Source organism: Streptomyces sp. NPDC087844, from assembly GCF_044742785.1.
In the GTDB taxonomy this organism is placed as follows: domain Bacteria; phylum Actinomycetota; class Actinomycetes; order Streptomycetales; family Streptomycetaceae; genus Streptomyces.
Genome location: NZ_JBIUVD010000007.1, coordinates 111441 through 224270 on the forward strand (window position 1 = coordinate 111441; position 112830 = coordinate 224270).

Sequence of the window (112830 nt, forward strand, 5' to 3'; positions counted from 1 at the left end):
CCGCGCCGCCTCCTCGCCCAGCCGCCGCCACTCCTCCGTGACCCGCTCCAGTTCACGGTGGCCGAAGTGGAACGGCGTCTGCTGGTCGTCGTACACGACCCGCCCGTCCACCAGCGTGATCCTGCGGTTCAGCAGCTCCGGCTTGCGCCGCGACTGGAGGCGCCCGTACGCCGCCAGCACCTCAGCGATCGCCTCCGCGGTGTCTCCCGACCGCGCGCCACCGAAGTTCTGCCGCGCATACCGCCGCTCCCACTCCCCCAGCCTCTCCAGCGGCCACCGCCCCGGGTCCCACGCGTAGTCGAGGAAGAACTCCGTCGGCAGCTCGTTGCCCTTCAGGTCACCGGCGTTCGTGACCCACAGCTCCCGGTTCCCGTACGCGATCGCCTGGTGGAGCTGGTCCCACAGGTTCGGCAGCGAAGCGGTGTCCACCCACTTGTAGTTGCGGCCGACGCCCACGTAGTCGAAGTGGTAGTAGAGCCCGTACCCACCGTCCCGCACCCCCTCCGCCGGATCCGGATGCTTGCGGATGTTGCCCCAGTTGTCGTCCGTCAGTACGACGGTCACGTCGTCCGGCGCCCGCAGCCCGCGGTCCCAGTAACGCTGGACCTCCTTGTAGAGCGTCCAGACCTGCGGGGTCTCGGCGGCAGAGCGGCCGGTGACGTCCTCGATGATCGACCGCTGCGTCGCGATGATCTCCCGCATCAGCTCCATGCCGTCGCCGTCCGGCAGACTGGTGTCCCCGTTGCCCCGCATGCCGAGGGTGACGACCCCCTCGAAGTCCTGGTCGACCATCCGCTCGATGCCGTCGCGCCAGTACGCCTTGACCGCGTCCGCGTTCCGCCGGAACGACCACTCGCCGGTGCCGCCGTACGGGTCCCGCCCCGGCGTCACGATGTTCCCCGCGCTGTCGCGCACCGCCGGCACGGCATGCCGGTTCCACTCCTCGATGCCCCGCATCATCGGCGCCTCATGAGACGTGCCCATGACAATCCCGTACGCCTTCGCCCGCGCGTGGTTCTCCGGGTCGTCCTCCGCGAACGCCCGCCCCCACACCGCCGGCCACAGACAGTTCGCCCTCAGCCGCAGCAGCACCTCGAAGACCTTGGCGTAGAAGTCCGCGGTGAAGCCGCCGGGGTGACCGGGAGCCTTCCCCGGCCCGAAGTACCCGGGCGCCCAGGTCCCCAGCGCCGGATTCTCGTCGTTGATGAAGACACCCCGGTACTTCACCGCCGGCGTGCCCTGACCGAAGCGCCCCCGCCGCACATACACCTCGCTCCGCCGCACCGGCCGCACGTCGCCCCACCAGTACCAGGGCGAGACCCCGATCCCGTACGAGACGTCGTACGCCCCGAAGATCGTGCCGCGCTGGTCGCTGCCGGCGATCACGAACGCCCGCTCCACCCCGGGCATCGGCCGTTCGACCACGGTCTGCAGCGAGGTCTCCCACCTGCCCCGGATCCCGCCGACGTCGAGCTTCCCGGCCGCGACGAGCCCGTCGATCAGCGGGCTGCGCCCGATCGTCCCCACCAGGACCACCTCGCGCGCGACCGAGTCCCCCGGCCGCACCCCCGTGACCCGCTCGATGTCGTCCCGCAGGTCACCGGCCACCCGTACGACTCCGGGGTGATCCTCCGCGCTGACCACGACCGGGGCACCCACGAGCCGAAAGGCCCCCGGCTCCGGCGAGAAGGAGATGTACGCGTCCCGGTCCGACGAGGTCCGTGACGCGCCCTGCGCCCACGCGACCCCCGACATGCCGGACAGTCCGGACAACGCGGGCAGCGCGGCCCCCGCGCCCAGAACGGTTCTACGGCTGACTCCTCCGGACATGCCACACCCCTCGAACGTGTCGTCCAGTCATCCCGCATGTGCTCGGCGACATGACAAACGGTGACGGGAGTGACCCCTGAGGGGAACGGGTCGTCACCGCCGAACACTTTCGTGACGAATCATTTCGACGCGCATCGCATGACAGAACGCACGGCAGCCTGGGACCACACCTGGGACCACACAGCCCTGGAACCACACACCCCTGAGACCGCACAGCAAAGGGCCCGTACGACCGAAGTCGTACGGGCCCTTCAGGAGCTCTTCGCGGAGCAGTACCGCTGTGGAGCTACCAGGCGTTCAAGCCCAGCAAGCAGCCGAGACTACTTGTTGATCTTGGTGACCTGGCCGGCGCCCACGGTCCGGCCACCCTCACGGATGGCGAACTTGAGGCCCTCCTCCATGGCGACGGGCTGGATGAGCGTGACGGTCATCTCAGTGTTGTCGCCCGGCATGACCATCTCCGTGCCCTCGGGGAGGGTCACAACACCGGTCACGTCAGTCGTACGGAAGTAGAACTGAGGACGGTAGTTGTTGAAGAACGGCGTGTGACGGCCACCCTCGTCCTTGGACAGGATGTACGACTGGGCCTGGAACTCGGTGTGCGGCGTGACCGAACCCGGCTTGATGATGACCTGGCCGCGCTCGACGTCCTCGCGCTTGATGCCACGGAGGAGCAGACCGACGTTCTCACCGGCCTGGCCCTCGTCGAGCAGCTTGCGGAACATCTCGATGCCGGTGACCGTGGTGGTGGTCTTCTCGGTCTTGATGCCGACGATGTCGACGGTCTCGTTGACCTTGAGGACACCACGCTCGATACGGCCGGTGACGACCGTACCGCGACCGGTGATCGTGAAGACGTCCTCGATGGGCATGAGGAACGGCTTCTCGACGTCACGCTCGGGCTGCGGGATGGACTCGTCGACGGCCTTCATCAGGTCGAGGACGGACTTGCCCCACTCGGCGTCGCCCTCAAGAGCCTTGAGCGCCGAGACCTTGACGACCGGAAGGTCGTCGCCCGGGAACTCGTACTCGGAGAGGAGCTCACGGACCTCAAGCTCGACGAGCTCCAGGATCTCCTCGTCGTCCACCATGTCGGCCTTGTTCAGCGCGACGACGATGTACGGAACGCCGACCTGGCGGGCCAGGAGCACGTGCTCCTTGGTCTGCGGCATCGGGCCGTCCGTGGCGGCGACGACGAGGATGGCGCCGTCCATCTGCGCCGCACCCGTGATCATGTTCTTGATGTAGTCCGCGTGACCGGGGCAGTCGACGTGCGCGTAGTGACGCGTCTCCGTCTGGTACTCGACGTGCGCGATCGAGATCGTGATACCGCGCTGGCGCTCTTCGGGAGCCTTGTCGATCTGGTCGAAGGCCGAGGCCTCGTTCAGGTCCGGGTACGCGTCGTGCAGCACCTTGGTAATGGCGGCCGTGAGGGTCGTCTTACCGTGGTCGATGTGACCGATGGTGCCGATGTTGACGTGCGGCTTAGTCCGCTCGAACTTTGCCTTCGCCACTGAATCCTCCTGCGGAGTGGTTCTGGTACGCCTTACTCATCGGCGCCAGGTGATCTTTGCTGGGATGCCGTCCGCCGGGATCCGTCCCGGGCCGGGACGATCTCTCGTCGCCTGCCGGTTTGGATCCCCGCCGGTCGGTGTCAAGCCTAAAGCGTGTAAACGCTGTGTGTTACTCGCCCTTGGCCTTCGCGATGATCTCCTCGGCGACGTTCCGGGGAACCTCGGCGTAGGAGTCGAACTGCATCGAGTAGCTTGCGCGACCCGAGGTCTTGCTGCGGAGGTCGCCGACGTAGCCGAACATCTCCGAGAGGGGCACGAGGCCCTTCACGACGCGGGCACCGGCACGCTCCTCCATGGCCTGGATCTGGCCACGGCGGGAGTTGATGTCGCCGATGACCTCACCCATGTAGTCCTCGGGCGTGGTGACCTCGACGGCCATCATCGGCTCAAGGAGCACGGGGCTGGCCCTGCGCGCACCTTCCTTGAATGCCTGCGAACCGGCAATCTTGAAGGCGAGCTCGGAGGAGTCGACCTCGTGGTAGGCACCGTCGAGAAGCGTGATGCGGACACCCGTCATCTCGTACCCGGCGAGGATGCCGAACTGCATGGCCTCCTGCGCACCGGCGTCCACCGACGGGATGTACTCCCGCGGGATACGGCCACCGGTCACCTTGTTCACGAACTCGTACGCCGGGCCGTCGGCCTCGGTGATGGGCTCGATCGCGATCTGCACCTTGGCGAACTGACCGGTACCACCGGTCTGCTTCTTGTGGGTGTAGTCCACGCGCTCGACGGCCTTGCGGATCGTCTCACGGTAGGCGACCTGCGGCTTACCGACGTTGGCCTCGACCTTGAACTCACGGCGCATACGGTCGACCAGCACCTCAAGGTGCAGCTCGCCCATACCACCGATGATGGTCTGGCCGGTCTCCTCGTCCGAGTGAACCTGGAAGGAGGGGTCCTCCTCCGCGAGACGCTGGATGGCTACACCCAGCTTCTCCTGGTCACCCTTGGACTTGGGCTCGATGGCGACCTGAATGACCGGCGCCGGGAAGTCCATGGACTCCAGGATGACCGGGTTCTTGTCGTCGGAGAGCGTCTCACCGGTGGTGGTCTGCTTCAGGCCCATCACGGCGACGATGTCGCCGGCGCCCACCGCCTCGATCTCCTCACGCTTGTTCGCGTGCATGCGGTAGATCTTGCCGATGCGCTCCTTCTTGCCCTTGACGGAGTTCAGCACGGCAGTGCCGGACACCAGGCGGCCCGAGTACACCCGGACGAAGGTGAGCTTGCCCAGGTGCGGGTCGCTCATGATCTTGAACGCGAGGGCGGACAGCGGCTCGTCCACGGACGGCTTGCGCTTGATGACGACCTCGGGGTCCTTCACGTCGTGGCCCTCGATGGCCTCGACGTCAAGCGGGGTCGGCAGGTAGCGCACGACCGCGTCGAGCAGGGGCTGGACGCCCTTGTTCTTGAACGCGGTGCCACAGAACACCGGGGTGATCGTGACGTCGTTGGACTTGCCGGACGCGATGGTGATGCGACGGATCGCGGCGTACAGCTGCTCCTCGGAAGGCTCTTCGCCCTCCAGGTACAGCTCCATGATCTCTTCGTCGTTCTCCGCGACGGCCTCGACGAGCTTGCCGCGGTACTCCTCGGCAGCCTCGGCGTGCGTGGCCGGGATGTCGACGACGTCGTACATCTCGCCCTTGGCGGCCTCGACGGGCCACACGAACGCCTTCATGGTGACGAGGTCGACGACGCCCTTGAAGTCGGCCTCGGCACCGATCGGAAGCTGCATGACCAGCGGCAGCGCACCAAGGCGGTCCGAGATCATGTCGACGCAGCGGTGGAACTCCGCGCCGGTCCGGTCGAGCTTGTTCACGAAGCAGATGCGCGGCACGCCGTAACGGTCGGCCTGACGCCACACCGTCTCGGACTGCGGCTCGACACCCGCGACACCGTCGAACACCGTGACCGCACCGTCGAGGACGCGGAGCGAACGCTCCACCTCGACCGTGAAGTCCACGTGCCCCGGGGTGTCGATGATGTTGATGGTGTAGTCGTTGTCGTCGAGCGGCCAGTGACAGGTGGTCGCAGCAGAGGTGATCGTGATGCCACGCTCCTGCTCCTGCTCCATCCAGTCCATGGTCGCGGCGCCGTCGTGGACTTCACCGATCTTGTAGCTGACGCCGGTGTAGAAGAGGATCCGCTCGGTGGTGGTCGTCTTACCCGCGTCGATATGCGCCATGATCCCGATGTTGCGGACCCTGGCCAGGTCAAGTGAAGTGGTAGCCATAAGGCTTCGGTCTTCTCTCGGTCTCGATGTGGGTGACGACTACCAGCGGTAGTGCGCGAAGGCCTTGTTGGACTCGGCCATCTTGTGGGTGTCCTCGCGCTTCTTCACAGCGGCACCGAGGCCGTTGGACGCGTCGAGAAGCTCGTTGAGCAGACGCTCGGTCATGGTCTTCTCGCGACGGGCGCGGGAGTAACCGACCAGCCAGCGCAGCGCGAGCGTGCTGGCACGACCGGGCTTGACCTCGATCGGGACCTGGTACGTCGCACCGCCGACTCGGCGGGACTTGACCTCAAGGGTCGGCTTGATGTTCTCCAGAGCGCGCTTGAGCGTGATGACCGGGTCGTTGCCGGTCTTCTCGCGCAGGCCCTCCATGGCGCCGTAAACGATGCGCTCGGCGGTGGAGCGCTTTCCGTTCATCAGCACCTTGTTGATGAGCGACGTGACAAGAGGAGAACCATAGACCGGGTCGATGATGACCGGGCGCTTCGGGGCGGGGCCCTTACGAGGCATTTCTACTTCTCCTTCTTGGCGCCGTAGCGGCTGCGGGCCTGCTTGCGGTTCTTGACACCCTGGGTGTCGAGCGAACCCCGGATGATCTTGTAGCGAACACCGGGCAGGTCCTTCACACGGCCGCCGCGCACGAGCACGATCGAGTGCTCCTGCAGGTTGTGTCCCTCGCCCGGAATGTAGGCGGTGACCTCGATCCCGCTGGTCAGACGCACACGCGCGACCTTACGCAGGGCCGAGTTCGGCTTCTTCGGGGTGGTCGTGAACACACGCGTGCACACACCGCGACGCTGGGGCGAACCCTCAAGCGCGGGCGTCATGTTCTTCTTGACCTTGTCTTGCCGGCCATTCCGGACCAGCTGCTGGATCGTAGGCACTACTTCTCCGGTTTCTGTGTGCCGAATGGTGAAGCTAACCTGGAACACCGCCGACCCACGCGGTCGGGTGTGTCGAACACTGCGGATTCCCGCCGCGAGGCGGGAGGGGCGCAGATTGCGGTGGCCGGTGTTGACTCCCCTAGTGCGGTTGAAGGCACGCACGGGAGCCAGGGCACACCCCAGGCACAAGGTCTGAGCGTACCTACCTCATGAGCTGCGGTCAAAACAAATGGACCGCACCGGCATCCCTGAGCGGACCATGCCAGGCCGCAGCCCCTTGCGCGATCTTCGTCAGGCCGTCACCACAGCGACGAACAGCAAGGTCACCAGCAGCGCCCAGCCCACGGTGGACAGCCAGCCGAAGACCAGTCCCGTGAGCGCGAGACCTTCGCCACCCTCCCCGGTGCGCCGCATCTCGGAGCGGGCGCTGTGGCCCAGGATCACCGCGGGAATCCCGGTGAGCCCGACGGTCACCAGACAGAGCACCCCGCAGATCGCCGCCCCGACGGCCTTCTCGTTCGTCTTGGGCGGCACGGAGACGGGCAGGAACGTCCGCGGCACGGGCCCAGAGGCCGCCGGAAGCGGTACGGGCCCCTGCGGGAGGTCGGAGACCAGAAGGGCCAGCTCGCCCACCGTACGGGCCGCGTAGGCCCGCGCCACCCGCTTCTCGAACTCGGGCTGCTGCATCCGCCCCTCGCCGAACCCGGCTCTGAGCACGTCCACGGCCCGCTCCCGATCGGCGGTGGACGCGAGCATCGAGTGCCCGGCGGCCTGCTGCTCCTGCCAGGCACGCGGCTGATTCCATCCCTGCCCCGACTGCCCCGGCTGCCACGGCGACGGATACGACACGGGAGCACCTCCCCCGACGACTGGGTCTCCACGGATCTCCATCATGCTTCAACGCGGCAATACGGGCACAGGTTCCCGCAGCACTCATGTCAGGAAATCCCCGACGCGGCGAAGGCCGGCCGGCCGCCCCCGGAACGCCGCCGGGAACGCCGAAGGGCGGCCACCCCGAAAGGTGACCGCCCCTCTGCACTCAAGCGCCCTGTTCAGGCGACCCGCCTACTGGTTGTACGGACCGTAGTCGTAGTCCTCCAGCGGAACGGCCTGGCCGGAGCCCGTGCCGAACGGCGAGTAGTCGATGTCGTCGTAGCCGACGGCCGAGTACATCGCGGCCTTGGCCTCCTCGGTCGGCTCGACCCGGATGTTGCGGTAGCGGGACAGACCCGTACCGGCCGGGATGAGCTTACCGATGATGACGTTCTCCTTGAGGCCGATCAGGGAGTCGGACTTGGCGTTGATCGCCGCGTCCGTCAGAACCCTGGTCGTCTCCTGGAAGGACGCCGCCGACAGCCACGACTCGGTGGCGAGCGAGGCCTTGGTGATACCCATCAGCTGCGGACGGCCGGAGGCCGGGTGGCCGCCTTCCTGCACCACACGACGGTTCTCGGTCTCGAACTTCGACCGCTCGACGAGCTCGCCGGGCAGCAGCTCCGCGTCGCCCGACTCGATGATCGTCACACGGCGCAGCATCTGCCGGATGATGATCTCGATGTGCTTGTCGTGGATCGACACGCCCTGCGAGTTGTAGACCCGCTGGACCTCTCCGACCAGGTGGACCTGGACGGCACGCTGACCCAGGATGCGCAGCACGTCGTGCGGGTTGGTGGCACCCACGGTGAGCTTCTGGCCCACCTCGACGTGCTCGCCCTCGCTGACCAGGAGTCGGGCACGCTTCGAGATCGGGAACGCCGTCTCTTCGCTGCCGTCGTCCGGAGTGACGACCAGCTTCTTGGTCTTCTCAGTCTCCTCGATCCGCACGCGGCCGGAGGCCTCGGAGATCGGGGCGACACCCTTCGGCGTACGAGCCTCGAAGAGCTCGACGACACGGGGCAGACCCTGGGTGATGTCGTCACCGGCCACACCACCGGTGTGGAAGGTACGCATCGTCAGCTGGGTGCCGGGCTCACCGATGGACTGGGCGGCGATGATGCCGACCGCCTCACCGATGTCGACCAGCTTGCCGGTGGCCAGCGAACGGCCGTAGCACATGGCGCAGGTACCGACGGCGGACTCGCAGGTCAGGACCGAGCGGGTCTTGACCTCCTTGATGCCGTGCTTGACGAGCTCGTCGATGAGGACGTCGCCGAGGTCGGTGTTGGCCGGGGCCAGCACCCGCCCGTCGACGGTGATGTCCTCGGCCAGCGCACGTGCGTACACGCTGGTCTCGACGTTCTCCGCCTTGCGCAGGACGCCGTCGGCGCCCAGCTCGGCGATCTCCAGACGCAGACCGCGGTCGGTGCCGCAGTCCTCCTCGCGGATGATGACGTCCTGCGAGACGTCCACCAGACGACGGGTGAGGTAACCCGAGTCGGCGGTACGCAGGGCGGTGTCCGCCAGACCCTTACGGGCACCGTGCGTGGAGATGAAGTACTCCAGGACGGACAGGCCCTCACGGAAGGACGCCTTGATGGGACGAGGGATCGTCTCGTTCTTGGCGTTCGACACCAGACCACGCATACCCGCGATCTGACGCATCTGCATCATGTTTCCGCGAGCACCGGAGTTCACCATCATCGAGACCGGGTTGGTCTTCGGGAAGTTCGCGTTCATCGCCTCGGCAACCTCGTTGGTCGCCTTGGTCCAGATCGCGATGAGCTCCTGCGTGCGCTCGTCCTTGGTGATGAGACCGCGCTCGTACTGCTTCTGGACCTTCTCGTCCTGGTCCTCGTAGCCCTTGACGATCGCGCGCTTCGCGTCGGGAACGACGATGTCGGAGATGGCCACGGTGACGCCGGAACGGGTCGCCCAGAAGAAGCCGGAGGCCTTCAGGTTGTCGAGCGTCGCCGCCACGATGACCTTGGGGTACCGCTCGGCGAGGTCGTTGACGATCTCGGAGAGCTGCTTCTTGCCGACCTCGTAGTCGACGAACGGGTAGTCCTCGGGCAGCAGCTCGTTGAAGAGCGCGCGGCCCAGGGTGGTGTTCAGGCGGAAGGTGTCACCCTGCTGCCACTCCGGGTCGCCCTCCTCGCGGGCCGGCGGGGTCCAGCCGCGCGGCGGGATGGTGCCCACCGGGAAGCGGATGTCCACGCGCGACTGCAGCGAGAGCTCGCCGGCGTCGAACGCCATGATCGCCTCGGCCGTGGAGCCGAAGGACCGGCCCTCGCCCTTGACGTCCCGCAGCTCGCCGTCGGTGGTGAGGAAGAACAGACCGAGGACCATGTCCTGGGTCGGCATCGTCACCGGACGGCCGTCGGCGGGCTTGAGGATGTTGTTCGAGGACAGCATCAGGATGCGGGCCTCGGCCTGCGCCTCCGCGGAGAGCGGAAGGTGCACGGCCATCTGGTCACCGTCGAAGTCCGCGTTGAACGCGGTGCAGACGAGCGGGTGGATCTGGATGGCCTTGCCCTCGACCAGCTGGGGCTCGAAGGCCTGGATGCCGAGGCGGTGCAGGGTGGGAGCACGGTTCAGCAGAACCGGGTGCTCGGCGATGACCTCTTCGAGGACGTCGTACACGACCGTGCGGCCGCGCTCCACCATGCGCTTGGCGCTCTTGATGTTCTGCGCGTGGTTCAGGTCCACCAGGCGCTTCATCACGAACGGCTTGAAGAGCTCCAGCGCCATCGCCTTCGGCAGACCGCACTGGTGCAGCTTGAGCTGCGGACCGACGACGATCACGGAACGCGCGGAGTAGTCCACGCGCTTGCCGAGCAGGTTCTGACGGAAACGACCCTGCTTGCCCTTGAGCATGTCGCTCAGGGACTTCAGCGGGCGGTTGCCGGGACCGGTGACCGGGCGACCACGACGACCGTTGTCGAAGAGGGCGTCCACGGCCTCCTGGAGCATGCGCTTCTCGTTGTTCACGATGATCTCGGGCGCGCCGAGGTCGAGAAGCCGCTTCAGACGGTTGTTGCGGTTGATCACACGGCGGTACAGGTCGTTCAGGTCGGAGGTCGCGAAGCGGCCACCGTCCAGCTGCACCATCGGGCGAAGGTCCGGCGGGATGACCGGGACGCAGTCGAGAACCATGCCCTTGGGGCTGTTGGAGGTCTGCAGGAAGGCAGACACGACCTTCAGCCGCTTCAGCGCACGGGTCTTCTTCTGGCCCTTGCCGGTACGGATGATCTCGCGGAGGCGCTCGGCCTCCTCGTTGAGGTCGAAGGACTCCAGGCGCTTCTGCAGCGCCGCGGCACCCATCGAACCGTCGAAGTACGTACCGAAACGGTCCCGCAGCTCGCGGTAGAGCAGCTCGTCACCTTCGAGGTCCTGGACCTTGAGGTTCTTGAAGCGGGTCCACACCTCGTCGAGACGGTCGATCTCGCGCTGCGCACGGTCGCGCAGCTGCTTCATCTCGCGCTCGGCACCTTCGCGCACCTTGCGGCGCACGTCGGCCTTGGCACCCTCGGCCTCAAGCTCGGCCAGGTCGGTCTCAAGCTTCTTGGCGCGGGCCTCAAGGTCGGAGTCGCGACGGTTCTCGACCTGCTGACGCTCGACGGAGACGTGCGCCTCCAGCGAGGGCAGGTCACGCGTACGACGCTCGTCGTCCACGTACGTGATCATGTACGCGGCGAAGTAGATGACCTTTTCGAGGTCCTTCGGGGCGAGGTCGAGCAGGTAGCCAAGACGCGACGGAACGCCCTTGAAGTACCAGATGTGGGTGACGGGAGCGGCAAGCTCGATGTGACCCATCCGCTCACGACGCACCTTGGCGCGAGTGACCTCGACGCCGCAGCGCTCGCAGATGATGCCCTTGAAGCGGACGCGCTTGTACTTACCGCAGTAGCACTCCCAGTCCCGGGTCGGACCGAAGATCTTCTCGCAGAAGAGTCCGTCCTTTTCGGGCTTGAGGGTGCGGTAGTTGATGGTCTCCGGCTTCTTGACCTCACCGTGGGACCACTGACGAATGTCGTCAGCGGTAGCAAGGCCGATCCGCAGCTCGTCGAAGAAGTTGACGTCGAGCACTTGTCGTCAATCCCTCTTTCGGGGGTCGATTCTTCACTGGTCTGACTGGGGTCCGGGGTTGGTTAGCCGGGGCTCGTGTTCAGCGAGCCCCGGCCAGACCCGTCAGACCTCTTCGACGCTGCTCGGCTCACGCCGGGACAGGTCGATACCGAGCTCTTCCGCGGCGCGGAAGACGTCCTCGTCCGTGTCGCGCATCTCGATGGACATGCCGTCCGAGGACAGCACCTCCACGTTGAGGCAGAGCGACTGCATTTCCTTGATGAGCACCTTGAAGGACTCGGGAATGCCGGGCTCAGGAATGTTCTCGCCCTTGACGATGGCCTCGTAGACCTTCACGCGGCCGGTCACGTCGTCGGACTTGATGGTCAGCAGTTCCTGGAGGGCGTAAGCGGCGCCATAAGCCTCCAGCGCCCACACCTCCATCTCACCGAATCGCTGGCCACCGAACTGGGCCTTACCACCCAGCGGCTGCTGGGTGATCATCGAGTACGGACCGGTCGAGCGGGCGTGCAGCTTGTCGTCGACCAGGTGGTGCAGCTTGAGGATGTACATGTAGCCGACCGAGACCGGCTCCGGGAACGGCTCGCCGGAGCGGCCGTCGAACATCCTCGCCTTGCCGGTCGGGAGGACCATGCGGTCACCGTCGCGGTTCGGGATGGTGTGCTGCAGCAGACCCGCGAGCTCGTCCTCACGCGCACCGTCGAAGACGGGGGTGGCGACGTTCGTACCCGGGTCGACCTTGTCGGCCCCGATGCTCTGCAGTCGCTGCGCCCACTCCTCGGCGATCCCGGAGACGTCCCAGCCGCGGCTGGCGAGCCAGCCGAGGTGGATCTCCAGGACCTGTCCCGGGTTCATTCGGGACGGGACACCCAGCGGGTTGAGGATGATGTCGACGGCCGTGCCGTCCTCCAGGAACGGCATGTCCTCGATCGGAAGGATCTTGGAGATGACGCCCTTGTTGCCGTGCCGGCCGGCGAGCTTGTCGCCGTCCGTGATCTTGCGCTTCTGCGCCACGTAGACCCGAACCAGCTGGTTCACGCCCGGCGGCAGCTCGTCGCCCTCTTCACGGTCGAAGACGCGGACGCCGATGACCTTGCCGATCTCGCCGTGCGGCACCTTCAGCGAGGTGTCGCGCACCTCGCGCGCCTTCTCACCGAAGATCGCGCGGAGCAGGCGCTCCTCCGGGGTCAGCTCGGTCTCACCCTTGGGCGTGACCTTGCCGACCAGGATGTCACCGGCGACGACCTCGGCACCGATACGGATGATGCCGCGCTCGTCGAGGTCGGCGAGGACCTCCTCGGAGACGTTCGGGATGTCCCGGGTGATCTCCTCGGGGCCGAGCTTGGTGTCACGGGCGTCGACCTCGTGCTCCTCGATGTGGATCGAGGAGAGGACGTCGTCCTGCACGAGGCGCTGCGACAGGATGATCGCGTCCTCGTAGTTGTGACCCTCCCACGGCATGAAGGCGACGAGCAGGTTCTTGCCCAGCGCCATCTCGCCTTCCTGGGTGGCCGGACCGTCGGCGAGGACCTGGTCCTCGACGACCCGGTCGCCCTCGTCCACGACGACCTTCTGGTTGACCGAGGTCCCCTGGTTGGAGCGGGAGAACTTGGCCACCCGATAGGTGTTGTAGGTGCCGTCGTCGTTGGCCACCGTGACGTAGTCCGCGGAGACCTCCTGGACCACACCGGTCTTCTCGGCCTTGATGACGTCACCGGCGTCGACGGCGCAGCGATACTCCATGCCCGTACCGACGAGGGGAGCCTCGGCGGTGATCAGCGGCACGGCCTGGCGCATCATGTTCGCGCCCATGAGGGCACGGTTGGCGTCGTCGTGCTCCAGGAACGGGATCATGGCGGTCGCGACCGACACCATCTGGCGCGGCGAGACGTCCATGTAGTCGACGTCGTCACCGGGGACGTAGTCGACCTCTCCGCCACGACGGCGGACCAGGACCCGGGTCTCGGAGAACCGCATATCGTCGTTGAGCAGGGCGTTGGCCTGCGCGATGACGAAGCGGTCCTCCTCGTCGGCGGTCAGGTAGTCGACCTCGTCGGTGACGACACCGGAGGTGACCCGTCGGTACGGCGTCTCGACGAAGCCGAACGCGTTGACCCGGCCGTAGGAGGCGAGCGAGCCGATCAGGCCGATGTTCGGGCCTTCGGGGGTCTCGATCGGACACATGCGGCCGTAGTGCGAGGGGTGCACGTCACGGACCTCGAAGCCGGCCCGCTCACGGGAGAGACCACCCGGGCCAAGAGCCGACAGACGGCGCTTGTGGGTGAGACCCGACAGCGGGTTGTTCTGGTCCATGAACTGCGACAGCTGGCTGGTGCCGAAGAACTCCTTGATGGAGGCGACGACCGGCCGGATGTTGATCAGGGTCTGCGGCGTGATCGCCTCGACGTCCTGGGTCGTCATGCGCTCGCGGACGACTCGCTCCATACGCGCCAGACCCGTACGGACCTGGTTCTGGATGAGCTCGCCCACGTTGCGCAGACGGCGGTTGCCGAAGTGGTCGATGTCGTCGGTCTCGACGACGATCGAGGCGCCGTTGGGGCCGACGGTCTCGGTCTCACCGGCGTGCAGCTTCACCAGGTACTTGATCGACGAGATGATGTCCTCGACGGTCAGGATCCCGGCGTCGAGCGGGGCCTCGCTGCCCAGCTTCTTGTTCACCTTGTAGCGGCCGACCTTCGCGAGGTCGTAGCGCTTCGGGTTGAAGTAGAGGTTCTCAAGCAGCGTCTGCGCGGCCTCACGGGTCGGGGGCTCGCCCGGACGCAGCTTGCGGTAGATGTCGAGCAGTGCGTCGTCCTGGCCCTGGGTGTGGTCCTTCTCCAGGGTGGCGCGCATGGATTCGTACTCGCCGAACTCCTCCAGGATCTGCTCGGTCGTCCAACCGAGAGCCTTGAGCAGGACGGTGACGGACTGCTTGCGCTTGCGGTCGATGCGGACACCGACCATGTCGCGCTTGTCGATCTCCATCTCCAGCCAGGCACCCCGGGACGGGATGACCTTGGAGGAGAAGATGTCCTTGTCGGACGTCTTGTCGATGGAGGAGTCGAAGTAGACACCCGGCGAACGGACCAGCTGCGACACCACGACACGCTCGGTGCCGTTGATGACGAAGGTGCCCTTGTTCGTCATGAGCGGGAAATCACCCATGAAGACGGTCTGGGACTTGATCTCGCCGGTCTCGTTGTTGGTGAACTCGGCGGTGACGAAGAGCGGTGCGGCGAACGTGAAGTCGCGCTCCTTGCACTCGTCGATCGAGTTCTTGGGAGGCTCGAAGCGGTGGTCGCGGAACGTCAGGGACATCGACCCTGAGAAGTCCTCGATCGGGGAGATCTCCTCGAAGATCTCCTCCAGACCGGACTTCCTGGGGACGTCCTGTCCACTGTCCAGAGCCGCCTCGACACGAGCCTTCCACGCGTCGTTGCCGAGCAGCCAGTCAAAACTTTCGGTCTGCAGCGCAAGAAGGTTCGGAACCTCAAGGGGCTCCTTGATCTTTGCAAAGGAGATGCGCAGCGGTGCGGTGCTGGCGCCGTTGTTCGTATTCGCGGTCGAGGCAGTGCGCGAGGCGGCCAAGAGGGGGTCCTTCCGAGGGCTCGGACTCACTACGCGCGTACCGGTCCCAAGCGGGGCACCAGGAGGGTCATCTCCCGAACCGGTCGAATACGACCAGGTCAGAGTCAGTTCCATCCACAGTGCTCAAGCGAGGGTATGCCCCTGGTGACGGGCAGGAGGCAGCTAACAGGCAGCGCAAAGGGTCAGTGTAGCCACTAGGCCCACTGATGTCCAGTGCGGGTTTTTGAAGACCCTCGTTGTTCTCAACCCCTGCTGCAAGCCACGCCCTCGATGCACATCGATACTGCCCTCTTCGCCGCCGATCCATGCCTCGGATCCGGATCGTTGTGACGACGCGTCCTGAGAATTGCGCGCCGCGTGCGGTTCGTCAAGGCCCCCCATGCCCGAACCGGGTGCTGCCACCGTCACTTGCAACCTGTCTTGCAGCCCGTCACGGGCGGCTGGAGGCACGAACCAAGATCACCATACTCGTCGCGACCCACAGCACAAGGCAGTCGCCGCACGGCCCCCTCGAACGCCGAAGAGCGACCACCCAGATGGGTGATCGCTCTTCGGTGCGTCAGCGTTACACCGCTACGAAAGCGGCTCTACGCGGCCCGCAGGAGTCCTGGCGGACTCGTCGGGTCACTTGACCTCGACGGAGGCGCCGGCGGTCTTGAGGGACTCGGCAGCCTTCTCCGCGGCGGCCTTGTCGACCTTCTCCAGGACGGGCTTCGGAGCGCCGTCGACGAGGTCCTTGGCCTCCTTCAGACCGAGCGAGGTCAGCTCACGCACGACCTTGATGACCTGGATCTTCTTCTCGCCGGCACCCGTGAGGATGACGTCGAACTCGTCCTGCTCGGCCTCGGCCTCGACCGGGGCGGCAGCGGCGGCGGGGCCGGCGGCGACCGCGGCGGCGGCGGTGACGTCGAACTTCTCCTCGAAGGCCTTCACGAACTCGGAGAGCTCGATGAGGGTGAGGTTCTCGAACTGCGCGAGCAGCTCTTCCTGGGACAGCTTCGCCATGATGGCGTCCTTCCACTAATTCGGCAGGTGCCGGGATGTACTGGTGAGGCGGGCGTACGTTCGGCCCGCTGTGACCGTCGCCTCAGGCGGCGGTCAGTGCGCGAGCCGAGTTACTCGGCACCGCCCTGCTCTTCGAGCTTGACGCGAAGCGCCTCCGCGGTGCGGACGAACTTCGACGGGAGCGCCTGGAAGAGGGAGGCAGCCTGGGACTGCTTGCCCTTCATGGCACCCGCCAGCTTGGAGAGCAGAACCTCGCGGGACTCAAGGTCCGCAAGCTTCTTGATCTCGTCGGCGGACAGCGCCTTGCCGTCAAGGACACCGCCCTTGATGACGAGGTTGGGGTTGTCCTTGGCGAAGTCACGAAGACCCTTCGCCGACGTCACCGGGTCACCGGTGATGAAGGCAACCGCTGTCGGACCGTTGAACAGGTCGTCGAGCGTGGAGATCCCGGCCTCGTTGGCCGCGATCTTGGTCAGCGTGTTCTTCACCACGGCGTACTGGGCGTCTTCACCGAGCGAACGACGCAGCGTCTTGAGCTGCGCCACGGTGAGACCCCGGTACTCGGTCAGCACAGCGGCGTTCGAGCTACGGAACTGGTCCGCGAGCTCGGCTACCGCGGCAGCCTTGTCGGGCCTTGCCATAAGCGTGGCCTCCTTCCGGGTGATGAGGACCGCTCAGAAGGAGACTGGGAAAACGAAACGCCCCGGCGCAGGAGCACGGGGCGTGGCTCTACCTGACGGAATCCGTACGAAGTACGGGACTGTCCGGGAGCTCATCCACAGTCACCTACGCGGGTCGTCCGCAATTCAGCGGATCCTTCGGTCACCGCGTCCTCTGACGAGAGCACAGCAACGACCAGCGGTCTTTGGCTTCTGTGGAAGATTACGTGAACGGGGCACTGTCAAGCAAATCCGTGCACCGGGGCCGCACACCGGCCGGTCTCACACACCGGTCGGCACCGGTCCGCAGAGGGTCACCCCTCCAGGTCACCCATCATCTCGGCCAGGTCCATGACGTCCTTGGCCGGCGGGGCCTCGACGGTCACGGGCTTGTTGTAGTTGAGGAAGGTGATGGTCATGTCGAGCTTGCCCTTGTCGGCGTCGCCCTGCATACGGAACTGCTTGGTGTGGTCCTTGCCGTCGACCCACATGTCCATCGTGAGCGCGTCCAGACCCAGCTTCTCGTACTGCTCAAGGCTCTTCTCCCGCTGCTCACGAGTGGCCTTGCTCTCGGTCTTGAGGGACTTGCGGAACTCGTCGAGAGTGACCGTGCCCTTGTAGTGGGTGGTCTCGACGCCCTCGACCTTCTCGGTGCCGACCTTCTTCACGTCCTTGGAGCCGGTGAGGAAGGTGGACTCCTGGGCCGGGTTCTTGTCGGCCGTTCCCGCGCCCGGGGCCCCGCCACCGCCGAGCGCGTCGTCACCCAGTGTGGACATGTCGAACTTGATCCAGCTCTTGCCGTCCATCTCCTTGGCCGCCGCGGCACCCCCGCCGATGTACATCGCCTTGTCGACCAGGCGGATCTCGGCGTTGCCGTCCTTCCCCTGGTCGAGGGCGGTCATCTTCATGCTCATGGCCACGTCGGGCTTCATGCGCATCTGGGCCTCGGCCTTGATGCGTCCCTCCTCCGGGGTCCTGCCGGACATGCGGTAGCTGAGGGAGGTGATGTCCTCGGTCTTCTTCGCCGCCTTGGCGACAGCCGCGGCGGGCGTCATCTCGGGGGACTCCTCGCCCCCCTTGGAACAGCCGACGGCACCCCCGCCGAGGACGAGCGCGGCGACGACCGCGCCCGTCGCCCTATGACGTACAGGCGTGCGCACAGAAAGCTTCATGGTTCCCCCCAAGGAACAGATGAGCGACTCACAGACAAGCCGCGAGCGTATCCCAGCGGGGTTCGGGCAGTCCTGCGAGTTGTCACGTGACCTGTGTGACGCCTGTGACGCTTGTGACGCCCGTGCACTGCCGGAACGGAGACGGAACGGAGGCCGAACGGGGGGGGGTTGGCCGCGCGGCCTCAGCCCGCCGGCCGGCTCCGCATGAGGTCCTTGAAGTCGGCGGTGTCGCCCGCCGCGGGCTCCTCGGCCAAGACCTCGACGCCGTAGTCGCTGTAGTACGCCGTCGAGGACATCGAGCCGGTGGCCAGCTCGCCCTTCTCGGCCTTCTTGACCAGCAGGTCCTTGTCGTCCACCCAGATGTCGATGGTCTCGGTGGTCACACCCGCCTGCTCCAACTGGCTCTTCAGATCGGCCAGTTGACTCGCGGAGAGGGACGAGTTCCGGCCCGCGAGATCCGCGACGTCGACCGTGCCCGAGTAGTGCGTGGTGTCCTCGCCGCGCACCTTCTCCTCGCCGACCTTCTCGACGTCCCCGGAGGCCAGCAGCAGCTTCACCGACTGGTTCGGCGTGGTGTTCTGCATCTGGTCCTTCATGTACGCGCCCGATCCGCCGGCGAGCTCCGCCAGGTCGTCGTAGTCGTACTTGATCCAGTGCTTGCCGCCGGACTGCTCGGCGAACTTGTCGCCCATCTTCGCGTAGTAGGCGTCCGGCAGATAGCGGGCCTCCATGGAGGTGGTGCCCAGCTGGCGCATCTGGTCGGCCATCGTGCCGCCGGTGTATGTGATCGTCAGGTTGCCGGTGAGCCCGTCGGCCCAGCCGAGGGCGCCATCCGCCTCCATCGACATCATCGTGCCCATGGTCGTGGTGGACTCGACCTTGGCGGAGTCCGCGCCGTCGGTGCTCTTCTCCACGGAACGAAGAGCCACGATCGCGTCCGTCCGGGTCCTGGCCTCGCCGGTGCCCTTGCCGTCCCCCGCCGAAGCCTTGCTGTCCCCTCCGGAGTCCGAGCCGGAGTCCGGGCCGCTACAGGCCGCGGCTCCGGTCAGAGCGGCGGCCACCGCTATCGAGACGGTCACCCGGCGCACGATCGAGCTCATCATTCGTCCCCCTATGCGATTCCTGTGCCCCGCACGCTAGCGCAGGCCACCGACATCCGACCCGGAAACGGGCACCGGACGCCGGACGCCGGACCCCCGTCACCCAGCCTCGCGCTTCGTGCCCCGTGCCCCGTGCCCCCGGACACAGAGACGGGCCCCGCACCTCGAAAGGTTGCGGGGCCCGTCCTGAAATCGCGTCTGCGACGCGGCTACCGGTGAGCGTCAGGCTCAGACGGCGGCCGGGTCCTCCTCGACGAGGAGGTTGCGGGTGCGGTTCGAGTCGATCGCGATGCCGGGGCCGATCGTGGTGCTGATCGTGGCCTTCTTGATGTAGCGACCCTTGGCGGCCGACGGCTTCAGACGAAGGATCTCGTCGAGCGCGGCGCCGTAGTTCTCCACCAGCTGCGTGTCGTCGAACGACGCCTTGCCGATGATGAAGTGCAGGTTCGAGTGCTTGTCGACGCGGAACTCGATCTTGCCGCCCTTGATCTCGGTCACGGCCTTGGCCACGTCCGGGGTCACGGTGCCCGTCTTCGGGTTCGGCATCAGACCACGCGGGCCGAGGACACGGCCCAGGCGGCCGACCTTGCCCATGAGGTCCGGGGTGGCGACGACGGCGTCGAAGTCCAGACGCCCCTTCGCCACCTCGTCGATGAGTTCGTCGGAACCGACGATGTCGGCGCCGGCGGCAGTCGCGGCCTCGGCACGGTCACCGGTCGCGAAGACCAGGACCCGGGCGGTCTTGCCGGTGCCGTGCGGGAGGTTCACGGTGCCGCGGACCATCTGGTCGGCCTTGCGCGGGTCGACACCCAGACGGAAGGCGACCTCGACGGTGCCGTCGAACTTGGAGGTGGAGGTCTCCTTGGCGAGACGGACGGCTTCGAGCGGGGCGTACTGCTTCTCCCGGTCGATCTTGGCGTCCGCAGCGCGGAGAGACTTGCTGCGCTTGCTCACTACTGCTCCTGTGTGCTCTGAGGAGTCGTGGTAGGGGCCGAGCAGGCCCTGCCACGGTGTTCTGCGGAGGTGGGGATCAGCCCTCGACCGTGATGCCCATGGAACGGGCGGTGCCGGCGATGATCTTCGACGCGGCGTCCAGGTCGTTGGCGTTGAGGTCGGCCATCTTGGTGGTGGCGATCTCGCGGACCTGAGCCTGGCTGATCTTGGCGACCTTGGTCTTGTGGGGCTCGCCGGAGCCCTTCTCGACACCAGCGGCCTTGAGGATCATCTTCGCGGCCGGCGGGGTCTTGGTGATGAAGGTGAAGGAGCGGTCTTCGTAGACCGTGATCTCCACCGGGATGACCCAGCCGCGCTGCGACTCGGTCGCCGCGTTGTAGGCCTTGCAGAACTCCATGATGTTGACGCCGTGCTGGCCCAGTGCGGGGCCGACCGGCGGCGCCGGGTTGGCCGCACCGGCCTGGATCTGGAGCTTGATAAGCCCCGTGACCTTCTTCTTCTTCTTGGGAGGCATTGCTCTCTCCGGGTCCTAGTGAGAGTTTCCAGCCATCCATTCCGGATAGTCCGGACGGAGGCATACCGCACCACGATAACGGGTATCGGTGTGCGGCCAAAAACCGAGCAGGTCAGACTGGCTGCGAGAGCCTGTCTGACCTGGTCGGAGGCATACGGTCCGAAAGAACGTCAGTTCTTCTGAATCTGGTCGAAGCTGAGCTCCACCGGAGTCTCGCGGCCGAAGATCTCGACGAGGCCCTTGACCTTCTTCGAGTCGGCGTTGATCTCGTTGATGGTCGCCTGCAGCGTCGCGAACGGGCCGTCGGTGACGGTGACCGAGTCGCCCACCTCGAAGTCCAGCACCTGGACCTCAAGCTTGCGGGACGGAGCCGGCTTGCCCTCGGCCTCGGCGGCCTCGCGGGCGGCCTTCTCCTCGGCCTCGGGGGCGAGCATCTTGACGATCTCGTCCAGCGTCAGGGGGTAGGGGTCGTAGGCGTTGCCCACGAAGCCGGTGACACCGGGGGTGTTGCGAACGACACCCCAGGACTCGTTCGTCAGATCCATGCGCACCAGCACGTAGCCGGGGAGCTTGTTCTGCTTGACGGTCTTACGCTCGCCGTTCTTGATCTGCGCGACCTCTTCTTGCGGCACCTCGGCCGCGAAGATGAAGTCCTCGACGTTCAGCGAGACGGCACGCTGTTCGAGGTTGGTCTTCACACGGTTCTCGTAACCGGCGTACGTGTGGATGACGTACCACTCGCCGGGCAGCGCGCGGAGTTCCTCACGAAGGGCGGTGACGGGGTCGACCGGCTCGGCCTCCTCCGCCTCCTCGGACTCGGCGCTGTCGTCCTCGTCGGTCGCGGCGCTCTCGTCCTCGTCGGTCGCGACGTCGGCGGCCTCGGCCTCGTCCTCATCGGCAGCGAGGGCCGAGGCGCTGTCGCCCTCGACGTCCCCGCCGGACTCGTCCTCGACGTGCAGCGCGGCCTCTTCGGCGGGCTCGCCCGCCGCGGCGTCGGCAGCCTCGACCTCGTCCTCGACGTCCGCGCCCTCGACGATGTCGAGTTCGTCGTCACGGGACTCGACCGACTCGACGGCATCGTTCAGGTTCGGGTCAGACACGGTGGCTGCTTCTTCCTGGATCATGGGGGTGGAACACGCGAAAGCGGGCGCCGGGTACGGCGCCCTTCGCGCTTGGCCTAGCCGAAGACGTACTTGGCGGCCTTGTCGAGTCCGAAGTCAATCACAGTCACCAGACCGATCATGATGACAACGAACACAATCACCACTGTGGTGTACGTCGTCAGCTGATTGCGGGTCGGCCAGACAACCTTGCGGAGCTCCGCGACGATCTGGCGGTAGAAGAGGGCGAGGCGCTTCAGCGGGCCCTTCTTGGCGCGCTTACCGCCCTTGCGGCCCTTCTTCTGGGACTCCGGCGCCTCATCCTGGGCATCAGGCATGTCGATGGAGCCCACGGCGTCCGTCACTCGTCCTCACCTGATTCCGGGTCGTGGCCGTGCCGCGCCCGGTGTGAGCCGCACGGCGGTGCAATGCAGTACGTACATGTGCACACATCCTGGTGAAAGGAGTGTGTAGCAGGGCCGGAGGGACTTGAACCCCCAACCGCTGGTTTTGGAGACCAGTGCTCTACCAATTGAGCTACGACCCTTTGCTTCCCCCACAACGTACCGCATCCACCCGGGTGCTCGGAGTGCACCGGAAGAGCGCGGCCGGTGAAGGCCAACGAGGTGAGAGTGTACGTGGTCGGCGGCCGGGCGTCGAACAGAAAGTGTCCGTACGGACTTTGTGCGTGCCCGGCCCCGGGCCGTCCGGCGCTGCCCAGTCCGTGAAACCAGTGTGCCGGGGACGTTTCCGGTCTGAAACGATGGGCCCATGAGCGCTGCAATCCCTCCCACCGAGCGCCGGGTCTCCGCCCGAGTCGGCGCGATCTCCGAGTCCGCCACTCTCGCCGTGGACGCCAAGGCCAAGGCCCTCAAGGCCGCGGGACGTCCGGTGATCGGCTTCGGCGCCGGTGAGCCCGACTTCCCGACCCCGGACTACGTCGTCGAGGCCGCCATCGAGGCGTGCAAGAACCCGAAGTACCACCGCTACACGCCGGCCGGCGGCCTTCCCGAGCTGAAGGCGGCGATCGTCGCCAAGACGCTGCGCGACTCCCACTACGAGGTGGACGCCTCCCAGGTCCTGGTGACCAACGGCGGCAAGCAGGCCATCTACGAGGCGTTCGCCGCGATCCTCGACCCGGGCGACGAGGTCATCGTCCCGGCTCCCTACTGGACGACGTACCCCGAGTCGATCCGTCTCGCCGGCGGTGTCCCGGTGGATGTCGTCGCGGACGAGACGACCGGCTACCGCGTCTCGGTCGAGCAGCTGGAGGCGGCCCGTACGGAGAAGACCAAGGTCGTCCTCTTCGTGTCGCCCTCCAACCCGACCGGCGCCGTCTACAGCGCCGAGGACACCGAGGCCATCGGCCGCTGGGCCGTCGAGCACGGCCTGTGGGTGATGACGGACGAGATCTACGAGCACCTGGTCTACGGGGACGCGAAGTTCACCTCGCTGCCTGCAGTACTTCCTGAGCTGCGCGACAAGTGCATCGTGGTCAACGGCGTCGCGAAGACGTACGCGATGACCGGCTGGCGGGTCGGGTGGGTCATCGGCCCCAAGGACGTGGTGAAGGCCGCGACCAACCTGCAGTCCCACGCCACGTCGAACGTGTCGAACGTGGCCCAGGCCGCGGCGATCGCCGCCGTCTCGGGCGACCTGACGGCCGTCGCCGAGATGCGCGAGGCCTTCGACCGCCGCCGCAAGACGATCGTGCGCATGCTCAACGAGATCGACGGCGTGCTCTGCCCGGAGCCCGAGGGCGCGTTCTACGCGTACCCCTCGGTGAAGGCCCTGCTCGGCAAGGAGATCCGCGGCAGGCGCCCGCAGGACTCCGTCGAGCTGGCCGCGCTGATCCTGGAGGAGGCCGAGGTCGCGGTCGTCCCGGGCGAGGCCTTCGGCACGCCGGGCTATCTGCGGCTGTCGTACGCGCTGGGTGACGAGGACCTCGTCGAGGGTGTCTCGCGGATCCAGAAGCTCCTGGCGGAGGCCAAGGCCTGAGCCCGGCGCATGACAGTAGGTACTGCGAGCCGCTTCCCTCCGGGGAGGCGGCTCGTTTCTTCGTGTCCCTCACTTCTTTCGTTTCTTCGTGCGAGCAAGACCACGTTCAGGGAAAGCGCTACCGATTTGGCGCCGGCGTGCGGCAGGATCCTTGAATGGAGCACGTACGTAAGGTCTCTGAGCTGCCCAAGGCTCATCTGCACCTGCATTTCACAGGTTCGATGCGGCACACCACCCTGCTGGAACTGGCCGACAAGCACGGGATCCATCTGCCCGACGCGCTGACGAGCGGCGAGCCGCCCAAGCTGCGGGCGACGGACGAGCGCGGCTGGTTCCGCTTCCAGCGTCTGTACGACGCGGCGCGGTCGTGCCTCAGAGATCCCGAGGACATCCAGCGGCTCGTGCGCGAGGCCGCCGAGGAGGACCTCAAGGACGGCTCGGGGTGGCTGGAGATCCAGGTCGACCCCACGTCGTACGCGCCGCGCCTGGGCGGTCTGATCCCCGCCCTGGAGGTCATCCTGGACGCGGTGGACACGGCCTCGCGCGAGACCGGGCTCGGTATGCGGGTCCTGGTGGCCGCGAACCGGATGAAGCACCCCCTGGACGCCCGCACGCTGGCCCGTCTGGCCGTGCGGTACGCGGACCGGGGCATCGTCGGGTTCGGGCTCTCCAACGACGAGCGGCGGGGCATGGCGCGGGACTTCGACCGGGCCTTCGCGATCGCCCGGGAGGGCGGGCTGCTGGCCGTGCCGCACGGCGGTGAGCTGGCGGGCCCCGCGTCCGTACGCGACTGCCTGGACGACCTGCACGCCTCGCGGATCGGGCACGGGGTACGGGCCGCCGAGAACCCGCGGCTGCTGAAGCGCCTCGCGGACCGCGGCATCACCTGTGAGGTCTGCCCGGCCTCGAACGTCGCCCTGGGGGTCTACGAGAAGCCGGAGGACGTCCCCTTGCGCACACTATTCGAGGCGGGGGTGCCCCTGGCGCTCGGCGCGGACGACCCGCTGCTGTTCGGCTCGCGGCTGGCGGCCCAGTACGACATCGCGCGCCGCCACCACGGCTTCACGGACGCCGAGCTGGCCGAACTGGCACGGCAGTCGGTACGCGGTTCGGCGGCCCCGTCCGACATCAAGGAGAAGCTGCTGTCCGGGATCGACGACTGGCTGACCGCCCCGGTCGCCTGAAGCGGGCGTGGGGCGGCGGTCTCAGAGGCTGACGCCCACCGTCACCGGTTCGTTGACGAGCGTGATCCCGAAGGCCCCGTGGACGCCGGCGACGACCTCGCGGGCGAGCGTGAGGAGGTCCTCCGTGGTGGCCCCGCCCCGGTTGGTGAGGGCCAGGGTGTGCTTGGTGGAGATACGGACGGGACCGGTGCCGTACCCCTTCGTGAAGCCCGACTTGTCGATCAGCCAGGCCGCGGAGGTCTTGGTGTGCTCGTCGTCCGCGGGGTAGGCGGGCGGGACCACGCCCTCGCCCAGGCGCTCCGCCACGCGCGCGTGGAACGCGGCGAACTCCTCGCGCGTGAGGATCGGGTTGGTGAAGAACGAGCCGGCCGACCAGGTGTCGTGGTCCTCGGGGTCGAGCACCATGCCTTTCCCGGAACGCAGCTTCAGGACGGTGTCACGGGCCGCGTCCACGGGCACGCGGTCGCCGGGTCCGACACCGAGCATGCGGGCCGTCTCGGCGTACCTCAACGGCGCGGACAGCCCGGCGGCGTCCTCCAGCTCGAAACGGACACGCAGCACGACGAACCGCTCGGGATCGCTCTTGAAACGACTGTGCCGGTACGAGAAGGCGCACTCGGCGTTCGACATGGTGACCGTCTCGCGGCTCTCACGGTCATAGGCGATCACTTCGGTGATCGTCGACGACACTTCCTGGCCGTACGCGCCCACGTTCTGGATCGGTGTCGCACCGGCGGAGCCCGGGATTCCGGCGAGGCACTCGATGCCCGCGAGGCGGGCCTCGACGGTACGGGCGACCGCGTCGGTCCACACCTCCCCTGCGGCCAGTTCCAGCCGCGTGCCGTCCAGCTCGAAGCCGCGGGTGGCGATGCGCAGGGCGGTGCCCGGGAAGCCCTTGTCACCGATGACGAGGTTGGATCCGCCGCCGATCAGCAGCAGCGGCGTACCTGAGTCGTCGGCCTCGCGGACGGCGGCGATGACCTCGTCGTCGGTGGTCGCGGTGATCAGCCGGGCGGCTGGACCGCCGAGCCGGAAGGTGGTCAGCGGGGCGAGGGGGGTGTCGTGGAGTTCCTGCACTCGCCCAGAGTACGAGAACGGCCCCGCCAGGTCGGGCGGGGCCGTTCTCAGGGGGTGCGGGCACCTCCGGTTCACCGGTGTCGCGTGTCCGTGCGGGCCTGTGAGGGCGGGCCGCGCGGTTCCCCTCGCCTCTTCGGAAGTGGGGTTGCGCCCCGGCTTCCGCCCCTTCAGGGGTGCGGGGAACCACACGACAAGCCCCCACCGGCCCGCAGACTCAGCGCGACGCCGTCTCCAGTACGGGTGCGGGCGCCTCCGTGACCTCCTCGGATCCGGCCTCGGGCCGTCGGCTCGGGATGTACAGCGCCCCGAGGGCCGCCAGGGCGACCGCCGCGGAGCCGACCCACAGAGCGGGCCGAATGCCGTCCACGAAGGTCTGGGCGCTCTCGTAGCCGCCCTGCGCGGAGAAGATCGAGGCCATCACCGCGATACCGAGCGCCCCGCCGACCTCACGCAGCGCGTTGTTGGCGCCGGACGCGATCCCCTGCTCCTGCGCCCGGACGCTGGACATGACCAGGCTGGATGCGGGGGCGAAGAAGAGGGACATCCCGATTCCGCTGATGATCAGGGCAGGCAACTGCGCGGCGTACGAGGTGTCGGCCTCGACCACGACGGCGAACCACCCGAGTCCGACGGCCTGCAGGAACAGGCCCGCCGCGACGACGGGACGTCCGCCGATACGGTCCGACAGGTAGCCGGCGACCGGCGCGACGAGCATCGGCATACCGGTCCACGGCAGCATGCGCAGCCCCGCCTCGGTGGGCGAGTAGCCGAGCACGCCCTGCATGTACTGGCTGAGCAGGAAGATCGAGCCGAACATCCCGAGGAACATCAGCAGGCTCGCCGCGTTGATCCCGGCGAAGGCGCGGCTACGGAAGAGCCGCATCGGCAGCATGGGGTTCTTGGCCCGCATGCCGTGGAAGACGAAGCCGGTGAGCAGAGTCGTACCCCCGAACAGAGCGAGCAGGACCACACCGTCGCTCCAGCCGACGGCAGGCGCGCGGACCAGCCCGTAGACGATCCCGAAGAGGCCGCCGCTGGCGAGCAGGGTGCCGCGGATGTCGAGCGGGGCACCGGCGCCGAAGGACTCGGAGAGGCGCAGCCGGGCGAGCGGCAGCAGGGCAAGACCCAGTGGAACGTTCAGCCAGAAGATCCACTGCCAGGACAGGTGTTCGGTGAGGCTGCCTCCGATGAGCGGCCCCGAGGCGACCGCGAGACCGTTGACGGCACCCCATATCCCGTACGCCATCCCGCGCTTGGCGGCCGGGACGGCGGCCGTCAGCAGGGTCAGGGTCAGCGGCATCATGATGGCCGCGCCGACGCCCTGGACCGCGCGGGCGGCGATCAGCGAGTCGATGCCCGGGGCCATGGCCGCCGCGGCGGACGCTCCGGTGAAGACGGTGATGCCGACGAGGAAGAGCCGGCGGCGGCCGAACCGGTCGCCCAGGGCCGCGCCGAACATCAGCAGTACGGCGAAGGTGAGCGTGTACGCGCTCACGGTCCATTCCAGATCGTCGAGCGCTCCCCCGAAGTCCTTGCGGATCGAGGGTAGAGCGGTGGTGACGACGAGGTTGTCGAGGGCCGCCATGAATCCGGCGACGCTGGTGATGACGAGGGCCCAGACGGCTCCCCCGCGACGTTCGGTCTGCTGTGACATCGCTCCCCCAGCGGGTTATCGCTAGCTGTTGGTTAGTTATTGCTGACTAACTTTCGAGATCCTGAAAGGGCGCCGCTCTCCGCCGCCTCCTGCTCCGGCGTTGCACTCCGGCGATCCGCTTCAGTGTTCGAGCCGGCCCTTGGTCCGAGCCGACGGGTAGAGCCCTTCCCACACCCGATGCTGGGGCGGGAACCCCATGGCCACCAGGCAGTTGATGAGCATGCCGTAGGCCAGGAAGGTCGTGGTCTCGTCCATGTCGGCGCCGAGCGGCAGATGCACCGTGTCCCACAGCCGCATCCAGCCGGCCCGTACCGCCTCGCCGAGTTCGTGATCACCGGCCTGCTCGGCCGCCGCCACCGCGACATACATCTGCATCTGCATGAGCAGCCGCTCCGGCTCCTCGGCGATCACCCTCGTGTACGCGTCCGCCATGGAGTGCAGGGCCTCCTCGCCCTCCAGCCCCTCGGAGGCCGCCTCGAACGTGCGCCTGGTCTCCTCCAGGCAGCGCTCGGCCGCCGCGAGGAAGATCGCCTTCTTGCCGGGGAAGAGCCGGAAGAGGTACGGCTGCGAGACCCCCACACGCTTGGCGATCGCCTCGGTGGACGTGCCGTAGTAGCCGCCCCGGGCGAACTCGCTCATCGCCGCACGAATGACGCTCTCACGCCTTTCCTCTGCGCTCATCCTGACCATGCGACGAAGTTAGTACTCAATCACTAACTAAGTCAAGAGGGCGGCCCGGAGAGACCACAGAGAGAAGGAGGAGGAGGAGGACGTACCAAGTGAGCATGGAGTGACGTAGTAAGGGGCGCCCGCAACGGCGGGCGCCCCTTACTCGCGGTGTCGTTGACCGCGTCCGGTCAGGCCAGTCGTACGACGGCCCGGGACATGCCCAGCACCTTCTTGCCCGCGCTCATCGCGACGAGGTCGACCCGGACGGTGTTGTCGTCGAGCTTGACGGCGACCTTGCCGCTGACCTCGATCGTGGCGCCCTCGTCGTCGTTCGGGACGACGACGGGTTTGGTGAAGCGGACGCCGTACTCGACGACCGCGCCCGGGTCGCCGGTCCAGTCGGTGACGACCCGGATCGCCTCGGCCATGGTGAACATGCCGTGCGCGATGACGTCCGGGAGGCCGACCTCCCTGGCGAACTTCTCGTTCCAGTGGATCGGGTTGAAGTCCCCCGAGGCACCCGCGTACCGCACAAGCGTGGCGCGGGTCACTCCGAAGGTCTGGGCCGGCAGCTCGGTGCCGACCTCGACGTCGTCGTACGCGATCTTCGCGGTCATCAGTTCACGCCCCCTCGGCCGCACGGGACACGAGCTTGGTCCAGGCGGTCACCACGTGCTCGCCGGCCTCGTCGCGAACCTCGCCGCGAATGTCCAGGATGTCGTTGCCCGCCATCGACTTGACCGCCTCGATGGTGGACGTGACCGTGAGCCGGTCCCCCGCGCGCACCGGGCGCCGGTGGACGAACTTCTGGTCGCCGTGCACGACCCGGCTGTAGTCGAGACCCAGTTGCGGGTCCTGTATGACCTGTCCCGCGGCCTTGAAAGTGATCGCGAACACGAACGTCGGCGGTGCGATCACATCGGGGTGGCCTAGAGCCTTGGCCACGTCCGGGTCCGTGTAGGCGGGATTGGGATCTCCCACCGCTTCCGCGAATTCACGGATCTTCTCCCGGCCGACCTCGTACGGGTCGGTGGGCGGGTAGGACCGCCCTACGAAGGACTGGTCGAGCGCCATCGGCTCGGCACCTCCTGGTTCGCACTGGTTCGCAGCTGGTGTTCAACGACGCGAGGCCGCCCCCCGATTACAGGGGACGGCCTCGTGAACGAGCCTTTTTTATCGCGTTTCGCGGTGCGCAGTGTGCGAGTTGCAACGCGGGCAGTGCTTCTTCATCTCCATGCGATCCGGGTTGTTACGCCGGTTCTTCTTGGTGATGTAGTTCCGCTCCTTGCACTCCACGCAGGCCAGCGTGATCTTCGGGCGGACGTCGGTGGCAGCCACGTGAGTGCTCCTTGCCGGACGGATGGGACATGGATTAACGCATAGAAGAGTAACCGATCGAAGGACCGACCCCGCAATCGGCTACCGTCAGTAGCGGTGACCGGACTTGAACCGGTGACACAGCGATTATGAGCCGCTTGCTCTACCGACTGAGCTACACCGCTTTGATGTGATCAGTTCCCGCCCTTCGACGGGAACCTCTCACACCAGAGCCCCAATACGGAATCGAACCGTAGACCTTCTCCTTACCATGGAGACGCTCTACCGACTGAGCTATTGGGGCGAGCGATGAAGACATTACACGCTGGGCAGCCGATCGCCCAAATCCGTTTCGCGGCACCGGCCCCGGCCCGTTCCCGGGACCTCACCGGCTGTTCCACCCGCCTCTTCGGCACGACGGGCCACACCGGTACGACTATTCCGCTCCTCCTCGATGCGCGCCGGTCGTCACCCTAGGCTCGACTCACGCTGCGTGATCTTGTGCCCCTCCTGCGCAGCCGCCGAGCCACAGGAGCGCGATGCCAGAGAGCCAGCCGCAGCCGCACCACTCCTCGTCGTCGTCCTCGTCCTCGTCGGGCTCCTCCGGGCCCTCGGGCTCGTCCGGCCGGACCAACGGGTCCGACCTGCTGCTCTGCGGTGCGCGGCTCACCGACGGCCGGCTCGTGGACGTACGGCTGGCCGACGGACGTATCGAGGCGGTCGGCACGGCAGGCAGCCTCACCGCGCACACCGCGCGCGTGGACCTCTCCGGCTGTCTGCTCCTGCCGGCCCCGGCCGACCCCCACGCCCACGGCGACACGGCCCTGACGGCCGACGGCCAGGGCCCGGTCTCGTACGAGGACCAGGAGGTCCAGCGCCGTACGACCGAGGCCGCTCTGCTGCAGCTGGGGCACGGGGCGACCGCCGTCCGCTCGCACGTGCGCGTGGGCGACGTGCAGGGGCTGGGCTCGATGGCGGCGGCGCTTCAGGCGCGGCGCGCGCTGCGGGGGCTGGTCGAGCTGACGGTCGTGGCGATGCCGCGGGTACTCACCGGACTCGCCGGGGCCGACGGGCTGGCGATGCTGCGGGACGCGGTGAAAATGGGCGCCTCCGTAGTGGGCGGTTGTCCAGATCTGGACCCGGATCCGACGGGCTACGTGGAGGCGGTCCTGGAAGTCGCCTCGGAGCAGGGCTGCCCGGTCGATCTGCATACGGACGGTGACGATCCGGCCCGGCTCGGGCGCCTCGCGGCGATGGCGGGCGGGTTGCGGCCCGGGGTGACGCTCGGCCCCTGCGGAGGGCTGAGCCGACTGCCCCCCGAGGTGGCCGCGCGATCGGCCGACCAGCTCGCCGCGGCCGGGGTGACCGTCGTCTGCCTGCCCCAGGGCGGCTGTTCGGGCGTGGACCGCCGCGGCACGGCTCCGGTACGACTGCTGCGGGCGGCCGGGGTACGGGTCGCGGCCGGGAGCGGCGCTCTGCGGGACCTGTCGAATCCCGTGGGACGCGGGGACCCGCTGGAGGCGGCGTATCTGCTGGCCTCGCGGTACGGGCTGCGGTCCGCCGAAGCGTACGACGCGGTGAGTTCGTCGGCGCGGGCGGTACTGGGACTGCCCGAGGTGCGCGTGGAGGCCGGCTTCCCGGCGGAGCTGCTCGCGGTGCGCGGGGACCGGCTCGACGGCGCGCTGTCGCTGGCGTACAGCCGGATCGTGGTGCACCGGGGGCGCGTGGTGGCGCGGACGAGCGCGGTGCGGGAGTACTGCAACTCGGCGGCGGCCGTGGCGCTGGACCTGCCGCGCCAGGGGCGGACGGGTCAGTCGTGAGGTGCGGGTCGCGGTGAGGTGCGGGTCGCGGTCAGGTGCGCGGCACGCACGCGTGGAGGTCGTCGGCCTCCACGCGTGCGTGCGTCTGTTGCTGTGGCGCGTGCGGTGGCCGGCGAACGGAGTGTTGTTGTGGCGCGTGCGGTGGCCGGGCGAACAGAGTGTCAGAAGCCGCCCAGCAGACCGCTGGTGAACGGGTTGCCCGGACCGCCGAACTCTCCCGCGGGCAGTTTCGTGGCGCCGGACGGGGCGCTGATGTCGCCGGCTTCACCGAACTTGACGACCAGCGGGACCTTGGCGCCCTTCGGGTCGTCCGCCAGGGTGGCGAGGTCGACGGAGACCCGGGTCAGGTCACCGTTCTTCAGGGAGAAGTCGACGGCGACCTTCTTGTCCGGAACGTCCTTCAAGTCCTTGTCGGTGGGCAGTTCGGCGCCCGCCGGGAGTTCGCCGGCCAGCGGCCGCAGTTTGTCGATGAGGCCTGTGAGCAGGTCGCGGAACGAGGCCTTGGCGACCACCCGTTCGACGCCGTCGCTGCCGCCCTTGTCGCTGAAGGTGACCTCGCGGGCGACGACCGAGCGCACGGCCTTGAGGATCTTCTGCTGGGTCCTGCTGTCGATCTCGTCGGCCGGATCGGCCTTGCCCTTGCCGTCCCCGCCGTCCTTGCCGGTGGCGTCCTTCGCGGCGCGGTCGAGTTCGCGGTTGTCGATCTTGACCCACTTGCCCTCAAGTACCGGCTTGAGTTCCTTCTCGCTCTCGGGGAGCTCGTCGGCGGTCGGCAGGGGGAATCCCATCGCCTCGCCGAACGCCTTCATGTCGGCCCGGTAGTACGTGTAGTCGCCGACGAGGCGGTACTCGGCGAGAACACCGTCGGGCCCCGAGACCGACACACCCGTGCCGACGAGATCCTTCTCACCCGAGTCGGCGAGCGGCTTGCGCGACTCGACGGACACCTTGACCCGTACTCCGGCGAACAGTTTCGCGAGCTCCGGCGGCATCTCCTCGCCGGGCTCCTCCTCTCCGGCCAGCTTCACGAGTGCCGAAGGCTTGGCGTCGAGCCCCAACTCGAAGGCGAGTGACTTCTTTTCGCCGAGCCCCCCGACGGCCTGGTCCACCTTCTGACCGGCGGTGAGGTTCTCCACCGTGCCGCAGGCGGCCACTCCGGAGAGCAGGGCGGTGGTGCAGCCGACCGCGGTGAGAGTCCTGCGTATGACGGGGCTCTTCCGGATGGCGGGGCTCATGCGTGTGGCGGTGATGACGGTCTCCTTATGACGCCTGACGGCGTCCCCCTCGTACAACTGATCTCTCAAGAGACTCACGAGTTATCCACAGGGTTGTGCGGCGAGTGTCTCCGTCCGGGCGTACGGTCGGAAACATGCGCATTGTTATCGCTGGAGGTCATGGTCAGATCGCGTTGCGGCTTGAGCGGTTGCTCGCCGCGCGCGGTGACGAGGTCGCGGGAATCATCCGCCGAGCCGAACAGGGCGACGATCTGCGGGCGGCCGGCGCCGAGCCGGTGCTGTGCGATCTGGAGTCGGCTTCGGAGGAGGAGGTCTCCGCACACCTGCGGGGCGCGGACGCCGCGATCTTCGCTGCGGGCGCGGGCCCGGACAGCGGGGCGGCCCGCAAGGAGACCGTGGACCGGGGAGCCGCGGTGCTCTTCGCGGACGCGGCGGCCCGGGCGGGGGTACGACGCCATGTGGTCGTCTCCTCCATGGGCGCGGATCCGGAGCACCCCGGGGACGAGGTCTTCGACGCGTATCTGCGCGCCAAGGGCGAGGCCGACTCGTACGTACGCGCTCACCGCGGCCTGGACTGGACGATCCTGCGCCCCGGAATGCTGACGACCGACGCGGGCACGGGCCTCGTCCGCCTGGAGGCCGCCACGGGCCGCGGACCGGTCCCGCGCGACGACGTCGCCGCGGTCCTCGCGGAACTGGTGGACACCCCGGCGACGGCCGGCCTGACCCTGGAACTGATCAGCGGTTCCACACCGGTGTCGGTGGCGGTCAAGTCGGTGGCGGGGAACTGACGGGCAGGTGGGCCGGGACCGGGCCGGGGCGCGGCGCCGGTGAGGGGCGCCGGTGAGGGGCGGGCCCGACAGGCACGACCGCTCAGAAGCCGGAAGACCGCAGGATCAGGGAAGACCGCAGGATCAGGGAAGACTGCAAGGTCAGGGAAGATCGCAAGGTCAGAAGAGCGGAAGCTGGCCGGGGAAGTCCGCCACGACGTACCCGTCCAGCGCCGGCTGAGAGGCCCCGAGCTGCGCCTGCCTGCGCGACCCCGGGCAGGACACGAGTTCCCCGCTTCCCCGGGCCCTCGCCGGGTCGTGCCGAGCGAACCGCCCGGCGACGACAGCGATCTCGCGACGGCACTCGGGGCAGATGCGGCGACGTAAGGACATGGGTCCAGGGTACGAAGTGAACGCCGGGCGCCGCTGCCGGGGCGCTCCGCGTTCCCGTGGTCCGGAGCCCTGGAACAGACGGGCCACCGGCCACCGGGCTCGGGACTGTCCGAAAACGAAGAAGCCCTCTCTGAAAATGCGTACTCGCATTTCAGAGAGGGCTTCTTCTCTCAGCGTGGCGGCGCCAGGATTCGAACCTGGGAAGGCTAAGCCGGCAGATTTACAGTCTGCTCCCTTTGGCCGCTCGGGCACACCGCCGGGCTTGCTGCCGTTCGAACCGTCTTTCGGCGGCGCTCCGTGGCAACGACGTAAACGATACCCGATGCTCGGGGGTGCTTCGCCACTCGATTGATCGGTGCTCGGAGGTGAGGGGGTGGCTAGGCTTATGCGGATGCGGCCCGGGACCGAGCGGGTTCGGCGGCCGCCACTACGCACCCCGATACAAGGAGCCACAGGACATGGCCGACTCCAGTTTCGACATCGTCTCGAAGGTCGAGCGGCAGGAGGTCGACAACGCCCTCAACCAGGCCGCCAAGGAGATCTCGCAGCGCTACGACTTCAAGAACGTGGGCGCCTCCATCTCCTGGTCCGGCGAGAAGATCCTCATGGAGGCGAACTCCGAGGAGCGGGTCAAGGCCATCCTCGACGTGTTCGAGACCAAGCTGATCAAGCGCGGTATCTCGCTGAAGGCGCTGGACGCCGGTGAGCCGCAGCTCTCCGGCAAGGAGTACAAGATCTTCTCTTCGATCGAGGAGGGCATCTCCCAGGACAACGCGAAGAAGGTCGCGAAGATCATTCGCGACGAGGGCCCGAAGGGCGTGAAGGCGCAGGTGCAGGGCGACGAGCTGCGGGTCAGCTCGAAGAGCCGTGACGACCTGCAGGCCGTGCAGGCCCTGCTCAAGGGCAAGGACTTCGACTTCGCGCTGCAGTTCGTCAACTACCGCTAACCGAACGCTCTGAGCTGCACTAATCCGAAATAGCTGCGGCCGGAGGGCACAACGCGGGCACATCACCGAGGACCGCCTCAACGGCCGCCCGCGTCGTGTCCTCGTCATCCGGCCAGAGGTGGGTGTAGATGTCGAGCGTGATCGACGGCTTCGAGTGACCGAGCCGCCGCTGAACCGTCTTCACGCTCTCGCGGTTCTTGATCAGCGCCGAGGCGTAGAAGTGGCGCAGGTCGTGCATGCTCGCCCCGTCCGGGACGCGGACGGGAGCAGGCTCCTGCCCTTCCGGCCGGCCCCGCTGGACCCATGCCGCGTACGCCTCCGCGTAGGCCTTGGCCAGGGCCTCGTTCGCCCGCTCCTCCATGCGCCCCCACACGTACGACCAGTTCGCGCGCCGGAGCACCTCGCTGCGGTCGCTGGTGAACAGCATCTGCGCCTGGCGCTGCTTCGGCTTCCGCGGGTCGGTGCGGTCCTCGATGTCCACCGTGACCGCTGGGTGCTGCTGGAGGTGCGCGGCGAGGGCGTTGACTGCCGAGGTGGCCAGCGGCACGGTGCGGTAGCTCTCGTGCGTCTTCGGCTCACCGAGGTACGGCTCCGGAGTCTCGTCCTGGTCGGCGTCGGTGTCCTTGTCCGGGGTGATGAGCTGCTGCCGCACCACCACTTCGCGGCGCAGGAAGTCGATGCAGTCGACCTCCAAGCCGAACACCTCGCCCTGCCGGAGGCCGGAGGCCGCGGCGAGCAGGATCATCGCGCGGTACCGGGCCGGGGCCGCCTCGATCAGCGCGCGCACGGCGTCCGCGTGCAGGGGCAGAATCTCGACGCGTCGCACCTCCGGCAGCTTGATGCCGGCGCACGGGTTCAGCGCGATAGTCCGGTCCCGCACGGCCGTGTGCATCACGGTGACCATGTAGGCGAACGTGATCCGGAGCGTGGACGGGGCGAGGACCTGTGACCGGTCCTTGACCCAGGCCTGCACCTCCGAGGGGCGGATCGTAACGATCGGCCGGTCCCCGAACGTCGGGTAAATGTGCAGGCGCAGGGCTCGTTCGACGCGGGACGCGGTCCCGTCACGGTGAACGGCAGAGGTGCGCCACCGCTCGGCGACCGCCCGGAAGCTCTCCTTGCCCGCGGCCGGGTCGACGTAGAGACCGCGGTCCAAGTCGGCCTGCACGGTGGCCGCACGGGTGTCGGCCTGGCTGCGCTTGGTGAAGTTCTCCTTCTGCTGCTCGCCCGCTGCGTCACGCCAACGGACCTGCCAGCGCTTCCCCTTGCCGTGGCCCGAGCTGGGTACGAGCGTGCGGGTCTTGCTGGAGTGCTCAGCGCAGGGCTCGGCGCCCTTCTTCGGGCGGGAGAGGTGCCACCGGTCGTAGACGCTACTCATCTGCGGGTTCCCCCTGGCGTGTGACTTCCTCAGTCTTCTCCCGGAAACCGATGATCGCCTTCATCCGACGCTTGTCGATGGTGCCGCGGGCGAGCGCGTCCGCCAGAGCTGCGGACAACTGCGCGCGCGCCTCCATTTCTTCCTTCACCAGTGGGTCAGCGGCTTCCGGGTTGTCACGGGATTCGCGCTCCTCAGCATCGTTGAGAAGTTCCATGAGGCTGACCTGCAGGAGCCTCAGCGTGTCGATGCTCCCAGTCATCATCGGCACCAACTGCCGTAGCGAGTCGATGTTGGTGCGACGGAGCCAATCCTCCGGAGCTTCCGGAGCGACGACCTCGGCGAGCCTCATGGCGTCCACTGACGCGTTGGGTAGTTCGATACGTCCTGCGCGGGCTGGCCCGTGAGGCGCCAGAAGGAACGGGACGTCGCACTCAAGCACCAGGGCAAAGGCAACGAGTTCAGCTGCAGTAAATGCCCGCTTGCCCTTCTCTGCTGAGTGCACTGCCTGCCGACTCCAGGGCTTTTCGAGATACACGCCAAGAGCCTCGCCTAGGTCTGCCTGTGACAGCTCCTGCTGTGTACGCAGCTTGGCGATGTTCCAGCCGATGGCATCTTCCAGCCTCACATCGAGCACCTTTCGTCATTGCTGAGAATGACATACGGCGTCGATGCAAGGCAAGCGTTGACAGCCATCCAGCCGGGCGTCATGCTGGGCAATGTCAGTCATTCCAGAACGGACATGGAGGGCGTCAATGCCCCGTGCCACCGCGCCCCCGCCGTCCGCGGCTCGTCGCCCGCTGGCCAAGCCGTCGGAGATCGCCGAGTACTGCGGCGTTCCGATCGGCACCGTCTACCAGTGGTCGTCCCGCGGAAGCGGCCCGAAGTTCATCAAGGTCGGCCGGCACCTTCGTGCCCGCTGGGACGACGTCGAGAAGTGGCTCGACGCCCAGACGATCGCCGCATGAAAGCGGCCCCCAGCAGGCGCGTCAACGCCTGTGATCCGGGGGCCGGAAGCACCAACCATCCATCCCTGAACAGCGCGACGGCCGCGCGGGCCCTAACCCGTATGCGCGGCCGTCGAAAGGAGCTTCACGTGAAGCGTACGACCACCATCCCCCAGAGCGCCACCGCGCGATCCGGGCGGGCCGCGTTCGCCGCAGAGGCCGCGCAGATGACCACCGAGGCCGCCGAGAAGGCCGCGGTCCGCCGCTCCGTCGACGCGCAGTTCCCTGCGGTCGCCGCACTCCTCGCGGACACCGACACCGCCCGCGAGCACCGCGAGCCGATCCTCACCCCCGAGCAGTCGACGTTCACCCTCGACTACGGGCTCGGCGCCTGGAGGACCACCTCCGCTGAGACCGAGCTGCGGGGCGTCGACGCCGACGGCGAGGACGCCAGCGAGCCGTTCCTCGCCGTCGAGGTCGTCATGTCTGACTACCGGCCGCAGGCCTACGGGCGCACCACGAAGGTGTGGTTGCAGTACGGACTGACGATGGGCGAGCTGACCCCGGTCAAGGCCCGCGAGGTGCTGGCCGCGATCAAGGGCTTCGTCCCCCAGCTTGAAGCCGTGATCGCGCTCGCCGAGGAGACCGGGGCCGGCGACTTCGAGGGTGACCCCGAGATCGCCCGTCTCGACCAGGAAGCCGAGCGCCGCCGGACCCGCGCCATCGACGAGGCCCGCAGCTGATGAACACCCGCACCGCCGAGGGAAGCCCCGCGCCACACGGCGCGGGGCCCTCCCCCGTGAACGACAGCACCACCTGGGACCAGCTCCGCGCCGCCATCCGTACGCACCTCGCGCAGCAGCCCAGCCCGAACACCGTGCGCGCCGCCGCGCGCCGGATCACGCACCACGCACTCGCGCAGGCCGAAGCCGAGATCACGGCCCGCGACGAGTCCCCGGAGGACGAGCACCGTTGATCACTCCAGAAGACGAGAGCGAAGCCTACGAACTCGCTGTGGTCGGGACTGTGTTGCTCAGCCGCGAACGCTTCGAAGGACTCGCCGCGAGGATCGAGCCGGACATGATCCGGCACAAGCGCACGAAAGTGCTCTGGGACGTCCTTGCCGAGCGAATCTCCAAGGGCGAGCCCACTGACTACCGCACGCTGCAAGCAGCCCTCCCGAAATCCGTCCTGGACTCCATCGGCGGACCGGTCGCGCTAAGCCAGATCGGTGAGTTTGCCGTCGGCGACGACGCCAGCATGCACGCCGAGAAACTGCGTGAACTGAGAGCCCAGCAGCAGACGGCAGCCGAGATCCGGCACGGATTGAGCCAGTTGGCCGACGACCCGGAGGCCGCGCGAGCGGCGATCCGCGAAGCCGTCGATCGCCAGGACAGTAGCGAGTGGGACGAGCCCGTACGCCTCACACCGCCGCCACCCCCGGCCCTGGACGTGAAGCTCCTCGGCGGTATCGGAGAGATGGCGCAGGCCGTCGCCGATTCCCTCCAGGTGCCCGTGGACATCCCGGCCTGGTTCGGCATGGCCGCCGCGTCGGCAGCGATCGGCGGCCGGCGGACCGTGAGCCCCAAGCCCGACTGGTCGGAGCCGGTCACCTTGTACTGCATGACGGTCGCCGCGCCGGGCGAGAAGAAGTCGCCCTCGCGCGCGGCCATGGTCGCGCCGATCGCGGAGGAGGAGCAGCGGCGCATGGCCGAGGACCGGTTCGCGGTCGCGCGCGACCAGCAGGACCGCCGGATCGCCGAGGCCTGCCTCACCGCGGCCGAGGCGAAGGTCGTCAAGGCATCGAATGCCGTCACCCGTACGAAGGCCCGCGAGGACCTCGCAGCCGTGCGCTCCGAGCTGGAGGACCTCGGGGAACCGAAGGTGCCCACGCAGATGCTCGCGGACGACACCACCCCCGAGGCCGCCGCCGGAGTGATGGGAGAGCAGGGTGAACGCCTCGCCGTGATCAGCGCGGAGGGCGGGTTCCTCGGCAACATCGGCGGCCGCTACTCGAACCAACCGAACCTGGAGATCGTCCTCAAGGCCTGGTCCCACGAGCCGCACACCGTGAACCGGAAGAACGGCCCGCCGCTGTTCCTGACCCGGCCGAGCCTGACGCTCGCGCTCGCGGTGCAGCCCGGCATGCTGGCCGGCCTCGGGGACATGGCCGAGGTGTTCGAGTCCCGCGGGTTCACCGGCCGGTTCATCTTCTCCGTGCCGCTGTCGATGGTCGGCCAGCGCACCTACGACACCGTGCCGATCCCGGGGGACGTGCGCCGCCGTTACGCCGACGGCCTCGCCCGAATGATCCGGGCAGTGTGGGACGACTCCGAGGTTCGGGAAATGACCCTCGACGAGGACGCCCAGGCCGTGTTCAAAGCGTTCTGGGTGGACTGGGAGCGCCGCCACCTCGTGCCGGGCGACCTCACCTCTGTGGAGGGCTGGTCGAAGAAGCTGCCGGGGCAACTACTGCGTCTCGCCGCGATCATGACCCTCTTCGATGCCCCGGACTGCATGACGGTGTCCGGCGAGACCATGACCAACACCGTGGCCCTGGTGCCGTACCTGCTCACACACGCCCGCTTGGTCGTAGACCTGATGTCTGCCGAGAAGGAGTCGAGACTCGGACCGGCCCGCGCCGTACTCGACTGGTTGCGCAAGAAGCATCCCGAGGGCCCGCTCAAGGTCTCGGACGTCAACAGCGGCGTGCACGGCCAGAGCTGGTGCCAGGAGACAGGCGACGTTCAGAACGCTCTCGACATGCTGGAGCGCCACGGCTGGATCCGGTGGCTCCCGGCGCCCGAGCGGCAGGGGCGGACCGGGCGGAAGCCTGCACCGCGGTTCGTGGTCCACCCAAAGGTGCTGGAGCCGCCGCAATGAGTTCTTTCGCTTTTTTCACTGCCTCCCGAGTTTCGGGCGTTGATTCACGCCCTCCCTATAAAGGCCATTTTTCAACTACTTATTACTTAAGGTAACCACTTTCCTCACGCTCTGTAGGTGACAGGGGTGCCAGTGGCCACACCTGCCACCCCCGGAACACCGTCAAAAAAGTAAAAGAACCGGAGGACCCAATGGAACCCACCCGGACCGACTACCTCATCGGCGACATCGACCCCCACACCCTCGCCACCACCTACCAGTGCGGCCACTGCAACAGCGACACCAGCACCCGCACCGACGACCTCGGCATCGTGCACCTCGTCGTCCACCACGACGACGGATGCCCCGTCCTCAACGGCACCCTCTCCGCAGCCCCCGACGCCGCACGAGCCGCCGCCAAGCACATCCCCGACACCTTCCGCCGCTGAGCCGCCAGCATCCGGTTCCGCTCACCTACGCGTCATCACGTGCGCGCGTGGGAACACCATCACCCCTGATCAGAGGCACCATGAGACTCCAGCCCGCACAGTCCGAGTGGAACGAGCGCGTCGCCAACGAAGCCCGGAAGCACAAGTACACGGTCTTCTACCCGCAGCGCGAGAATCAGCGGAGCCACGACCCGTCACTGATGCTCGTGCGCGGGCCCCGTGTGATCTTCCTGTGGCTGCGTATGGGCCGCCGCAAGCCCCTCCCGCAGGTGGACCTCCACCGGGAGGCCGGCCGTGAAGCGCATAGCTTCTGGCCCGCCGACTGGCCGTTCATCCTGCGCGTGCTCCTCACCGATCCGAAGCCTGTCGTCGTGTCCCTGGCGAGCCGTCAGGCCGTACAGGACGGACCCGACGGTGACGGCATCGCCTGAACCCCCGCAGGCGCCCCCTCCGGCCGTTCTCGACGACGGCGGGGTCTACCTCCCCCCGTCGGTCGCCTACGCCCTGTGGGAGCCCCTGCGGAAGCTCTTGGCCCGCCACCGCGCGGACGGCGGCCACGTCCGGCCTGAAGTCGCCGCCGCCATGGACGCGTTGCGGTCCTCCGCGTACGGCCACATGTGCGATTCCGAGCAGGTGAAACGCACATCGCGCGACGATCCGGACCGTACGGACCTCGTCACCACCGGGGCTCTCGCTGCACGCCTCGGGGTGACGGGATTCCATGCGAGGCGCCTGGCCGCCGCCGCGGGCATCACGCGCGTGGCACACGGCCGTTGGGCGCCGGAGGACGCCGACCGGCTCGCCAACCTGCGGAGGACCCGCCGATGACCGACCAGACCACCCCGGGCGCGTCCGATCCCCTCGCCGCGGCACGGGACAAGGCGTTCACCGCCGGCCAACGGCTGCGTACCGCCGAGGACATCCTCCGCGAGGACCCCGAGTTCCTCCCCACAGCGCAGATTGTCGCCCTGCGAGCCGACGCCGAGCAGACCCGCGCCGAGCTTGTCGACGCCGAGCGCCACGCACAGACCCCCAGAAAGGACACCTGACCATGGCCACCGCTCAGGAACTCGCCGCGGCGAACGACATCCGCGACAACCTCCCCACCGACATGGGCACCGCCCGCACCACAGACCTCGTCACCAAGCGGGACGCCCTGGAGACTGCGCTCCGCAACTTCCTGGACGCCACCGCCGCCCACAACACCCGCGTCGCCTACTGGCGCCGGCAGATGGCCACCGCGGGCCCGCACAACCCCGCGGACACCGCGAACTACGGCACCCGCGCCTACCGCCTCCTGACCGATGGCCTGTACCTCCCCGACGGCTCGGGCAACCCGAAGGCGTACCACCCGCTGAATGCCGGGGCGTTCATCGGCGCCACCCTCTACCGCGTCCTCGCGGCGTACGACGACAGCGCGCGTCGCTTCGCGGGTGGCACCCAGCTGCGCCCTGCCGACGAGTTCGTCACCACCAACGGCGCGGTCAACCTCACCGCCCTGATGCAGAAGGACGCCTGATCATGGCCATTCCCGCACCTCTGCCGCACCCGAACGAGGACGTTGACCACCTCGCCGCGCGCGCCTCGAAGACGACGTTCGTTGAGAAGGCCGGCGCGATCCGCAGCAACCACAACGCCTCCGCGCGCTCGAAGGCAGAGCAGATCGCGGGCCTGTACGACACGCACATCACGGAGACCACCGACGCTTACAGCAGGCTCGGCGACCGCCGCCGCGAGCGCCTGGAGTACCTGGAGGGTCTCGTGCCCGCGGGGCCCGGTATCCCGTCCGACGCGAGCGAGGCCGACCGCGCGGTCCTGATGCAGGCCTTCGTCGACGCGTGGGAGCGCGTGCAGAACGCCAGCCGGGCGGGCCGTCACCTGCTGCTCGCCGAGGCGGAGCGCTTCGACAACCGGCCGATGAGGCGCGCAGTCCTCACTTACGCCCTCGACGTGTCCGACGAGACGATCCTCCGGGACTGGACGCAGCTGCACCTCGACCAGAAGGGCTACCTGGAGGAGGTCCGCAAGCTGCGTACGACGCTCGGCGGGGGCGGGGAGTACCGCGGTTTCGAGAGGCAGGATTTCACGCCGCTGCCGAAGCCGACCGAGGCCTACGACTGGCCGCTGATCGCGGACGACCCCGGGGCGCAGCCGGGCGACAACGGCCGCATGGTCCGCCCCGGAGTCATCGAGCGCCCGCGCCGCTGACCGGCCGCCCGTCCCCGTCCGGGGGCGGGCTTTCTTCAGCCTTACAGGTTGCCTCAGGCGACCAGAAGGGAGCCGGAACGTGGCTCTCAACCTCGGTGAGCTGGTCGCCGGACTTCGGGCGGACGATGCTCCGTTCACCCGCGCCCTGAACCGCGCCGAGCTGCGGATGCGCGGCCTCACCCGCGACGTCAACGGCCAGCTGCGCGACCTCCACGGCCGGTTTGTCCGCGACAGCGATGCCATGGGCCGCAGCCTCTCCTTCGGCATCGGCAACGGCGCACGCGGCGCGATCTCCGCGCTCCGCAGCGTCGGCAAGGCCGCCATGGTGATGGCTGCGGTCTCTTCCCTTGCAGCTGTCGGCGCGGCCGGCGCCCTCGCTGCTCTGCCCCTCGCAGTCATCGCGGGCGGAGCCGCGATCCTCGCCTCGAACAAGGAAGTCGCGGGGGCGTTCTCCGGGCTCGCCGAGCATGTCAAGGGTGAGCTGACCAAGCTGGCGCAGCCTCTGGTGAAGCCGTTCGTTCAGGCTGCGGCGCAGCTCCGGAAGATCTTCGACGAGATCGCCCCGCACATCGGTGCCGCATTCGCCGCGGTCGCCCCCATGATCGGCCCGTTGGTCGACGGGATCGGGAAGTTCGCCACCGGACTGATGCCCGGGTTCGTGGCCGCGATCGAGTCGGCGCAGCCCGTCATCGAGGCTCTGGCCTCCGGGCTCGGCTCCATCGGCGCCGGGCTCGGCGGGTTCTTCGAAGGGATCTCCGGCGGCGCTGGAGGTGCAGCTGCCGGGCTTGGCCCGTTCCTGGACGCGGTCGGCTCCCTGCTGCCGGTTGTCGGCTCGCTGATCGGATCCTTGGCCGAACTCGGCGGTCCGATTCTTGCGGGCTTCGTGGCCGCCCTGGAGCCGCTCGTGGCTCTCGCGGCGCAGGCTGCGGAGAAGCTCCGGGAGATGACGGAGGGGGTCTCTCCGTCCGTGCTGCACGGAATCGGTGGCGGCATCCTCGGCCTGGTCGTCGCGCTCAAGCTGTACAGCGCGGGCGTTGCGATTGCGGGTGCTGCGTCGAGGCTGATGGGGACCCGTCTCGTCACTCTGGCGCGCACGTGGGTGACTACTGCGGCGACGGCGGTTGGGGCCCAGCTGCGGATCGCTGCGTCCGCCACGGCGAACGCGGCACGCACGGCCGCAGTGTGGGCGGCGTCCGCGGCGCGGATGGCGGCGACGTGGCTGGTGCAGATGATCCGCGTCGCCGCGGTGACGGTCGCGCAGTTCGTGATGATGGCGGCGCGCGCGGTGGTGTGGGCGGCCACGATGGCGGCGCAGTGGCTGATCGCGATGGGCCCGATCGGCTGGATCATCCTCGCGGTGATCGCCCTGGTCGCGCTGATCGTTCTGTATTGGGATCAGATCAAGGCGGCCACGCTGGCCGTCTGGGACTGGATCGTCCAGAAGCTCGTGTGGGCCAAGGACATGATGATCAGCGCGTTCATGAACTTCACCCTCATCGGCCTGATCATCAAGCATTGGGCGACGATCAGGGCGAAGACGAGCGCCGCGTGGGACGCGATCATGGCGTGGATCCGCAAGATCCCAGGTTGGATTTACAACGCGTTCCTCAACTGGACCGCGCTCGGCCTGCTGATCAAGCACTGGTCGGCAATGAAGACGGCCACGATCAACAAGGCAACCGAGCTGATCAACTGGGTGAAGGGGATCCCCGGCAGGGTCAAGTCCGCGCTCGGCAACCTCGGAAACGTCCTGCTCGGGGCCGGACGGGCACTGATCCAGGGGTTCATCAACGGCATCAAGAACATGCTCGGGAGCGTCCGGAACGCTGCCTCGTCCGTCGTCTCGGCGGCCCGGGACTACTTCCCGTTCTCGCCCGCGAAGAAGGGCCCGTTCTCCGGGCGCGGCTACACCACCTACTCGGGCCTCGCGATGATGACCGACTGGCGCAAGGGCATCGAAGCGGGCGCCCCGGGAGTGCAGTCGGCCCTCGCGAGCGTGCAGGGTCTGGCGGCGTCCCGCTTCGGTGGCCTGCCGATTGCAGGCGCGTCGGTGGACAGCCTCGTATCAACTCCGGCGCCGATCACGCCCTACGCGGGCGCGGGTACTCCGGTTGCGGAAGCCAAATCGAGCACGAGGACGCACCGAGTGGAGCTCGACGGGCCGATGGGCGACGCCCTCATCGGGATCCTGCGCAGCAAGATCGGACACATGGGCGGGGACGTCCAGCTCGTGCTGGGATCGTTCGGCAGGGGAAGCAGGTGATGCGGGCCGTGCTCGGCTGGTCGGCCGAGGAAGGCTGGATCGTGAAGATCGTGCGCCCGGAGCTGGAGCTGTCGCCCCTCGCGGTGACGTGGCCTGGCGCCACGGAGCCGCCGGGCCTCGGCGAGCGGTACGACGCGCTGGCGATGCTCGGCTACGCAGTCGTCCAGGGCGGGCCCGAGGCGTGGGACTGGCACGAAGGGCTCGGTCCTGCAGGCCAGATGTTCCTCGCGGCGTACGCGGAGGTGCGACTGATCGAGGCGCAGGAGCTGTCTACACAGCCGTAGTGCCGGCGCCCGGCTTCCTCACCGTGAGGGGCCGGGCGCTGTCGTTGCTCAGCGCAAGTCCAACACCATGGCGTCGTAGAACGGGCCCTCGTCCCACGGATGGGACCGCCCCACCTTCCGGTACCCCCACGCCTCGTATGCCGACTGCGCAGGGGCCGCCTCAGGCTCCGGGCGCACCGTCAGCGTCACCCGCTCCACCGCCAGGCGCTCGATGAGCTGCGCGTGCATGCCAGCCGCGATCCCCTGACGTCGCCACGGCTTCCGGACGGCCATCTCGACGACTGCGAACGTCCGCTCACCCGTCTCTCGCGCGAACTTCTCCGGCATTGGCTCCAGCAAGTTGCCCCACCAGCTGGTGTCCGCCGGTAGCCGGTAACCGTACGTGAACCCCACCACCTCGCTGCCGTCGCAAGCGAGGATGAGCCGGAAGCCCGGTCGCGTACGGATCTGCTGGGGGTACCGCTCGATGAACTCGGCGACGTCGCGCGGGCCCTCGCTGTACGGCGGATCGGCGTACACCTCCTCGTACGCCGGGAGGAAGGCATCGAGCTGCCCCGCCGCATCCGCCCCCTCGTACCGCTCGTACGTCACCTCGGCCATCCGTGGCTTCCTCTCTGCTGGGTGTACTCGGTCAGTTCCTCGGCCGCCCCGCGGGCTGTGGTGGAGTCCACCGCGGCCAGGAGGCGATGCACGTCGGACAGCTTCCGCATCACTCGGCCCGACTCCACCTCCTCCAGGTGCTCCAGGCTGCCAACCGCCTCGGCGGCCCCCTCATCGACTTCCCCGGCCTGCACGAGGCCACGGGCGAGGGTGAGCCGGTACAGCGCCCGGTTGCGGCCGTACGTGCGGTGCTGGTGGCCAAGAGCGGCACGCAAGAACGGCACGGCCGCCTTGGGGTGCCCGCTCTCGCTGTAGAGCAGGCCATGGGCGTAGTCCAGTTCTGCCTGCCCGTGAAACGCAGCCCACTCGGGGGCCGGCCGTCCACGGTCGGTGCGCTCCACCATGCGCATGGAGTCGGCGAGCCGCTTGCGGGCTCCTCCCTGGTCTTTCATCAGGGTCAAGGCGCGGGCTTCGCGGGAAGCGATCAGGGACAGCAGCGTGGGCGAGCCGAGACTCACGGCACGCTGGTGCGCCGCACGAGCGAGGTCGTACCCGTCGCGCGGGCGCCCCTCGAAACTGGCCTGCATGCTCAGGGCCGCGAGCACGAGCACTTCCAGCCCCTCATCCCGGAGCATGGTCGCGGTAGTCAGCGCCTCGCCCCAGTAGCGCCGGGCGGTGTCCTGCTCATCGGCGTCGTAGTACAGCCACGCACAGTGTTCGGCTGTCTCCCCGGCGAGGAGCTGGAGTTGACGGCCGATGGTGTCCGGGTAGCTGCCCGTGTTGATGACCCGCCGGACGCGTCTGAGGTGCCGTACGGCGAGGGAGCGGACGTCACCGCCGCCGTACGCGTCGTCCAGGGTGTAGAGGGAGCGCAGGCCCTCGCGAAGTTCCATGATGTGCGCGGTGCCGACAGCATCGGCGGGCCCCAGGGCGAGGCCTGCGGCGGCACCGACCGTGTCGGCGACGAACACACGGCGATCTACGCCCGTCCCTGCCGCGTAGTTCGGTGGCACCTCCACAGCCGTATCAGGTTCTGGCCCGGGGAATCCGAGGTCCGTCGGGCTCATGCCGAACATCGCGTGCAGCACCCGCCACGCTCGGGGCCGGGGACGGGGAGGTGCCGGGAGCCGCCAGCGCCGGAACTGCCGGTCGGTGACCGCCGTTTCCTCGCCCACCAGGCCGGCCGTCGACTCGAACGCGCGGAGGAACGCGGCAGACCTGTCCCATCCGCGTGTCGCGCACTCGCGCACGAACGGTGTCTGCTGCTCGTCCATTTCGTACCCCCGGGTTGCCTCTGATCCGACCGTAGCGGCTGTGTCGCGTACGGAAAGTCCGTCTGCCGTCGGAAGGTCCGGCGGAACGTCCGCGTGCACGTCCGCCCTCAGCGGCGGTGCGGGAGTTTCCTCGTGGTGAGAGGGAGCGACGAAGGGAATCCCAACGTGAACGCCCTACAGCAGACGAAATCCGAGCCGCCCGTCACGCTGATGGATCCGTCTCGGCCGCCACGGCCGGTGCCGGGGTGCGATGTATGTGCGGCCCTGGATAGGCAGCGGGCGGGCCATGAGGGGCGCGGGCACACGAGGGCTGCGACGACCTGCGAGGTCGAGATCCGCAACCATCCGAAGCACGGCGGCACGTCATGAGCAGCCCCGGCTTGCCTCAGGATTCGGGGAGCGCGCTCGGGCACCTGCGGCCCGCGGCGAGCAGCGTCCAGCTCGGCCCGAAGCAGGAGAAGTTCCGCAGCTACATGGACCACTCCATGGAATGCGCGGACTGCGACTACGGCAACCTCCGCTGCTCGGTGGCGCAGGAGATATGGGCGGAGTGGAAGGCGTTGGACCAGTAGAGCTCCCGCCCGTCCCCGTCCCCCGTAGGGGATGAGCGGGACCAGGCCCCGGCCGGGAACAGTGCCCCGGTCGGGGCCGTGGGTGGGCCGTACGCGTCTCCGCGCCCACCCGACTGCCCGCGTGAGGCGACCGATCGCGCGGTCTGTCGCTCCCGTCCCGACGGCGGGCCACGCGGGCAACAGGACGGCCCCCCGGATAGTCCACAGCGGGGGGCCGTTCGCGTGTGCTGCGCGCGGGTCAGTCGCAGAAGTGATCGATGGGATACCAGCCCCCGCACGACGCGCAGTAGTAGGTGCGGTGGTCGATCCGGAGGACGGCCAACAGGCGTGCGATCACGTCTCGTTCACCTCCTCCACGATGTGGAGGTGGGTGTGGCCGGGCCGTTTGGTGAGGGCGTAGCTGTAGATCATCATCCCCTTCTGGGTTTCAGAAGGGGTCACGCTCAGAAGCTCTTGACCTGTGCACCTCTTGCAGGAGGGGCGCCACTCCTTCGGTGGGGGAGTGGCGGACGAATCGGACATGCGGCGGGCGGCACGCCATAGGGCGAAGAGCCCCACGGCCCACAGCGCGATCACTCCGGCGTCCGTCGACACGGCGAACACCACGGCAGTCACGACCCCCGCGAGGACGACCAGGACGCACGCGCCCGCGGCCCTCGACGGCTCCTCCGGCTCGATGGCCGGCTTCTTCTTCCCGCCCATCAGACGGCCTCGTACAGGTTGTCGCCGCACCAGTTCGTGGCCTGCGCGAGCGGCACCGCGGCGAACCCGGCGACGCCCGCCGAGGTGCCGAGGGTGATGCCGCACCAGGCGCCGAGCTTCAGCGTCTTGGAGGTCTCGTCGCTGGCCTTCTTCACGGCCGCGATGAACACGCACGTCGCGATGAGCACCAGGGCCGCCCCGGGGCCGGACAGGGGCACGAACGTCTTCGCTCCGGCCAGCTGCCCGCCGGATTCGCCCACTCCCCAGACGAGGGCTACGTCGCCGAGCCAGTTGGACAGGCCCAGGACGGCGCTGGACGCGGTCCCGATGAGCCCGGCGACACCGAGGGTGGTGAGGCACCCGTACGCCCACGAGAGGAGGAACGGGAGCAGCCGGGAGGCGTGCTTGACGGGGTCCTTCATGAGCTGTTTGCGGCCGGGCCACCAGATCATGAGCTGGTAGCCGAGGATGCACAGGCCGACGGTCACGCCGCCGAACGTCACATAGTTCACAACTGTTTCCTCAACGGAGGATGGCTGCGCCGAGCGCGGCCATGGTGATGATCAGGGCGACGGAACCCGCGATGCGCGGGACGTCGTGGCGCGCGACGGCGCAGAGGCCGAACAGCGCGAGGAGAGCAGCGGCAGGGAAGAACCCGGCGAGGATCACGAGTCGTCCCGGGCGGTCCGCAGCAGGCGCCGGCCGTACCCGTCGGACTTGCCGAGCCTGGTTCCGATCTCGGTTCCGGTGAGTTCCGGTTCGAGGACCAGCCACGTGCGGACGAGGGCTACGCGCGCCTCGAAGGTGGTGTTGCTGGTGTCCTCGGAGACGATGTCGGCGGCGCCGGTTCCGCTGTCGGTTCCGGTGGGCGGAACCACGGCCGGAACTGGTTCCGGTGCCGGTTCCGCTGGAGTTCCGCCGACCAGCTTCGCGGCATCGCGGAAGTGAACACCGAGCACGTCAGGGCTGGTTCCGCCCTCAGTTCCGCCGGTTCCGCCCGCGAGTTCCGCCAGGGGCGTGAAGGGGCCGAGCACGGGCGCGGCCGGGGCCACGTCGACCGGCTCGGGGGCCCGCTCCACTGTGATCGGTTCCGCCGGTGCCGGAACTGGTTCCGGCACGAGTTCCGCCGGAGCCGTGATCGGTTCCGCCTGCCCCTCAGAGAGCCGGTGGACACGCCACAGAACGAGCGGGGCGACCGCCGACACTGCGACCACCAGACCGACCGACACGGGCAGCAGACCGACCTCCACAAGGTGGGAGGCGGCATTCACCGCGATCAGGGTGCAGACGACTGTGAAGACGTCCCGGCGAGCCCGGAGCGCGGCCAGCGCGTACACGTCCAGCGCGGCCGGCACTCCCGCGGCCACGTACGTCCCGAATCCGCAGGCGACCGCCAGCTGGTACTCGGCGGAAGCGAGGACGGTGAGAACCGCGGCGAGGGCGGCCCACAGCAGAGGGTCGCGCTTCACGCCGCCACCTCCAGCTGCTCGCGCACGAGCCACGGCCGCAGGGTGAGCAGCAGGCCGAGCGGCAGGACGTCGCCCTTGCGGAGGTTGCAGGGCGGGCAGGCCAGCACGAGGTTGAAGTTCCGGTTCGTCGGCCACAGCGCGTACGGCATGTAGTGGTCGAACGTTGCTTCGGTCGCGGGGTCGGTGAACGGGGTCCGGCAGTAGAAGCAGCGGGCCCCGTCCCTCTGGGCAATGCGCAAGCGCTTACGGCGGCCCTGTGCGCCGCGCATGTGGCCGACGCGGTTGCGGCTGGTCACTGGCCACCGCCGAGGATCGCGGCGAGCTGGTCGGCCATGTCGCGCAGCTGCTCGGCGTAGGTGTCGAGTGCGGCGGCGAGGTTGTAGAGGCCGGCCGGGGGGAGCGTCTTGCCGAGCGGGTGGACGGAGACGCCGGGGGTCCGTCCGCCGAGGTGGCTCGGACCGGGCGAGGCGTACGGCGACTGCACGACTTCCGCGGCGAACAGGGTGACGCCGAGGTGGACGCAGTCGACGACGGGGCCCGAGTGGATGAGGTCGACGCGCAGGCTCTCGGGGTCGTGGTCGGCGTGGCCGACGCACCACGAGGGTTCGGGGAGGGTGACCTCTCCCGCGTCGATGGTGGGCAGCGTGATGCTGCGGATAGGGTCCCGCATGGGTTCGGACTCCTTGATCGGAAGGGTTCGGATCAAGGCGCCGTTCGGTGGGTGAGATCACCGGGCGGCGCCGCTCTGTCTGCGCGGGGCAGACGAGCGGAGTCACGGAGGACCGCGGCCAAGCGAGGGCACAGCGAGGGCACAAGGCCACGAATAACGCTGCGCAACAGTGGCAAATACTGTCAGTAGTTTCCGCACGTCAACCCCCCTTCAAGGGTTCACGTGCAGGTCAGGCGATCAAGTGGGCGGTACGTCAACTACCGGTGACGTGCCGGTCGTTCCACGGACGCCGACCGCGTGTACGAGAAAGGGTGGGCACCTCGGGTGCCCACCCTTCTCGCCTGCCGGCTGCGGTCCTGGGGGCGCGCGCTCAGTCGCGCGAGTTGCCGAACAGGACGCGGTAGCCGATCAGCAGAACCAGCGCGCCGCCGATCGCGGCGGCCCAGGTGGCTCCGTCATAGAAGTCCTTGGCGATCGGGTGGTCCAGCCAACGGGCGGATATCCAGCCGCCGATGAACGCGCCCGCGACGCCGATCAGTGTCGTGCCGATGAAGCCACCCGGATCGCGTCCCGGCAGCAGGAACTTGGCGATGGCTCCGGCCAGCAGCCCCAGAATGATCCAGCTGATGATGCCCATGCCTTGAACCTGCCCCTTCGTGCTGTACCCGTGCTGTGATCCTGCTCGCACAAAGCTGTGGTCATACCGCTCTCGGCTGTTTCCTGTCGCTCTGTGTGTCGCTCTGTGTGTCGCTCTGTGTGTCGCTCTTCTGTTCACTCTTTGTTGCTGAGAAGGACGTCCGCACGACGGTGACCGGTTGCAGTGATCAGTAGGGTGCGATTCATGGCACAGAGCGAAGCGGAGCTTCGGCGAACGCTCGGCGTCGGGGACGCCGTGGTCATCGGCCTCGGCTCGATGATCGGTGCGGGAATCTTCGCCGCGTTGGGGCCCGCGGCACGGGCCGCGGGATCCGGACTGCTCCTCGCTCTGGGGATCGCCGCCGTCATTGCCTACTGCAACGCGACCGCTTCGGCACGCCTGGCCGCCCGATACCCCGCGTCGGGCGGAACGTACGTGTACGGCCGCGAGCGGCTCGGCGAGTTCTGGGGGTATCTGGCGGGCTGGTCGTTCGTCGTGGGCAAGACCTCCTCGTGTGCGGCGATGGCGCTCACCGTGGGCACGTACGTGTGGCCGGGGCAGGCGCACGCGGTGGCCGTCGGCGCGGTGGTGGCCCTGACCGCGGTGAACTACGGCGGTGTGCAGAAATCCGCGTGGCTGACGCGGGTGGTAGTCGCGGTGGTCCTCGCGGTCCTCGCTTCCGTCGTGGTCGTCTGCCTGAACTCCGGGGACTCCGATGCCGGGCGTCTCGGCGTGGGCTTCTCCGGGGGCGCCGGAGGAGTGCTTCAGGCGGCCGGACTGCTGTTCTTCGCCTTCGCCGGGTACGCGCGGATCGCGACCCTCGGCGAGGAGGTACGAGATCCGGCGCGCACCATTCCGCGCGCGATCCCGCTCGCCCTGGGTATCGCACTGTTCGTGTACGCGGCTGTGGCGGTGGCTGTCGTCTCCGTGCTGGGGCCGACGGGGCTCGGGCGGGCGACAGCGCCGCTCGCCGACGCGGTGCGCGCCGCCGGGGCTCCGGGACTCGTTCCGGTCGTACGGGTGGGTGCCGCGGTGGCGGCGCTCGGCTCCCTTCTCGCGCTGATCCTGGGGGTGTCGCGGACGACGCTGGCCATGGCTCGCGACCGGCATCTGCCGGGTGGGCTGGCCGTTGTGCATCCGCGCTTCCGGGTGCCCCATCGGGCGGAGCTCGCCGTCGGAGCGGTGGTCGCGGTGCTCGCCGCGACAGTGGATGTACGGGGTGCGATCGGCTTCTCCTCCTTCGGGGTGCTGGTGTACTACGCGATCGCCAACGCTTCGGCGTGGACACTGGGTTCGGCGGCTGTGTCACGGGTCCTGCCCGTGGTGGGGCTGGCCGGGTGCCTGACACTGGCTTTCGCCCTGCCGTGGATGTCCGTGGCCGTGGGGGTCGGCGTGCTGGGGCTCGGAGCGGTCGCGTACGGGGTGCGGTGGCGGTTTCGTGCGCGTTGATCGCTCACGCTCGCGCTGGCCTTCACGGGCGGGGGTGCCGGGGGTCGGTGAGTGAGTGCGGGCAGGTGGGGCTGAGCGCGCAGTTCCCCGCGCCCTTGAGGGCCGAGCGCCGCGGGCCGCGGGCCGCGGGCCGGAGGATGGGAGCCGCTCGCTACGACGCTCGTGCCGCTCCCGTCCGTATGCGGAAGTCGTCCCAGGGCTGCAGGTCCGCGTCGTCGTTCAGTTCGTTGTACCAGCCGGTGCCTTGGAGCCACCCGTCGAGCCAGGCCGTGAGGGTGGGAGCGTCCACGTACCAGGCGTGGTCGGCGTCGTCGGCGTTCGGCTCGAACAGGAGCACCGTGGCGTCCGGCGTACGACTGTCCACACATGCGTACATTCCGCAGCCCCAGTGGGATATCGGCAGGATGCCTTCCGGCCAGGGCCAGTCGGGATCCTTGCGGCCGCTCTCGCGGTGCTCGATGTACTGCGCGACGACCGCCGGCTCTCCCGAGGGCGCGCTGTCGAGCAGGGGAAGCAGACCGTACTCCGGGCCGAACCCTCCGTCCCCTATCCTCAGATAGAGCGCGGCGAGCAGCGGCGGGACGGAGAAGCCGAGGGCGGACTCGGCGCGGACGAGCGTGGCGGCGTCCACGGGCTCGGGGAGCGAAGGCCAGCCCCACGGCCGGGAGTTGCGTGCCTCAGCCAGGACACGTACCAGCAACTGCTCGATCTCGGTCATGCATTCATGATGCAGCGCGCCTCTGACAATCGGGCCGGCCTGTGGATAACCCTCGGACGAGCGGCTCTCAGGCGAGACGGACGTCGATGCCCTCGTCCACGAGGAAGGCGAGGAGTTCCTCGAACGTCAACGGGCGGTGGTCGGTGCGCGGGACCAGACCGAGGCAGGTGCGGGCGACCTGCGCGTCGTGCCAGATCAGGGTGAAGGGCCGTCGGGTGCCCCAGCGGCCACGGAGGCAGTCGTCGAGGGCGTCGAGGCCCCAGCCGAAGTAGCCTCCCGGTCCGTTGACCGCCTCGCCGAGCGCGCAGAAGAAACCCGGCTCGTCGATGATGTGGCGGCCGTCGAGGTGATAGGTACGGCCTTGCTCCGCGTCGGGTCCGTCGGCGTCGGGGCTGTCTGCGTCGTGGCGGTCCAGTGCCGTGGTCAGCCAATGGCGGCGGCCCTCCGCACCGCACCGGGCCCAGCGGCCGGGCTCGGTGGGCCGGCCGGCGCCCCACAGCTCCCAGACCTCCTCGGCCGCGGTCGGCGGCCGGTCCGACCAGGGCTCCAGCGTGAGGTCCACCAGGCCGGGGCCGCGCGCCGAGGGGATCCACGCGACGAGTTCGCCCTCGACGGCGGACTGGACGGGTCGGCCCGCCGTGTCGAGACGTACCAGCTTGGAGTGCCCGAGATCCTCCTCGCCCGCGTCCAGGGCCGTGCGGAGGGCTCCGCGCGGGGAGCAGCCGAGCAGCCGCACGGGTGGTTCGAGGAGGTCCGGCTGCCTGTCCGGAACGTGCGCCAGGTCCCGGCAGCCACCCCAGGGTTCGTCCGCCGCGCCGAGCAGCCGGTAGCCCGGGGAGAGCGGCGGGCACTGGGGATAGTCGAACGGGTTGTGCGGGGACACGCGCGCCTCGACGGTGATGTCGCGCAGCGACAGGTCGCGCGCGCACGGGCGGTCACCGAGGACGCGTACGTCCTCCAGGGACCATGCTTCGACCCGCTCGCCGTCCTTGTCGAGGATTTCCAGGACGAGGGTGCCGAGGGGCGCCGAACCGTCGGCACGCGCGCGTGGGAGGGCTTTGACCAGCTTTCCCTCGGGGACGCAGCCGATCAGTTCGTACGTGCCGCGTGCGGGAGCCGGCGGATCGCCGAAGAGGTTCTCGGCGTCCGCGCACAGCGCCCAGATCTCATCGTCCTCGGCGTCGTACGCAGTCAGGGCGTACTTCGGCCGCCGCACCCCCGGCGCCGCCCTACCGGACCGACGACGTGAACGGCTGGTCCGTACGCACGATCTCGCGCCCCAGGGGGAACAGCGAGACCGGGATGAGCTTGAAGTTGGCGATGCCCAGGGGGATGCCGATGATCGTGACGCACTGGATGAGGCCCGTGACGATGTGCGCGAGGGCCAGCCACCAGCCGGCGAGGATCAGCCACAGGACGTTGACGATGAAGGACGGCGCCCCCGCGTCACGGCGCTCGACCGTCGTCCGGCCGAACGGCCACAGCGCGTAGGTACCGATACGGAACGCGGCGACGCCGAACGGGATTCCGATGATCGTGATGCACAGCAGCACGCCCGCCAGCAGGTAGCCGAGGAACAGCCAGAAGCCGCTCAGGACGAGCCAGATGATGTTGAGGATTGTCTTCACTGGTGGCGACCTGCCATCTGTTCGAGCCGGGCGATGCGCTCCGCCATGGGCGGGTGCGTTGAGAACATCTTGGAGAGTCCCTGGCCCGGACGGAAGGGGTTGGCGATCATCATGTGGCTCGCGGTCTCGATGCGCGGCTCCGGAGGCAGCGGCAGCTGCTTCGTGCCCGCCTCCAGCTTGCGTAGGGCGCTCGCGAGGGCCAGCGGGTCGCCGGTGAGCTGGGCGCCGGACGCGTCCGCCTCGTACTCCCTTGAGCGGCTGATGGCGAGCTGGATGACGGACGCGGCGAGCGGGCCGAGGATCATGATCAGCAGCATGCCGAGGAGGCCGGGGCCGTCGTCGTCGTTGGAGCGGCCGATCGGGATCAGCCAGGCGAAGTTGACCAGGAACATGATGACGGAGGCCAGGGCGCCGGCGACGGACGAGATGAGGATGTCGCGGTTGTAGACGTGGCTCAGCTCGTGGCCGATCACACCGCGCAGCTCCCGCTCGTTCAGGAGGCGCAGGATGCCCTCGGTGCAGCACACCGCGGCATTGCGGGGGTTGCGGCCCGTGGCGAACGCGTTCGGTGCTTCCGTCGGGGAGATGTACAGGCGGGGCATGGGCTGGCGGGCCTGTGTGGAGAGCTCGCGGACCATTCTGTAGAGCGCCGGGGCCTCGAATTCGCTCACCGGGCGCGCGCGCATCGCGCGTAGAGCCAGTTTGTCGCTGTTCCAGTACGCGTACGCGTTCGTGCCGATCGCGATGACCAGTGCGACGACGAGGCCCATGCGCCCGAAGAAGCTGCCGATGACGATGATGAGTGCGGACAGTCCCCCGAGGAGAACGGCGGTCCTGAGCCCGTTGTGCCGGCGGTGCACGGTACGCCCTCCAAATCGTGCGGCAGGGGAACCCTTGCTTGTCGATCTCTGCGTCACTGGTTCCGTGACTCCACGGTCCAGTGGACCCTCCCTCACTGGTCAACGCCAGGCGGGGAGCACTAGTTCCCTTGTGCGCACGGGCTCGCGCGTCGGCTGTCCGGGTGATGTTGTCCGGGTGATGTGACGACGACCCGCACGCGCGTGTGCGGGTCCGCTGACCCACACACGCGCGTGAAAGCTGCGGGAACGGCGTCAGAAAAGACCGGTGTCCGAGAAGCGCAGGATGAGCTGAGGCGCCCCGGAGAGCGCGACGCCCAGGACGGCGGTCAGGGCGATCGCCACGGTCAGGGGGGCCGGGACGCGGTGCGACTCGGGCTCGCCGTCGGGGGCGCGGAACAGCAGGGTCGTCCACTGGAGGTAGTAGAAGAGCGCGATCACGACGTTGACGGCCATGACCACGGCGAGCCAGCCGAGTCCCGCCTCGACGGCCGCCGAGAAGACGGTGACCTTCGCGAAGAGACCGATGATGCCCGGCGGCAGGCCGGCCAGGCAGAGCAGGAAGAAGCCGAGGACGAGCGCGGCGAGGGGGCGGGAGGCGTACAGGCCGCGGTAGTCGCTGATCCGGTTCAGCGGCTTCGTACGGGCCACCAGGGCGGCCACCGCGAAGGCGCCGAGGTTCACGGCGGCGTACATGAGGGCGTACGCGACGGTGGAGCCGATGGCCTTCTCGGCGTCCTTGGAGTACGCGGCGGCGGCGATCGGCACCAGGAGGTAGCCGGCCTGTCCCACGGAGGACCAGGCGAGGAGCCGTACCGCGCTGTACGCGCGCGTGGAGCGCTGCCGCAGGGCGCCGACGTTGCCGATCGTCATCGTTAGGGCGGCCAGGGCGGCGAGCGCCGGGCCCCAGACGTCCGCGTACGACGGGAGGGCGATCACGGTGACGAGGATCAGGCCGGAGAAGCCGACCGCCTTGCCGACGACCGACAGGTAGGCGGCGACCGGGAGAGGGGCTCCTACGTAGGTGTCGGGTACCCAGAAGTGGAAGGGCACGGCGGCCGTCTTGAAGGCGAAGCCGACGAGGGTGAGAACGACGCCCGCCTGGGCGAGCGTGTGCAGTTGGGCGTCGACGTCCTCGATCCTGGTGGCGATCTCCGTGAGGTACAGGGTGCCTGTCGACGCGTAGACGAAGCTGACTCCCATGAGGCTCACGGCGGTCGCGGTGACCGAGGAGAGGAAGAACTTCAGGGCCGCTTCGGAGGACTTCCGGTCACCGTGCTTGATGCCGACGAGGGCGAAGGCGGGCAGGGAGGCGACCTCCAGGGCGACGATCAGCGTGGCGAGATCGCGCGAGGCGGGCAGCAGTGCGGCGCCGGCGGCCGAGGAGAGCAGCAGGAACCAGAACTCCCCCTCCGGGAGAGACTTGTCGGCGTCCTTGCCCGCCTCCTTGCCCGCGTCCTTCAGGGCGGTCATCGACAGCAGTGCCGCAAGGAGCGCGCCGCCGAGGACGAGGAACTGGATGACCAGCGTGAACCGGTCCGCCGTGTAGCTGCACACGTCCGCGTCGCCCGTCAGACAGAACGTGGAGCGGTCGCCGTCCAGGAGGGGCAGCAGCGCGAGCCCGGCGACGGCGAGCCCCGCGACGGAAACCCAGCCGAGCAGGGTCTTCCTGTTGTCGCCCACGAAGAGGTCGGCGACGAGCACCACGAGACCGACGACGGCCGCGATGGTGGGCGGCGCGATCGCGAGCCAGTCGACGGACTGGACCAGGGACTGGGCCTGCGGGCTCAACGGGTGCCTCCTGAGAGGAGCTGCTGCACGGCCGGGTCGGTCAGGCCGAGGAGTGCCTTGGGCCAGAGCCCGGCGACGACGGTGAGGACGACGAGCGGAGTCCAGGCGGCGAACTCGTACGTCCGGACGTCGGCGAGCTTCGGGCGTTCCTGCTGGGAGGCGGCATCCACGGCGCCCATGCAGACACGGCGGACCACGACGAGCATGTACGCGGCCGTGAGCAGGGTGCCGAACGCGGCGATCGCCATGAACGTCAGGAACGCGGGCCGGCTGAGCCCGTCAGCCGGGTCGAACGCGCCGAACAGCGTGAGCATTTCGCCCCAGAACCCGGCGAGGCCCGGTAGTCCGAGCGAGGCGACGGCGGCGAAGGCGAGCAGGCCGCCCAGGCGCGGGGCCCTGCCGTAGAGCGCGGCCCCGGTAGTCCGGGCGAGAGCGTCGAGGTCGGTCGTGCCCGTGCGGTCCTTGAGCGCGCCGACAAGGAAGAAGAGGAGGCCGGTGATGAGGCCGTGCGCGATGTTCGCGAACAGCGCGCCGTTCACGCCGGTCGGGGTCATCGACGCGATACCGAGGAGTACGAAGCCCATGTGGCCGACCGAGGAGTACGCGATGAGGCGTTTGAGGTCGCCCTTCGCGCCCTGTCTGGCGAGCGCCAGGCAGGCCAGCGAACCGTAGATGATCCCGACGACCGCGAAGGCCGCGAGATACGGGGCGAAGGTGCTCATGCCGTCCGGCGTGACGGGCAGCAGGATCCGGACGAACCCGTACGTGCCCATCTTCAGCATGACTCCGGCCAGCAGGACCGAGCCGACGGTCGGGGCGGCGGTGTGCGCGTCCGGCAGCCAGCTGTGGAGCGGCCACATCGGCGTCTTGACCGCGAGTCCGATCCCGATCGCCAGAACAGCGATGACCTGCACCGATGTGGTCAGCTCAGGGTGATTGTCAGTGGCGAGTGCCACCATGTCGAAAGTGCCCGCCTTGATTCCGATCAGGAGCAGGCCCAGCAGCATGACGACGGAGCCGAGCAGTGTGTAGAGGATGAACTTCCAGGCCGCCCGGGTGCGTTGCTCACCGCCCCAGCGGGCGATGAGGAAGTACATCGGGATGAGCACCATCTCGAACGCGAGGAAGAACAGCAGCAGGTCGAGGACGGCGAAGGTCGCGAGGGTGCCGGACTCCAGGACGAGGACGAGCGCCACGAATGCCTTCGGGGACGGGCCCGACGGCATTTTGAAGTAGGAGTACAGCGCGCACAGGAAGGTCAGGAGCGCGGTCAGCACGAGGAGGGGGAGAGAGATGCCGTCGATGCCGAGGTGGATCCGCACGTCGAGTGCGGGGATCCAGCTGATGTCCGTCGTGGCCTGCATCCGCTGTGCCTTGACCGGAGTGTCGTGGTCGAAGCCGAGCGCGAGGACGATCGCGGCGATGAGTACGGCGCCGGTGACGATCGTGCCGTGCCGCAGCACGGCCTGCTCGGGCGACTTCCCCTTCAGCCCGGGCGGGGCCGGCAGGAGAGCCGCGGCGGCCCCGATGAGCGGGGCGACGACGATGAACGCCAGAAGAAATTGCATCACGGACTCGTTGATATCGATCACGCCTGCTCACGCTCCCGCGGTGGCGACGAGGAGGGCGGCGACCACCAGGACGACGGTGCCGGCGAGCAGCGCGCTCACATAGGTCTGCAGATTGCCGGTCTGGGCTCGCCGGACGGCGGCGCCGAGCCAGCGGGGCAGGGCGCCCGCTCCGCGCACGTAGGTGTCGACGACCTCCCGGTCGAGGAACCGGACGAGTGTGGCCGCGGCCTGGACCGGGCGGACGAAGAGCACCGCGTACACCGCGTCGAGGTGGAAACCGACGGCCGCGTGGCGGTGCAGCGGGCCGAGCAGAAGGCGGCCCGGATCCGCCGGGTCGGGCGCGGAGGCCACGTTGCCGTACGCGGGTTCGTGGCTGGCGATGGCCTCGGCCTCGACCAGGCCACCGTCGGCGTCCGGGTGGGCCGCGACCGCGCCCAGTGGGACGCGGCCGGCCATGGCGGTGGTGTGCCGCCAAGCGCCGTACGTGACGATGCCGCCGACCAGGGCGACGCCCGTACCGAGGACGGCGGTGGTGAGGGTGGGGGTCAGGTCCCGGCCGTCGAACCAGTCGGGCAGCAGGCCGGTGGCGAGTCCGAAGGCGAGTGACGGGAGGGCGAGCAGCCACAGCACGGAGTTCATGGCGACGGGCTGCTTGCCGTGGTCGGGGGCTTCGGTGCCGTGGCCGTGGAAGGCGAGCAGCCACAGGCGCATCGCGTAGGCGGCGGTGAGCAGGGCGGTCACCAGGCCGGAGACGAGGACGATCCAGCCCGCGGCTCCGGGGACGCTCTCGGCGTGGCCGACGGCGGCGTGCTCGGCGGCTCCGAGGACGGACTCCTTGGAGAAGAAGCCGCTGAAGGGCGGGATCGCGGCGAGTGCGAGGAGCGCCACGGTCATCGTCCAGTAGGCGTCGGGGACGCGGGCACGCAGGTCCTTCGTACGGGACATGGCGGCCAGCGAGTTGGTGCCGGCGGCGTGGATGATCACGCCGGCCGCGAGGAACAGCAGCGCCTTGAAGGCGCCGTGTGCGAGGAGGTGGAAGACGGCGGCACCGCGGTCGCCGACAGCGAGGGCGCCGGTCATGTAGCCGAGCTGGCCGATCGTCGAGTACGCGAGGACACGCTTGATGTCGTCCTGGGCCAGCGCGGCGAGGGCCGAGCCCGCCATCGTCACGGCGGCCATGACGGCGAGGACGACCAGTGCGGCCGCGGAGGCGGCGAAGACCGGGAGGAGCCGGGCGATGAAGTAGACACCGGCGGCGACCATCGTCGCGGCGTGGATCAGCGCGGAGACGGGGGTGGGGCCCGCCATCGCGTCGGGGAGCCAGGTGTGGAGCGGGAACTGCGCCGACTTGCCCGCCACACCGGCGAGGAGCAGCAGGGCGATCAGGGTCGGGTGGTCGAGTCCGCCGCTCGCGACGTTGCCGAGGATCTTCGTGATGCGGAACGAACCGGTGTCGGCGGCGAGCGCGAACAGGCCGATCAGGAAGGGGACGTCGCCGAGTTTGGTGACGAGGAACGCCTTGATGGAGGCGGCGCGTGCCTCCGGGGTCTCCCAGTAGTGGCCCACGAGGAAGTACGAGCAGATGCCCATGATCTCCCAGCCGACCAGCAGCACCATCAGGTCGCCGGAGTAGACGACGAGCAGCATGGCGGAGGTGAAGAGGGAGACGAGAGCGGCATACGAGGTGTAGCGCGGGTCGTGGCGCAGGTAGCCCGTCGAGTAGATCTGCACACAGGTCGCGACCAGGCCGACGAGGACGGCGACGAGGGCGGCGAAGCCGTCGATGTACAGGGCGAGTTCGATGGGGACCGAACCGGTGGGGGTGAGCTCGGTCGCCGCGTCCACGGCCTGTCCGCCGCCCTGGCGTACGGCGACGGCCGCGGCGAGTGCGAGGGCTACGACGGAGGGCAGGACGGCGAGGGGCCGAGCGAAGCCGGGTGCGGTGCGTCCCAGGAGCAGGCCGGCCACGGCGCCCAGGAACGGGAGGAGGGGGACGAGGACGGCGAGGGTGGTCGTGGTCACGCGGTGGCCTCAGCCTTCTCGGCCGGTTCGCTCCGGGCGGTCTCGGAGTCGCCGTCGGAGTCGTCGTCAAGGTCGTCGTCGGGGTCGTCGTCGGGGTCGTCGTCATCGCCGGGCTCGGCGGTGTCGCGCAGCCTGTCGATGTCCGCGGTGCCGCTGTTGCGGTGGACGGCGAGGACGATCGCCAGGCCGATGCCGATCTCGGCGGCGGCGATGGCGATGGTGAACAGGGTCAGGGCCTGGCCGGAGTGCAGGGCGTCCTGGGCGGTCTTGCTGAGCCAGACGTCGAAAGCGACGAGGTTGAGGTTGACGGCGTTGAGCATCAGCTCGACGGACATCAGGACCAGGATCGCGTTGCGGCGGGCCAGGACGCCGTAGAGGCCGGTGGAGAAGAGGAGGGCGGAGAGTACGGCCGGGTAGGCGAGGTGCATCAGCGGGCGCCTTCCTCGTCGCTACGGATGGCGGCGCTTCGGGCGGCGTCGGTTCGGGCGGCGTCGGTTCCCGGGCTCGGCGGGGTCAGGGGGCGCCCGGTGGTCATTCCACCGGACGCTTCTTTGACCTTCGACTTCGCCTTCGTCGCCGCCTTGCGGGAGAGGACGATCGCACCGACCAGCGCGGCGAGCAGCAAAATCGAGAGGGCCTCGAAGGGGAGCACCCAGCTCTGGAAGAGGCTCGCGCCGGTGACCGCGGTGGAGCCGGCGGCGGCGCCGTCCAGGTCGATCCAGGTAGTCCGGAAGGCGTCGACGACCACCCAGACGAGGGCGGCGGCCGCGGCGACCGCGACGGCGAGGGCGGCCCAGCGGTTGCCGGAGTCGGCGTCCGGGGAGCGGCCGATGGGAGCCCTGGTGAGCATCAGACCGAAGAGGAGGAGGACGACGACGGAACCGACGTAGATGAGGACCTGCACCCAGGCGATGAACTCGGCCGTGAGGAGGAGGTATTCGACGGCGAGGCCGCCGAGGGCGACGACCAGCCACAGGGCGGCGTGCACCAGTTGCTTCGTGGTGACCGTGACGACGGCGGCGCCGAAGGTGACCAGGCCGACGAGGAGGAAGGCGATCTCGACGCCGGTCGGGGAGAGGAAGCCGTGGGCCTCGGCGGCAGCGGCGGCCGCGGCCTGTGCCGCCGAGACGGTGGCCGCGGCGGGAGTCACGATGCGCCTCCCTGCGGCGGATCGGTGCGGTCGGGCGCGGCCTGCGTCTGCGCCGCCGCTGCTGCCTGGTCCTGCGCCTGTGTCTGGGCCTGCGCCTGTGTCTGGGCCGTGGCGAGCTTCTCGGCGGTCTTGCGGGCGGCGGCGATCTCCTTGGGTTCCTCGGCGCCGGGGTCGAGGGCCGGCGGGGCCGGGACGGTCCACATCCAGTCGCGGAGCTTGTCGCGTTCGTGGGTGAGTTCGTGGATGTCGGTCTCGGCGTACTCGAACTCGGGGGACCAGAAGAGGGCGTCGAACGGGCAGACCTCGATGCAGATACCGCAGTACATGCAGAGGGAGAAGTCGATGGCGAAGCGGTCGAGGACGTTGCGGCTGCGCTCGCGGCCACCTGGAGCGGCGGCCGGGACCGTCTCCTTGTGGGAGTCGATGTAGATGCACCAGTCCGGGCACTCGCGGGCGCACAGCATGCAGACCGTGCAGTTCTCCTCGAAGAGCCCGATGACGCCGCGGGAGCGGGGCGGGAGTTCGGGCTGGGCGTCGGGGTACTGCGCGGTGACGGTCTTCTTCGTCATCGTGCGCAGGGTGACGGCCAGGCCCTTGGCCAGACCTGAGCCGGGAAAGGGGGACATGGTTACGCGATCACCACCTTGACGATGCCGGTGAGGGCGATCTGGGCGAGGGAGAGGGGGACGAGGAGGGTCCAGGCGAGTTTCTGGAGCTGGTCCTCGCGCAGGCGGGGGTAGGTGACGCGCAGCCAGATGACGATGAAGGCGAGGACGGCAGCCTTCAGCAGGGTCCAGACCCAGCCGAGGCCGTCGGCGCCCCACGGGCCGTGCCAGCCGCCCAGGAAGAGCACGGTGGTCAGGCCGCACAGAACGACGATTCCGGCGTACTCGGCGAGGAGGAACAGGGCGAAGCGCAGGCCGGTGTACTCCGTGTAGGCGCCGAAGATGATCTCCGAGTCGGCGACCGGCATGTCGAAGGGCGGGCGCTGGAGTTCGGCGAGGCCCGCCACGAAGAAGACGATCGCGCCGACGATCTGCCAGGGCAGCCACCACCACTCGAAGGCGTCGACGATGCCGGGGAGGGAGACCGTGCCTGCCGCCATGGCGACCGAGGCGGCGGTCAGCAGCATCGGGAGTTCGTACGCGAGGAGCTGGGCGGCGGTGCGCAGACCGCCGAGAAGGGAGAACTTGTTGGCCGAGGCCCAGCCCGCCATGAGCGAGCCGAGGACGCTGACGCCCATCACGGCGAGGACGAAGAAGATGCCCGCGTCGACGGTCTCGCCGACCGCGCCCTCGCCCGGGCCGATCGGGATGACGAGGAGGACCATGAGGTACGGGAGGAGAGCCACGGCGGGGGCGAGCTGGAAGATACGGCGGTCCGCGCCTGCCGGGACCACGTCTTCCTTCTGGGCGAACTTCACGCCGTCCGCGACGAGCTGGGCCCAGCCGTGGAAACCGCCCGCGTACATGGGGCCGAGGCGGCCCTGCATATGGGCCATCACCTTGTGCTCGGCCTGACCGACGAGCAGGGGGAACGTCAGGAACACGACGAAGACGACGAGGAGTCGCAGGGCGACGTCGAGCGCGTCGTTCACTGCGCGCCTCCTGTGGGGCTCTCAGGATCGCCGGGGCCGTCGGAGCTGCCGGAGCCGACGGAGCCGCCGGAGCCGCCGCGATCGTCAGGGTCAGGGGCAGGGTCAGGGGCAGGGGCAGGGGCAGGGGCAGCTTGCCCGGGTTCCTTGGGCGCCGGGACATCCCCGGACTCCGGGGTCGCCTCGGACCGCGGCTTCGGATCCGGCTTCGGATCCGGCTTCGGATCCGGCTTTGGATCCGGCTTTGGATCCGGCTCGCCGGGCTGTGGCTCGCCGGGTTGTGGCTTCGATGGTGGTACGGGCTCGTCGAAGGCCGGGCGGGCCTGGTGCCACGGGGCATCCGAACCGCGTGACGCTGCGGGCGCCTTCCGTTCGGTGGGCGCCTTGGGCTCGGTCGGAGTGGTCGGCTCGGCCGACGCCGTGGGTGTGGGTGTGGTCGTGGCCGAAACCGTTGGTGGCGGTGGCGCGTCCGGCGTGGGGACGGTGGGCCGTGCTCCCGTGCCGACAGCCCCGGACTCCGGCCCCGGCACGGACTCCGCCGAGGTGGGCGTCGTCGTCTGGCTCGCCGAGCCGCCGGCCGCCGTGCGGGTCCGTCGTGCCGGGCGGTCACCGGTCGCGGCGGGTGCGCCCGCCGCTCCCCTCGCACCCGCCGCGCGGCCCGCGCCTCGGGCCGGGCGGGCGGGGGCCGGGGGGAGCTGGCCCTTGAGGGGGCCCCACTCGTTCGGGTCGGGGACACCCGGCGGAAGCATCTGGCGGCGTTTCGGGCCGCCGTGCTCCGACTCCCCCGGCTCCTTCGCGCCAGGCCAGGCCTTCGCCACGCGGGCCGCCAGGACGAAGTCCTTGCGGAGGGGGTGGCCCTCGAAGCCCTCGGGCAGGAGGAGCGGGTCCAGGCCGGGGTGGCCCTCGAAGGTGACGCCGAACATCTCGTGGGTCTCGCGTTCGTGCCAGGCGGCGCCCGCGTAGACCTCGACGGCGGAGGGAAGGACGGGTGCGGAGTGCGGGACCGTCGTGCGGACGAGGAGACGGCGTACCGGGGCCAGCGCCACGACATGGGCCGAGACGCGGAAACCTCGGCCCGGTTTCGTGCCGGGTTCCGCACCCGGTTCCGTATCCCGTTCCGCACCGGATTCCGTGCCGGAAGCCGCGCCGGATGCAGTGCCGGATGCGGTGCCGGATGCGGTGCCGGATGCAGTGCCTGGTTCGTCTACGGCGCTCAGCCAGTCGAAGTAGGTGCAGCCCAGAGCGTCCCGCGCACTCTGCAGGGAGGCGAGCCAGGACTGCGGGGGCACGTCGACCGTCAGTAGCTCGTACGACTCCTCGGCCGTGGCGTCGGGGCCGAAGAGTTCCTCCACGGGAGCGGGGAGCCATCCGGTCGTCCCGGTCATCGGGCGTCCCCCTGGGTCGGCGGCTGGACGAGGCCGCTCTGCAGCGCGGCCGCGGAGGGGCGGCCTGCGCCGGAGGACCCGTACCGCTCCCCCAGCGACTCCCGGGCGATCTTCTCCTGGAGCTTGAGGATGCCCTGGAGCAGCGCCTCCGGGCGGGGCGGGCAGCCCGGTACGTACACGTCGACCGGGATGATCTGGTCGACGCCCTTCGTCACGGAGTACGAGTCCCAGTACGGGCCGCCGCAGTTCGAGCAGGCACCGAAGGAGATGACGTACTTCGGCTCGGGCATCTGTTCGTACAGGCGCTTCACGGCCGGGGCCATCTTGTCCGTGACCGTGCCGGAGACCACCATCAGGTCGGCCTGGCGCGGGCCCGGGGCGAACGGGATGACACCGAGGCGGATGAAGTCGTGACGGGCCATCGACGCCGCGATGAACTCGATCGCGCAGCAGGCGAGTCCGAAGTTGAAGACCCAGAGCGAGTAGCGGCGGCCCCAGTTCAGGACCACCTTCATCGGCTCGGGGGCCAGCCGGGCGAGCGCGCCCAGCCGCATTGGCTCCGGCAGCAGCACCGGCTCGGCGGCCGAGGCGGCCGAGGACGTCGACGAGGTTGCGGACGTCGACGGGGTCGAGGCGGCCGTGGGGGTCACGTCCATGTGAGGACGCCCTTCTTGTATGCGTACAGCAGACCGACGGCCAGGAAGCCCAGGAAGATGAACATCTCCACGAGCGTCGCCGCGCCGTAGCCCGGCGCGGCGAAGACCGTCGCCCAGGGGAAGAGGAAGATCGAGTCGACGGCGAAGATCACGTAGAGGAAGGCGTAGACGTAGTAGCGGACCTGGGTGTGGGCCCAGCCCTCGCCGACGGGGTCGACTCCGCACTCGTACGTCATGAGCTTCTCGGGGGTCGGGACGACGGGCCGCAGCAGGCGGCCCGCTCCGAAGGCGACGGCGACGAACAGCACGCCGACCACGGCGAGCAGCCCGACGACCGAGTAGGACTGGAAGTAGTCCGCCGCGAGAGGGGTACCGGTGGCCGCGGTACCGGCTCCGGTTCCCGTGGTTCCGGTCGCCGCGACCATGGTCGGTTCCGGCACGTCCGCCCCTCGCTCCCTGGCCTGGAAGACCTCGTGTGACCTGGTGTGACCTGGTGTGATCTCGCACCACAAGCCCGTACGAGTACGTACAGCGGGCCCGTACGAGTACGTACGAGTCCGTAGGACCACGCGTGCGCCTGGCCCGTAGGACCACGCGTGCGCCTGCGTGTGCGCCGTGCGATGCGCCGCGTTCGACGATCTGTACGCACCGGAGTCTAGGGCCTGCTAAAGAGACCGTAAGCAGCCCGTCACGGTTAGGCATGGTGCAGTTGTGTTCCCGGGCGGCGGTCCAGGAGGGCTGGAGCCGCCGATGGTGGGGTTTTCCCCCGGAGACGGAGGCGGCCCACCTCATGGCGCCGCGGGCCGCGGTTCGACAAGGTGGCGCCTATGACCGAACGCATTGTGGCCGTCGACACCCTGGGCATCGGCACCGACAGGCCGCCACCCCCGCGCTTCGCCTACGACCGGCACACCTGGAAGGAGATCTCGCATCTCCTGGCCAACTTGCCGTCGTCCATCTTCGGGTTCGTCTACGTCGTCACCGTGCTGTTCCTGGGAGCCGGGCTGACGGTGACGGTGATCGGGTTGCCGGTACTGGCGTTGGGGCTCCTTGGCGCGCGTCAGATCGGGAAGTTCGAGCGGATGCGGGCCAGGGGCCTGCTCGGGGTACGGATCGACGAGCCGAGCCCCCTGCCGTTGCGCGGGCGGGGCGGGTTCTTCGGCTGGTTGTGGATGGCCTTGAAGGATCCGGTCGGCTGGCGGACGGTGCTCTACGAGTTCATGCGGCTGCCGTGGAGCATCGCCACCTTCACCCTCACCCTCACGTCGTTGTTCGTGCTGTGGCCGGTGCTGCCGTTCATCGCGCGCGGCCTCGCCAACGCCGACCGGGCCATGGTGCGCGCCCTGCTGTCGCCCTCCGACGAACTGGAACAGCGGATCGCCGAACTGGAGTCGGACCGGGGTGTGGTCGTCGACACGGCCGCGGCCGACCTGCGGCGCATCGAGCGGGACCTGCACGACGGGGCGCAGGCCCGGCTGGTGAACCTCGCGATGGGGCTCGGCCTGGCGAAGGAGAAGCTGCTGGAGGGACAGGCCGACGAGACCGTCGCCGCCATGGTCGACGAGGCGCACGGCGAGGTGAAACTGGCGTTGCAGGAACTGCGGGACCTGGCACGCGGTATCCACCCCGCGGTCCTCACCGACCGCGGTCTGGACGCCGCGCTGTCCTCGGTCGGCGCCCGCTGCACGGTGCCGGTGAAGGTGACGGCCGACCTGCCGGCCCGCCCGGCCGCGGCCATCGAGGGCATCGCGTACTTCACCGTCTCCGAGCTCCTGCAGAACGTCAGCAAGCACAGCGGTGCGCGGTCCGCCTCGGTCGACGTGTGGCGTTCGGAGAACCGCCTGCTCATTCAGGTCTGGGACGACGGCCGCGGTGGCGCCTCCCTCGACGGTGGTACGGGGATGGCGGGGCTCGCGGACCGGCTCGGCGCGGTGGACGGTCTGTTCATCATCGACTCGCCGGTCGGCGGGCCGACGACGATCACGGCGGAGCTGCCTTGGCGGGACCGGACGGAGGGCGCCGGAGGAAAGCACTGATCTCCGGACTCGCCTCGGGAGGGCGACGCCCCCGACCGCCGCGGAATGAGGGCGCGTTCGGGGGCGCACGCGCGTGTGCGGCCGGGGCGGCCGGGGTGGCGGGGCGGCCGTTCGCCGGGGTGGGGAAAACCCCCGGGCCGAGACGCCGACGCGCTCCATGTTCTGGGGGCGCCGCGCGCAGCACAGTGGAGTTACACCAGCGGACGAAGCAGCTGACGAACCACAGCAGCTGACGAACAGGAACGGACGGCGGCCATGACCACGGAGTACGGACAGGGATACGGGTGGGACGACGGCCCCGGATTCCGGGGAGAGGGCACCGGGGAGCGGTGGCACCGGCTCCCCACCGCGCTGCGGGCGCCGATCGAGCCCCGCAGCCTGCGTGAGTTCGCCTATCTGATGCTGAGCCTGCCGATCAGCATCTTCATGTTCACCTTCGCCGTGACGATGATGTCGCTCGGCGCGGGCCTGCTGATCACCTTCCTCGGCGTCCCGGTACTCGCCGCGGGACTCGCGGGCTGCCGCGGACTCGGCGCGCTGGAACGCGGGCGCGCCCGCGCCCTGCTGGGCCTCGATGTCGCCGCGCCGGAGCCGCTGCGGATGCGCAAGCAGGGCCCGATGGGGTGGATGGGGGCCACGCTGAAGAGCGGCGCGTCCTGGCGCCACCTCGTCTACACGGTCATCCACTTCCCGTGGGCCGTGTTCGCCTTCTCCGTCGCCATCACCCTCTGGACGACCGGCTGGACGCTGCTGACGTACCCGCTGTGGTTCTGGGTCTTCCCGATGCACGGCGGCCAGGACGGCCTGCAGCTGTACGGGGACGAGGGGCACCGGGTCTACCTGGACAACCCCTTCGAGATCACCGTCACCGCGCTGGTCGGGCTGCTGCTCACGCTGGCGACGCCGTGGATCGTACGGGCGCTGACCTTGGTGGACCGGCTTCTCGTGGGCGGGCTGCTGGGCCCTTCGACGCTGGCCACCCGCGTGGTGGAGCTGGAGTCGGACCGGGGTGTCGTGGTCGACACGGCGGCGGCCGACCTGCGGCGTATCGAGCGCGACCTGCACGACGGGGCGCAGGCCCGGCTGGTGGCGCTGGCGATGGATCTGGGCCTCGCGAAGGAGAAGCTGACGGAGGATCCGGAAGAGGCGGCGCGGATGGTGGGCGAGGCGCACGGTGAGGTGAAGACGGCGCTTCAGGAACTGCGGGATCTCGCCCGCGGGATTCATCCCGCCGTGCTGACCGACCGCGGGCTGGACGCGGCGCTGTCCTCGGTCGCCTCCCGGTGCACCGTGCCCGTGCACGTCGAGGTCGATCTGCCGGCTCGGCCGGCGCCTGCCATCGAGGGGATCGCGTACTTCACGGTGTCCGAACTGCTGCAGAACATCAGCAAGCACTCGCGGGCCACGCGGGCGACGGTCGATGTCTGGCGGATCGAGAACCGGCTGATGCTTCAGGTCGTCGACAACGGGGTCGGGGGGGCCGATGCCGGGGCGGGGTCCGGGCTCGCGGGGCTTGCCGGGCGGCTCGACTCGGTGGACGGCATTCTCGTGGTCGATTCGCCTGTGGCGGGGCCCACTCGGGTGACCGCGGAGTTGCCCTGGCGGGCGGCCTGAGGTTTTCGCTCCGCGGGCCGGCGGGTTCTTCTTCCCCGGTCCCGCCCCTTCCCGGAACCGGGGGTTTCGCCCTCGGCCCCCCGCCCCGCCTCCGCCCCCGCCCCCGCCTCCTGAAGCGAAAGGATTGCGCAGTTCCCCGCGCCCCTGGAAGAGGGCGCGGGTAACTGCGCGACCAGCCACGGCGCACCCGCGGACGACAGCGGCCCCGGGCCGGCTTCTCCTGGAGTCGGGTCGCGACCCCCCTGCCGCCTGGAAACATGCCGCGCACGGGTCCCGATGCTGGGATGCTGGGGGCTGACGTATGTGCGGGGCGTGGGCGGGGATCGACCCGGTGCGCGGTCCTGGACGGGCTGGGGGGCCGAGAATCGTGGAGGACAGAGTGCGCGTGGTCATCGCCGAGGATTCAGTGCTGCTGCGGGAGGGCCTGACCCGGTTGCTGACCGACCGCGGGCACGAGGTGATCGCAGGCGTCGGGGACGGGGAGGCGCTGATCAAGACGATCACGGAGTTCGCGGCGCAGGACGCGCTGCCGGACGTCGTGGTCGCGGACGTCCGGATGCCGCCGACCCACACCGACGAAGGTGTGAAGGCGGCCGTGCAGTTGCGCAAGCAGCACCCGGGGCTCGGCGTCCTGGTGCTGTCGCAGTACGTGGAGGAGCAGTACGCCACCGAACTGCTGGCCGGTTCCAGCACCGGCGTCGGCTATCTCCTCAAGGACCGGGTAGCCGAAGTGAGGGAATTCGTGGACGCGGTCGTCCGCGTGGCCCGCGGCGGCACCGCTCTCGACCCCGAGGTCGTCGCGCAGTTGCTCGGGCGCAGCCGGAAGCAGGACGTCCTCGTGCGGCTCACCCCGCGCGAGCGGGAGGTCCTGGGACTGATGGCCGAGGGGCGGACGAACTCCGCGGTCGCCCGGCAGCTCGTGGTCAGCGACGGCGCGGTCGAGAAGCACGTGAGCAACATCTTCATGAAACTGGGCCTGTCCCAGAGCGACGGGGACCACCGGCGCGTTCTAGCGGTCCTCACCTATCTGAAGTCCTGACCCAGAAGTCCTGACCTACCCGAAGTCCCGATCCACCTGAAGCCCTGAAGTCCCGATCCACCTGAAGCCCTGAAGCCATGATCCACCCGAAGTCCTGATCACCTGATCACCTGATGCATTGAAAGCTGACACTGTGCCAGGGGGCTGTGTCGGGGATTTAGCACGGTCCGAGTGTGAGAACCGAGAATGTGTACGGAGCGTCTTCACAGCTAACTCCGGGGGGCGGATCAATTGTGGCAAAACAGGATGTACGACAGTCCCGAAACGGCGTCCGTCATGAGAGCTTCCCGGGGCGGGCACCCCTCCCCGACGTAGGGTTGGGCCCGAAGTGGAGGCCTGCGGGAGGGCCTCACCCGGACAGCCGCCTCGAAGGAGGTTCACTTCAGTGACCAGTCAGGTCAGCAGTCCAGCTGAGCAGGCCGACGGAGCCGTCGTAGGAGAACAGCGCAAACCGGCGGGTGACAAGGACGTACGCCGGCTCGATCGGGTGATCATCCGGTTCGCGGGGGACTCGGGTGACGGTATGCAGCTCACCGGAGACCGCTTCACCTCCGAGACGGCATCGTTCGGGAACGACCTTTCGACACTGCCGAACTTCCCCGCCGAGATCCGTGCGCCCGCAGGAACACTGCCGGGCGTTTCTTCTTTCCAGCTGCATTTCGCCGACCACGACATCCTCACCCCGGGCGACGCGCCCAACGTCCTGGTGGCGATGAACCCGGCCGCCCTGAAGGCGAACATCGCCGACGTTCCGCGCGGCGCGGAGATCATCGTCAACACGGACGAGTTCACCAAACGGGCGATGTCGAAGGTCGGGTACGCGGCCAACCCGCTGGAGGACGGTTCGCTGGACGGGTTCTCCGTCCACCCCGTGCCGCTCACCACGCTGACCGTCGAGGCGCTCAAGTCGTTCGACCTGTCCCGCAAGGAGGCCGAGCGCAGCAAGAACATGTTCGCGCTGGGCCTGCTGTCGTGGATGTACCACCGGCCGACCGAGGGCACCGAGAAGTTTTTGCGGACCAAGTTCGCCAAGAAGCCCGCCATCGCGGCGGCGAACATCGCCGCCTTCCGGGCGGGGTGGAACTTCGGCGAGACGACCGAGGACTTCGCCGTCTCGTACGAGATCGCCCCCGCCACCGCGGCCTTCCCGACGGGCACCTATCGCAATATCTCCGGGAACCTGGCGCTGTCCTACGGGTTGATCGCCGCCTCCCGGCAGGCCGACCTGCCGTTGTACCTGGGCTCGTATCCGATCACGCCCGCCTCCGACATCCTGCACGAGCTGAGCAAGCACAAGAACTTCGGTGTGCGGACCTTCCAGGCCGAGGACGAGATCGCCGGGATCGGGGCGGCGCTGGGCGCGGCCTTCGGCGGCTCGCTGGCGGTGACCACGACGTCCGGTCCCGGCGTGGCGCTCAAGAGCGAGACGATCGGGCTGGCGGTGTCGTTGGAGCTGCCGTTGCTGGTGATCGACATCCAGCGCGGCGGGCCTTCGACCGGGCTGCCGACCAAGACCGAGCAGGCCGACCTGCTCCAGGCGATGTACGGGCGCAACGGCGAGGCCCCGGTGCCGATCGTGGCCCCCCGCACGCCCGCCGACTGTTTCGACGCGGCCGTCGAGGCGGCCCGGATCGCACTCTCGTACCGCACGCCGGTGCTGCTGCTCTCGGACGGCTACCTGGCCAACGGTTCGGAGCCGTGGCGGATCCCGGAGACCGACGAACTTCCCGATCTGCGGGTGCAGTTCGCGCAGGGACCCAACCACACGCTGGACGACGGCACCGAGGTCTTCTGGCCGTACAAGCGCGACCCCAAGACCCTGGCCCGTCCATGGGCGATCCCTGGCACGCCCGGCCTCGAACACCGCATCGGCGGCATCGAGAAGCAGGACGGCACGGGCAACATCTCGTACGACCCGGCCAACCACGACTTCATGGTCCGTACGCGGCAGGCGAAGATCGACGGCATCGACGTACCGGATGTGGAGGTCGACGACCTCACCGGGGACGCGGACACGTTGGTACTCGGCTGGGGTTCGACCTACGGACCGATCACCGCGGCGGTACGCCGACTGCGCGCGGCCGGGGAGCACATCGCGCAGGCCCACCTGCGTCACCTCAACCCCTTCCCGCGGAATCTCGGCGCCGTGCTGAGGCGTTACGACAAAGTGGTCATCCCCGAGATGAACCTCGGTCAGCTGGCCACGCTCGTCCGGGCGAAGTACCTGGTGGACGCCCACTCGTACAACCAGGTGAACGGCATGCCGTTCAAGGCTGAGCAGCTCGCCACGGCTCTCAAGGAGGCCATCGATGGCTGAGACGACCACGGAAGGCTCGGGCACGATCGAGGCGCTCACTCTGGTGCCCAAAGCCGAGGCCAAGCAGTCCATGAAGGACTTCAAGTCCGATCAGGAAGTGCGCTGGTGCCCCGGCTGCGGCGACTACGCGATCCTCGCCGCCGTACAGGGCTTCATGCCCGAACTCGGCCTGGCGAAGGAGAACATCGTCTTCGTCTCGGGCATCGGGTGCTCATCCCGCTTCCCGTACTACATGAACACGTACGGGATGCACTCCATCCACGGCCGCGCGCCCGCCATCGCGACCGGACTCGCCTCGTCACGGCAGGACCTGTCGGTGTGGGTCGTCACCGGTGACGGGGACGCGCTGTCCATCGGCGGCAACCACCTGATCCACGCGCTGCGGCGGAACGTGAACCTGAAGATCCTGCTGTTCAACAACCGGATCTACGGGCTCACCAAGGGCCAGTACTCCCCGACCTCCGAGGTCGGGAAGATCACGAAGTCCACGCCGATGGGCTCGCTCGACGCGCCCTTCAACCCGGTGTCGCTGGCGATCGGCGCGGAGGCGTCGTTCGTGGCGCGGACCGTGGACTCCGACCGCAAGCACCTCACCGAGGTCCTGCGGCAGGCGGCGGCCCACCCGGGCACGGCCCTCGTCGAGATCTACCAGAACTGCAACATCTTCAACGACGGCGCCTTCGAGGTCCTCAAGGACAGGCAGCAGGCCGAGGAGGCGGTGATCCGCCTGGAGCACGGGCGGCCGATCCGCTTCGGCGCTCCGCTGGAGGACGGTCTCGGTGCGAAAGGCGTCGTGCGCGACGCGGTGACCGGGGATCTGAGGGTCGTCACCGTCACTCCGGAGAACGAGTCGCTGATCCTGGTCCACGACGCGCACTCCGCTTCGCCGACGACGGCGTTCGCGCTGTCCCGGCTCGCCGATCCGGACACGCTGCATCACACGCCGATCGGTGTGCTGCGGGCCGTGGACCGGGCGGTCTATGACACGCAGATGGCCGATCAGCTCGACTCCGCCATCGAGCAGAACGGCAAAGGGGATCTGTCCGCGCTGCTCACCGGCGGGGATGCCTGGACGGTCGTGGGCTGACCGCCGCACTGAGAAGGCGGTGTTTCGTCTGCTCCGTGCAGCGGGTGCGTCGTGGCTGGTCGCGCCCACGCGGCGGAGCCGCGGAGTGACACGGCCCCGCGCAACTTCGGGGCGAGGCCCGGTCGTCGTGCTTACGACCGGGCCTCGTCGTACGCCTGCCTGGCCTTCTCCACCGCGTCCATCCGCTGCTCGGTCCACAGCGCCAGGGCCCGCACCTGTTCGGCGGCCTCCCGGCCCAGGTCGGTCAGGGAGTAGTCGACGCGCGGAGGGATGACCGGCTTGGCGTCGCGGTGTACGAGGCCGTCGCGTTCCAGGGTCTGCAGGGTCTGGGTGAGCATCTTCTCGCTGACCCTGCCGATCGCCCGGCGCAGCTCGCTGAAGCGGTACGGACGCTCCCTGAGCTCGATCAGGACGAGAACGCCCCAGCGACTGGTGAGGTGCTCCAGGACGAGGCGGTACGGACACATCCCCTCGCCGGTGAAGTACTTGCTCACCACCGGACTCACTGCCGGACTGTCTCCTGCCGGGCTGTCCACGGCCGGACTGTTCACTGCCGGAGTGTTCACTGCCGGAGTGTTCACTGCCAATGCGCTTACCGTCATGGAGGTACCTTACTTCAAAGTGGGTACTTTCCCAGAGTTAGTGCAGCTCCTATGGTGAGTGCGTACCCACCCCACAAGGAGTTGCTTCCACCATGAGCATTGTCGTCACCGGAGCCACCGGACACCTCGGCAAGCACGTCATCGAGGGACTGCTGGAGAAGGTTCCGGCCGACCAGGTCGTCGCCGTCGTCCGCAGCAAGGAGAAGGCTGCGGACCTCGCCGCCCGCGGCGTGCGTATCGCGGTCGCCGACTACAACGCTCCCGAGACGTTCGACAGCGTCTTCTCCGCCGGCGACCGGGTGCTGCTCGTCTCCGGCAACGAGTTCGGCAAGGGCCGCGTCGCCCAGCACAAGGTCGTGCTCGACGCCGCCAAGGCCGCCGGAGTCGCGCTCTTCGCGTACACCAGCGCCCCCGGCACCCTGACCGCCGCGCTGGCCGACGACCACCGGGGCACCGAGGCGGCCATCCTGGAGTCCGGTGTGACGTACGCCCTGCTGCGCAACGGCTGGTACAACGAGAACTACACCGAGAACCTGGCCCCCGTCCTCGAACACGGCGCCGTCGTCCAGGCAGCCGGCGAGGGCCGGATCTCCACCGCCTCCCGGGCGGACTACGCGGCCGCCGCCGTGGCCGTGCTGACCGGTGAGGGCCACGAGAACCAGACGTACGAACTGGGCGGCGACACCACCTTCAGCTTCGCCGAGTACGCCGCCGCGGTGTCGCAGGCGTCCGGCAAGGAGATCGCGTACAACGCCGTGCCCGCCGAGACGTACAAGGGCATCCTGACCGGCGCCGGCCTGCCCGCGCCGTTCGCCGAGATCCTGGCCGGCGTGGACGAGTCCATCGAGAAGGGCGAGCTGATCGTCAGCACGGGCGACCTCTCCCGGCTGACCGGCCGTCCGACCACGCCGATCGCGGAGTCGGTCGCGGCGGCACTCAAGGGCTGAGGCCCCGGTCCCGGTCCCGCTCCCTCTCGCGGTCCCGCACCCCGTCCCGCTTGGGACGTGCGCCCCCGCCTGTCATGACCGTATGGCGATACGGGCATGACGCGCGGGGGTTCTTGGCGCTACCTTCTTGGGGTTCTGGCTTGAGCGCGACTTCGGGCTTGAGCTTGCTTGTGCGCATGAGCTTGCTTGTGCGCTTGAGCTTGATTTCGGGCTTGAGCTTGATTTCGGGCTTGAGCTTGCGCTTGAGGCGAGAGAGAAGGAGGGGCCGTGCCGGTGGAGTCCAAGGGCGAACAGCACATAGGTCCGGACGCGGGTCCTGAGCCCAAGGGCGAACAGCGGATCGGTCTGCTGAACGGTTTCGCGGCCTACGGCATGTGGGGGCTCGTCCCCCTCTTCTGGCCGTTCCTCGAACCCGCGAGCGCCGGAGAGATCCTCGCCCACCGCATGGTCTGGTCCCTCGGTGTCGTACTGATCGCCCTCCTGGTGATGCGCCGCTGGTCCTGGGCCCTCCCGCTGCTGCGCCAGCCGCGCAAGCTGGGCCTGATCACCGTCGCGGCAGCCGTGATCACCGTCAACTGGGGCGTCTACATCTGGGCCGTGAACAGCGGCCACGTGGTGGAGGCGTCACTCGGTTACTTCATCAACCCCCTCGTCACCATCGCGATCGGAGTCCTGCTCCTCAAGGAGCGGCTGCGGCCCGCCCAGTGGGCGGCGGTCGGCACCGGTTTCGCCGCGGTGCTCGTCCTGACCGTCGGATACGGCCAGCCGCCGTGGATCTCCCTCTGTCTCGCCTTCTCCTTCGCCACGTACGGGCTGGTGAAGAAGAAGCTCAACCTCGGCGGCCTTGAGTCGCTGGCCGCGGAGACCGCCGTCCAGTTCCTGCCCGCGCTCGGCTATCTGGTGTGGCTGTCGGCCCAGGGCGACGCGACCTTCGGCGGTGAGGGCGCCGGGCACGCGGCGCTGCTGGCCGCGACCGGTGTGGTGACCGCCCTGCCGCTCGTGTGCTTCGGCGCGGCGGCGATCCGGGTTCCGCTGTCCACACTGGGCCTGCTGCAGTACCTGGCGCCCGTGCTGCAGTTCCTGCTCGGCATCCTGTACTTCCACGAGGCGATGCCCCCCGAGCGGTGGGCCGGGTTCGCCCTGGTGTGGGCCGCGCTGTCGCTGCTGACCTGGGATGCGCTGCGCACGGCCCACCGGTCGCGGACGGTCCTGCGGAACGCGGCGATCGCGGCGGCCTCGGCAACCGCGGAGGCGGCGACCGAGACGGCAACCGAGACGGCCGAAGCAAACGAGGCAACCGGGGCAACCGGGGCAACAGCCGGACAAGACCAGGTGAGCCAACGTCGGTAGCCGGTGCGTCAGTAGCCGGTGCGTCGGTAGCCGATACGCCGGTAGCCGATGCGTCAGTAATCGGTGCGTCAGTAGTCGGTGTCCTTGCCGAGGAACAGTTCGGCGAATCCGGCCGCGGCGGCCGGCGAGCCGAGAGTCCGCCGCATCCTCGCCCGCGCGATCCCCGCACGGAACGGATCGCCGGACGAGACACCGTGGTACACCTCGGACAGCCACTGGGAGAACTCCTGGTACTGCCACACGCGCCGCAGACACCTCTGCGAGTAGCCCCGCAGCCCGCTGTCGTCCCCCTTGCCGTAGTGGGCGACGAGCGCGTCGCCGAGCAGCAGGGAGTCGTGGATCGCGAGGTTCATGCCCTTCGCGCCGATGGGTGCGAGCAGGTGGGCCGAGTCCCCCACCAGGTACAGCCGCCCGTACGCCATCGGCTCCACCACGTAGTTGTGCATGGCCAGGACCCGCTTCTCGATCAGCTCGCCCTCGACGAGCGGCCGGGCCCCGTCCGCCGCGAGCCGTTCGTGCAGCTCGGACCAGACGCGGTCGTGCGACCAGTTCTCCGGGTCGTCGCCCGGCGGGCATTCCAGGTAGTAACGGGTGACCTGCGCACTGCGCGCCATGTGACCGGCGAACCCGCGCGGATGGATACCGAAGACCACGCAGTCGGAGGACGGGGGCGCCTCGGCGAGGAGCGCCAGCCAGCCGACGCCCAGGTCGTGCCGGGCGACCGTGACGTGCTCCGCCGGCATGTGGGCGCGGGTCACACCGCGCGCGCCGTCGCACCCCGCGACGAAGTCGCAGTCGAGCCGTACACGTTCACCCGTCTCCGGATCCGTGTACGCCACCGAGGGCCGGTCGGTGTCCGTCCCGGCCGGCTCGACGTCACGGACGCCGAACCGGATGTCGCCGCCGCGGACGTCCGCGTACTCACGCACCAGGTCGGTCACCAGGAGCGGCTGCGGATAGACGTAGTGCCGCTGCCCCGACACACCCGTGTACGGGAACCTGTGGCTCTCCCCCGCGAACCGGAACTCGCACTCGGTGTGCACCACCGTGTTCTGCAGCAGCCGGTCCGCGAGACCCCGCCCGTCCAGCGCGCGGACCGCCCACTCCTCCAGGAACCCCGCGCGCGGGCGCCGCTCGATGACTTGCCTGCTCTCGTTCTCCAGCACCACGCAGTCCACGGAGGCGGCCCGCAGGATGTTGGCCAGCGTGAGCCCGGCGGGACCGGCGCCCACGACGACGACGCGGGTGCGCTGTACGGAGACGGAGACGGAGACGGGGGAGGCAGGGGCGGCTGCGGTCATACGAACAGTATGGCGAGATCGGCCCCGAACCCCGGGTCCTCAAAGGCTGGACGGACTGAAAAGCACGCCGGACGGGCTGAAAGGTGGGGAGGGCGGGTTCACGGGCGCGGCAGGTGGATGAAAGGCAGGGGCGCAGCCCCGCTTCTCAGGGGCGCGGGGAACCGCGCGACCCGCCCCCACCGGGCCGGCACCGTGGACGAAACCCTCAGTCCCCCCTCAGTCCCCCTCAGCCTCCCTGAGTCCCCCTCAGTCCCCCTCAGCCCGTCGAGCCCGATGCGCCCGCACCTTGTGCAAGTTGCCGCAGTGCTCCATCGCGCACCAGCGCCGCCGCCCCGGCCGCGACGTGTCGACGAACAGCAGACCGCAGTTGTCCGACCCGCACTCCCGGAAGCGGTCCGCGTACGGCCCGGTGAGCAACTCGACCGCCTCACGCGCCACGGTGGCCAGCAACCGCGTCACCGTTGCCCCCGGCGCCCACCCGCGTGAACCGTCTGCCTCGACACGCGCGGCGAGCGGCGCCCCGGCCGCGGCGAGGTTGACGGCGTCGAGTTCACGGGCCCCCAGTGGCAGGCCATGGGCGCGGTCGGCGACGACCTGGAACAATGCGTCGCGCAGGACTCGCGTTTCCGCCAACTCCCCTTCCGTGACCGGCATTTCGAGCCCGCCCGGCAGACGGCTCCGCTCCACCCAGCGCAGCAGGTCCGCGGGCTCGTGCAGCGACTCGTAGCGCGCGAACTCCCCTGGCCCACCCGTGGTCAGCAGCTCCGTGCACAGCGCCCCGGCATCGAAGCGGTACCGCTTCCCCCCGTACGACACGAGAGTCAGTCCAGGCGATCTCGGCGATGTCATTGCAGGCCCGCTCACGTAACCACTATAACTGGTTACCATGACCCAGCCCTCCGCACCTCAGTCCGCGCCCGCGCCCGCCCCTGCGCCCGCGCCCCTGCACTGGAAGCTCGTCGTCGACACCGCGGACCCGCACGCCCAGGCCGACTTCTGGGGCGCCGCCCTCAACTACCTGGTGGAGGACCACAGTCCGCTGATCGAGCGCCTGCTGAGCGTCGGCGCCGCGCCCCCCGAGCTGGTCGTCGAGTCACACGGCCGCCATGCCTGGCGGGACGCGACCGGCGTACGGCACCCGCAGGACCCGTACGAGGAGGAGAGCGGGGTGGGGCTCGGGCGGCGGCTGCTGTTCCAGCGCGTGCCGGAGCCGAAGACCGTGAAGAACCGGCTGCACATCGACCTGCACGCCGAGGGCGGGAAACGGGAAGCGGAGGTCGCACGGCTGACGGGGCTCGGGGCGACAGTCGTCCACGAGGTGAAGGAACCCTCGGGCGAGTGGGTGGTGATGGCGGACCCGGAGGGCAACGAGTTCTGTCTGCACTGACGCTCTGACGCACTGACGCTCCGGTGACATACCGGTGGCACACCGGTGGCATATCGGTGGCACATCGGTGGCACATCGGTGGCACACCCGGGAGGTATCCAGGGGCATCCGGGAGGTATCCGCTATGCGAACGTGGCTGACCGGATTGCGCTCTTGACGGAACGTCAGCCTCAGCTTCACCATCAGGCACCCATTTCCGCAAGGAATCCAAGGAATCCAAAGGAATTCGGAGCCCCCCACATGAAGCTCTCCGTTCCCGGACGCGCCACGGGTGCCGCCGCCATGGCGATCGCCGCGTTGCTCACGACGAGCGCGATAGCCGACGCCGCGCCCGCGCGCGTGGCCGCCGCACCGGACATACCCGTGGCCAACGTCAAGGCCCATCTCACCCAACTGCAGTCCATCGCCACCGCCAACGGCGGCAACCGCGCCCACGGCCGCGCCGGCTACAAGGCCTCCCTCGACTACGTGAAGGCCAAGCTGGACGCGGCCGGTTTCACCACCGCCATCCAGCAGTTCACCTCCTCCGGCAGCACCGGCTACAACCTGATCGCCGACTGGCCCGGCGGCGACGCCAACCAGGTCGTCATGTCGGGCTCCCACCTCGACAGCGTCTCCTCGGGGCCCGGCATCAACGACAACGGCACCGGTTCGGCAGCCGTCCTGGAGGCCGCGCTCGCCGTGTCCCGGGCGCAGTACCAGCCCACAAAGCATCTGCGGTTCGCCTGGTGGGGGGCCGAGGAGCTGGGCATGGTCGGTTCGCGCTACTACGTCAACAGCCTCACCACCGCCAACCGCGCGAAGATCAGCGGCTATCTGAACTTCGACATGATCGGGTCGCCGAACCCCGGCTACTTCGTCTACGACGACGACCCGGCCATCGAGAAGACCTTCAAGGACTACTTCACCGGCCTCGGCGTCGCGACCGAGATCGAGACCGAGGGTGACGGACGCTCGGACCACGCCTACTTCAAGAGCGCGGGCATCCCCGTCGGCGGCCTCTTCACCGGCGCCAGCACCCGCAAGACCGCGGCGCAGGTGACCAAGTGGGGCGGCACGGCGGGCGTGGCGTTCGACCGCTGCTACCACTCCTCGTGCGACACGACGACGAACATCAACGACACCGCCCTGAACCGCAACAGCGACGCGCTCGCGTACGCGGTGTGGGAACTGTCGGAGTAACCGCCCGCCTCCGTTCGCAGCTCCTGAGGCAGACCGGCCCGTGAGACGGACCGGCCCGTTCACGGGGTAGCCGATGTCTGCATGCGTGTGCATATATTGCATGCGCGTGTAGTCATCGGACGCCCTACATGACGGAGCCCTCATGACCCGCCACTTCCTCTTCCTTCTGGGCAGCAGCCGCGACCACGGCAATACGGAGCTGCTGGCCCGCAGAGCCGCCGAACAGCTGCCCGCCGGTGTCACCCAGCGCTGGATCGATCTGGCCGAGCACCCCCTCCCCGACTTCGAGGACCTCCGCCACGACAGCGACCACGTCCGGCCGTCCGGCGACCACACGGCGGCGCTTCTCGACGCGACGCTCGCGGCGACCGACCTCGTCATCGCCTCACCGCTGTACTGGTACTCCGTGTCCGCGTCCACCAAGCGCTACCTCGACCACTGGTCGGGCTGGCTGCGCACCCCCGGCGTCGATTTCAAGAAGACGATGGCCGGACGCACCCTGTGGGGTGTCACCGCTTTCGCGCACGAGGAGGAAGAGGTCGCCGATCCTCTCGTCGGCACCCTCAACCACTCGGCCGCCTACCTGGGGATGCGCTTCGGCGGAGTCCTCCTCGGCAACGGCAGCAAGCCCGGGGACGTACTGAACGACTCCGGCGCCCTGGCCGCCGCCAAGACGTTCTTCGCCCAGGAACCCCCGCTGGCCCGCTTTCCCTACGAGGTCCCGGACGCGGTCCCGGACGAGGTCCCGGACGAGGTCCCGGACGCGGTTCCTTGTGAGAACTGAGCCGGCTTCGAGAGTCCGCGCCGCTCGCTACGCGGTGATGTCCTTCGCCGTGAACCGCGCCCAGGCCGCCGCGCCGAACACCGCCGCGTACAGCGCCTGCAGTTCCAGGTTCCGTATCAGGTCGTCCCAGTAGACGGGGTCGCGCATGAGGTCGGCGAAGGACAGCCAGTAGTGCGAGAAGATGTACGGCTGTATCGCGTGCAGTTGGGGGATCTGGTCGAGGATCTGCACCGTGATGAGCAGACCGACGGTCGTCGCCATCGCCGCGATCCCACTGTTCGTGAGGGTCGAGACGAACAGGCCCAGCGCCGCGATCCCGATCAGTGACGCGGCCACGATCAGCGCGATCAGCAGGGCCCGGCCCAGCCCCTCGCCGAAACTGATGCGCGTGCCGGAGATCGTCGTCAGCTCGCCCAGTGGGAACAGGAGCGCGCCGACGACGAGCGCCGAGGTCGCCACGACGAGGGTGGCGATGACACAGAAGGCCAGCGCGGTCGCGTACTTGGTGATCAGCAGGCGCGTACGCCCCGCCGGTGCGACCAGCAGATAGCGCAGCGTCCCCGCGTTCGCCTCGCCCGCGATCGCGTCACCCGCGATGACGCCGACCGCCATCGGCAGGAAGAACGGCAGCGTGGCGGCCAGCGCGGTGAACACCAGGAACAGTCCGTTGTTGGTGATCTGTGCGATGAACGCGGGCCCCTCGCCCCCGCCGCCTCCGGCGGACGACCCGTCGCTCGTCTCGATCTTGATCGCGATGCCGACCAGCACCGGCACCGCGGCGAGCACCCCGAGCAGTGCGATGGTCCGCCAGCGGCGGAGCGTGGTGCTCAGTTCGTTGCCCAGCAGCCCGAGAGTCCACAGCGGGCTCGGTGTCCGTCCCGGGGCGGCTCCATCGGTGCTCTTCTCCGTCGCCGACGGCTCTGCGGTCTCAGCCCGCGACATCGAAACCCTCCCCCGTGAGCGCCACGAACGCGTCCTCCAGCGAGGCCCGCTCGATCCCGAAGCCTCGGACGCGGACGCCCGCCGTGACCAGTGCCGCGTTCACCTCGGCGAGGTCGCGGTCCGGTGGATCGGCGCTCACCCGGTCCTCGGCGACCACGACGTCGCTCATGCCCTGTTCCTTCAGCACCCGGGCCGCGTCGCCCGGATCGGGTGTGGTCACGACGAGCCGGCTGCGCGCGCCCGCCGCGAGCTTTGCCACCGGCCCCTGGATGAGCAGTCTGCCCTGCGCCATCACCGCGGCGTGGGTGCAGACCTGCTCGATCTCGTCGAGCAGATGCGAGGAGAGGAACACGGTCGTGCCGTCCGAGGCGAGCTCACGGACCAGGGCGCGGATCTCACGCATCCCCTGCGGGTCGAGTCCGTTGGTCGGTTCGTCCAGCACGAGCAGCTTCCGGGGCTGCAGCAGCGCGGCCGCGAGCCCGAGCCGCTGCTTCATCCCCAGCGAGTAGGCCTTCGCCTTCTTGCCCGCTGCCGCGGTCAGTCCGACCCGGTCGAGCGCCATGGCCACGCGGGTACGCCGGGTGCGCGGGTCGGCGGCCGGGTCTGCGGAGTCGTACCGCAGGAGGTTGTCGCGGCCGGAGAGGAAGCCGTAGAGGGCGGGGCCCTCGATGAGCGCACCCACGTGCGGCAGCACGGTGCGCGTGGCGCGCGGCATGGGCCGGCCCAGGACGCGGGCCGTGCCGGAGGTCGGCTCGATCAGGCCCATCAGCATTCTGATGGTGGTCGTCTTCCCGGAGCCGTTCGGGCCGAGGAAGCCGAAGACGCTGCCCGCCGGGACGGCCAGGTCGAGGCCGTCGACGGCGAGCTGTCCACCGCGGTAGCGCTTGGTCAGCGCGCGGGTGGCGATCACGGTGTCACCCGTGTCACGTGGGTCCACCGTGCCGCCGTCACCCGTCGTGTCCCCGTCCGCGGTGGACAGTTCCGCCATCGACTCCCTCACTTCGCCTTGCCCTCGGGGAACCCCGCCATCAGCGGGCCGCCCGGTACGGGACCTACTTCGCCGCGTTGGCCGCCTTCACCAGCGCCTCCTTGGTGACCGCGCCGGCGTAGACCTTGCCGTCCTCCGTGATCAGCGCGTTGACCAGGCGGGTCGAGAAGACCGTGCCCGAGCCGAACTTGCCGCTCACCTGGTCGCCCAGCGAGTCCAGGAAGCGGCCCGCGTCGCCGCCACCGGACCCCTCCGACGGCAGGCCCTCGCCGCCGGTGTCGAACCGGGCGATGGAGGTCCAGCCCTCACCTATGACGTTCAGGCCCTGGAACTCCTTGCCGAGGTCCTCGCCGCTCTTGCCGCTCCCGGGACGTGCCTTGTCCCCCTTGCCCGCGTCACCCCTGCCCGCGTCACCCCTGCCCGCCGGGCCGTCGGACTTCAGCTCGTCGCCCTCGGTGACCTTCGCGCCCTTCGGCGGGCTGAAGTCGAAGGTGGAAGCGGCCGGCCTGGAGAAGTCGACCTTGGTGAAGCCCGCGTCGATGACGGCCGCGCCGCCGCTCGCCGGGGTGAGCGTGAACTTCAGCGGCAGGCCGGTCTTCGCGTCCACGGCGATGGAGATCGCGCCGACCGTCGAACCGGACTGCTTCGGTTTGATCAGCAGCTTGTAGGCGTCCCGCCCGGCGATCCGCGCCGTACCGTCGACGGTCACGGACGTCGTGTCGTCCGACGCCTTCAGCGCCTCCTCGGCCAGCTCCCCGGGCGTGGCCGGCACGTCCTCGGACCTGTCCTTCGTCCCCTTCTCCGCGGAGTCGGAGGAACCGGCGGAGCCGTCCTTCATGTGGTACGCCTCGTTCGACGCGCTGTCGTACGCCCATACCTCGTCGCCGTTGTGGATCACGCTGTACTCGGCGGCCTTGTCGAGGAGCGACAGCTTCTGCTTGTCCTCGCCGTCGGACGCGACCCGCAGTGTGTGCGTACCGGACGCCAGTTCCATCAGCTTGGACGACGGGTCCGCGGACGAGCCCGAGTCGTCGCGCCCGCCGCCCGCGACACCGCCGAGGCTGCTCTCCAGGCCGCCGAGGTCCGGCAGGCCGAGGTCCGTGCTGATCTTCACCGTGCCGGACAGCTGCTGTACGTCCGAAGCGGCGATCTTCTCGATGAGCTGCTGGGCGCTGACCTTCGGCAGGTCGGGGTCGCCGGAGCCCGCGAACGCCGGGACCAGCCCGATGGTCGCCGCCGCCACCCCCACCACCGCGACGGGAACGACATATCGCGCGGCTTTCTGCCTGCCGCCGCGCCTGTCGTCCGCCTCGTCCTCGGTCGTGCTGTCGTCGGATCCGTACGGTGCCATGTGTGCCCTACCTCCGTTGTCGGCGGCGGCTAACCGTCCACGCACTCGTCCACCCTGGCCGCCATTGTCACCCGAACTGCTGTGAAGTGGTGTGTCCCATCTGACCAAATCGGTCGGCCGAAAGCGTCAGACCTCGGAGCCAACTCCGTGTACACCTGGGGTATGACATGGGTGGACGGCGCCTCCACCGACCCGTAGGGGTCGTACTCGGGGACGCCGTCCGTGTAACTCGCCGAGGCGCGACGAAACCCTTCGCCTGCCCTCGGCCGCCTTCCTGTCTCCTCGCCTACCGGTTCTCCTCGCCTACCGGTTCTCTACGCCTACCGGTTCACGAGTGCCTCTTCGTTCACCGGTGCACGAAGCCGCAGCTCAGCCCGCGCGGTGCACCACCGCGTCGCACAGCTCCACCAGAGCCGCCTTCGCGTCGCACTCCGGGAGCGGCGCCAGCGTGGCGCGGGCGTCCTCCGCGTACCGCACGGTGTCGCGGCGGGCCTGGTCCAGCGCGGGGTGGACGCGTAGCCTGGCCAGCGCCTCCGCGTGCCGTGCGTCGTCCGTCAGGTCGGAGGCGAGCAGTTCGGAGAGGGCGATGTCCTCGGCCAGTCCCAGTCGCTCGACGCGCTCGCGCAGCCGCAGGACGGGCATCGTAGGAATGCCCTCACGCAGATCGGTGCCCGGCGTCTTGCCGGACTCGCGCGAGTCGCTCGCGATGTCCAGCACGTCGTCGGCGAGCTGGAAGGCGACGCCGAGCCGCTCTCCGTACTGCGTCAGCACATCGACGACCGTCTCGTCGGCGCCCGACATCATCGCGCCGAACCGGCCGGCCACGGCGATCAGGGAGCCGGTCTTGCCGCCGAGCACGTCCATGTAGTGGTCGACGGGGTCGCGTCCGTCGCGCGGTCCGGCCGTCTCCAGGATCTGGCCGGTGACCAGCCGTTCGAACGCCTCCGCCTGGACGCGTACGGCCTCGGGGCCCAGATCGGCCAAGATGTGCGAGGCGCGCGCGAAGAGGAAGTCGCCGGTGAGGACCGCGACCGAGTTGTCCCAGCGGCTGTTGGCGCTGGGCACGCCGCGGCGCACGTCCGCCTCGTCCATCACGTCGTCGTGGTAAAGCGTGGCGAGGTGGGTCAGCTCGACGACGACCGCCGAGGGCACGATCCCCGGCGCGTACGGATCACCGAACCGGGCGGCGAGCATCACGAGCAGCGGGCGGAACCGCTTGCCGCCCGCGCGCACGAGGTGCTGCGCGGCTTCCGTGATGAACGGGACCTCGCTCTTGGTCGCTTCGAGCAGTCCCTCCTCGACAGCCGCCAGTCCGGCCTGGACATCGGCTTCGAGAGCCTGGTCCCGCACGCTCAGCCCGAACGGCCCGACGACGGTCACGAGGGTCTCCTGTCTGCTGACGCTCTCAACGGCGGTCTCTGGATGTTCTGGGTGTGCTCTGTGCTGTGGGTGTTTGTCGATGTGTCGCTGCTGGCACTCAAGTCAGCGTATCCGGTCGTCTTTCGATCACGATGAGCGCCCGCCCGTCACCCGCCACCACCCCGCCGGACACATTCCGGCTGATCCCTTTTGCACCTTCGGCCGGGCCGGGCGGTATCGGACCGTGGTAGGTATGTTCGTGATCTGCCGGTATGGCAGACAACTGACTGATACCTCCTGGAAGAGGATGGCTTTTCAGGAAGTGGTGCGGGAGATGGTGGATCTTGTCCCACAGTGCGATCGAGACCGGTTCCGCACCCGATCCGGAGCCCGGGGGCGAACCCCCGGACCCCGCCGACGACCACACCTTCTTCGACCAGCCCAGAGGTCTGCTCACCCTCTCCGGACTGGAGGTCTGGGAGCGCTTCTCCTTCTTGGGGATGCAGGCGATCCTCGTCCTGTACTTCGCGGACACGGTCGCCCACGGAGGCATGGGCATGTCCGCCGGAACGGCCGCCTCCGTCTCTGCCGCGTACGGAACGCTGGTCTATCTGGTCTCGGTGGCCGGCGGCTGGCTCGCCGACCGGGTCCTCGGCTCGTACCGGGCGGTCCTGTGGGGCGGCGTCCTGATCGCCTGTGGCCACTACGCGATGGCGGTGCCCACCGCGGCGGCGACCTGGGCGGGTCTCGGCCTGATCAGCGCCGGGACGGGCCTGCTGAAGCCCAACGTCGCCACCATGGTCGGCAAGCTCTACCGCACCGACGACGAACGCCGTGACGCCGGTTTCGCGCTCTACTACATGGCCATCAACACGGGCGCCTTCGCGGGCCCGCTGATCACCGGCTGGCTGGGCGACCACCGGGGCTGGCACTGGGGCTTCTCCGCGGCGGCCGTCGGAATGACCCTCGGCCTGATCCAGTACGTGGCGGGCCGCCGTCACCTGGCCGGGCGCGGACGGGCGGCCGAGTTCGCGCTGCCGCCCCGCGCGATGCGCCGCGCGGTCCGTCTGATCGTCCTGGGGCTCCTGGTGGCGGCGGTTCTCGCGGTCCTGTCGGCCCTCTCCGGAGTGCTGACCATGGACCGCTTCGTGGACCTGCTGACGCTGATCTCGGTGATCGCGCCGGTGGTGTACTTCGCGGTGATGTTCAGGAGTCCGCGGGTGACGCCCGGGGAACGGGGCCGGATGCGCCCGTACATCGTCCTGTTCCTGGCGTCCACGGTCTTCAACTTCATCCTCTTCCAGGCGTACTCGACGATGATCCTGCTGGCCGCCTCGAACGCCGAGACGACGATCCTCGGCTTCGACTTCCCCGCCGGCTGGTACGCGTCCGCCCTGGGCGCCTTCGAGGTCGCGCTCGCCCCCGTGGTGGCCGCGCTGTGGGTGCGGATGGGGCACCGCCAGCCGCACGCCTCCAACAAGATCGCGTTCGGCGTGGTGCTCGGAGGGCTGTCGTTCCTGCTGATGGTGCTGCCGACCTCGGGCCACGACGGCGACGACTACCTGATGTCCGTCTGGTGGATCGTCGCCTCGTACTTCCTGCTGGGGCTCGGCGACATCCTCCTGGAGACCTCCGGCATGTCGGCCACCACGAAGCTCGCCCCGATGGCCTTCGCCAGCCAGACGATGTCCCTCTGGTTCCTCTCCCTGGCCCTCGCCAACGGCATCCAGGCCCAGACCGTGAAGCTCTACGACGACGTCTCCAAGCCCGCGTACTTCGGCGTCAACGGCTCGATCGCCGTGGCCGCCGGTCTGCTCGTGATCGCCGCGGCGCCCTGGCTGCGCCGCACGATGCACCCCGTCCACTGAGGTGACACCCATGCGCATCCGTACGTCCTTCCCCTACGAGACGTTTCACGAGGACATCCGCGTTCCCCTCACGGACGGAACCAAGCTCTACGCGCGCGTGTGGCGTCCGCTCACCGACGAACCCGTACCGGCCCTGCTCGAATATCTCCCGTACCGGCTGACCGACTGGACCGCCCCGCGCGACTGGCAGCGCCACCCCTGGTACGCGGGCCACGGCTACGCCTCCGTGCGCGTGGACGTGCGCGGACACGGCAACTCCGAGGGCCTGCCGGGCGACGAGTACGCGACGACGGAGCTGGCCGACGGGGTCGAGGTCGTCGACTGGCTCGCCGCACAGCCCTGGTGCTCCGGCAGGGTCGGCATGTTCGGCATCTCCTGGGGCGGCTTCAACTCCCTCCAGATCGCGGCTCTCGCGCCCGAGCCGCTCAAGGCGGTCGTCACGGTCTGCTCGTCGGACGACCGCTACGACAACGACGTGCACTACATGGGTGGTTCCGTACTCGCCGTCGACATGCACGCGTGGGCGGCGACCATGCTCGCGTTCGTGTCGCGCCCACCGGATCCGGCCTACGTGGGCGAGTCCTGGCGCGACCTGTGGGTGGAACGACTGGAGTCGGTCGATCCGTTCCTGCACACCTGGCTCGCCCACCAGACGAGGGACGAGCAGTGGCGCCACGGCAGCGTGTGCGAGGACTACTCGGCGATCCGCGCGGCCGTGCTCGCGGTCGGCGGCTGGCACGACCCGTACCGGGACACCGTGCTGCGGCTCGTGGAACACCTCCCGCCGGACCGCGTACGGGGCCTGATCGGGCCCTGGTCGCACCAGTACCCCGACCGGGGACTGCCGCCGGGACCGGCGATCGGCTTCCTTCAGGAGACGCTGCGCTGGTGGGACCACTGGCTGAAGGACACCGAAACCGGAGTCGGCACCGGCTCCGGCACCGGCACCGGCACCGGCACCGGGGTGATGTCCGAACCGCTCCTGCGCTCGTACGTCAGCGACTCGCACCCTCCCGCGACGGTGTACCCGGTGCTGCCCGGCCGCTGGGTCGGTGACCCCGCCTGGCCCTCTCCCCTGGTCGCCCACGTCCCGTACGCGCTCCAGGGTGCTCCTGTGGTGGTGCGCTCCCCCCAGCACACCGGGCTGGACGCCGGCCGCTTCTTCCCCTTCGGCAACGAGGCGGACCTGCCGCCGGACCAGCGGGAGGAGGACGCGCGGTCGGTGTGCTTCGAGTTCGACGTCCAGGAAGAGACCTGGGTACTGGGCCGCCCGCGCGTGCGCCTGAGGCTCACCTCGCCGGTGATGCGTGGACAAGTAGTGGCCCGTCTGTGCGACGTGGCCCCCGACGGCTCCTCGACCCTGGTCACCCGAGGCGTCCTGAACCTGACAGCCCGTCACGGTCGTGACCAGGTGGTTCTCTGGAAACCGGGCTCTACGGAGGAGGTGCTTTTCGAGCTGAACGGCATCGGCCACGCCTTCCCTCCGGGCCATCGCATCCGGCTCGCGGTCTCCTCCGCGTACTGGCCGTGGATCTGGCCCCAGCCTGGCTCGGAGGCGGGCTTCACCCTCACTCCGTCGGGGAGCGCGCTGGAACTCCCGCTCCGCGCACAGGAGTCGGACCCCTCCATCGTGTTCGAGGAACCGGAACAGTCGGCTCCGCTGGGCGTGAACTTCCCCGCCACACTGGACGAGCCGCGCCCAGAACGCCTCGTGGTCCGCGATGTGGCCAAGGGTGAATGGCGCCTGGAAGTCGATCCGCGGTACGGCGGCACCCGCGTCTATCCGGACGGCCTCGAATTCACCGAGGACGCGTTGGAGACGTACACGATCAATGAGTCCGACCCGTTGTCGGCACGCACGCGGTCCGACTGGTCCGTCCGGCTGCACCGGCCGGACATGCCGTGGGACGCGAGCGTCGAGACGCGCTCCGAAATCAGTTGCGACGAGACGGACTTCATCACGGCGAACGAAGTGATCTGCAAGGACGGCGACGAAGTGGTGTTCCACCGCACCTGGGAGAAACGCATTCCGCGCACGGCGGGATGAGTCGGGACGGGTTCGCGTACTCCTGCAACCACCCACGGCGACCGGTACCCGGCATCCGGTATCCGGCTACCCGGCATCCGACATGGCGGCACTCGCAGAACGCTGCGTATCACCTTTTTTATGGACATCGGGCACCGGTGCCAGTGAATTGGGTCACGCCCACCCGAAGTGATCGTTTTGTCGAGCCGGTCGATTTCCCTTTACAGAAGCCAAGTTGAACTTTGCCTTCCGTTTTGATCAAGCGATATTCGTCCGACAAGGCAGTTCATGGCCGTCGCTGTGCGAATTCGGGGCTTGTTCACAACATGTGCTCTCGCATACGTTCACGTCACTCCGGACGGAACGCCTAATCCTGCCGCCGCCCGGAAATCCCAGTCACCCATTCACTCGCGTACGGCAGGAGCGGGGGACCCAGGTAAGCCGCCGGTCCGGATATCGGAACGGCTAGGGGTCAAGTCGCGCCCACCACGCGGCCGGGCATCTCCCGCCCGAACCCGACAGCTCACCTCGCAGGCGCCGGAGAGGAATTCGCCATGCCCGCACGAGGCAAGCACCGCCGCCCCAGAAACAGCGCCCTCACCCGTGGCATCGTCGCCGCCGGGACGGGCGGAGCCGCACTCGCGCTCCCCCTCGTGGGGGCCACCGGCGCCCAGGCCGCCCCGAACGCGGTCCCGCAGGTCTCGCTGGTCACCTACAAGGTGGTCGAGGGCGACACCCTGACCAAGATCGCCAAGTCGCACACCACGGGCGACTGGAAGAAGCTCTACAAGGCCAACCGCGCGGTCATCGGCGACGACCCGGCGGTCATCCGGCCGGGCCTCAAGCTCACCGTGGGCACGAAGAACGGCCAGACCTCGGCCAAGACCGCCAAGACCGCCAAGGCAGCCACGACGTCCAAGGCGTCCACGGCCTCCGCCGTCACCCCGGCCTCCGCGACGACCTACACGGACGACCTCGACGGCTGGATCAAGCAGTCCCTGGACGTCATGGCCCAGCAGGGCATACCGGGCACCTACGACGGCATCTACCGCAACATCATCCGCGAGTCGTCGGGCAATCCGCAGGCCATGAACAACTGGGACTCCAACGCGGTCGCCGGTACGCCGTCGAAGGGGCTTCTGCAGGTCATCGACCCGACCTTCTCGGCGTACCACGTGACCGGTACGTCGCTGGACCCGTTCGACCCGGTCGCCAACATCACGGCGGCGTGCAACTACGCCGCCGCGCGCTACGGCTCGATCGACAACGTCTTCGGCGCCTACTGACCGACCCGTCGGCCGACCCGGGGGCCCGTCCCCCGGTCGGTCCGGTCGGTCCGGTCGGTCCGGTCGGTCCGGTCGGTCCGGTCGGTCCGGTCGGTGGGGAACATGCGCTCCAGGACCACCGCGATACCGTCGTCCTCGTTCGAGAGAGTGATCTCGTCGGCCACGGACTTGAGTTCGGGATGCGCGTTGGCCATCGCGACCCCGCGCGCGGCCCAGTCGAACATGGGGATGTCGTTCGGCATGTCTCCGAAGGCGATGGTCTGCGCCGACGTGAGGCCCAGCCGGGCGGCGGCGAGCGCGAGGCCCGTCGCCTTCGTGATGCCGCATGGCTGGAGTTCGACGGTGCCGGGCCCTGACATCGTCACGGTGGCGAGGGAACCGACCGCTCCACGGGCGGCGGACGCCAACTCGTCGTCGGAGAGCAGGGGATGACGCAGCAGCACCTTGCTGATGGGCTGATTCCAGAGGTCGTCGCGCCGCAGCACCCGTACCGCCGGAAGCGTCGGGTGGGGCATCTCGTAACCCGGCTCGATGAGCGTGAGACCGTCGACCCCGTCCTGGTCGACGGCCGCGTACACCTCGCCGACCTCCGCCTCGATCTTGCCGAGAGCCACCTCGGCCAGCTCTCGTTCGAGCGTGACGGACCACACCATGCGGTCCGCGCCGGCGTCGTACAACTGCGCGCCCTGTCCGCACACCGCGAGACCCTGGCTGCCGAGTTCGTCCAGCAGCGGCCGTACGCGCGGGGCGGGGCGCCCCGTCACCACGAGGTGTCGGGCGCCTGCCCCGACCGCCATCGCCAGCGCCGCGCGCGACCGGTCCGAGAAGGTGTCGTCGCCGCGCAGCAGCGTCCCGTCCAGGTCAGTGGCGATGAGTGAATATGCAATCGGTGGGGCCATGATCAGAGAATACGGATCGAATCCCCCAGCGACTCGACGGGAACCGGACGTCGTCCGGCACCTCGACCACCCCACGCGTCATCGCAGGCCCCTGCAGACCCCTGGAGTTCAGGCCGATCCCATGACATATCGGCCACTCCGCCGACCCGATTCACGCCCCCTTCCCGACCGCCCGCGTGCGCCCGCGCGCTCCCACCGAGTGCGTTCGCGCCCCCGAGTTCAGCGGTGCCGTGCCGCCGGATGCCGAACCAGCCGTGGCGGGGCGAACGCCGTCCCGCACACGAACCGCATCACCGGACCGTACGAGCCGGCCGTGCCGCAGCTCATGGCCGAGTAAGTCCGTCGCGGCGGGGTCGACGCGGTAGCCGGTGGCGGTGACGATGCGGTCCGCGCACAGTTCTCGACGCGGCCACCGAAGGTCCGGACGGTGCGGGTCCGGACGGTGCGGGTCGGCCGCTCGGCCGCTTCCTTGGTGGCGCGGGCGAGGGAGTGGCCGCCTCCCGAGGGCAGATGACGGTACGGGCGCGGGTGGTAGGTGAGGGCCCACAACGACCAGGTCCGGCCGAAGGGTGACCCGGCCTGCAGCAATGGCTGCTGCCACGGGGGCGCGCCGAAGTCGACAGACCCCTTTCCGCGCGCCACCACGCGCACCTGTGCGCCCGTCTCGGCGGCGAGCGCCGCCACCTCCAGGGCGGGCCGGCCCACGCCGACCACGATCAGTCACCTGCCCGAACCGCTGCCGGAACCACTCCCGGTACGACTCCGGAGGCGCCACCTCCAGTCTCGGTACTCCGTGCTACACGCTCCACGCTCCATGGAGCCCGTGCAGTCCCTGCTGGCCGATCAGGCAATGAGACACTCCCCACGGGCGGCGCCTCCCCGTAACGTGTGCTCCACCCACACGGAAAGCGAGGCAGCACCCCATGCCCCCCTTCGATGTCCCCGAGGGCGATCCCTTCGGCCCGCACAATCTTCCGTACGGCGTCTTCTCCCTGAACAACTCTCCGGACGGCTCTCCGGACGGCTCTTCGGACAGCTCTTCGGGCGGCCCCGGTCGCCGGAGTGTGGGCGTCCGGCTGGGCGACCACGTTCTGGACGCGGGGGCCGCCGCGGTGGAACTGGGCTCCCCGTACGCCGCCCTGCTCGCCCGTCCCACGCTCAACCCGCTGCTCGCGGCCGGGCGCACGGCGTGGTCGGACGTCCGGCGGGCGCTGACCGCCTGGGTGACGGTGCCCGCCCACCGCGAGACCGTCGCCCCCCTGATCCACCCCCTCTCCGAGGTGACCCTCCATCTCCCCTTCGAGGTCGCCGACTACGTCGACTTCTACGCCTCCGAGAACCACGCCCGTAACGTCGGCCAGATCTTCCGACCCGACGCCGAGGACTCCCTCACCCCGAACTGGAAGCATCTGCCCATCGGTTACCACGGCCGGTCGGGCACGGTGGTGGTCTCCGGGACCGACGTCGTACGCCCCGCGGGCCAGCGCAAGGCCCCGGCGGACCCGGCGCCGGTCTTCGGCCCGTCCGTCCGGCTGGACATCGAGGCGGAGGTCGGCTTCGTCGTCGGCACGCCCTCCCCGATGGGCACGCCGGTGCCGCTGGGCGACTTCCGCGACCACGTCTTCGGGCTCTGCCTCCTCAACGACTGGTCCGCGCGCGACCTCCAGGCCTGGGAGTACGTTCCTCTCGGACCCTTCCTCGGCAAGTCCTTCGCCACGTCGGTGTCGGCCTGGATCACGCCGCTCGACGCGCTGGAGGACGCCCGGGTCGCGCCTCCGGCGCGCACGCACCCTCTCCTCCCCTACCTGGACGACACATCCGGGGACGCCTCGGAGGACCCGGGCGGCTACGACCTGCGCATCTCCGTCGCCGTCAACGGGCATGTGGTGTCCGAGCCGCCGTTCTCCACGATGTACTGGACGGCTGCCCAGCAGTTGGCCCACATGACCGTGAACGGGGCCTCGCTGCGTACGGGCGATCTGTACGGGTCGGGGACCGTGAGCGGGGCCTCCGGCAGGGAGCTTGGCTCGCTTCTGGAACTGACCTGGAACGGTCGGGACGCTCTTGAACTTCCCTTCGGCAAGCGGACGTTCCTGGAGGACGGGGATGTCGTGACGCTGACCGCGTGGGCGCCGGGGCCGCACGGCACGCGGGTGGGTCTCGGTGAGGTGACCGGGCGCGTCACGCCGGGCGCCTAGCCGTTCGCCTGCGGGCGGTCGCCTGCGGGCGGTCGCCCCGGTGGGGTGCGCCGGCACCGGGGTTCACTGACACGGGGGTGTGCTGAGCCGCAGGCCGGTGGGGGCTTGCCGCGCAGTTCCCCGCGCCCCTGGGAGGGCTTGAGGCTTGCGGCCGTGTGTCAGGTGCGGGCCCGTGAGGGCTGAGCGCGCAGTTCCCCGCGCCCCTGGGGGGCGCCCCCTACATCCAGTCCTCCGGTTCCGGTTCCGGTTCCATCTCCGGCCAGTGCAGGTCCGGGTCGCCGGTGCTTCGGTGTTGCGGCCTCGGTTCAGGGGCCGGGCCGTCGCCGCTCCCCGAACCCTTCGGTGCCACGGTGGGCCGTTCCAGGGCGGCGAGGACCCCGACCACGCCCTCTCCGTACGTCGCGAGTTTCTTCTCGCCGATGCCACTGATGCCGCCCAGCTCCGGGACGGAGGCGGGCCACAGCGTGGCGATCTCCCGCAGGGTCGCGTCGTGGAAGATGACGTACGCCGGGACTCCCTGCTCCTTGGCCTGCCCGGCACGCCAGGTGCGCAGGGCCTCGAAGGCGGGGAGCAGTTCGGAGGGCATCTCGGCCGCCGCGGCCGCCGCCTTGGCCTTGCGCTCGGCCCGGCCGGAACCGGACGAGGCGGCGGAGCCCCGCGAGGACACCGGCTTCGGCTGCTCCTTGCGCAGCGGTACCTCCCGCTCGCGCCGCAGCACGGTCTCGCTCGCCTCGGTCAGTACCAGCGTCCCGTACGCGCCCTCGACCGCGAGGAGGCCCTGGGCCAGCATCTGCCGGACGACACCGCGCCACGCGCCCTCGTCCAGCTCCTCGCCGATACCGAAGACGGACAGCTGGTCGTGGTCGAACTGGATGACCTTGGCCGTCTTGCGCCCGAGCAGGATGTCGACGATCTGGATGGCCCCGAACTTCTGCCCCCGCTCGCGCTGCAGCCGCACCACGGTGGACAGCACCTTCTGGGCCGCGACCGTGCCGTCCCAGGTCTCGGGCGGGGCCAGGCAGGTGTCGCAGTTCCCGCACGCCTCCGCCACGTCGTCCTGGCCGAAGTAGGCGAGCAGCTGGCCGCGCCGGCACTGGGCGGTCTCGCACAGCGCGAGCATCGCTTCGAGATGCGCGGCCGCCCGGCGGCGGAACGCCTCGTCGCCCTCGCTCGACTGGATCATCTTGCGCTGCTGTATGACGTCGTTGAGGCCGTAGGCCATCCAGGCCGTGGACGGCATTCCGTCGCGGCCCGCGCGGCCCGTCTCCTGGTAGTAGCCCTCAACGGACTTGGGCAGGTCCAGGTGAGCGACGAACCGGACGTCCGGCTTGTCGATGCCCATGCCGAAGGCGATGGTCGCGCACACCACCAGACCGTCCTCGCGCAGGAACCGCGACTGGTGGGCGGCGCGCATGCCCGAGTCGAGGCCCGCGTGGTAGGGCACCGCCGCGATGCCGTTGCGGGCGAGGAACTCGGCCGTCTTCTCGACCGAGTTGCGCGACAGGCAGTACACGATGCCCGCGTCGCCCGCGTGCTCCTCCTGGAGGAAGGCCAGCAACTGCTTCTTGGGGTCGGCCTTCGGCACGATCCGGTACTGGATGTTGGGCCGGTCGAAACTGGCCTCGAAGTGGCGGGCGTCCGGCATGCCCAGCCGCTCGGTGATCTCCCGGTGCGTCGCGTGCGTGGCCGTCGCGGTCAGCGCGATGCGCGGTACGTCCGGCCAGCGCTCGCCCAGCAGGGAGAGCGAGAGGTAGTCGGGGCGGAAGTCGTGACCCCACTGGGACACGCAGTGCGCCTCGTCGATGGCGAAGACGGAGATGTTGCCGCGCTTGAGGAGGTCGAGGGTGGACTCCAGGCGCAGTCGCTCCGGCGCGAGGTAGATCAGGTCGAGCTCGCCCGCGAGGAACTCGGCCTCGACCGTGCGCCGCTCGTCGAAGTTCTGCGTGGAGTTCATGAACCCGGCGCGCACGCCGAGCGCCCGCAGCGCGTCCACCTGGTCCTGCATCAGCGCGATGAGCGGGGAGACCACCACACCCGTGCCGGGTCTGACCAGGGCCGGAATCTGGTAGCAGAGCGACTTTCCGCCGCCCGTGGGCATGAGGACGACCGCGTCCCCGCCGCTCACCACATGCTCGATGACGGCTTCCTGCTCACCTCGGAAGGCCTCGTAACCGAAGACCCTGTGGAGCGTTGCGAGCGCTTCGCTCTCCGCCACCTCTGTCATCACACCCGTCCCGCCCATCGTCCCGTCCCCCGTATGTCGCACCTCGACCACTGCGTCCACGATAGGGGTCCGCACCGACAGCATCGGAGTTATCCACAGGCTGCGACCGAGTATCTGCGGAACGCGCATGCCGAACCGTCCCGGCGAACGGCGTGGGCCCCGGTTCCGTACGGAACCGGGGCCCACGACTCACCAGGCCCTCAGCGGACGAAGACGCCCGCCTGCCCCGCCAGGTCGAGGAAGTACTGTGGCGCCACACCGAGTACCAGCGTGACCGCCACGCCCACCGCGATGGCCGTCATCGTCAGGGGCGACGGCACGGCGACCGTGGGCCCCTCAGGACGCGGCTCGCTGAAGAACATCAGCACGATCACGCGGATGTAGAAGAACGCCGCGATGGCCGACGAGATCACACCGACCACGACCAGCGCGCCCGCGCCGCCCTCGGCCGCCGCCTTGAACACGGCGAACTTGCCCGCGAAGCCGGAGGTCAGCGGGATGCCCGCGAAAGCCAGCAGGTAGACGGCGAACACGGCCGCCACCAGTGGTGACCTGCGTCCCAGGCCGGCCCACTTGGACAGGTGCGTGGCCTCACCGCCCGCGTCGCGGACGAGGGTGACCACCGCGAACGCGCCGATCGTCACGAACGAGTAGGCGCCCAGATAGAAGAGCACCGACGACACACCGTCCGGTGTCATCGCGATGACACCCGCGAGGATGAATCCCGCGTGCGCGATCGACGAGTACGCGAGGAGCCGTTTGATGTCGGTCTGGGTGATCGCGACGATCGCACCGCCCAGCATGGTGACGACCGCGACGCCCATCATCACCGGCCGCCAGTCCCAGCGCAGGCCCGGCAGGACGACGTACAGCAGTCGCAGCAGCGCGCCGAAGGCGGCCACCTTGGTGGCGGCGGCCATGAAGCCGGTCACCGGGGTCGGCGCGCCCTGGTAGACGTCCGGGGTCCACATGTGGAACGGCACGGCGCCGACCTTGAACAGCAGGCCCATGACGACCATCGCGGCGCCGATGAGCAGCAGCGCGTCATTGCCCATGGTGTCGGCGAGCGCCGGGTTCACCGTCTCGACCGTGCCGTCGACGACCTGTGCGATCGTCGCGTACGACACGGAGCCGGCGTAGCCGTAGAGCAGGGCGATGCCGAAGAGGGTGAACGCGGAGGCGAACGCGCCGAGCAGGAAGTACTTGACCGCGGCCTCCTGCGACATGATCCGCTTGCGGCGGGCCACGGCGCACAGCAGGTAGAGCGGCAGCGAGAAGACCTCCAGCGCGATGAAGAGGGTCAGCAGGTCGTTCGCCGCCGGGAAGACGAGCATGCCGCCGATGGCGAAGAGCAGCAGCGGGAACACCTCCGTGGTGGTGAATCCCGCCTTGACCGCGGCCTTCTCGCTGTCGCTGCCCGGCACGGAGGCTGCCTGTGCGGCGAACGAGTCGACGCGGTTGCCGTGTGCCACGGGATCGAGTCGCCGTTCGGCGAACGTGAACACGCCCAGTACGCCGGCCAGCAGGATGACGCCCTGAAGGAAGAGCGCGGGCCCGTCGACCGCGACGGCGCCCATCGCGGCGATACCGGCCTTCGTGGTGCCGTATCCGCTCGCCGCGAGGGCGACCACCGCGGCGAACGCGGCGGCGAGAGCGACGACGGACACGAAGATCTGCACGTAGTAGCGGGACCTGCGGGGCACGAAGGCCTCGACCAGGATGCCGATGACCGCCGCTCCGATGACGATCAGGGTGGGCGACAGCTGCCCGTACTCGATGTTCGGCGCGTCGATCCTCTGGATCGGATCGGCCGCCGTTGTCCACAGGCTGTGGACGGCTGTTGCGCTCACTTGGCGGCCTCCACCTCGGGCTTGGGGTCCTTCTTGTGTACGTCGGACATGGTCTGTTCGACCGCCGGGTTGACGATGTCGGTGAGGGGCTTCGGGTAGACGCCGAGGAAGATCAACAGGGCGATCAGCGGGGCGACCACCGCGAGCTCCCGCACCCTGAGGTCGGGCATGGCCGAGACCTCGGGCTTCACCGGGCCCGTCATCGTCCGCTGGTAGAGGACGAGCGTGTAGAGCGCGGCGAGGACGATGCCGAAGGTGGCGATGATCCCGATCACCGGGTAGCGCGCGAAGGTGCCCACCAGGACCAGGAACTCACTCACGAACGGCGCGAGCCCCGGCAACGACAGCGTCGCCAGGCTGCCGATCAGGAAGGTGCCCGCGAGCACCGGGGCGACTTTCTGCACCCCTCCGTAGTCGGCGATCAGACGCGAGCCGCGCCGTGTGATCAGGAACCCGGCCACCAGCATCAGCGCGGCGGTCGAGATCCCGTGGTTGACCATGTAGAGCGTCGCGCCCGACTGCCCCTGGCTGGTCATCGCGAAGATGCCCATGATGATGAACCCGAAGTGGGAGATCGACGCGTACGCCACCAGACGCTTGATGTCCCGCTGGCCGACCGCGAGCAGCGCCCCGTAGATGATGCTGATCAGGGCGAGGACGAGGATCGCGGGCGTCGCCCACTTCGAGGCCTCCGGGAAGAGCTGGAGGCAGTAGCGGAGCATCGCGAAGGTGCCGACCTTGTCGACCACCGCGGTGATCAGTACGGCGACCGGGGCGGTGGACTCCCCCATGGCGTTGGGCAGCCAGGTGTGGAGCGGCCACAGGGGCGCCTTCACCGCGAAGGCGAGGAAGAAGCCCAGGAACAGCCATCGTTCGGTGTTGGTCGCCATGTCCAGCGAGCCGTTGGCCCGGGCCTCGGCGATCTCCTGGAGCGAGAAGTTCCCCGCCACCACGTAGAGGCCGATCACGGCGGCCAGCATGATCAGGCCGCCGGCCAGGTTGTAGAGGAGGAACTTCACGGCGGCGTACGAACGCTGTGCCGCCGCGTGTTCGTCCGAGCCCGCGTGGGCGCGGTCCCCGAAGCCGCCGATGAGGAAGTACATCGGGATGAGCATGGCTTCGAAGAAGATGTAGAAGAGGAAGACGTCGGTGGCTTCGAAGGAGATGATCACCATCGCCTCGACGCCGAGGATCAGGGCGAAGAAGCCCTGGGTCGGCCGCCACCGGCTGCTGTGGGTCTCCAGCGGGTCGGCGTCGTGCCAGCCCGCGAGGATGATGAACGGGATCAGCAGGGCGGTCAGCGCGATCAGCGCCACCGCGATGCCGTCCACGCCCAGCTCGTAACGCACCCCGAAGTCCTTGATCCAGGAGTGCGATTCGGTGAGCTGGTAGCGGTCGCCGTCGGGGTCGAAGCGGACCAGGACGACGACGGCGAGGGCCAGGGTGGCGAGCGAGACGAGCAGCGCCAGCCATTTGGCCGCAGTGCGGCGGGCGGCCGGCACGGCGGCCGTGGCGATCGCCCCGATCGCCGGGAGCAGCGCCGTCGCTGTCAGCAGAGGAAAGGACATCGGTATCAGACCGCCCTCATCAGCAGGGTCGCGGCGATGAGGATCGCCGCACCGCCGAACATCGAGACGGCGTACGAGCGCGCGTAGCCGTTCTGCAGCTTGCGGAGCCGTCCGGACAGACCGCCCATCGAGGCCGCCGTGCCGTTGACGACCCCGTCGACCAGGGTGTGGTCGACGTACACCAGGGAGCGCGTGAGGTGCTCGCCGCCGCGCACCAGGACGACGTGGTTGAAGTCGTCCTGGAGGAGGTCGCGCCGGGCGGCCCTGGTGAGCAGGGAGCCGCGCGGGGCGACGACTGGGACGGGACGGCGCCCGTACTGGAGGTAGGCGAGGCCGACGCCGATGACGAGCACGACCATGGTGGAGAGGGTGACGGTGGTCGCGCCGATCGGCGGGTGTCCGTGCGCGTGCTCGGTGACGGGCTCCAGCCAGTGCAGGAAGCGGTCGCCGATGCCGAAGAAGCCACCCGCGAAGACCGATCCGAAGGCCAGCACGATCATGGGGATCGTCATGGACTTCGGCGACTCGTGCGGATGCGGTTCCGCATGTGCGCCCTGGTGCTCGGCGGCCGGTTCCACGTCCGACTCGGCCGGGGAAGCGGTGGGTCGGTTCCTCCAACGCTCCTCTCCGAAGAACGTCATCAGCATCACGCGCGTCATGTAGAACGCGGTGAGGGCCGCTCCCAGCAGGGCCACGCCGCCGAGGATCCAGCCCTCGGTGCCGCCCTTGGCGAAGGCGGCCTCGATGATCTTGTCCTTGGAGAAGAAACCGGACAGGCCCGGGAAACCGATGATGGCGAGGTAGCCGAGGCCGAAGGTCACGAAGGTGACCGGCATGTGCTTGCGCAGGCCGCCGTACTTCCGCATGTCGACCTCGTCGTTCATGCCGTGCATGACCGAACCGGCGCCGAGGAAGAGCCCGGCCTTGAAGAAGCCGTGCGTCACCAAGTGCATGATCGCGAAGACGTACCCGATCGGGCCGAGGCCCGCCGCGAGGATCATGTAGCCGATCTGCGACATGGTCGAACCGGCGAGCGCCTTCTTGATGTCGTCCTTGGCGCAACCGACGATCGCACCGAAGAGAAGCGTGACCGCTCCGACGACGGTGGTGACCAGCTGGGCGTCCGGCGCGGCGTTGAAGATCGCCCCGGAGCGGACGATCAGGTACACACCCGCGGTCACCATGGTCGCGGCGTGGATGAGGGCCGAGACCGGGGTCGGGCCCTCCATCGCGTCCCCGAGCCAGGACTGCAGCGGCACCTGGGCGGACTTGCCGCACGCGGCGAGCAGCAGCATGAGCCCGATGGCGGTGAGCTTGCCCTCGCCCGTCTCGTTGGTGGCCTCCAGGACCGGCCCGAAGGCGAAGGTCCCGAAGGTGGTGAACATCAGCATGATGGCGATCGAGAGGCCCATGTCGCCGACGCGGTTGACCAGGAAGGCCTTCTTCGCGGCGGTCGCGGCACTGGGCTTGTGCTGCCAGAAGCCGATGAGCAGGTACGAGGCGAGGCCCACGCCCTCCCAGCCGACGTACAGCAGCAGGTAGTTGTCGGCGAGGACGAGCAGCAGCATCGCCGCGAGGAACAGGTTCAGATAGCCGAAGAAGCGGCGGCGGCGCTCGTCGTGCTCCATGTACCCGATCGAGTACACATGGATGAGCGAGCCGACGCCGGTGATCAGCAGCACGAACGTCATCGACAGCTGGTCGAGCTGGAAGGCGACGTCCGCCTGGAAGCCCTCGACGGGGATCCAGCTGAACAGGTGCTGCGCGAGGGCCCGGTGCTCCTCGTCCCTGCCCAGCATGTCGGCGAAGAGGATCGCGCCGATCACGAAGGAGGCGGACGCGAGGGCCGTGCCGATCCAGTGGCCGACGGCATCGAGCCGCCTGCCGCCGCACAGCAGTACGACCGCTCCGAGCAGAGGCGCTGCCACCAGCAGCGCAATCAGATTCTCCACGATTCCAGCGACCCCTTACAGCTTCATCAGGCTGGCGTCGTCGACCGAGGCCGAGTGGCGGGAACGGAACAGCGACACGATGATCGCGAGCCCGACCACGACCTCCGCGGCGGCGACGACCATCGTGAAGAAGGCGATGATCTGGCCGTCGAGATTGCCGTGCATACGGGAGAAGGCGACGAACGCGAGGTTGCAGGCGTTGAGCATCAGCTCGATGCACATGAACACCACGATCGCGTTCCGCCTGATCAGGACACCTGAGGCGCCGATTGTGAACAACAGGGCGGCGAGGTACAGGTAGTTGACGGGGTTCACTTCGCGGCCTCCTCTTCGCGGCCTTCACGGCCGAGCCGCTCCCCGGAACGCTGTTCGAGCGCCTTCAGGTCCTTGATGGCCTGGTCCGACACATCGCGGATCTGGCCGCGCTCGCGCAGCGTGCTGATGACGGTCAGTTCGGACGGGGTGCCGTCCGGGAGGAGACCGGCGATGTCCACCGCGTTGTGCCGGGCGTACACACCGGGTGCGGGCAGCGGCGGAAGCTGCTTGTTCGCCCGTACGCGTTCCTCGGCCAGCTCACGCTGGGTCTTGGCCCGCTCGGTGCGCTCGCGGTGGGTGAGCACCATGGCGCCGACGGCGGCCGTGATGAGCAGTGCGCCGGTGATCTCGAAGGCGAAGACGTACTTCGTGAAGATGAGGGCGGCCAGCCCTTCCACATTGCCGCCGGCGTTGGCCTGGGCCAGGCCCTCGAACTCGGTCAGCGACGCGTTGCCGATGCCCGCGCACAGCAGGATGCCGAAGCCGAGGCCGCACAGGAGGGCCAGCCAGCGCTGGCCCTTGATGGTCTCCTTCAGCGAGTCCGCCGCGGTGACACCGACGAGCATGACCACGAAGAGGAACAGCATCATGATCGCGCCGGTGTAGACGACGACCTGCACGATGCCCAGGAAGTACGCGCCGTTGGCGAGGTAGAACACCGCCAGGATGATCATGGTTCCGGCGAGGCAGAGCGCGCTGTGCACGGACTTCTTCATGAAGACGGTGCACAGGGCGCCGATCACGGCGACGGTACCGAGGATCCAGAACTGGAAGGCCTCGCCTGTGGAGGTCGAGTAGGCCGCAAGGGAGCCTGCGTGGGCGGCGAGTGGGGCGGTCATCGGCCGATCACCTGCTCCGACGCCGGCTCGCCCTCGCCGAAGGTCGACGCGGCCTCCTGCGGCACCTCGCCCTTGGAGACGGCGACCTGGGTCTCCGTACCGGGCGCGGCCTCGGTGACCAGCCCCCGGTAGTAGTCCTGCTCGTCCGTGCCCGGGAAGATCGAGTGCGGCGACTCGACCATGCCCTCCTCCAGGCCGGCGAGCAGCTGCTCCTTGGTGTAGATGAGGTTGGCGCGGCTGCTGTCGGCCAGCTCGAACTCGTTGGTCATCGTCAGCGCGCGCGTGGGGCACGCCTCGATGCACAGGCCGCACAGGATGCAGCGCGCGTAGTTGATCTGGTAGACGCGTCCGTACCGCTCGCCCGGGGAGTAGCGCTCCTCCTCGGTGTTCTCCGCGCCCTCCACATAGATGGCGTCCGCGGGACACGCCCAGGCGCACAGCTCGCAGCCGATGCACTTCTCCAGGCCGTCCGGATGGCGATTGAGCTGGTGCCGGCCGTGGAAGCGCGGTGCGGTGGTCTTCTGCTGCTCCGGATACTGCTCGGTCAGCCGCTTCTTGAACATGGCCTTGAAGGTCACGCCGAAGCCTGCGACGGGATTCTGGAAACCGGGTTTGGTCTCCTTCTGCTCATCAGCCATCGGACGCCTCCTTTCCGTCACGAGGTCCATCGGATCCGTCACTGTCAGTATTCACGCCACCACTGACAATCAGCTCCCGCTCCCGGCGCGGGCGGCGCCGGGGCACCGGCGGCAACTCCTGTCCGGGCAGCGGCGGCACGGGATATCCGCCCGCCATCGGGTCGAAGGCGACGGGTTCGTCCGGCGCCTCCCGGGCGCTCTCGGCGTCCTTGCGTTCGCGGAACATGTCGACGACGAACGAGAGCAGCAGCAGGACGAGGACACCGCCGCCCACGTACAGGGCGATGTCGGCGAAGTCGTAGTTCTCGTTGCGCAGGGTCCGTACGGTCGCGACGAGCATCAGCCAGACCACGGAGACCGGGATCAGGACCTTCCAGCCGAGCTTCATCAGCTGGTCGTAGCGGACGCGGGGCAGGGTGCCGCGCAGCCAGATGAAGAAGAACAGCAGCAGCTGCACCTTGATGACGAACCACAGCATCGGCCACCAGCCGTGGTTGGCGCCCTCCCAGAAGGTGCTGATCGGCCAGGGGGCCCGCCAGCCGCCCAGGAAGAGCGTCACGGAGACCGCCGAGACGGTCACCATGTTCACGTACTCGGCGAGCATGAACAGCGCGAACTTGATGGACGAGTACTCGGTGTTGAAGCCGCCGACCAGGTCGCCCTCGGACTCCGGCATGTCGAAGGGGGCGCGGTTGGTCTCGCCGATCATCGTCACGATGTAGATCAGGAACGACACCGGCAGCAGGAGGATGTACCAGCGGTCCTGCTGCTGGGCGACGATCTCCGAGGTCGACATCGAGCCGGAGTACAGGAACACCGACGCGAACGCGGCGCCCATGGCGATCTCGTAGGAGATCATCTGCGCGCACGAGCGCAGGCCGCCGAGCAGCGGATACGTCGACCCGGAGGACCAGCCCGCGAGCACGATGCCGTAGATCCCCACCGAGGCGACCGCGAGGATGTAGAGCATCGCGATCGGCAGGTCGGTGAGCTGCATCGTGGTGCGCTGGCCGAGGATCGAGACCTCGTTGCCGGCCGGCCCGAAGGGGATCACGGCGATCGCCATGAAGGCCGGGATCGCCGCGATGATCGGCGCGAGGACGTAGACGACCTTGTCCGCGCGCTTGACGATCAGGTCTTCCTTGAGCATCAGCTTGATGCCGTCGGCGAGCGACTGGAGCATGCCCCAGGGGCCGTGCCGGTTGGGGCCGATGCGCAGCTGCATCCAGGCGACGACCTTGCGCTCCCACACGATGGAGAAGAGCACGGTGATCATCAGGAAGGCGAAGCAGAAGACCGCCTTGATGACGACCAGCCACCAGACGTCCCGGCCGAACATGGTGAGGTCCTCCGCGGCCAGATACACCGGCGCGGTGAGGTTCGGGGTCATGCCTCCACCTCCTTGGGGGCCTCGCCGGCGAGCGTCGCCGGTCCGATGCGGACGAGTGCGCCGGGAGCCGCGCCCGTGTCCGAGGCAACGCCTCCCCCGGCGGAGTTCAGCGGGAGCCAGACCACCCGGTCGGGCATCTGCGTGATCCGCAGCGGGAGTTCGACCGCTCCCAAGGGCCCGGTCACGGCCAGCGTGTCGCCGTCCTTGACACCCGCCTCGGCGGCCGTGGCGGGCGACACGCGCGCGTGGGCGGCGTGCCGGGTCCCGGCGAGCGCCTCGTCGCCCTCCTGGAGGCGCCCCTGGTCGAGCAGCAGCCGGTGCCCGGCGAGCACGGCCTCCCCGGCGGCGGGCCGCGGCAACTGCGCCGCGCTCTCCAGCGGCTCGGTGGCCCGCGGCCCGTCCCAGGCGCCGAGCCGGTCCAGCTCTCCGCGCACGGTCCGCAGATCGGGCAGTCCCAGGTGTACGTCCATGGCGTCGGCCAGCATCTGCAGGACGCGCGCGTCGGTGGGCGCCACCCGGCGGGTCATCTGGTCGGGCTTGAGAGCGGCCTCGAAGAGGCGTGCCCGGCCCTCCCAGTTGAGGAAGGTGCCCGCCTTCTCGGCGACCGCGGCGACCGGGAACACGACGTCCGCGTGCTCGGTGATCTCACTGGGACGCAGTTCCAGTGAGACCAGGAAGCCCACTTCGGACAGTGCGGCACGCGCGCGCGTGGGGTCGGGGAGGTCGGCGACCTCGACGCCCGCCACGACGAGCGCGGAGAGTTCGCCGGTGGCCGCGGCCTCCACGATCTGTCCGGTGTCGCGGCCGTGCCGGTGCGGAAGCGCGGCGATCCGCCAGGCCTGGGTGACCTCGTCCCGCGCGCGCGGGTCGGTGGCCGGGCGTCCGCCGGGCAGCAGCGAGGGCATCGCCCCCGCCTCGATCGCGCCGCGTTCCCCGGCCCTGCGCGGGATCCACACCAGCTGGGCGCCGGTGGCGGCGGCGGCCCGTACGGCGGCGGTGAGTCCGCCCGCCACGGAGGCCAGCCGCTCACCGACGACGATCACGGCGCCCGCGAGGCGCAGTGCCTCGGCGGCCTTCGCCCCGTCGTCCTCCAGGCCGGTGCCGGTGGCGAGCGCGTCCAGCCACGCGGTCTCGGTGCCGGGGGCGGCCGACAGCAGCGTGCCGCCCGCCTTCTCCAGTCCGCGGGTCGCGTGCGTGGCCAGCGAGAAGGTCCGCTGTCCGTGTCCGCGCCAGGCCTTGCGGAGCCGCAGGAAGACGCCGGGCGCCTCCTCCTCGGACTCGAATCCGGCGAGCAGGACCGCGGGCGCCTTCTCCAGCGCGGTGTACGTGACCCCCGTACCGTCGAGGTCGCGGCCACGCCCGGCGACGCGGGCGGCCAGGAACTCGGCCTCCTCGGCGCTGTGCACGCGCGCGCGGAAGTCGATGTCGTTCGTGTCGAGGGCCACGCGCGCGAACTTGCTGTACGCGTAGGCGTCCTCGACGGTCAGCCGGCCGCCGGTGAGGACACCGGCCCGGGAGCGGGCCGCCAGCAGTCCCTGGGCCGCCGCCTGAAGTGCCTCGGGCCACGAGGCGGGCTCCAGCTCACCGGACCCGCCGCGCACCAGGGGCGTCGTCAGCCGGTCCCGCTGCTGCGCGTACCGGAAGCCGAACCGCCCCTTGTCGCACATCCACTCCTCGTTGACCTCGGGGTCGTCGGCCGCGATGCGCCGCATGACCTTGCCGCGCCGGTGGTCGGTGCGGGTCGCGCAGCCGCCTGAGCAGTGCTCGCACACCGAGGGCGAGGAGACGAGGTCGAAGGGCCGCGAGCGGAATCGGTACGCCGCCGAGGTGAGCGCTCCGACCGGGCAGATCTGGATGGTGTTCCCGGAGAAGTACGACTCGAAGGGGTCGCCCTCACCGGTGCCGACCTGCTGGAGGGCGCCCCGCTCGATCAGTTCGATCATCGGGTCGCCCGCGACCTGGTTGGAGAACCGGGTGCAGCGGGCGCACAGCACGCACCGCTCGCGGTCGAGCAGCACCTGGGTGGAGATCGGGACGGGCTTCTCGTACGTCCGCTTCTTTCCCTCGAAGCGGGACTCGGAGTGGCCGTGCGACATGGCCTGGTTCTGCAGCGGGCACTCGCCGCCCTTGTCGCAGACGGGGCAGTCCAGCGGGTGGTTGATGAGCAGGAGCTCCATCACACCCTTCTGGGCCTTCTCGGCGACGGGCGAGGTGAGATGGGTCTTGACGACCATCCCGTCCGTGCAGGTGATCGTGCAGGACGCCATGGGCTTGCGCTGGCCCTCGACCTCGACGATGCACTGGCGGCAGGCGCCGGCCGGGTCGAGGAGGGGGTGGTCGCAGAAGCGGGGGATCTCGATGCCGAGCTGTTCGGCGGCGCGGATGACCAGGGTGCCCTTGGGCACGCTGATCTCGGCGCCGTCGATGGTCAGCGAGACGAGATCCTCCGGCGGGACCGCCGCCTCCCCGCCTCCGGAGGGAGCGCTTGTGGTCACGGTCATGCGTTCACCTCCGTGTGCTTGTCCTTGTCGGCCCAGACCGTCGACCTGGCGGGGTCGAAGGGGCAGCCGCGGCCCGTGATGTGCTCCTCGTACTCCGCGCGGAAGTACTTGAGGGAGGAGAAGATCGGTGAGGCGGCGCCGTCGCCGAGGGCGCAGAAGGACTTGCCGTTGATGTTGTCGGCGATGTCGTTCAGCTTGTCGAGGTCGGACATGACGCCCTTGCCGGCCTCGATGTCGCGCAGCAACTGCACGAGCCAGTAGGTGCCTTCGCGGCACGGTGTGCACTTGCCGCAGGACTCGTGGGCGTAGAACTCGGTCCACCGCGTGACGGCCCGCACGACGCAGGTCGTCTCGTCGAAGCACTGGAGTGCTTTCGTGCCGAGCATGGAACCCGCGGCGCCCACTCCTTCGTAGTCGAGGGGGACGTCGAGGTGTTCTTCGGTGAACATCGGGGTCGAGGAGCCGCCCGGCGTCCAGAACTTGAGGCGGTGTCCGGCCCGGATGCCGCCGCTCATGTCGAGGAGCTGACGCAGGGTGATGCCGAGCGGTGCCTCGTACTGGCCGGGGCTGGTGACATGCCCGCTGAGCGAGTAGAGCGTGAAGCCCGGGGACTTCTCGCTCCCCATCGAGCGGAACCATTCCTTGCCCTTGTGGAGAATCGCGGGAACCGACGCGATCGACTCGACGTTGTTCACCACAGTGGGACAGGCGTAAAGACCCGCGACCGCAGGGAAAGGGGGACGAAGTCGCGGCTGCCCACGGCGGCCTTCGAGCGAGTCGAGGAGTGCGGTCTCCTCACCACAGATGTACGCGCCCGCGCCCGCGTGCACGGTGAGCTGGAGATCGAGTCCGCTGCCCAGGATGTTCTCTCCCAGGTAGCCCGCCTCGTGGGCCTCGCGTACGGCCTCGTGCAACCGCCGCAGCACGGGGACGACTTCACCGCGCAGATAGATGAACGCATGCGAAGACCGGATCGCGTAACAGGCGATGACAATGCCCTCGATGAGGCTGTGCGGGTTCGCGAAGAGGAGCGGGATGTCCTTACAGGTCCCCGGCTCCGATTCGTCGGCGTTGACAACTAGATAGTGAGGCTTTCCGTCACCCTGGGGAATGAACTGCCACTTCATTCCGGTGGGGAATCCCGCGCCGCCGCGGCCGCGCAGACCGGATTCCTTCACATAGGCGATGAGGTCGTCCGGTGACATGGCGAGCGCCTTGCGCAGGCCCTCGTACCCGTCGTGCCGCCGGTAGGTGTCCATCGTCCAGGACTTGTCCTCGTCCCAGAATGCCGACAGCACCGGTGCGAGCACCTTCTCGGGGTCAGCGCCGGTCTCCGGCCGGGAGGTGCTCCCGTGCTGAGTGGACAAGGTCATCACTCCCCCTCCTCGGCGGCGGGCCCGGCCGGGTTGGCCGGGTCGGAGGCCGACGTGTCCTGCGGTGCGTCGTGCGAACTGAGGTGCTCGGCCGGAGACGGGTCGTGCGGCGGCTTGTCCTGGGGAGCGCCGGACCCGCGCGGATGCACCACGCGCGCGGGGCCCGTCTCCCCCTTGGCCAGCCGCAGGCCGACCAGCGAGGCGGGGCCCGCGCCGCCGCTCGCCTCGACCGCGCCGGGGCGCTCGTCGGGGAAGCCCGCCAGGATGCGGGCGGTGTCCTTGAACGTGCACAGGGGGGCGCCGCGGGTCGGCTCGACCTGTGTTCCCGCGCGCAGGTCGTCGACGAGGCTCTTCGCGCTCGCCACGGTCTGGTTGTCGAAGAACTCCCAGTTGACCATCACGACCGGCGCGAAGTCGCAGGCCGCGTTGCACTCGATGTGCTCCAGGGTGACCTTGCCGTCGCCGGTGGTCTCGCCGTTGCCGACGCCCAGGTGCTCCTGGAGGGCTTCGAAGATCGCGTCGCCGCCCATGACGGCGCACAGCGTGTTGGTGCAGACGCCCACCTGGTAGTCGCCGCTCGGCTTGCGGCGGTACATGGAGTAGAAGGTGGCGACCGCGGTGACCTCGGCCGTGGTGAGGCCGAGGATCTCCGCGCAGAACCGCTGCCCCGTGCGCGTGACATGGCCCTCCTGCGACTGCACGAGGTGCAGCAGCGGAAGGAGGGCGGACCGGGAGTCCGGGTAGCGGGCGATGATGTCGCGCGCGTCCGCTTCGAGCCGGGCCCGGACATCGTCCGGGTAGTCCGGCGGAGGCAGTTGGGGCATCCCCAAGCTGATGCCCTGTGGCTGTACGCCCTGCTGGGAAGGAGTGGTGGTCACCGGTCGACGCCTCCCATCACGGGGTCGATGGAGGCGACGGCCACGATGACGTCGGCGAGCTGGCCGCCCTCGCACATCGCCGCCATGGCCTGCAGGTTGGTGAAGGACGGGTCCCGGTAGTGGACCCGGTAGGGGCGGGTGCCGCCGTCGGACACGACGTGCACCCCGAGTTCCCCCTTGGGTGACTCGACGGCCGCGTACGCCTGTCCCGGCGGGACGCGGAAGCCCTCGGTCACCAGCTTGAAGTGGTGGATCAGGGCCTCCATGGAGGTGCCCATGATCTTCTTGATGTGGTCGAGCGAGTTGCCGAGGCCGTCGGGGCCGAGCGCGAGCTGGGCGGGCCAGGCGATCTTCTTGTCGGTGACCATGACCGGACCGGGCTGCAGCCGGTCCAGGCACTGCTCGACGATCGCGAGCGACTGGCGCATCTCCTCAAGACGGATGAGGAAGCGCCCGTACGCGTCGGCGGTGTCCGTGGTCGGGACGTCGAAGTCGTACGTCTCGTAGCCGCAGTACGGCTGGGCCTTGCGCAGGTCGTGCGGGAGGCCGGCGGACCGCAGGATCGGCCCTGTGGCACCGAGGGCCATGCAGCCGGTCAGGTCCAGGTGGCCGACGTCCTGCATACGGGCCTTGAAGATGGGGTTCCCGGTGGCGAGCTTGTCGTACTCGGGAAGGTTCTTCCGCATCTTCTTCACGAACTCGCGGATGTGGTCCACCGCGCCCGGGGGCAGGTCCTGGGCGAGGCCGCCGGGCCGGATGAACGCGTGGTTCATGCGCAGGCCGGTGATGAGTTCGTAGATGTCGAGAATGAGTTCACGATCACGGAAGCCGTAGATCATGATCGTGGTGGCGCCGAGTTCCATACCGCCGGTGGCGATGCACACCAGGTGCGAGGAGAGCCGGTTCAGCTCCATCAGGAGCACCCGGATGATCGTCGCGCGGTCCGGGACCTGGTCCTCGATGCCGAGGAGCTTCTCGACGGCGAGACAGTACGCGGTCTCGTTGAAGAAGGACGTCAGGTAGTCCATGCGCGTCACGAAGGTGGTGCCCTGTGTCCACGTCCGGTATTCGAGGTTCTTCTCGATGCCGGTGTGCAGGTAGCCGATGCCGCAGCGGGCCTCGGTGACCGTCTCGCCCTCGATCTCCAGGATGAGCCGGAGCACGCCGTGGGTGGACGGGTGCTGGGGGCCCATGTTGACGACGATGCGCTCGTCGTCGGCCCTGGCCGCGGTCTGCACGACCTCGTCCCAGTCGCCACCGGTGACCGTGTAGACGGTGCCCTCGGTGGTCTCCCGCGCCGACGCCGACTGCGTGCTCGCCGACTGCGCGCCCGCTGACTGTGCACTCGTTGACTGCGTGCTCATGAGTACGACCTCCGCTGGTCCGGAGCCGGGATCTGGGCGCCCTTGTACTCGACGGCGATGCCGCCGAGGGGATAGTCCTTGCGCTGCGGGAAGCCCTGCCAGTCGTCCGGCATCATGATCCGCGTCAGCGCCGGGTGACCTTCGAAGACGATGCCGAAGAAGTCGTACGTCTCGCGCTCGTGCCAGTCGTTGGTCGGATAGACCGTGACCAGGGACGGGATGCGCGGGTCGCTGTCGGGGGCACTGACTTCGAGGCGGATCAGCCGGTTGTGGGTGAGCGAGCGCAGGTGGTAGACGGCGTGCAGCTCGCGGCCCTTGTCGGCCGGGTAGTGCACTCCGCTCACGCCGGTGCAGAGCTCGAAGCGCAGGGCCGGGTCGTCGCGCAGGGTCCGGGCGACCTGGAGCAGGTGCTCGCGCTCGACGTGGAAGGTGAGCTCGTCGCGGTCGACGATCGTCTTCTCGATCGCGTTCTCCGGGACAAGGCCCTGTTCCTCAAGCGCGCCTTCGAGTTCGTCGGCGACCTCGTCGAACCAGCCGCCGTACGGCCGGCCGGCCGGGCCGGGGAGGCGGATCGAGCGGACCAGGCCGCCGTATCCGGAGGTGTCCCCGCCGTTGTCGGCGCCGAACATGCCGCGCTGGACGCGGATCTCCTCGCCGCCGTCGCCGCGCTGGCCCGGGAGGTTGGAGGCGCCGAGGTCCTTCTCGGGGTTGGCGCCGTTCGTGCCGTCGCCGGCCGGGCCCCCGCCCTTGCCGTCTCCGGTCGGGTTCTTGCCGTTGCCGTTCGCGTCGCTCACCGCAGCAGCCCCTTCATCTCGATGGTGGGGAGCGCCTTGAGCGCCGCTTCCTCCGCCTCACGGGCCGCTTCCTCGGCGTTCACGCCGAGCTTCGAGGACTGGATCTTCTGGTGGAGCTTGAGGATCGCGTCCACCAGCATCTCGGGCCGCGGCGGACAGCCCGGGAGGTAGATGTCGACGGGGACGATGTGATCGACGCCCTGCACGATCGCGTAGTTGTTGAACATGCCGCCCGAAGAGGCGCAGACCCCCATGGAGATCACCCACTTGGGGTTCGGCATCTGGTCGTAGACCTGCCTCAGAACCGGTGCCATCTTCTGGCTGACACGCCCGGCGACGATCATCAGGTCGGCCTGCCGCGGCGAGCCGCGGAAGACCTCCATGCCGAAGCGCGCCAGGTCGTAGCGGCCCGCCCCTGTCGTCATCATCTCGATGGCGCAGCAGGCGAGGCCGAAGGTGGCGGGAAAGACGGACGACTTGCGCACCCACCCCGCGGCCTGCTCGACGGTGGTCAGCAGGAAGCCGCTCGGCAGCTTTTCTTCGAGTCCCATGCTCAATGGCTCCTCTGTCCCCTATACGGGGCTCAGTCCCTTGCGGGGGTCAGTCCCATGCGGGGCCCTTACGGGGTTCGGTCCCATACGGGTTCAGTCCCATTCCAGGCCGCCGCGCCGCCACACATACGCGTAGGCGACGAAGACGGTGAGCACGAAGAGCAGCATCTCCACGAGCCCGAAGACCCCGAGCGCGTCGAAGGTGACGGCCCAGGGATAGAGGAAGACGATCTCGATATCGAAAATGAT

At 69.0% G+C, this 112830-nt stretch carries 106 protein-coding genes, 4 tRNA genes and 1 riboswitch (2 of these 111 running past the window's edge); of the genes, 33 read left to right on the plus strand and 77 right to left on the minus strand.

Annotated elements, in window-relative coordinates; all coding sequences use genetic code 11:
- From ACIOKD_RS16385 to ACIOKD_RS16465, 17 genes are all read right to left on the minus strand, one after another.
- Positions 1-1830, minus strand: partial view of a glycosyl hydrolase 115 family protein gene (locus ACIOKD_RS16385; RefSeq protein ID WP_402083787.1) — the 5' portion only. Its footprint begins 1326 nt before the window's first position; the window shows 1830 of its 3156 coding nt (coding positions 1-1830); it begins with the start codon at positions 1828-1830; its stop codon lies off the left edge, out of view.
- A gap of 320 nt (positions 1831-2150) precedes the next feature.
- A complete protein-coding gene (gene tuf, locus ACIOKD_RS16390) occupies positions 2151-3344 on the minus strand; it encodes an elongation factor Tu (RefSeq protein WP_402083789.1) in 1194 nt (397 codons plus the stop codon).
- Positions 3345-3513: 169 nt separating this feature from the next.
- Positions 3514-5643, minus strand: coding sequence for an elongation factor G (gene fusA / locus ACIOKD_RS16395; protein ID WP_402083792.1), 2130 nt, complete (start codon positions 5641-5643; stop codon positions 3514-3516).
- A 39-nt stretch (positions 5644-5682) separates the two neighbouring features.
- Positions 5683-6153 carry a 30S ribosomal protein S7 gene (gene rpsG, locus ACIOKD_RS16400; RefSeq protein WP_055517367.1) on the minus strand — a complete coding sequence of 157 codons (471 nt, stop codon included), beginning with the start codon at positions 6151-6153 and terminating at the stop codon, positions 5683-5685.
- 2 nt (positions 6154-6155) lie between these two features.
- Positions 6156-6527, minus strand: coding sequence for a 30S ribosomal protein S12 (gene rpsL / locus ACIOKD_RS16405; protein WP_050372972.1), 372 nt, complete (start codon positions 6525-6527; stop codon positions 6156-6158).
- Between the two features lie 291 nt (positions 6528-6818).
- Positions 6819-7376 carry a DUF1707 and DUF4190 domain-containing protein gene (locus tag ACIOKD_RS16410; RefSeq protein WP_402083796.1) on the minus strand — a complete coding sequence of 186 codons (558 nt, stop codon included), beginning with the start codon at positions 7374-7376 and terminating at the stop codon, positions 6819-6821.
- Positions 7377-7592: 216 nt separating this feature from the next.
- Positions 7593-11492, minus strand: a complete 3900-nt coding sequence (locus ACIOKD_RS16415) for a DNA-directed RNA polymerase subunit beta' (protein ID WP_402083798.1) — start codon at positions 11490-11492, stop codon at positions 7593-7595.
- A gap of 102 nt (positions 11493-11594) precedes the next feature.
- Entirely contained in the window at positions 11595-15080 is a 3486-nt protein-coding gene (gene rpoB, locus ACIOKD_RS16420) for a DNA-directed RNA polymerase subunit beta (RefSeq protein ID WP_402083801.1), read from the minus strand.
- Between the two features lie 624 nt (positions 15081-15704).
- Complete coding sequence (gene rplL, locus ACIOKD_RS16425) at positions 15705-16085, minus strand: 50S ribosomal protein L7/L12 (RefSeq protein WP_402083803.1); 381 nt, start codon at positions 16083-16085, stop codon at positions 15705-15707.
- 110 nt (positions 16086-16195) lie between these two features.
- A complete protein-coding gene (gene rplJ / locus ACIOKD_RS16430; RefSeq protein ID WP_402083806.1) occupies positions 16196-16726 on the minus strand; it encodes a 50S ribosomal protein L10 in 531 nt (176 codons plus the stop codon).
- A gap of 332 nt (positions 16727-17058) precedes the next feature.
- The gene (locus tag ACIOKD_RS16435; RefSeq protein WP_402083808.1) at positions 17059-17916 is read right to left on the minus strand and encodes a DUF1396 domain-containing protein; all 858 of its coding nucleotides are present in this window, start codon (positions 17914-17916) and stop codon (positions 17059-17061) included.
- A gap of 182 nt (positions 17917-18098) precedes the next feature.
- Positions 18099-19019: a hypothetical protein gene (locus ACIOKD_RS16440; RefSeq protein WP_402083811.1), complete on the minus strand. Its 921-nt coding sequence runs from the start codon at positions 19017-19019 to the stop codon at positions 18099-18101.
- Positions 19020-19244: 225 nt separating this feature from the next.
- Complete coding sequence (gene rplA, locus ACIOKD_RS16445) at positions 19245-19970, minus strand: 50S ribosomal protein L1 (protein WP_402083814.1); 726 nt, start codon at positions 19968-19970, stop codon at positions 19245-19247.
- A gap of 76 nt (positions 19971-20046) precedes the next feature.
- Positions 20047-20484 (minus strand): 50S ribosomal protein L11, encoded by a 438-nt coding sequence (gene rplK, locus ACIOKD_RS16450; RefSeq protein ID WP_328495881.1) that lies wholly within the window; start codon positions 20482-20484, stop codon positions 20047-20049.
- 170 nt (positions 20485-20654) lie between these two features.
- Complete coding sequence (gene nusG / locus ACIOKD_RS16455) at positions 20655-21584, minus strand: transcription termination/antitermination protein NusG (protein ID WP_402083817.1); 930 nt, start codon at positions 21582-21584, stop codon at positions 20655-20657.
- Between the two features lie 77 nt (positions 21585-21661).
- Positions 21662-21949: a preprotein translocase subunit SecE gene (gene secE, locus ACIOKD_RS16460; protein ID WP_055610500.1), complete on the minus strand. Its 288-nt coding sequence runs from the start codon at positions 21947-21949 to the stop codon at positions 21662-21664.
- 109 nt (positions 21950-22058) lie between these two features.
- A tRNA-Trp gene (locus ACIOKD_RS16465) sits at positions 22059-22131 on the minus strand.
- Positions 22132-22355: 224 nt separating this feature from the next.
- On the opposite strand from ACIOKD_RS16465, the gene ACIOKD_RS16470 reads away from it, so the two are divergent.
- Together ACIOKD_RS16470 and ACIOKD_RS16475 are read left to right on the plus strand one after the other, a co-directional pair.
- Entirely contained in the window at positions 22356-23582 is a 1227-nt protein-coding gene (locus ACIOKD_RS16470; protein WP_402083822.1) for a pyridoxal phosphate-dependent aminotransferase, read from the plus strand.
- A gap of 155 nt (positions 23583-23737) precedes the next feature.
- Entirely contained in the window at positions 23738-24766 is a 1029-nt protein-coding gene (locus ACIOKD_RS16475; protein WP_402083824.1) for an adenosine deaminase, read from the plus strand.
- 21 nt (positions 24767-24787) lie between these two features.
- On the opposite strand, the gene ACIOKD_RS16480 is transcribed toward ACIOKD_RS16475, so the two are convergent.
- From ACIOKD_RS16480 to ACIOKD_RS16515, 8 genes are all read right to left on the minus strand, one after another.
- Complete coding sequence (locus ACIOKD_RS16480; RefSeq protein WP_402083827.1) at positions 24788-25843, minus strand: UDP-N-acetylmuramate dehydrogenase; 1056 nt, start codon at positions 25841-25843, stop codon at positions 24788-24790.
- A gap of 214 nt (positions 25844-26057) precedes the next feature.
- Positions 26058-27497: an MFS transporter gene (locus ACIOKD_RS16485; RefSeq protein WP_402083830.1), complete on the minus strand. Its 1440-nt coding sequence runs from the start codon at positions 27495-27497 to the stop codon at positions 26058-26060.
- A gap of 120 nt (positions 27498-27617) precedes the next feature.
- Positions 27618-28187, minus strand: coding sequence for a TetR/AcrR family transcriptional regulator (locus tag ACIOKD_RS16490; protein ID WP_402083832.1), 570 nt, complete (start codon positions 28185-28187; stop codon positions 27618-27620).
- Between the two features lie 167 nt (positions 28188-28354).
- The gene (locus ACIOKD_RS16495; RefSeq protein ID WP_402083834.1) at positions 28355-28783 is read right to left on the minus strand and encodes a MaoC family dehydratase; all 429 of its coding nucleotides are present in this window, start codon (positions 28781-28783) and stop codon (positions 28355-28357) included.
- A gap of 4 nt (positions 28784-28787) precedes the next feature.
- Complete coding sequence (locus tag ACIOKD_RS16500; RefSeq protein WP_402083836.1) at positions 28788-29240, minus strand: MaoC family dehydratase N-terminal domain-containing protein; 453 nt, start codon at positions 29238-29240, stop codon at positions 28788-28790.
- A 99-nt stretch (positions 29241-29339) separates the two neighbouring features.
- Positions 29340-29504, minus strand: coding sequence for a 50S ribosomal protein L33 (gene rpmG, locus ACIOKD_RS16505; RefSeq protein WP_007265873.1), 165 nt, complete (start codon positions 29502-29504; stop codon positions 29340-29342).
- A gap of 91 nt (positions 29505-29595) precedes the next feature.
- Positions 29596-29668, minus strand: a tRNA-Met gene (locus ACIOKD_RS16510).
- Positions 29669-29714: 46 nt separating this feature from the next.
- Positions 29715-29787, minus strand: a tRNA-Thr gene (locus ACIOKD_RS16515).
- Positions 29788-30022: 235 nt separating this feature from the next.
- Between ACIOKD_RS16515 and ACIOKD_RS16520 the strand changes: the two genes are divergently transcribed.
- Positions 30023-31303, plus strand: a complete 1281-nt coding sequence (locus ACIOKD_RS16520) for an amidohydrolase family protein (RefSeq protein ID WP_402083839.1) — start codon at positions 30023-30025, stop codon at positions 31301-31303.
- A gap of 161 nt (positions 31304-31464) precedes the next feature.
- Here the strand turns inward: ACIOKD_RS16520 and ACIOKD_RS16525 are convergent, their stop codons facing one another.
- On the minus strand, positions 31465-32538 hold the full coding sequence (locus ACIOKD_RS16525; protein ID WP_402083842.1) for a hypothetical protein: 1074 nt from the start codon (positions 32536-32538) through the stop codon (positions 31465-31467).
- Between the two features lie 134 nt (positions 32539-32672).
- Between ACIOKD_RS16525 and ACIOKD_RS16530 the strand changes: the two genes are divergently transcribed.
- Positions 32673-33329, plus strand: coding sequence for an NAD(P)H-binding protein (locus ACIOKD_RS16530; protein WP_402083844.1), 657 nt, complete (start codon positions 32673-32675; stop codon positions 33327-33329).
- A 159-nt stretch (positions 33330-33488) separates the two neighbouring features.
- Here ACIOKD_RS16530 and ACIOKD_RS16535 read toward each other — a convergent pair whose 3' ends face one another.
- Positions 33489-33701: a hypothetical protein gene (locus ACIOKD_RS16535; protein WP_402083846.1), complete on the minus strand. Its 213-nt coding sequence runs from the start codon at positions 33699-33701 to the stop codon at positions 33489-33491.
- A 176-nt stretch (positions 33702-33877) separates the two neighbouring features.
- Positions 33878-33959 (minus strand) — tRNA-Tyr (locus ACIOKD_RS16540).
- A 200-nt stretch (positions 33960-34159) separates the two neighbouring features.
- On the opposite strand from ACIOKD_RS16540, the gene ACIOKD_RS16545 reads away from it, so the two are divergent.
- Positions 34160-34648, plus strand: a complete 489-nt coding sequence (locus tag ACIOKD_RS16545) for a YajQ family cyclic di-GMP-binding protein (RefSeq protein WP_107020968.1) — start codon at positions 34160-34162, stop codon at positions 34646-34648.
- A gap of 19 nt (positions 34649-34667) precedes the next feature.
- Here ACIOKD_RS16545 and ACIOKD_RS16550 read toward each other — a convergent pair whose 3' ends face one another.
- Together ACIOKD_RS16550 and ACIOKD_RS16555 are read right to left on the minus strand one after the other, a co-directional pair.
- Positions 34668-36026 (minus strand): tyrosine-type recombinase/integrase, encoded by a 1359-nt coding sequence (locus tag ACIOKD_RS16550; protein WP_402083849.1) that lies wholly within the window; start codon positions 36024-36026, stop codon positions 34668-34670.
- Entirely contained in the window at positions 36019-36651 is a 633-nt protein-coding gene (locus ACIOKD_RS16555) for a helix-turn-helix transcriptional regulator (RefSeq protein WP_402083851.1), read from the minus strand. Before ACIOKD_RS16555 ends, ACIOKD_RS16550 begins: the two co-directional genes overlap by 8 nt.
- Positions 36652-36778: 127 nt before the next feature.
- Here ACIOKD_RS16555 and ACIOKD_RS16560 point away from each other — a divergent pair, with 127 nt between their 5' ends.
- The 12 genes from ACIOKD_RS16560 to ACIOKD_RS16615 all read left to right on the plus strand — a co-directional run bounded on the left by ACIOKD_RS16560 (position 36779) and on the right by ACIOKD_RS16615 (position 45036).
- On the plus strand, positions 36779-36991 hold the full coding sequence (locus tag ACIOKD_RS16560) for a helix-turn-helix transcriptional regulator (protein ID WP_402083853.1): 213 nt from the start codon (positions 36779-36781) through the stop codon (positions 36989-36991).
- Positions 36992-37119: 128 nt separating this feature from the next.
- Positions 37120-37713, plus strand: coding sequence for a hypothetical protein (locus tag ACIOKD_RS16565; protein WP_402083856.1), 594 nt, complete (start codon positions 37120-37122; stop codon positions 37711-37713).
- Complete coding sequence (locus ACIOKD_RS16570; protein WP_402083859.1) at positions 37713-37946, plus strand: hypothetical protein; 234 nt, start codon at positions 37713-37715, stop codon at positions 37944-37946. Before ACIOKD_RS16565 ends, ACIOKD_RS16570 begins: the two co-directional genes overlap by 1 nt.
- Complete coding sequence (locus ACIOKD_RS16575; protein ID WP_402083861.1) at positions 37943-39853, plus strand: YfjI family protein; 1911 nt, start codon at positions 37943-37945, stop codon at positions 39851-39853. Before ACIOKD_RS16570 ends, ACIOKD_RS16575 begins: the two co-directional genes overlap by 4 nt.
- 191 nt (positions 39854-40044) lie before the next feature.
- Positions 40045-40281 carry a hypothetical protein gene (locus ACIOKD_RS16580; protein WP_402083864.1) on the plus strand — a complete coding sequence of 79 codons (237 nt, stop codon included), beginning with the start codon at positions 40045-40047 and terminating at the stop codon, positions 40279-40281.
- Positions 40282-40361: 80 nt separating this feature from the next.
- Complete coding sequence (locus ACIOKD_RS16585; protein WP_402083866.1) at positions 40362-40712, plus strand: hypothetical protein; 351 nt, start codon at positions 40362-40364, stop codon at positions 40710-40712.
- A complete protein-coding gene (locus tag ACIOKD_RS16590; protein WP_402083869.1) occupies positions 40696-41109 on the plus strand; it encodes a hypothetical protein in 414 nt (137 codons plus the stop codon). Before ACIOKD_RS16585 ends, ACIOKD_RS16590 begins: the two co-directional genes overlap by 17 nt.
- Complete coding sequence (locus tag ACIOKD_RS16595; protein ID WP_402083871.1) at positions 41106-41330, plus strand: hypothetical protein; 225 nt, start codon at positions 41106-41108, stop codon at positions 41328-41330. Before ACIOKD_RS16590 ends, ACIOKD_RS16595 begins: the two co-directional genes overlap by 4 nt.
- A 2-nt stretch (positions 41331-41332) precedes the next feature.
- The gene (locus ACIOKD_RS16600; protein ID WP_402083874.1) at positions 41333-41800 is read left to right on the plus strand and encodes a hypothetical protein; all 468 of its coding nucleotides are present in this window, start codon (positions 41333-41335) and stop codon (positions 41798-41800) included.
- Positions 41801-41802: 2 nt separating this feature from the next.
- Positions 41803-42489, plus strand: coding sequence for a hypothetical protein (locus ACIOKD_RS16605; RefSeq protein WP_402083877.1), 687 nt, complete (start codon positions 41803-41805; stop codon positions 42487-42489).
- A gap of 79 nt (positions 42490-42568) precedes the next feature.
- Entirely contained in the window at positions 42569-44752 is a 2184-nt protein-coding gene (locus ACIOKD_RS16610) for a hypothetical protein (RefSeq protein WP_402083880.1), read from the plus strand.
- A complete protein-coding gene (locus ACIOKD_RS16615; protein WP_402083883.1) occupies positions 44752-45036 on the plus strand; it encodes a DUF6303 family protein in 285 nt (94 codons plus the stop codon). The genes ACIOKD_RS16610 and ACIOKD_RS16615 overlap by 1 nt, the downstream gene beginning before the upstream one ends.
- Before the next feature lie 48 nt (positions 45037-45084).
- On the opposite strand, the gene ACIOKD_RS16620 is transcribed toward ACIOKD_RS16615, so the two are convergent.
- Together ACIOKD_RS16620 and ACIOKD_RS16625 are read right to left on the minus strand one after the other, a co-directional pair.
- Positions 45085-45636 (minus strand): GNAT family N-acetyltransferase, encoded by a 552-nt coding sequence (locus tag ACIOKD_RS16620; RefSeq protein WP_402083885.1) that lies wholly within the window; start codon positions 45634-45636, stop codon positions 45085-45087.
- Positions 45624-46910 (minus strand): hypothetical protein, encoded by a 1287-nt coding sequence (locus tag ACIOKD_RS16625; RefSeq protein ID WP_402083886.1) that lies wholly within the window; start codon positions 46908-46910, stop codon positions 45624-45626. Before ACIOKD_RS16625 ends, ACIOKD_RS16620 begins: the two co-directional genes overlap by 13 nt.
- 365 nt (positions 46911-47275) lie before the next feature.
- Here ACIOKD_RS16625 and ACIOKD_RS16630 point away from each other — a divergent pair, with 365 nt between their 5' ends.
- Positions 47276-47482 (plus strand): hypothetical protein, encoded by a 207-nt coding sequence (locus ACIOKD_RS16630; RefSeq protein ID WP_402083888.1) that lies wholly within the window; start codon positions 47276-47278, stop codon positions 47480-47482.
- Positions 47483-47815: 333 nt separating this feature from the next.
- Here ACIOKD_RS16630 and ACIOKD_RS16635 read toward each other — a convergent pair whose 3' ends face one another.
- The 7 genes from ACIOKD_RS16635 to ACIOKD_RS16665 all read right to left on the minus strand — a co-directional run bounded on the left by ACIOKD_RS16635 (position 47816) and on the right by ACIOKD_RS16665 (position 50960).
- Positions 47816-48184, minus strand: coding sequence for a hypothetical protein (locus ACIOKD_RS16635; protein ID WP_402083891.1), 369 nt, complete (start codon positions 48182-48184; stop codon positions 47816-47818).
- The gene (locus ACIOKD_RS16640) at positions 48184-48696 is read right to left on the minus strand and encodes a hypothetical protein (RefSeq protein ID WP_402083893.1); all 513 of its coding nucleotides are present in this window, start codon (positions 48694-48696) and stop codon (positions 48184-48186) included. The genes ACIOKD_RS16635 and ACIOKD_RS16640 overlap by 1 nt, the downstream gene beginning before the upstream one ends.
- A gap of 10 nt (positions 48697-48706) precedes the next feature.
- Positions 48707-48853, minus strand: coding sequence for a hypothetical protein (locus ACIOKD_RS16645; protein ID WP_402083895.1), 147 nt, complete (start codon positions 48851-48853; stop codon positions 48707-48709).
- Positions 48850-49653, minus strand: a complete 804-nt coding sequence (locus ACIOKD_RS16650) for a hypothetical protein (RefSeq protein WP_402083898.1) — start codon at positions 49651-49653, stop codon at positions 48850-48852. Before ACIOKD_RS16650 ends, ACIOKD_RS16645 begins: the two co-directional genes overlap by 4 nt.
- The gene (locus ACIOKD_RS16655) at positions 49650-49892 is read right to left on the minus strand and encodes an HNH endonuclease (RefSeq protein ID WP_402083901.1); all 243 of its coding nucleotides are present in this window, start codon (positions 49890-49892) and stop codon (positions 49650-49652) included. Before ACIOKD_RS16655 ends, ACIOKD_RS16650 begins: the two co-directional genes overlap by 4 nt.
- A 53-nt stretch (positions 49893-49945) precedes the next feature.
- Positions 49946-50323 carry a DUF6907 domain-containing protein gene (locus tag ACIOKD_RS16660; protein WP_402083904.1) on the minus strand — a complete coding sequence of 126 codons (378 nt, stop codon included), beginning with the start codon at positions 50321-50323 and terminating at the stop codon, positions 49946-49948.
- Positions 50324-50693: 370 nt separating this feature from the next.
- Positions 50694-50960 (minus strand): GlsB/YeaQ/YmgE family stress response membrane protein, encoded by a 267-nt coding sequence (locus ACIOKD_RS16665; RefSeq protein ID WP_402083906.1) that lies wholly within the window; start codon positions 50958-50960, stop codon positions 50694-50696.
- A gap of 204 nt (positions 50961-51164) precedes the next feature.
- On the opposite strand from ACIOKD_RS16665, the gene ACIOKD_RS16670 reads away from it, so the two are divergent.
- Positions 51165-52409: an APC family permease gene (locus tag ACIOKD_RS16670; protein ID WP_402083909.1), complete on the plus strand. Its 1245-nt coding sequence runs from the start codon at positions 51165-51167 to the stop codon at positions 52407-52409.
- 151 nt (positions 52410-52560) lie between these two features.
- Here ACIOKD_RS16670 and ACIOKD_RS16675 read toward each other — a convergent pair whose 3' ends face one another.
- The 14 genes from ACIOKD_RS16675 to ACIOKD_RS16740 form a co-directional block, all read right to left on the minus strand.
- Positions 52561-53127 carry an SMI1/KNR4 family protein gene (locus tag ACIOKD_RS16675; RefSeq protein ID WP_402083912.1) on the minus strand — a complete coding sequence of 189 codons (567 nt, stop codon included), beginning with the start codon at positions 53125-53127 and terminating at the stop codon, positions 52561-52563.
- A gap of 67 nt (positions 53128-53194) precedes the next feature.
- Positions 53195-54343, minus strand: coding sequence for a barstar family protein (locus ACIOKD_RS16680; RefSeq protein ID WP_402083915.1), 1149 nt, complete (start codon positions 54341-54343; stop codon positions 53195-53197).
- A 13-nt stretch (positions 54344-54356) separates the two neighbouring features.
- The gene (locus tag ACIOKD_RS16685) at positions 54357-54755 is read right to left on the minus strand and encodes a YccF domain-containing protein (protein WP_402083918.1); all 399 of its coding nucleotides are present in this window, start codon (positions 54753-54755) and stop codon (positions 54357-54359) included.
- On the minus strand, positions 54752-55615 hold the full coding sequence (htpX, locus tag ACIOKD_RS16690) for a zinc metalloprotease HtpX (RefSeq protein WP_402083921.1): 864 nt from the start codon (positions 55613-55615) through the stop codon (positions 54752-54754). Before htpX ends, ACIOKD_RS16685 begins: the two co-directional genes overlap by 4 nt.
- A 252-nt stretch (positions 55616-55867) precedes the next feature.
- Positions 55868-57403: an NADH-quinone oxidoreductase subunit N gene (locus tag ACIOKD_RS16695; RefSeq protein WP_402083923.1), complete on the minus strand. Its 1536-nt coding sequence runs from the start codon at positions 57401-57403 to the stop codon at positions 55868-55870.
- On the minus strand, positions 57400-58995 hold the full coding sequence (locus ACIOKD_RS16700; protein WP_402083926.1) for a NuoM family protein: 1596 nt from the start codon (positions 58993-58995) through the stop codon (positions 57400-57402). Before ACIOKD_RS16700 ends, ACIOKD_RS16695 begins: the two co-directional genes overlap by 4 nt.
- 6 nt (positions 58996-59001) lie before the next feature.
- Positions 59002-60996: an NADH-quinone oxidoreductase subunit L gene (locus tag ACIOKD_RS16705; protein WP_402083928.1), complete on the minus strand. Its 1995-nt coding sequence runs from the start codon at positions 60994-60996 to the stop codon at positions 59002-59004.
- Complete coding sequence (gene nuoK, locus ACIOKD_RS16710; protein WP_402083930.1) at positions 60993-61424, minus strand: NADH-quinone oxidoreductase subunit NuoK; 432 nt, start codon at positions 61422-61424, stop codon at positions 60993-60995. The genes ACIOKD_RS16705 and nuoK (ACIOKD_RS16710) overlap by 4 nt, the downstream gene beginning before the upstream one ends.
- On the minus strand, positions 61424-62146 hold the full coding sequence (locus tag ACIOKD_RS16715) for an NADH-quinone oxidoreductase subunit J (protein ID WP_402083932.1): 723 nt from the start codon (positions 62144-62146) through the stop codon (positions 61424-61426). The genes nuoK (ACIOKD_RS16710) and ACIOKD_RS16715 overlap by 1 nt, the downstream gene beginning before the upstream one ends.
- On the minus strand, positions 62143-62772 hold the full coding sequence (locus tag ACIOKD_RS16720; RefSeq protein WP_402083935.1) for a NuoI/complex I 23 kDa subunit family protein: 630 nt from the start codon (positions 62770-62772) through the stop codon (positions 62143-62145). The genes ACIOKD_RS16715 and ACIOKD_RS16720 overlap by 4 nt, the downstream gene beginning before the upstream one ends.
- A gap of 2 nt (positions 62773-62774) precedes the next feature.
- Positions 62775-63743, minus strand: coding sequence for an NADH-quinone oxidoreductase subunit H (locus tag ACIOKD_RS16725; RefSeq protein WP_402083938.1), 969 nt, complete (start codon positions 63741-63743; stop codon positions 62775-62777).
- On the minus strand, positions 63740-65125 hold the full coding sequence (locus tag ACIOKD_RS16730; protein WP_402083940.1) for an NADH-quinone oxidoreductase subunit C: 1386 nt from the start codon (positions 65123-65125) through the stop codon (positions 63740-63742). The genes ACIOKD_RS16725 and ACIOKD_RS16730 overlap by 4 nt, the downstream gene beginning before the upstream one ends.
- Positions 65122-65781 carry an NADH-quinone oxidoreductase subunit B gene (locus tag ACIOKD_RS16735; RefSeq protein WP_402083943.1) on the minus strand — a complete coding sequence of 220 codons (660 nt, stop codon included), beginning with the start codon at positions 65779-65781 and terminating at the stop codon, positions 65122-65124. Before ACIOKD_RS16735 ends, ACIOKD_RS16730 begins: the two co-directional genes overlap by 4 nt.
- The gene (locus tag ACIOKD_RS16740) at positions 65772-66221 is read right to left on the minus strand and encodes an NADH-quinone oxidoreductase subunit A (RefSeq protein WP_373465922.1); all 450 of its coding nucleotides are present in this window, start codon (positions 66219-66221) and stop codon (positions 65772-65774) included. Before ACIOKD_RS16740 ends, ACIOKD_RS16735 begins: the two co-directional genes overlap by 10 nt.
- A 387-nt stretch (positions 66222-66608) precedes the next feature.
- Between ACIOKD_RS16740 and ACIOKD_RS16745 the strand changes: the two genes are divergently transcribed.
- From ACIOKD_RS16745 to ACIOKD_RS16765, 5 genes are all read left to right on the plus strand, one after another.
- Positions 66609-67817: a sensor histidine kinase gene (locus ACIOKD_RS16745; RefSeq protein WP_402083946.1), complete on the plus strand. Its 1209-nt coding sequence runs from the start codon at positions 66609-66611 to the stop codon at positions 67815-67817.
- A gap of 255 nt (positions 67818-68072) precedes the next feature.
- Positions 68073-69431, plus strand: coding sequence for a sensor histidine kinase (locus ACIOKD_RS16750; RefSeq protein ID WP_402083949.1), 1359 nt, complete (start codon positions 68073-68075; stop codon positions 69429-69431).
- A 367-nt stretch (positions 69432-69798) separates the two neighbouring features.
- Entirely contained in the window at positions 69799-70470 is a 672-nt protein-coding gene (locus ACIOKD_RS16755) for a response regulator transcription factor (protein ID WP_362775111.1), read from the plus strand.
- A 385-nt stretch (positions 70471-70855) separates the two neighbouring features.
- Positions 70856-72787, plus strand: coding sequence for a 2-oxoacid:acceptor oxidoreductase subunit alpha (locus ACIOKD_RS16760; protein WP_402083953.1), 1932 nt, complete (start codon positions 70856-70858; stop codon positions 72785-72787).
- Positions 72780-73874 carry a 2-oxoacid:ferredoxin oxidoreductase subunit beta gene (locus ACIOKD_RS16765; RefSeq protein ID WP_402083956.1) on the plus strand — a complete coding sequence of 365 codons (1095 nt, stop codon included), beginning with the start codon at positions 72780-72782 and terminating at the stop codon, positions 73872-73874. The genes ACIOKD_RS16760 and ACIOKD_RS16765 overlap by 8 nt, the downstream gene beginning before the upstream one ends.
- Positions 73875-74005: 131 nt before the next feature.
- On the opposite strand, the gene ACIOKD_RS16770 is transcribed toward ACIOKD_RS16765, so the two are convergent.
- Complete coding sequence (locus tag ACIOKD_RS16770) at positions 74006-74341, minus strand: winged helix-turn-helix transcriptional regulator (protein ID WP_402084335.1); 336 nt, start codon at positions 74339-74341, stop codon at positions 74006-74008.
- Positions 74342-74568: 227 nt separating this feature from the next.
- Between ACIOKD_RS16770 and ACIOKD_RS16775 the strand changes: the two genes are divergently transcribed.
- Together ACIOKD_RS16775 and rarD are read left to right on the plus strand one after the other, a co-directional pair.
- On the plus strand, positions 74569-75423 hold the full coding sequence (locus ACIOKD_RS16775; protein ID WP_402083958.1) for an SDR family oxidoreductase: 855 nt from the start codon (positions 74569-74571) through the stop codon (positions 75421-75423).
- Positions 75424-75795: 372 nt separating this feature from the next.
- Entirely contained in the window at positions 75796-76773 is a 978-nt protein-coding gene (rarD, locus tag ACIOKD_RS16780) for an EamA family transporter RarD (RefSeq protein WP_402084338.1), read from the plus strand.
- Between the two features lie 68 nt (positions 76774-76841).
- On the opposite strand, the gene ACIOKD_RS16785 is transcribed toward rarD, so the two are convergent.
- On the minus strand, positions 76842-78074 hold the full coding sequence (locus ACIOKD_RS16785) for a 4-hydroxybenzoate 3-monooxygenase (protein WP_402083961.1): 1233 nt from the start codon (positions 78072-78074) through the stop codon (positions 76842-76844).
- Between the two features lie 246 nt (positions 78075-78320).
- A complete protein-coding gene (locus tag ACIOKD_RS16790; protein ID WP_402084341.1) occupies positions 78321-78923 on the minus strand; it encodes a CGNR zinc finger domain-containing protein in 603 nt (200 codons plus the stop codon).
- Between the two features lie 37 nt (positions 78924-78960).
- On the opposite strand from ACIOKD_RS16790, the gene ACIOKD_RS16795 reads away from it, so the two are divergent.
- The 3 genes from ACIOKD_RS16795 (at position 78961) to ACIOKD_RS16805 (ending at position 81427) form a co-directional block, all read left to right on the plus strand.
- Positions 78961-79461, plus strand: coding sequence for a VOC family protein (locus tag ACIOKD_RS16795; RefSeq protein ID WP_402083964.1), 501 nt, complete (start codon positions 78961-78963; stop codon positions 79459-79461).
- Positions 79462-79701: 240 nt separating this feature from the next.
- Complete coding sequence (locus tag ACIOKD_RS16800) at positions 79702-80643, plus strand: M28 family metallopeptidase (protein ID WP_402083967.1); 942 nt, start codon at positions 79702-79704, stop codon at positions 80641-80643.
- A 142-nt stretch (positions 80644-80785) separates the two neighbouring features.
- On the plus strand, positions 80786-81427 hold the full coding sequence (locus tag ACIOKD_RS16805; protein ID WP_402083970.1) for a flavodoxin family protein: 642 nt from the start codon (positions 80786-80788) through the stop codon (positions 81425-81427).
- A 27-nt stretch (positions 81428-81454) separates the two neighbouring features.
- Here the strand turns inward: ACIOKD_RS16805 and ACIOKD_RS16810 are convergent, their stop codons facing one another.
- From ACIOKD_RS16810 to ACIOKD_RS16825, 4 genes are all read right to left on the minus strand, one after another.
- Positions 81455-82369, minus strand: a complete 915-nt coding sequence (locus ACIOKD_RS16810) for an ABC transporter permease (protein WP_402083973.1) — start codon at positions 82367-82369, stop codon at positions 81455-81457.
- Complete coding sequence (locus ACIOKD_RS16815) at positions 82356-83357, minus strand: ABC transporter ATP-binding protein (protein WP_402083975.1); 1002 nt, start codon at positions 83355-83357, stop codon at positions 82356-82358. Before ACIOKD_RS16815 ends, ACIOKD_RS16810 begins: the two co-directional genes overlap by 14 nt.
- Before the next feature lie 64 nt (positions 83358-83421).
- Positions 83422-84708: an outer membrane lipoprotein carrier protein LolA gene (locus tag ACIOKD_RS16820; RefSeq protein ID WP_402083978.1), complete on the minus strand. Its 1287-nt coding sequence runs from the start codon at positions 84706-84708 to the stop codon at positions 83422-83424.
- Positions 84709-85077: 369 nt separating this feature from the next.
- Positions 85078-86088, minus strand: a complete 1011-nt coding sequence (locus tag ACIOKD_RS16825) for a polyprenyl synthetase family protein (protein WP_402083981.1) — start codon at positions 86086-86088, stop codon at positions 85078-85080.
- 323 nt (positions 86089-86411) lie between these two features.
- Between ACIOKD_RS16825 and ACIOKD_RS16830 the strand changes: the two genes are divergently transcribed.
- The 3 genes from ACIOKD_RS16830 to ACIOKD_RS16840 all read left to right on the plus strand — a co-directional run bounded on the left by ACIOKD_RS16830 (position 86412) and on the right by ACIOKD_RS16840 (position 91247).
- Entirely contained in the window at positions 86412-87935 is a 1524-nt protein-coding gene (locus ACIOKD_RS16830; RefSeq protein ID WP_402083983.1) for a peptide MFS transporter, read from the plus strand.
- 10 nt (positions 87936-87945) lie between these two features.
- Entirely contained in the window at positions 87946-89982 is a 2037-nt protein-coding gene (locus tag ACIOKD_RS16835) for a CocE/NonD family hydrolase (RefSeq protein WP_402083985.1), read from the plus strand.
- A gap of 366 nt (positions 89983-90348) precedes the next feature.
- Positions 90349-90511, plus strand: a riboswitch (cyclic di-AMP (ydaO/yuaA leader).
- Between the two features lie 4 nt (positions 90512-90515).
- Complete coding sequence (locus ACIOKD_RS16840; RefSeq protein ID WP_402083987.1) at positions 90516-91247, plus strand: transglycosylase SLT domain-containing protein; 732 nt, start codon at positions 90516-90518, stop codon at positions 91245-91247.
- Here ACIOKD_RS16840 and ACIOKD_RS16845 read toward each other — a convergent pair.
- Positions 91241-92146 carry an HAD family hydrolase gene (locus ACIOKD_RS16845; protein WP_402083989.1) on the minus strand — a complete coding sequence of 302 codons (906 nt, stop codon included), beginning with the start codon at positions 92144-92146 and terminating at the stop codon, positions 91241-91243. The genes ACIOKD_RS16840 and ACIOKD_RS16845 overlap by 7 nt on opposite strands.
- A 219-nt stretch (positions 92147-92365) precedes the next feature.
- The gene (locus ACIOKD_RS16850; RefSeq protein ID WP_402083991.1) at positions 92366-92860 is read right to left on the minus strand and encodes a hypothetical protein; all 495 of its coding nucleotides are present in this window, start codon (positions 92858-92860) and stop codon (positions 92366-92368) included.
- Between the two features lie 209 nt (positions 92861-93069).
- Between ACIOKD_RS16850 and fahA the strand changes: the two genes are divergently transcribed.
- On the plus strand, positions 93070-94344 hold the full coding sequence (gene fahA, locus ACIOKD_RS16855) for a fumarylacetoacetase (protein ID WP_402083993.1): 1275 nt from the start codon (positions 93070-93072) through the stop codon (positions 94342-94344).
- Positions 94345-94561: 217 nt separating this feature from the next.
- On the opposite strand, the gene recQ is transcribed toward fahA, so the two are convergent.
- The 15 genes from recQ to ACIOKD_RS16930 all read right to left on the minus strand — a co-directional run.
- Positions 94562-96586 carry a DNA helicase RecQ gene (gene recQ, locus ACIOKD_RS16860; RefSeq protein ID WP_402084342.1) on the minus strand — a complete coding sequence of 675 codons (2025 nt, stop codon included), beginning with the start codon at positions 96584-96586 and terminating at the stop codon, positions 94562-94564.
- Between the two features lie 182 nt (positions 96587-96768).
- Positions 96769-98418: an NADH-quinone oxidoreductase subunit NuoN gene (gene nuoN, locus ACIOKD_RS16865; protein WP_402083995.1), complete on the minus strand. Its 1650-nt coding sequence runs from the start codon at positions 98416-98418 to the stop codon at positions 96769-96771.
- A complete protein-coding gene (locus ACIOKD_RS16870; RefSeq protein WP_402083997.1) occupies positions 98415-99986 on the minus strand; it encodes an NADH-quinone oxidoreductase subunit M in 1572 nt (523 codons plus the stop codon). The genes nuoN and ACIOKD_RS16870 overlap by 4 nt, the downstream gene beginning before the upstream one ends.
- Positions 99987-99991: 5 nt before the next feature.
- Positions 99992-101938: an NADH-quinone oxidoreductase subunit L gene (gene nuoL, locus ACIOKD_RS16875; RefSeq protein WP_402084000.1), complete on the minus strand. Its 1947-nt coding sequence runs from the start codon at positions 101936-101938 to the stop codon at positions 99992-99994.
- Positions 101939-101953: 15 nt separating this feature from the next.
- Positions 101954-102253 carry an NADH-quinone oxidoreductase subunit NuoK gene (gene nuoK / locus ACIOKD_RS16880; RefSeq protein WP_069171239.1) on the minus strand — a complete coding sequence of 100 codons (300 nt, stop codon included), beginning with the start codon at positions 102251-102253 and terminating at the stop codon, positions 101954-101956.
- Entirely contained in the window at positions 102250-103092 is an 843-nt protein-coding gene (locus tag ACIOKD_RS16885; protein ID WP_402084004.1) for an NADH-quinone oxidoreductase subunit J, read from the minus strand. The genes nuoK (ACIOKD_RS16880) and ACIOKD_RS16885 overlap by 4 nt, the downstream gene beginning before the upstream one ends.
- Positions 103089-103730 carry an NADH-quinone oxidoreductase subunit NuoI gene (gene nuoI / locus ACIOKD_RS16890; protein WP_402084007.1) on the minus strand — a complete coding sequence of 214 codons (642 nt, stop codon included), beginning with the start codon at positions 103728-103730 and terminating at the stop codon, positions 103089-103091. Before nuoI ends, ACIOKD_RS16885 begins: the two co-directional genes overlap by 4 nt.
- Positions 103723-105120: an NADH-quinone oxidoreductase subunit NuoH gene (gene nuoH / locus ACIOKD_RS16895; RefSeq protein ID WP_402084010.1), complete on the minus strand. Its 1398-nt coding sequence runs from the start codon at positions 105118-105120 to the stop codon at positions 103723-103725. The genes nuoI and nuoH overlap by 8 nt, the downstream gene beginning before the upstream one ends.
- The gene (locus ACIOKD_RS16900) at positions 105117-107621 is read right to left on the minus strand and encodes an NADH-quinone oxidoreductase subunit G (RefSeq protein WP_402084012.1); all 2505 of its coding nucleotides are present in this window, start codon (positions 107619-107621) and stop codon (positions 105117-105119) included. The genes nuoH and ACIOKD_RS16900 overlap by 4 nt, the downstream gene beginning before the upstream one ends.
- Complete coding sequence (gene nuoF, locus ACIOKD_RS16905; protein ID WP_402084015.1) at positions 107618-108994, minus strand: NADH-quinone oxidoreductase subunit NuoF; 1377 nt, start codon at positions 108992-108994, stop codon at positions 107618-107620. Before nuoF ends, ACIOKD_RS16900 begins: the two co-directional genes overlap by 4 nt.
- Positions 108994-109872, minus strand: a complete 879-nt coding sequence (gene nuoE, locus ACIOKD_RS16910; RefSeq protein WP_402084016.1) for an NADH-quinone oxidoreductase subunit NuoE — start codon at positions 109870-109872, stop codon at positions 108994-108996. The genes nuoF and nuoE overlap by 1 nt, the downstream gene beginning before the upstream one ends.
- Positions 109869-111236, minus strand: coding sequence for an NADH-quinone oxidoreductase subunit D (locus tag ACIOKD_RS16915; protein WP_402084019.1), 1368 nt, complete (start codon positions 111234-111236; stop codon positions 109869-109871). The genes nuoE and ACIOKD_RS16915 overlap by 4 nt, the downstream gene beginning before the upstream one ends.
- Positions 111233-112030: an NADH-quinone oxidoreductase subunit C gene (locus tag ACIOKD_RS16920; protein ID WP_402084021.1), complete on the minus strand. Its 798-nt coding sequence runs from the start codon at positions 112028-112030 to the stop codon at positions 111233-111235. Before ACIOKD_RS16920 ends, ACIOKD_RS16915 begins: the two co-directional genes overlap by 4 nt.
- Positions 112027-112581, minus strand: a complete 555-nt coding sequence (locus ACIOKD_RS16925) for an NADH-quinone oxidoreductase subunit B family protein (protein ID WP_307523713.1) — start codon at positions 112579-112581, stop codon at positions 112027-112029. Before ACIOKD_RS16925 ends, ACIOKD_RS16920 begins: the two co-directional genes overlap by 4 nt.
- Positions 112582-112674: 93 nt before the next feature.
- A protein-coding gene (locus ACIOKD_RS16930; RefSeq protein ID WP_189776989.1) for an NADH-quinone oxidoreductase subunit A crosses the window boundary here: on the minus strand, positions 112675-112830 show its 3' end. It continues 204 nt past the right edge of the window; the window shows 156 of its 360 coding nt (coding positions 205-360); its start codon lies beyond the right edge, outside the window; the stop codon is at positions 112675-112677.

Excerpts from the sequence above, each read along its gene's own strand:
- fusA (WP_402083792.1), bottom strand. The coding sequence starts at position 5,643 with ATGGCTACCACTTCACTTGACCTGGCCAGGGTCCGCAACATCGGGATC.
- rpsG (WP_055517367.1), bottom strand. The coding sequence starts at position 6,153 with ATGCCTCGTAAGGGCCCCGCCCCGAAGCGCCCGGTCATCATCGACCCG.
- rplL (WP_402083803.1), bottom strand. The coding sequence starts at position 16,085 with ATGGCGAAGCTGTCCCAGGAAGAGCTGCTCGCGCAGTTCGAGAACCTC.
- rplJ (WP_402083806.1), bottom strand. The coding sequence starts at position 16,726 with ATGGCAAGGCCCGACAAGGCTGCCGCGGTAGCCGAGCTCGCGGACCAG.
- ACIOKD_RS16435 (WP_402083808.1), bottom strand. The coding sequence starts at position 17,916 with ATGAAGCTTTCTGTGCGCACGCCTGTACGTCATAGGGCGACGGGCGCG.
- ACIOKD_RS16440 (WP_402083811.1), bottom strand. The coding sequence starts at position 19,019 with ATGATGAGCTCGATCGTGCGCCGGGTGACCGTCTCGATAGCGGTGGCC.
- rplK (WP_328495881.1), bottom strand. The coding sequence starts at position 20,484 with ATGCCTCCCAAGAAGAAGAAGAAGGTCACGGGGCTTATCAAGCTCCAG.
- ACIOKD_RS16470 (WP_402083822.1), top strand. The coding sequence starts at position 22,356 with ATGAGCGCTGCAATCCCTCCCACCGAGCGCCGGGTCTCCGCCCGAGTC.
- ACIOKD_RS16475 (WP_402083824.1), top strand. The coding sequence starts at position 23,738 with ATGGAGCACGTACGTAAGGTCTCTGAGCTGCCCAAGGCTCATCTGCAC.
- ACIOKD_RS16485 (WP_402083830.1), bottom strand. The coding sequence starts at position 27,497 with ATGTCACAGCAGACCGAACGTCGCGGGGGAGCCGTCTGGGCCCTCGTC.
- ACIOKD_RS16490 (WP_402083832.1), bottom strand. The coding sequence starts at position 28,187 with ATGGTCAGGATGAGCGCAGAGGAAAGGCGTGAGAGCGTCATTCGTGCG.
- ACIOKD_RS16495 (WP_402083834.1), bottom strand. The coding sequence starts at position 28,783 with ATGACCGCGAAGATCGCGTACGACGACGTCGAGGTCGGCACCGAGCTG.
- ACIOKD_RS16500 (WP_402083836.1), bottom strand. The coding sequence starts at position 29,240 with ATGGCGCTCGACCAGTCCTTCGTAGGGCGGTCCTACCCGCCCACCGAC.
- ACIOKD_RS16520 (WP_402083839.1), top strand. The coding sequence starts at position 30,023 with ATGCCAGAGAGCCAGCCGCAGCCGCACCACTCCTCGTCGTCGTCCTCG.
- ACIOKD_RS16525 (WP_402083842.1), bottom strand. The coding sequence starts at position 32,538 with ATGAGCCCCGCCATCCGGAAGAGCCCCGTCATACGCAGGACTCTCACC.
- ACIOKD_RS16530 (WP_402083844.1), top strand. The coding sequence starts at position 32,673 with ATGCGCATTGTTATCGCTGGAGGTCATGGTCAGATCGCGTTGCGGCTT.
- ACIOKD_RS16535 (WP_402083846.1), bottom strand. The coding sequence starts at position 33,701 with ATGTCCTTACGTCGCCGCATCTGCCCCGAGTGCCGTCGCGAGATCGCT.
- ACIOKD_RS16545 (WP_107020968.1), top strand. The coding sequence starts at position 34,160 with ATGGCCGACTCCAGTTTCGACATCGTCTCGAAGGTCGAGCGGCAGGAG.
- ACIOKD_RS16550 (WP_402083849.1), bottom strand. The coding sequence starts at position 36,026 with ATGAGTAGCGTCTACGACCGGTGGCACCTCTCCCGCCCGAAGAAGGGC.
- ACIOKD_RS16560 (WP_402083853.1), top strand. The coding sequence starts at position 36,779 with ATGCCCCGTGCCACCGCGCCCCCGCCGTCCGCGGCTCGTCGCCCGCTG.
- ACIOKD_RS16570 (WP_402083859.1), top strand. The coding sequence starts at position 37,713 with ATGAACACCCGCACCGCCGAGGGAAGCCCCGCGCCACACGGCGCGGGG.
- ACIOKD_RS16580 (WP_402083864.1), top strand. The coding sequence starts at position 40,045 with ATGGAACCCACCCGGACCGACTACCTCATCGGCGACATCGACCCCCAC.
- ACIOKD_RS16585 (WP_402083866.1), top strand. The coding sequence starts at position 40,362 with ATGAGACTCCAGCCCGCACAGTCCGAGTGGAACGAGCGCGTCGCCAAC.
- ACIOKD_RS16595 (WP_402083871.1), top strand. The coding sequence starts at position 41,106 with ATGACCGACCAGACCACCCCGGGCGCGTCCGATCCCCTCGCCGCGGCA.
- ACIOKD_RS16600 (WP_402083874.1), top strand. The coding sequence starts at position 41,333 with ATGGCCACCGCTCAGGAACTCGCCGCGGCGAACGACATCCGCGACAAC.
- ACIOKD_RS16605 (WP_402083877.1), top strand. The coding sequence starts at position 41,803 with ATGGCCATTCCCGCACCTCTGCCGCACCCGAACGAGGACGTTGACCAC.
- ACIOKD_RS16615 (WP_402083883.1), top strand. The coding sequence starts at position 44,752 with ATGCGGGCCGTGCTCGGCTGGTCGGCCGAGGAAGGCTGGATCGTGAAG.
- ACIOKD_RS16620 (WP_402083885.1), bottom strand. The coding sequence starts at position 45,636 with ATGGCCGAGGTGACGTACGAGCGGTACGAGGGGGCGGATGCGGCGGGG.
- ACIOKD_RS16625 (WP_402083886.1), bottom strand. The coding sequence starts at position 46,910 with ATGGACGAGCAGCAGACACCGTTCGTGCGCGAGTGCGCGACACGCGGA.
- ACIOKD_RS16630 (WP_402083888.1), top strand. The coding sequence starts at position 47,276 with ATGAGCAGCCCCGGCTTGCCTCAGGATTCGGGGAGCGCGCTCGGGCAC.
- ACIOKD_RS16635 (WP_402083891.1), bottom strand. The coding sequence starts at position 48,184 with ATGGGCGGGAAGAAGAAGCCGGCCATCGAGCCGGAGGAGCCGTCGAGG.
- ACIOKD_RS16660 (WP_402083904.1), bottom strand. The coding sequence starts at position 50,323 with ATGCGGGACCCTATCCGCAGCATCACGCTGCCCACCATCGACGCGGGA.
- ACIOKD_RS16665 (WP_402083906.1), bottom strand. The coding sequence starts at position 50,960 with ATGGGCATCATCAGCTGGATCATTCTGGGGCTGCTGGCCGGAGCCATC.
- ACIOKD_RS16670 (WP_402083909.1), top strand. The coding sequence starts at position 51,165 with ATGGCACAGAGCGAAGCGGAGCTTCGGCGAACGCTCGGCGTCGGGGAC.
- ACIOKD_RS16675 (WP_402083912.1), bottom strand. The coding sequence starts at position 53,127 with ATGACCGAGATCGAGCAGTTGCTGGTACGTGTCCTGGCTGAGGCACGC.
- nuoK (WP_402083930.1), bottom strand. The coding sequence starts at position 61,424 with ATGCACCTCGCCTACCCGGCCGTACTCTCCGCCCTCCTCTTCTCCACC.
- ACIOKD_RS16720 (WP_402083935.1), bottom strand. The coding sequence starts at position 62,772 with ATGTCCCCCTTTCCCGGCTCAGGTCTGGCCAAGGGCCTGGCCGTCACC.
- ACIOKD_RS16730 (WP_402083940.1), bottom strand. The coding sequence starts at position 65,125 with ATGACCGGGACGACCGGATGGCTCCCCGCTCCCGTGGAGGAACTCTTC.
- ACIOKD_RS16735 (WP_402083943.1), bottom strand. The coding sequence starts at position 65,781 with ATGGACGTGACCCCCACGGCCGCCTCGACCCCGTCGACGTCCGCAACC.
- ACIOKD_RS16745 (WP_402083946.1), top strand. The coding sequence starts at position 66,609 with ATGACCGAACGCATTGTGGCCGTCGACACCCTGGGCATCGGCACCGAC.
- ACIOKD_RS16750 (WP_402083949.1), top strand. The coding sequence starts at position 68,073 with ATGACCACGGAGTACGGACAGGGATACGGGTGGGACGACGGCCCCGGA.
- ACIOKD_RS16765 (WP_402083956.1), top strand. The coding sequence starts at position 72,780 with ATGGCTGAGACGACCACGGAAGGCTCGGGCACGATCGAGGCGCTCACT.
- ACIOKD_RS16770 (WP_402084335.1), bottom strand. The coding sequence starts at position 74,341 with ATGTGTCCGTACCGCCTCGTCCTGGAGCACCTCACCAGTCGCTGGGGC.
- ACIOKD_RS16775 (WP_402083958.1), top strand. The coding sequence starts at position 74,569 with ATGAGCATTGTCGTCACCGGAGCCACCGGACACCTCGGCAAGCACGTC.
- rarD (WP_402084338.1), top strand. The coding sequence starts at position 75,796 with ATGTGGGGGCTCGTCCCCCTCTTCTGGCCGTTCCTCGAACCCGCGAGC.
- ACIOKD_RS16785 (WP_402083961.1), bottom strand. The coding sequence starts at position 78,074 with ATGACCGCAGCCGCCCCTGCCTCCCCCGTCTCCGTCTCCGTCTCCGTA.
- ACIOKD_RS16790 (WP_402084341.1), bottom strand. The coding sequence starts at position 78,923 with ATGACATCGCCGAGATCGCCTGGACTGACTCTCGTGTCGTACGGGGGG.
- ACIOKD_RS16795 (WP_402083964.1), top strand. The coding sequence starts at position 78,961 with ATGACCCAGCCCTCCGCACCTCAGTCCGCGCCCGCGCCCGCCCCTGCG.
- ACIOKD_RS16800 (WP_402083967.1), top strand. The coding sequence starts at position 79,702 with ATGAAGCTCTCCGTTCCCGGACGCGCCACGGGTGCCGCCGCCATGGCG.
- ACIOKD_RS16805 (WP_402083970.1), top strand. The coding sequence starts at position 80,786 with ATGACCCGCCACTTCCTCTTCCTTCTGGGCAGCAGCCGCGACCACGGC.
- ACIOKD_RS16810 (WP_402083973.1), bottom strand. The coding sequence starts at position 82,369 with ATGTCGCGGGCTGAGACCGCAGAGCCGTCGGCGACGGAGAAGAGCACC.
- ACIOKD_RS16815 (WP_402083975.1), bottom strand. The coding sequence starts at position 83,357 with ATGGCGGAACTGTCCACCGCGGACGGGGACACGACGGGTGACGGCGGC.
- ACIOKD_RS16820 (WP_402083978.1), bottom strand. The coding sequence starts at position 84,708 with ATGGCACCGTACGGATCCGACGACAGCACGACCGAGGACGAGGCGGAC.
- ACIOKD_RS16835 (WP_402083985.1), top strand. The coding sequence starts at position 87,946 with ATGCGCATCCGTACGTCCTTCCCCTACGAGACGTTTCACGAGGACATC.
- ACIOKD_RS16840 (WP_402083987.1), top strand. The coding sequence starts at position 90,516 with ATGCCCGCACGAGGCAAGCACCGCCGCCCCAGAAACAGCGCCCTCACC.
- ACIOKD_RS16845 (WP_402083989.1), bottom strand. The coding sequence starts at position 92,146 with ATGGCCCCACCGATTGCATATTCACTCATCGCCACTGACCTGGACGGG.
- fahA (WP_402083993.1), top strand. The coding sequence starts at position 93,070 with ATGCCCCCCTTCGATGTCCCCGAGGGCGATCCCTTCGGCCCGCACAAT.
- recQ (WP_402084342.1), bottom strand. The coding sequence starts at position 96,586 with ATGGGCGGGACGGGTGTGATGACAGAGGTGGCGGAGAGCGAAGCGCTC.
- ACIOKD_RS16870 (WP_402083997.1), bottom strand. The coding sequence starts at position 99,986 with ATGTCCTTTCCTCTGCTGACAGCGACGGCGCTGCTCCCGGCGATCGGG.
- ACIOKD_RS16885 (WP_402084004.1), bottom strand. The coding sequence starts at position 103,092 with ATGACCGCCCCACTCGCCGCCCACGCAGGCTCCCTTGCGGCCTACTCG.
- nuoI (WP_402084007.1), bottom strand. The coding sequence starts at position 103,730 with ATGGCTGATGAGCAGAAGGAGACCAAACCCGGTTTCCAGAATCCCGTC.
- nuoH (WP_402084010.1), bottom strand. The coding sequence starts at position 105,120 with ATGACCCCGAACCTCACCGCGCCGGTGTATCTGGCCGCGGAGGACCTC.
- ACIOKD_RS16900 (WP_402084012.1), bottom strand. The coding sequence starts at position 107,621 with ATGACCGTGACCACAAGCGCTCCCTCCGGAGGCGGGGAGGCGGCGGTC.
- nuoF (WP_402084015.1), bottom strand. The coding sequence starts at position 108,994 with ATGACCTTGTCCACTCAGCACGGGAGCACCTCCCGGCCGGAGACCGGC.
- ACIOKD_RS16915 (WP_402084019.1), bottom strand. The coding sequence starts at position 111,236 with ATGAGCACGCAGTCAACGAGTGCACAGTCAGCGGGCGCGCAGTCGGCG.
- ACIOKD_RS16925 (WP_307523713.1), bottom strand. The coding sequence starts at position 112,581 with ATGGGACTCGAAGAAAAGCTGCCGAGCGGCTTCCTGCTGACCACCGTC.